110 protein-coding genes, 1 tRNA gene and 3 pseudogenes (2 of these 114 cut by a window edge) are annotated in these 109021 nt (G+C 73.1%); 62 read left to right on the top strand and 52 right to left on the bottom strand.

Annotation, left to right across the window (positions count from 1 at the left end; genetic code table 11):
• The 3 genes in view from ACNKF0_RS18405 to ACNKF0_RS18395 are tightly spaced (each overlapping or abutting the next) and all read left to right on the top strand, a layout consistent with a single transcriptional unit that may run on beyond the window.
• A protein-coding gene (locus tag ACNKF0_RS18405; protein WP_416954288.1) for a helix-turn-helix transcriptional regulator crosses the window boundary here: on the top strand, window positions 1-120 show its final stretch. It extends 528 nt beyond the left edge of the window; 120 of the gene's 648 nt are visible here — the last part of the coding sequence; its start codon lies off the left edge, out of view; the stop codon is at window positions 118-120.
• Complete coding sequence (locus tag ACNKF0_RS18400; protein WP_416954287.1) at window positions 117-1241, top strand: hypothetical protein; 1125 nt, start codon at window positions 117-119, stop codon at window positions 1239-1241. Before ACNKF0_RS18405 ends, ACNKF0_RS18400 begins: the two co-directional genes overlap by 4 nt.
• The gene (locus tag ACNKF0_RS18395) at window positions 1238-3886 is read left to right on the top strand and encodes a multicopper oxidase domain-containing protein (RefSeq protein WP_416954286.1); all 2649 of its coding nucleotides are present in this window, start codon (window positions 1238-1240) and stop codon (window positions 3884-3886) included. The genes ACNKF0_RS18400 and ACNKF0_RS18395 overlap by 4 nt, the downstream gene beginning before the upstream one ends.
• A gap of 22 nt (window positions 3887-3908) precedes the next feature.
• Here the strand turns inward: ACNKF0_RS18395 and ACNKF0_RS18390 are convergent, their stop codons facing one another.
• The gene (locus tag ACNKF0_RS18390) at window positions 3909-5564 is read right to left on the bottom strand and encodes a LuxR C-terminal-related transcriptional regulator (RefSeq protein ID WP_416954285.1); all 1656 of its coding nucleotides are present in this window, start codon (window positions 5562-5564) and stop codon (window positions 3909-3911) included.
• Window positions 5561-6673 (bottom strand): flavin-containing monooxygenase, encoded by a 1113-nt coding sequence (locus tag ACNKF0_RS18385; protein ID WP_416954284.1) that lies wholly within the window; start codon window positions 6671-6673, stop codon window positions 5561-5563. The genes ACNKF0_RS18390 and ACNKF0_RS18385 overlap by 4 nt, the downstream gene beginning before the upstream one ends.
• A gap of 173 nt (window positions 6674-6846) precedes the next feature.
• Between ACNKF0_RS18385 and ACNKF0_RS18380 the strand changes: the two genes are divergently transcribed.
• The 6 genes from ACNKF0_RS18380 (at window position 6847) to ACNKF0_RS18355 (ending at window position 13888) form a co-directional block, all read left to right on the top strand.
• The gene (locus ACNKF0_RS18380) at window positions 6847-8718 is read left to right on the top strand and encodes a BTAD domain-containing putative transcriptional regulator (RefSeq protein WP_416954283.1); all 1872 of its coding nucleotides are present in this window, start codon (window positions 6847-6849) and stop codon (window positions 8716-8718) included.
• A gap of 10 nt (window positions 8719-8728) precedes the next feature.
• On the top strand, window positions 8729-10087 hold the full coding sequence (locus ACNKF0_RS18375; RefSeq protein ID WP_416954282.1) for an FAD-binding oxidoreductase: 1359 nt from the start codon (window positions 8729-8731) through the stop codon (window positions 10085-10087).
• A gap of 90 nt (window positions 10088-10177) precedes the next feature.
• Window positions 10178-11545 carry an FAD-binding oxidoreductase gene (locus ACNKF0_RS18370; protein ID WP_416954281.1) on the top strand — a complete coding sequence of 456 codons (1368 nt, stop codon included), beginning with the start codon at window positions 10178-10180 and terminating at the stop codon, window positions 11543-11545.
• Window positions 11546-11651: 106 nt separating this feature from the next.
• Complete coding sequence (locus tag ACNKF0_RS18365) at window positions 11652-11888, top strand: hypothetical protein (protein WP_416954280.1); 237 nt, start codon at window positions 11652-11654, stop codon at window positions 11886-11888.
• The gene (locus ACNKF0_RS18360) at window positions 11885-12262 is read left to right on the top strand and encodes a hypothetical protein (protein ID WP_416954279.1); all 378 of its coding nucleotides are present in this window, start codon (window positions 11885-11887) and stop codon (window positions 12260-12262) included. The genes ACNKF0_RS18365 and ACNKF0_RS18360 overlap by 4 nt, the downstream gene beginning before the upstream one ends.
• A gap of 327 nt (window positions 12263-12589) precedes the next feature.
• Window positions 12590-13888, top strand: coding sequence for a DUF222 domain-containing protein (locus ACNKF0_RS18355; protein ID WP_416954278.1), 1299 nt, complete (start codon window positions 12590-12592; stop codon window positions 13886-13888).
• Window positions 13889-13905: 17 nt separating this feature from the next.
• On the opposite strand, the gene ACNKF0_RS18350 is transcribed toward ACNKF0_RS18355, so the two are convergent.
• Window positions 13906-15306, bottom strand: coding sequence for a plasmid pRiA4b ORF-3 family protein (locus ACNKF0_RS18350; protein ID WP_416954277.1), 1401 nt, complete (start codon window positions 15304-15306; stop codon window positions 13906-13908).
• Window positions 15307-15332: 26 nt separating this feature from the next.
• The gene (locus tag ACNKF0_RS18345) at window positions 15333-15515 is read right to left on the bottom strand and encodes a hypothetical protein (RefSeq protein WP_299926012.1); all 183 of its coding nucleotides are present in this window, start codon (window positions 15513-15515) and stop codon (window positions 15333-15335) included.
• Window positions 15516-15603: 88 nt separating this feature from the next.
• Between ACNKF0_RS18345 and ACNKF0_RS18340 the strand changes: the two genes are divergently transcribed.
• The 4 genes from ACNKF0_RS18340 (at window position 15604) to ACNKF0_RS18325 (ending at window position 19955) form a co-directional block, all read left to right on the top strand.
• A complete protein-coding gene (locus ACNKF0_RS18340; protein ID WP_416954276.1) occupies window positions 15604-18270 on the top strand; it encodes a LuxR C-terminal-related transcriptional regulator in 2667 nt (888 codons plus the stop codon).
• Between the two features lie 124 nt (window positions 18271-18394).
• Window positions 18395-19075 carry a hypothetical protein gene (locus ACNKF0_RS18335; protein ID WP_416954275.1) on the top strand — a complete coding sequence of 227 codons (681 nt, stop codon included), beginning with the start codon at window positions 18395-18397 and terminating at the stop codon, window positions 19073-19075.
• On the top strand, window positions 19072-19743 hold the full coding sequence (locus tag ACNKF0_RS18330) for a DUF2306 domain-containing protein (RefSeq protein ID WP_416954274.1): 672 nt from the start codon (window positions 19072-19074) through the stop codon (window positions 19741-19743). Before ACNKF0_RS18335 ends, ACNKF0_RS18330 begins: the two co-directional genes overlap by 4 nt.
• Window positions 19740-19955, top strand: coding sequence for a hypothetical protein (locus ACNKF0_RS18325; RefSeq protein ID WP_416954273.1), 216 nt, complete (start codon window positions 19740-19742; stop codon window positions 19953-19955). The genes ACNKF0_RS18330 and ACNKF0_RS18325 overlap by 4 nt, the downstream gene beginning before the upstream one ends.
• Here the strand turns inward: ACNKF0_RS18325 and ACNKF0_RS18320 are convergent.
• Both ACNKF0_RS18320 and ACNKF0_RS18315 read right to left on the bottom strand, forming a co-directional pair.
• Window positions 19939-20328, bottom strand: coding sequence for a DUF2237 family protein (locus tag ACNKF0_RS18320; RefSeq protein WP_416954272.1), 390 nt, complete (start codon window positions 20326-20328; stop codon window positions 19939-19941). The genes ACNKF0_RS18325 and ACNKF0_RS18320 overlap by 17 nt on opposite strands.
• Before the next feature lie 47 nt (window positions 20329-20375).
• Window positions 20376-21314, bottom strand: a complete 939-nt coding sequence (locus tag ACNKF0_RS18315; protein WP_299926006.1) for an acyl-ACP desaturase — start codon at window positions 21312-21314, stop codon at window positions 20376-20378.
• Window positions 21315-21448: 134 nt separating this feature from the next.
• On the opposite strand from ACNKF0_RS18315, the gene ACNKF0_RS18310 reads away from it, so the two are divergent.
• Together ACNKF0_RS18310 and ACNKF0_RS18305 are read left to right on the top strand one after the other, a co-directional pair.
• Window positions 21449-22441, top strand: coding sequence for an SPFH domain-containing protein (locus tag ACNKF0_RS18310; RefSeq protein ID WP_416954271.1), 993 nt, complete (start codon window positions 21449-21451; stop codon window positions 22439-22441).
• 11 nt (window positions 22442-22452) lie between these two features.
• Complete coding sequence (locus ACNKF0_RS18305; protein ID WP_416954270.1) at window positions 22453-22701, top strand: hypothetical protein; 249 nt, start codon at window positions 22453-22455, stop codon at window positions 22699-22701.
• A 49-nt stretch (window positions 22702-22750) separates the two neighbouring features.
• Here ACNKF0_RS18305 and ACNKF0_RS18300 read toward each other — a convergent pair whose 3' ends face one another.
• Complete coding sequence (locus tag ACNKF0_RS18300) at window positions 22751-23344, bottom strand: hypothetical protein (RefSeq protein ID WP_416954269.1); 594 nt, start codon at window positions 23342-23344, stop codon at window positions 22751-22753.
• A gap of 255 nt (window positions 23345-23599) precedes the next feature.
• Between ACNKF0_RS18300 and ACNKF0_RS18295 the strand changes: the two genes are divergently transcribed.
• Window positions 23600-24568 carry an ERCC4 domain-containing protein gene (locus ACNKF0_RS18295; protein ID WP_416954268.1) on the top strand — a complete coding sequence of 323 codons (969 nt, stop codon included), beginning with the start codon at window positions 23600-23602 and terminating at the stop codon, window positions 24566-24568.
• A 23-nt stretch (window positions 24569-24591) separates the two neighbouring features.
• Here ACNKF0_RS18295 and ACNKF0_RS18290 read toward each other — a convergent pair whose 3' ends face one another.
• Together ACNKF0_RS18290 and ACNKF0_RS18285 are read right to left on the bottom strand one after the other, a co-directional pair.
• Entirely contained in the window at window positions 24592-25239 is a 648-nt protein-coding gene (locus tag ACNKF0_RS18290) for a nucleoside/nucleotide kinase family protein (RefSeq protein ID WP_416954267.1), read from the bottom strand.
• 59 nt (window positions 25240-25298) lie between these two features.
• Window positions 25299-25706: a hypothetical protein gene (locus ACNKF0_RS18285; protein WP_416954266.1), complete on the bottom strand. Its 408-nt coding sequence runs from the start codon at window positions 25704-25706 to the stop codon at window positions 25299-25301.
• 173 nt (window positions 25707-25879) lie between these two features.
• On the opposite strand from ACNKF0_RS18285, the gene ACNKF0_RS18280 reads away from it, so the two are divergent.
• The 3 genes from ACNKF0_RS18280 to ACNKF0_RS18270 are packed head-to-tail and all read left to right on the top strand — an operon-like array spanning window position 25880 to window position 27665.
• On the top strand, window positions 25880-26995 hold the full coding sequence (locus tag ACNKF0_RS18280; protein ID WP_416954265.1) for a hypothetical protein: 1116 nt from the start codon (window positions 25880-25882) through the stop codon (window positions 26993-26995).
• A 38-nt stretch (window positions 26996-27033) separates the two neighbouring features.
• On the top strand, window positions 27034-27279 hold the full coding sequence (locus ACNKF0_RS18275) for a type II toxin-antitoxin system Phd/YefM family antitoxin (RefSeq protein WP_416954264.1): 246 nt from the start codon (window positions 27034-27036) through the stop codon (window positions 27277-27279).
• Complete coding sequence (locus ACNKF0_RS18270) at window positions 27276-27665, top strand: type II toxin-antitoxin system VapC family toxin (protein ID WP_416954263.1); 390 nt, start codon at window positions 27276-27278, stop codon at window positions 27663-27665. Before ACNKF0_RS18275 ends, ACNKF0_RS18270 begins: the two co-directional genes overlap by 4 nt.
• A gap of 22 nt (window positions 27666-27687) precedes the next feature.
• Here the strand turns inward: ACNKF0_RS18270 and ACNKF0_RS18265 are convergent, their stop codons facing one another.
• Complete coding sequence (locus ACNKF0_RS18265; protein WP_416954262.1) at window positions 27688-28515, bottom strand: oxidoreductase; 828 nt, start codon at window positions 28513-28515, stop codon at window positions 27688-27690.
• A gap of 142 nt (window positions 28516-28657) precedes the next feature.
• Between ACNKF0_RS18265 and ACNKF0_RS18260 the strand changes: the two genes are divergently transcribed.
• The 7 genes from ACNKF0_RS18260 to ACNKF0_RS18230 all read left to right on the top strand — a co-directional run bounded on the left by ACNKF0_RS18260 (window position 28658) and on the right by ACNKF0_RS18230 (window position 34594).
• A complete protein-coding gene (locus ACNKF0_RS18260) occupies window positions 28658-29599 on the top strand; it encodes an ABC transporter ATP-binding protein (protein WP_416954261.1) in 942 nt (313 codons plus the stop codon).
• Window positions 29600-29607: 8 nt separating this feature from the next.
• A complete protein-coding gene (locus tag ACNKF0_RS18255) occupies window positions 29608-30783 on the top strand; it encodes an ABC transporter permease (RefSeq protein ID WP_416954260.1) in 1176 nt (391 codons plus the stop codon).
• Complete coding sequence (locus ACNKF0_RS18250; protein WP_416954259.1) at window positions 30780-31943, top strand: ABC transporter permease; 1164 nt, start codon at window positions 30780-30782, stop codon at window positions 31941-31943. The genes ACNKF0_RS18255 and ACNKF0_RS18250 overlap by 4 nt, the downstream gene beginning before the upstream one ends.
• A 66-nt stretch (window positions 31944-32009) precedes the next feature.
• Window positions 32010-32249, top strand: a complete 240-nt coding sequence (locus tag ACNKF0_RS18245; RefSeq protein ID WP_416954258.1) for a hypothetical protein — start codon at window positions 32010-32012, stop codon at window positions 32247-32249.
• A 4-nt stretch (window positions 32250-32253) separates the two neighbouring features.
• Window positions 32254-32763: a mycothiol transferase gene (locus ACNKF0_RS18240; RefSeq protein ID WP_299925968.1), complete on the top strand. Its 510-nt coding sequence runs from the start codon at window positions 32254-32256 to the stop codon at window positions 32761-32763.
• An 84-nt stretch (window positions 32764-32847) separates the two neighbouring features.
• Entirely contained in the window at window positions 32848-33069 is a 222-nt protein-coding gene (locus ACNKF0_RS18235) for a hypothetical protein (RefSeq protein WP_299925965.1), read from the top strand.
• A gap of 40 nt (window positions 33070-33109) precedes the next feature.
• Window positions 33110-34594 (top strand): cryptochrome/photolyase family protein, encoded by a 1485-nt coding sequence (locus ACNKF0_RS18230; protein ID WP_416954257.1) that lies wholly within the window; start codon window positions 33110-33112, stop codon window positions 34592-34594.
• 229 nt (window positions 34595-34823) lie between these two features.
• Here ACNKF0_RS18230 and ACNKF0_RS18225 read toward each other — a convergent pair whose 3' ends face one another.
• From ACNKF0_RS18225 to ACNKF0_RS18210, 4 genes are all read right to left on the bottom strand, one after another.
• Window positions 34824-35555, bottom strand: a complete 732-nt coding sequence (locus ACNKF0_RS18225; RefSeq protein WP_416954256.1) for a matrixin family metalloprotease — start codon at window positions 35553-35555, stop codon at window positions 34824-34826.
• Window positions 35556-35656: 101 nt separating this feature from the next.
• Window positions 35657-35986, bottom strand: coding sequence for a contact-dependent growth inhibition system immunity protein (locus ACNKF0_RS18220; protein ID WP_416954254.1), 330 nt, complete (start codon window positions 35984-35986; stop codon window positions 35657-35659).
• A gap of 76 nt (window positions 35987-36062) precedes the next feature.
• The gene (locus tag ACNKF0_RS18215; protein ID WP_416954253.1) at window positions 36063-36434 is read right to left on the bottom strand and encodes a hypothetical protein; all 372 of its coding nucleotides are present in this window, start codon (window positions 36432-36434) and stop codon (window positions 36063-36065) included.
• Window positions 36431-37729, bottom strand: coding sequence for a hypothetical protein (locus tag ACNKF0_RS18210; protein ID WP_416954252.1), 1299 nt, complete (start codon window positions 37727-37729; stop codon window positions 36431-36433). The genes ACNKF0_RS18215 and ACNKF0_RS18210 overlap by 4 nt, the downstream gene beginning before the upstream one ends.
• Window positions 37730-37892: 163 nt before the next feature.
• Between ACNKF0_RS18210 and ACNKF0_RS18205 the strand changes: the two genes are divergently transcribed.
• Both ACNKF0_RS18205 and ACNKF0_RS18200 read left to right on the top strand, forming a co-directional pair.
• Window positions 37893-38402 (top strand): hypothetical protein, encoded by a 510-nt coding sequence (locus ACNKF0_RS18205; protein WP_416954251.1) that lies wholly within the window; start codon window positions 37893-37895, stop codon window positions 38400-38402.
• A 35-nt stretch (window positions 38403-38437) separates the two neighbouring features.
• On the top strand, window positions 38438-39196 hold the full coding sequence (locus tag ACNKF0_RS18200) for an MOSC domain-containing protein (RefSeq protein WP_416954250.1): 759 nt from the start codon (window positions 38438-38440) through the stop codon (window positions 39194-39196).
• Here ACNKF0_RS18200 and ACNKF0_RS18195 read toward each other — a convergent pair.
• From ACNKF0_RS18195 to ACNKF0_RS18185, 3 genes are all read right to left on the bottom strand, one after another.
• A complete protein-coding gene (locus ACNKF0_RS18195) occupies window positions 39186-39485 on the bottom strand; it encodes a WXG100 family type VII secretion target (protein ID WP_416954249.1) in 300 nt (99 codons plus the stop codon). The two genes, ACNKF0_RS18200 and ACNKF0_RS18195, sit on opposite strands and share 11 nt — an antisense overlap.
• Complete coding sequence (locus ACNKF0_RS18190; protein ID WP_416954248.1) at window positions 39482-39808, bottom strand: WXG100 family type VII secretion target; 327 nt, start codon at window positions 39806-39808, stop codon at window positions 39482-39484. The genes ACNKF0_RS18195 and ACNKF0_RS18190 overlap by 4 nt, the downstream gene beginning before the upstream one ends.
• A gap of 65 nt (window positions 39809-39873) precedes the next feature.
• Window positions 39874-40215 (bottom strand): hypothetical protein, encoded by a 342-nt coding sequence (locus ACNKF0_RS18185; RefSeq protein ID WP_416954247.1) that lies wholly within the window; start codon window positions 40213-40215, stop codon window positions 39874-39876.
• Between the two features lie 167 nt (window positions 40216-40382).
• On the opposite strand from ACNKF0_RS18185, the gene ACNKF0_RS18180 reads away from it, so the two are divergent.
• Window positions 40383-41750, top strand: a complete 1368-nt coding sequence (locus ACNKF0_RS18180) for a GntP family permease (protein ID WP_416958578.1) — start codon at window positions 40383-40385, stop codon at window positions 41748-41750.
• A gap of 14 nt (window positions 41751-41764) precedes the next feature.
• Window positions 41765-42286 carry a gluconokinase gene (locus ACNKF0_RS18175; protein WP_416954246.1) on the top strand — a complete coding sequence of 174 codons (522 nt, stop codon included), beginning with the start codon at window positions 41765-41767 and terminating at the stop codon, window positions 42284-42286.
• Window positions 42287-42296: 10 nt separating this feature from the next.
• Here the strand turns inward: ACNKF0_RS18175 and ACNKF0_RS18170 are convergent, their stop codons facing one another.
• Entirely contained in the window at window positions 42297-43871 is a 1575-nt protein-coding gene (locus ACNKF0_RS18170) for a methyltransferase domain-containing protein (RefSeq protein ID WP_416954245.1), read from the bottom strand.
• A 66-nt stretch (window positions 43872-43937) separates the two neighbouring features.
• On the opposite strand from ACNKF0_RS18170, the gene ACNKF0_RS18165 reads away from it, so the two are divergent.
• The 7 genes from ACNKF0_RS18165 to ACNKF0_RS18135 all read left to right on the top strand — a co-directional run bounded on the left by ACNKF0_RS18165 (window position 43938) and on the right by ACNKF0_RS18135 (window position 50661).
• Window positions 43938-44498, top strand: a complete 561-nt coding sequence (locus ACNKF0_RS18165; protein ID WP_416954244.1) for a helix-turn-helix domain-containing protein — start codon at window positions 43938-43940, stop codon at window positions 44496-44498.
• A 40-nt stretch (window positions 44499-44538) separates the two neighbouring features.
• Window positions 44539-44751: a DUF2945 domain-containing protein gene (locus tag ACNKF0_RS18160; protein WP_416954243.1), complete on the top strand. Its 213-nt coding sequence runs from the start codon at window positions 44539-44541 to the stop codon at window positions 44749-44751.
• Between the two features lie 231 nt (window positions 44752-44982).
• Window positions 44983-48447, top strand: a complete 3465-nt coding sequence (locus ACNKF0_RS18155) for an ATP-binding protein (protein WP_416954242.1) — start codon at window positions 44983-44985, stop codon at window positions 48445-48447.
• Window positions 48444-48881, top strand: a complete 438-nt coding sequence (locus ACNKF0_RS18150) for a roadblock/LC7 domain-containing protein (RefSeq protein ID WP_191193113.1) — start codon at window positions 48444-48446, stop codon at window positions 48879-48881. Before ACNKF0_RS18155 ends, ACNKF0_RS18150 begins: the two co-directional genes overlap by 4 nt.
• 14 nt (window positions 48882-48895) lie before the next feature.
• The gene (locus ACNKF0_RS18145) at window positions 48896-49264 is read left to right on the top strand and encodes a DUF742 domain-containing protein (protein ID WP_299925912.1); all 369 of its coding nucleotides are present in this window, start codon (window positions 48896-48898) and stop codon (window positions 49262-49264) included.
• A complete protein-coding gene (locus ACNKF0_RS18140; RefSeq protein WP_416954241.1) occupies window positions 49245-49841 on the top strand; it encodes a GTP-binding protein in 597 nt (198 codons plus the stop codon). Before ACNKF0_RS18145 ends, ACNKF0_RS18140 begins: the two co-directional genes overlap by 20 nt.
• A gap of 4 nt (window positions 49842-49845) precedes the next feature.
• The gene (locus tag ACNKF0_RS18135; protein ID WP_416954240.1) at window positions 49846-50661 is read left to right on the top strand and encodes an ABC transporter substrate-binding protein; all 816 of its coding nucleotides are present in this window, start codon (window positions 49846-49848) and stop codon (window positions 50659-50661) included.
• 120 nt (window positions 50662-50781) lie between these two features.
• Here ACNKF0_RS18135 and ACNKF0_RS18130 read toward each other — a convergent pair whose 3' ends face one another.
• Complete coding sequence (locus tag ACNKF0_RS18130; protein WP_416954239.1) at window positions 50782-51954, bottom strand: calcium:proton antiporter; 1173 nt, start codon at window positions 51952-51954, stop codon at window positions 50782-50784.
• Window positions 51955-51998: 44 nt separating this feature from the next.
• The gene (locus ACNKF0_RS18125) at window positions 51999-53000 is read right to left on the bottom strand and encodes a GTP pyrophosphokinase (protein WP_416954238.1); all 1002 of its coding nucleotides are present in this window, start codon (window positions 52998-53000) and stop codon (window positions 51999-52001) included.
• Between the two features lie 99 nt (window positions 53001-53099).
• Here ACNKF0_RS18125 and ACNKF0_RS18120 point away from each other — a divergent pair, with 99 nt between their 5' ends.
• Complete coding sequence (locus tag ACNKF0_RS18120; protein ID WP_416954237.1) at window positions 53100-53711, top strand: hypothetical protein; 612 nt, start codon at window positions 53100-53102, stop codon at window positions 53709-53711.
• A 12-nt stretch (window positions 53712-53723) separates the two neighbouring features.
• Here the strand turns inward: ACNKF0_RS18120 and ACNKF0_RS18115 are convergent, their stop codons facing one another.
• From ACNKF0_RS18115 to ACNKF0_RS18100, 4 genes are all read right to left on the bottom strand, one after another.
• Window positions 53724-55139 (bottom strand): phosphodiester glycosidase family protein, encoded by a 1416-nt coding sequence (locus ACNKF0_RS18115; RefSeq protein WP_416954236.1) that lies wholly within the window; start codon window positions 55137-55139, stop codon window positions 53724-53726.
• Window positions 55140-55248: 109 nt separating this feature from the next.
• Window positions 55249-56475 (bottom strand): site-specific DNA-methyltransferase, encoded by a 1227-nt coding sequence (locus ACNKF0_RS18110; RefSeq protein ID WP_416954235.1) that lies wholly within the window; start codon window positions 56473-56475, stop codon window positions 55249-55251.
• Between the two features lie 10 nt (window positions 56476-56485).
• Window positions 56486-57943: a WS/DGAT/MGAT family O-acyltransferase gene (locus tag ACNKF0_RS18105; RefSeq protein ID WP_416954234.1), complete on the bottom strand. Its 1458-nt coding sequence runs from the start codon at window positions 57941-57943 to the stop codon at window positions 56486-56488.
• Between the two features lie 60 nt (window positions 57944-58003).
• Window positions 58004-59137 (bottom strand): glutamate--cysteine ligase, encoded by a 1134-nt coding sequence (locus ACNKF0_RS18100; protein ID WP_416954233.1) that lies wholly within the window; start codon window positions 59135-59137, stop codon window positions 58004-58006.
• Between the two features lie 80 nt (window positions 59138-59217).
• Here ACNKF0_RS18100 and ACNKF0_RS18095 point away from each other — a divergent pair, with 80 nt between their 5' ends.
• Complete coding sequence (locus ACNKF0_RS18095; RefSeq protein WP_416954232.1) at window positions 59218-60639, top strand: threonine/serine ThrE exporter family protein; 1422 nt, start codon at window positions 59218-59220, stop codon at window positions 60637-60639.
• On the opposite strand, the gene ACNKF0_RS18090 is transcribed toward ACNKF0_RS18095, so the two are convergent.
• The 6 genes from ACNKF0_RS18090 to ACNKF0_RS18065 all read right to left on the bottom strand — a co-directional run bounded on the left by ACNKF0_RS18090 (window position 60617) and on the right by ACNKF0_RS18065 (window position 65930).
• Window positions 60617-61186: a DUF402 domain-containing protein gene (locus tag ACNKF0_RS18090; protein WP_416954231.1), complete on the bottom strand. Its 570-nt coding sequence runs from the start codon at window positions 61184-61186 to the stop codon at window positions 60617-60619. The two genes, ACNKF0_RS18095 and ACNKF0_RS18090, sit on opposite strands and share 23 nt — an antisense overlap.
• A 142-nt stretch (window positions 61187-61328) precedes the next feature.
• The gene (locus ACNKF0_RS18085; RefSeq protein WP_416954230.1) at window positions 61329-62162 is read right to left on the bottom strand and encodes an SDR family NAD(P)-dependent oxidoreductase; all 834 of its coding nucleotides are present in this window, start codon (window positions 62160-62162) and stop codon (window positions 61329-61331) included.
• 20 nt (window positions 62163-62182) lie between these two features.
• Complete coding sequence (locus tag ACNKF0_RS18080; RefSeq protein ID WP_416954228.1) at window positions 62183-63610, bottom strand: sensor histidine kinase; 1428 nt, start codon at window positions 63608-63610, stop codon at window positions 62183-62185.
• Window positions 63607-64329: a response regulator transcription factor gene (locus ACNKF0_RS18075; RefSeq protein ID WP_416954227.1), complete on the bottom strand. Its 723-nt coding sequence runs from the start codon at window positions 64327-64329 to the stop codon at window positions 63607-63609. Before ACNKF0_RS18075 ends, ACNKF0_RS18080 begins: the two co-directional genes overlap by 4 nt.
• 39 nt (window positions 64330-64368) lie before the next feature.
• A complete protein-coding gene (locus ACNKF0_RS18070) occupies window positions 64369-65514 on the bottom strand; it encodes an RNA polymerase sigma factor (RefSeq protein ID WP_416954226.1) in 1146 nt (381 codons plus the stop codon).
• Window positions 65515-65522: 8 nt separating this feature from the next.
• A complete protein-coding gene (locus ACNKF0_RS18065) occupies window positions 65523-65930 on the bottom strand; it encodes a YciI family protein (protein WP_416954225.1) in 408 nt (135 codons plus the stop codon).
• A 163-nt stretch (window positions 65931-66093) separates the two neighbouring features.
• Here ACNKF0_RS18065 and ACNKF0_RS18060 point away from each other — a divergent pair, with 163 nt between their 5' ends.
• The 5 genes from ACNKF0_RS18060 to ACNKF0_RS18040 all read left to right on the top strand — a co-directional run bounded on the left by ACNKF0_RS18060 (window position 66094) and on the right by ACNKF0_RS18040 (window position 73158).
• Window positions 66094-66540, top strand: coding sequence for a hypothetical protein (locus tag ACNKF0_RS18060; RefSeq protein WP_416954224.1), 447 nt, complete (start codon window positions 66094-66096; stop codon window positions 66538-66540).
• Window positions 66541-66579: 39 nt separating this feature from the next.
• Complete coding sequence (hrpA, locus tag ACNKF0_RS18055) at window positions 66580-70464, top strand: ATP-dependent RNA helicase HrpA (RefSeq protein WP_416954223.1); 3885 nt, start codon at window positions 66580-66582, stop codon at window positions 70462-70464.
• Window positions 70465-70519: 55 nt separating this feature from the next.
• Window positions 70520-71116 carry a hypothetical protein gene (locus ACNKF0_RS18050; protein ID WP_416954222.1) on the top strand — a complete coding sequence of 199 codons (597 nt, stop codon included), beginning with the start codon at window positions 70520-70522 and terminating at the stop codon, window positions 71114-71116.
• Window positions 71117-71256: 140 nt separating this feature from the next.
• Complete coding sequence (locus ACNKF0_RS18045; protein WP_416954221.1) at window positions 71257-71745, top strand: type II toxin-antitoxin system PemK/MazF family toxin; 489 nt, start codon at window positions 71257-71259, stop codon at window positions 71743-71745.
• Window positions 71746-71754: 9 nt separating this feature from the next.
• Window positions 71755-73158 (top strand): extracellular solute-binding protein, encoded by a 1404-nt coding sequence (locus tag ACNKF0_RS18040; protein ID WP_299925842.1) that lies wholly within the window; start codon window positions 71755-71757, stop codon window positions 73156-73158.
• A 27-nt stretch (window positions 73159-73185) separates the two neighbouring features.
• On the opposite strand, the gene ACNKF0_RS18035 is transcribed toward ACNKF0_RS18040, so the two are convergent.
• Both ACNKF0_RS18035 and ACNKF0_RS18030 read right to left on the bottom strand, forming a co-directional pair.
• Window positions 73186-74532, bottom strand: coding sequence for a ribonuclease D (locus tag ACNKF0_RS18035; RefSeq protein ID WP_416954220.1), 1347 nt, complete (start codon window positions 74530-74532; stop codon window positions 73186-73188).
• Window positions 74533-74536: 4 nt separating this feature from the next.
• Window positions 74537-75157 (bottom strand): DUF3000 domain-containing protein, encoded by a 621-nt coding sequence (locus tag ACNKF0_RS18030; protein ID WP_299925838.1) that lies wholly within the window; start codon window positions 75155-75157, stop codon window positions 74537-74539.
• 71 nt (window positions 75158-75228) lie between these two features.
• Here ACNKF0_RS18030 and hemE point away from each other — a divergent pair, with 71 nt between their 5' ends.
• Complete coding sequence (gene hemE, locus ACNKF0_RS18025; protein ID WP_416954219.1) at window positions 75229-76275, top strand: uroporphyrinogen decarboxylase; 1047 nt, start codon at window positions 75229-75231, stop codon at window positions 76273-76275.
• Window positions 76276-76288: 13 nt separating this feature from the next.
• Here the strand turns inward: hemE and ACNKF0_RS18020 are convergent, their stop codons facing one another.
• Together ACNKF0_RS18020 and ACNKF0_RS18015 are read right to left on the bottom strand one after the other, a co-directional pair.
• Window positions 76289-77260, bottom strand: a complete 972-nt coding sequence (locus ACNKF0_RS18020; protein ID WP_416954218.1) for a DUF4349 domain-containing protein — start codon at window positions 77258-77260, stop codon at window positions 76289-76291.
• Between the two features lie 69 nt (window positions 77261-77329).
• Window positions 77330-78424, bottom strand: a complete 1095-nt coding sequence (locus ACNKF0_RS18015; protein ID WP_416954217.1) for an NYN domain-containing protein — start codon at window positions 78422-78424, stop codon at window positions 77330-77332.
• A 22-nt stretch (window positions 78425-78446) separates the two neighbouring features.
• Between ACNKF0_RS18015 and hemG the strand changes: the two genes are divergently transcribed.
• From hemG to ACNKF0_RS18000, 3 genes are read left to right on the top strand one after another with little or no spacing between them, the layout of a single operon-like run.
• Window positions 78447-79796, top strand: a complete 1350-nt coding sequence (gene hemG, locus ACNKF0_RS18010; protein WP_416954216.1) for a protoporphyrinogen oxidase — start codon at window positions 78447-78449, stop codon at window positions 79794-79796.
• Between the two features lie 4 nt (window positions 79797-79800).
• On the top strand, window positions 79801-80532 hold the full coding sequence (gene hemQ, locus ACNKF0_RS18005) for a hydrogen peroxide-dependent heme synthase (protein ID WP_299925828.1): 732 nt from the start codon (window positions 79801-79803) through the stop codon (window positions 80530-80532).
• A gap of 53 nt (window positions 80533-80585) precedes the next feature.
• On the top strand, window positions 80586-81440 hold the full coding sequence (locus ACNKF0_RS18000) for a hypothetical protein (RefSeq protein WP_416954215.1): 855 nt from the start codon (window positions 80586-80588) through the stop codon (window positions 81438-81440).
• Here the strand turns inward: ACNKF0_RS18000 and msrB are convergent, their stop codons facing one another.
• Entirely contained in the window at window positions 81441-81839 is a 399-nt protein-coding gene (msrB, locus tag ACNKF0_RS17995) for a peptide-methionine (R)-S-oxide reductase MsrB (RefSeq protein WP_299925824.1), read from the bottom strand.
• A 51-nt stretch (window positions 81840-81890) separates the two neighbouring features.
• Here msrB and ACNKF0_RS17990 point away from each other — a divergent pair, with 51 nt between their 5' ends.
• A complete protein-coding gene (locus tag ACNKF0_RS17990; RefSeq protein ID WP_416954214.1) occupies window positions 81891-82973 on the top strand; it encodes a DNA polymerase domain-containing protein in 1083 nt (360 codons plus the stop codon).
• A 12-nt stretch (window positions 82974-82985) separates the two neighbouring features.
• Here the strand turns inward: ACNKF0_RS17990 and ACNKF0_RS17985 are convergent, their stop codons facing one another.
• Complete coding sequence (locus tag ACNKF0_RS17985; RefSeq protein WP_416954213.1) at window positions 82986-83369, bottom strand: aromatic ring-opening dioxygenase LigA; 384 nt, start codon at window positions 83367-83369, stop codon at window positions 82986-82988.
• A 139-nt stretch (window positions 83370-83508) separates the two neighbouring features.
• Window positions 83509-86265 carry a stealth conserved region 3 domain-containing protein gene (locus ACNKF0_RS17980; RefSeq protein WP_416954212.1) on the bottom strand — a complete coding sequence of 919 codons (2757 nt, stop codon included), beginning with the start codon at window positions 86263-86265 and terminating at the stop codon, window positions 83509-83511.
• Between the two features lie 75 nt (window positions 86266-86340).
• Here ACNKF0_RS17980 and ACNKF0_RS17975 point away from each other — a divergent pair, with 75 nt between their 5' ends.
• On the top strand, window positions 86341-87411 hold the full coding sequence (locus ACNKF0_RS17975; RefSeq protein ID WP_416954211.1) for a sulfotransferase family protein: 1071 nt from the start codon (window positions 86341-86343) through the stop codon (window positions 87409-87411).
• A gap of 87 nt (window positions 87412-87498) precedes the next feature.
• Here the strand turns inward: ACNKF0_RS17975 and ACNKF0_RS17970 are convergent, their stop codons facing one another.
• Both ACNKF0_RS17970 and ACNKF0_RS17965 read right to left on the bottom strand, forming a co-directional pair.
• Window positions 87499-88095 (bottom strand): hypothetical protein, encoded by a 597-nt coding sequence (locus ACNKF0_RS17970; protein ID WP_416954210.1) that lies wholly within the window; start codon window positions 88093-88095, stop codon window positions 87499-87501.
• Window positions 88092-89213: an ATP-dependent DNA ligase gene (locus tag ACNKF0_RS17965; RefSeq protein ID WP_416954209.1), complete on the bottom strand. Its 1122-nt coding sequence runs from the start codon at window positions 89211-89213 to the stop codon at window positions 88092-88094. Before ACNKF0_RS17965 ends, ACNKF0_RS17970 begins: the two co-directional genes overlap by 4 nt.
• Before the next feature lie 42 nt (window positions 89214-89255).
• On the opposite strand from ACNKF0_RS17965, the gene ACNKF0_RS17960 reads away from it, so the two are divergent.
• Genes ACNKF0_RS17960 through ACNKF0_RS17940 form a run of 5 tightly spaced genes read left to right on the top strand, consistent with a single transcriptional unit; the run spans window position 89256 to window position 92395 of the window.
• Window positions 89256-90053: a hypothetical protein gene (locus ACNKF0_RS17960; RefSeq protein ID WP_416954208.1), complete on the top strand. Its 798-nt coding sequence runs from the start codon at window positions 89256-89258 to the stop codon at window positions 90051-90053.
• Between the two features lie 8 nt (window positions 90054-90061).
• Complete coding sequence (locus ACNKF0_RS17955; RefSeq protein WP_416954207.1) at window positions 90062-90433, top strand: SAV_915 family protein; 372 nt, start codon at window positions 90062-90064, stop codon at window positions 90431-90433.
• Window positions 90430-90726 carry a hypothetical protein gene (locus ACNKF0_RS17950; protein WP_416954206.1) on the top strand — a complete coding sequence of 99 codons (297 nt, stop codon included), beginning with the start codon at window positions 90430-90432 and terminating at the stop codon, window positions 90724-90726. Before ACNKF0_RS17955 ends, ACNKF0_RS17950 begins: the two co-directional genes overlap by 4 nt.
• Window positions 90723-92003, top strand: coding sequence for a hypothetical protein (locus ACNKF0_RS17945; protein ID WP_416954205.1), 1281 nt, complete (start codon window positions 90723-90725; stop codon window positions 92001-92003). Before ACNKF0_RS17950 ends, ACNKF0_RS17945 begins: the two co-directional genes overlap by 4 nt.
• The gene (locus ACNKF0_RS17940; RefSeq protein WP_416954204.1) at window positions 91991-92395 is read left to right on the top strand and encodes a hypothetical protein; all 405 of its coding nucleotides are present in this window, start codon (window positions 91991-91993) and stop codon (window positions 92393-92395) included. The genes ACNKF0_RS17945 and ACNKF0_RS17940 overlap by 13 nt, the downstream gene beginning before the upstream one ends.
• A gap of 30 nt (window positions 92396-92425) precedes the next feature.
• Here ACNKF0_RS17940 and codB read toward each other — a convergent pair whose 3' ends face one another.
• Both codB and ACNKF0_RS17930 read right to left on the bottom strand, forming a co-directional pair.
• Window positions 92426-93712, bottom strand: coding sequence for a cytosine permease (gene codB / locus ACNKF0_RS17935; RefSeq protein ID WP_416954203.1), 1287 nt, complete (start codon window positions 93710-93712; stop codon window positions 92426-92428).
• Complete coding sequence (locus tag ACNKF0_RS17930) at window positions 93709-94170, bottom strand: nucleoside deaminase (protein WP_416954202.1); 462 nt, start codon at window positions 94168-94170, stop codon at window positions 93709-93711. Before ACNKF0_RS17930 ends, codB begins: the two co-directional genes overlap by 4 nt.
• Before the next feature lie 146 nt (window positions 94171-94316).
• Between ACNKF0_RS17930 and ACNKF0_RS17925 the strand changes: the two genes are divergently transcribed.
• A complete protein-coding gene (locus tag ACNKF0_RS17925) occupies window positions 94317-95864 on the top strand; it encodes a PucR family transcriptional regulator (protein WP_416954201.1) in 1548 nt (515 codons plus the stop codon).
• Between the two features lie 24 nt (window positions 95865-95888).
• Here the strand turns inward: ACNKF0_RS17925 and ACNKF0_RS17920 are convergent, their stop codons facing one another.
• Genes ACNKF0_RS17920 through ACNKF0_RS17905 form a run of 4 tightly spaced genes read right to left on the bottom strand, consistent with a single transcriptional unit; the run spans window position 95889 to window position 99343 of the window.
• Window positions 95889-96590, bottom strand: coding sequence for an ABC transporter permease (locus tag ACNKF0_RS17920; RefSeq protein WP_416954200.1), 702 nt, complete (start codon window positions 96588-96590; stop codon window positions 95889-95891).
• Entirely contained in the window at window positions 96587-97498 is a 912-nt protein-coding gene (locus ACNKF0_RS17915; RefSeq protein ID WP_416954199.1) for an ABC transporter ATP-binding protein, read from the bottom strand. The genes ACNKF0_RS17920 and ACNKF0_RS17915 overlap by 4 nt, the downstream gene beginning before the upstream one ends.
• Window positions 97495-98391, bottom strand: coding sequence for an ABC transporter permease (locus tag ACNKF0_RS17910; protein ID WP_299925795.1), 897 nt, complete (start codon window positions 98389-98391; stop codon window positions 97495-97497). Before ACNKF0_RS17910 ends, ACNKF0_RS17915 begins: the two co-directional genes overlap by 4 nt.
• Window positions 98384-99343 (bottom strand): ABC transporter ATP-binding protein, encoded by a 960-nt coding sequence (locus ACNKF0_RS17905; RefSeq protein WP_416954198.1) that lies wholly within the window; start codon window positions 99341-99343, stop codon window positions 98384-98386. Before ACNKF0_RS17905 ends, ACNKF0_RS17910 begins: the two co-directional genes overlap by 8 nt.
• A 334-nt stretch (window positions 99344-99677) precedes the next feature.
• Here ACNKF0_RS17905 and ACNKF0_RS17900 point away from each other — a divergent pair.
• Window positions 99678-99756, top strand: a tRNA-Gln gene (locus ACNKF0_RS17900).
• A gap of 50 nt (window positions 99757-99806) precedes the next feature.
• Window positions 99807-100523 carry a hypothetical protein gene (locus ACNKF0_RS17895; RefSeq protein WP_416954197.1) on the top strand — a complete coding sequence of 239 codons (717 nt, stop codon included), beginning with the start codon at window positions 99807-99809 and terminating at the stop codon, window positions 100521-100523.
• Between the two features lie 818 nt (window positions 100524-101341).
• On the opposite strand, the gene ACNKF0_RS17890 is transcribed toward ACNKF0_RS17895, so the two are convergent.
• Window positions 101342-101644: a zinc-binding dehydrogenase gene (locus ACNKF0_RS17890; protein ID WP_416954196.1), complete on the bottom strand. Its 303-nt coding sequence runs from the start codon at window positions 101642-101644 to the stop codon at window positions 101342-101344.
• Window positions 101645-101832: 188 nt separating this feature from the next.
• On the opposite strand from ACNKF0_RS17890, the gene ACNKF0_RS17885 reads away from it, so the two are divergent.
• Window positions 101833-101994 (top strand): hypothetical protein, encoded by a 162-nt coding sequence (locus tag ACNKF0_RS17885; RefSeq protein ID WP_416958641.1) that lies wholly within the window; start codon window positions 101833-101835, stop codon window positions 101992-101994.
• 8 nt (window positions 101995-102002) lie between these two features.
• Here ACNKF0_RS17885 and ACNKF0_RS17880 read toward each other — a convergent pair.
• From ACNKF0_RS17880 to ACNKF0_RS17860, 5 genes and pseudogenes are all read right to left on the bottom strand, one after another.
• Window positions 102003-102122 (bottom strand): annotated as a pseudogene (locus ACNKF0_RS17880) (zinc-dependent alcohol dehydrogenase); the annotation flags it as partial.
• A gap of 73 nt (window positions 102123-102195) precedes the next feature.
• A pseudogene (locus ACNKF0_RS17875) lies at window positions 102196-102357 on the bottom strand (alcohol dehydrogenase catalytic domain-containing protein); the annotation flags it as partial.
• Entirely contained in the window at window positions 102354-102800 is a 447-nt protein-coding gene (locus ACNKF0_RS17870) for a hypothetical protein (protein ID WP_416954195.1), read from the bottom strand. The gene ACNKF0_RS17870 and the pseudogene ACNKF0_RS17875, both read right to left, overlap by 4 nt.
• Before the next feature lie 192 nt (window positions 102801-102992).
• Entirely contained in the window at window positions 102993-103592 is a 600-nt protein-coding gene (locus ACNKF0_RS17865) for a DUF4389 domain-containing protein (RefSeq protein ID WP_416954194.1), read from the bottom strand.
• Window positions 103593-103725: 133 nt separating this feature from the next.
• A pseudogene (locus ACNKF0_RS17860) lies at window positions 103726-103962 on the bottom strand (DUF4389 domain-containing protein); the annotation flags it as partial.
• Window positions 103963-104238: 276 nt separating this feature from the next.
• Between ACNKF0_RS17860 and ACNKF0_RS17855 the strand changes: the two are divergent.
• Window positions 104239-104466 carry a hypothetical protein gene (locus tag ACNKF0_RS17855; protein WP_416954193.1) on the top strand — a complete coding sequence of 76 codons (228 nt, stop codon included), beginning with the start codon at window positions 104239-104241 and terminating at the stop codon, window positions 104464-104466.
• On the top strand, window positions 104463-105824 hold the full coding sequence (locus tag ACNKF0_RS17850) for a glycosyltransferase (protein ID WP_299925780.1): 1362 nt from the start codon (window positions 104463-104465) through the stop codon (window positions 105822-105824). Before ACNKF0_RS17855 ends, ACNKF0_RS17850 begins: the two co-directional genes overlap by 4 nt.
• Before the next feature lie 10 nt (window positions 105825-105834).
• Here ACNKF0_RS17850 and ACNKF0_RS17845 read toward each other — a convergent pair whose 3' ends face one another.
• Entirely contained in the window at window positions 105835-107502 is a 1668-nt protein-coding gene (locus ACNKF0_RS17845; RefSeq protein ID WP_416954192.1) for a SulP family inorganic anion transporter, read from the bottom strand.
• Window positions 107503-107609: 107 nt separating this feature from the next.
• Here ACNKF0_RS17845 and glmU point away from each other — a divergent pair, with 107 nt between their 5' ends.
• Window positions 107610-109021 carry the 5' portion of a bifunctional UDP-N-acetylglucosamine diphosphorylase/glucosamine-1-phosphate N-acetyltransferase GlmU gene (gene glmU / locus ACNKF0_RS17840; RefSeq protein ID WP_299925774.1) on the top strand. It continues 25 nt past the right edge of the window, so 1412 of the gene's 1437 nt are visible here — the first part of the coding sequence; the start codon lies at window positions 107610-107612; its stop codon lies beyond the right edge, outside the window.

Raw genomic sequence — 109021 nt, 5'->3', positions numbered from 1 at the left:
TCGCACCCCGCCGTCGTGTGCGCGGTCCACCTCGGCCTCGTCGAGGGCGTGCTCGGCGCTGAGGGAGCAGGGCTCCGCCCGCGCCCCGAGACCCTCGGTTGCGTGGTGAGCCTCCCGTGATCGGGCGGCGGGCACCCGCGCCGCGCGCGCTGCTGGCGGTCCCGGCAGCCGTCGCGATGGTGGTCGGCGTCGACGCCGGACTCACCCTGCTGGGCGTGTGGGCGCCGGTGCCCTCGGGCCGCCTGGGCGAGGCCCACGGGCTGCTCATGGTGCTCGGGTTCGTTGGCACGCTCGTCGCGCTCGAGCGTGCCGTGGCGCTCGGTGCCTCCTGGGGCTACGCAGCCCCCGCGCTCCTGGGAACCGGCGCCCTGGCGCTGCTCGTGCCGGGCGTGGGCCGGCTGGGCCACCTCCTCCTGGTGGCCGGCACGGCCGGGTTGTGCGCGCTCTACGTCCCGCTGTGGCGGCGTCAGCGCGACGACGCGGTCCTGGTCTCAGCACTCGGCGCGGTCCTCGCGCTCGGTGGCGCGGTGCTCGTCCTCGGCGGCGCCGACCTGGCCCTCGCGTTGCCCTGGCTGGCCGGTTTCGTCGTGCTGACCATCGCCGGCGAGCGGCTCGAGCTGGCTCGGCTGGCGATGCCGGCGGGGGCGGGGACGTCGCTGGTGCTGCTGGGCCTCGCGGTCACGGTGAGCGTCCCGGCCGCGACGATGTGGCCACGTGTCGGAGCAGGTGTGCTCGGGCTGGTGGTCCTGCTGCTGGCGGCCTGGCTCGCGGCGTACGACGTGGCGCGGCGGACCGTACGCTCCACCGGGCTCCCGCGCTTCGCGGCCGCCTGCATGCTGGCCGGCCAGGGGTGGCTGGCCGTCGCGGGCGGCATCTGGCTGGTCGCCGGGCAGCCCGCGGACGGGGCGGCGTACGACGCGCTGGTGCACGCGGTCTTCCTCGGGTTCACGATCTCGATGATCATGGCGCACGCTCCCTCGATCCTGCCGGCGGTGACGCGGGTGCCGCTGCCGTACCGGCCCGCCCTGTGGGCTCCGTGGCTGCTGCTCCAGGTCTCCCTCGTCCTCCGCCTCTGGGGAGGCGACGCGCTCGGCAGCGACCTGGCGCGCGAGGTCGGCGGGGCCGGCAACGCGGTGGCACTGCTGCTGTTCTTCGGCGTCGCGGCCGCCAGCACGGTGATCGGTCCGCCCGGGCCGCGCGTTGAGGTGTCCACCGAGCGCCCGCCCGAGGTCGCGCGATGACGACACTGCAGACGTCCTCCGGGACCCGCGCCGGCGAGCCGAGGACCGGCACCCGCGGGTTCTGGCCGATCCGGGACCTGCCGGTCGTGGGCTGGCTGATGGCGGCCGTGGTCGTGGCCCTCGTGCACCGGTGGGTTCCCGAGCCGCGCTGGCTCCTGCTGCACCTGCTCCTGCTCGGCGCCGCCGGCCACGCGATCCTCGTGTGGAGCCGCTACTTCGCCGACACCCTCCTGCGCGGCCCGGCGACGCCGCGGCGGGAGCAGTCGATCCGCCTGGCGACCTTCGACCTCGGCGCCGTCGCGGTCACGATCGGCGTCGCCTTCGACGGGTGGCTCCTCGTCCTGACCGGCGCGGTGGCCGTGGCGCTGGCGGTCACCTGGCACGTGGCGTCCCTGGCGCGGGGCCTGCGCGGCAGGTTCCGCTCACGCTTCGCACCGACGGTCCACTACTACCTCGCCGCGGGTGCCCTGCTCCCCGTCGGCGCGACGCTGGGCGTGTGGCTCGCCCGCGGGCTGACCGATCCACTCGACGCCCGGGTGCGCATCGCCCACGCCGGCATCAACGTGCTCGGCTGGGTGGGCCTCACCGTGCTGGGAACCCTCGTCACGCTGTGGCCGACCATGCTGCGCACCCGGCTGGCCGACGGGGCGGAGAAGGCGTCCCGCGCCGCGCTGCCCGTGCTGGTCGCGGGGATCGGCCTCGTGGCGGCCGCCGCGTGGGCGGACCAGCCCCGCGTCGTCGCGGTCGGCCTGGTGACCTACCTCGGCGGCGTCCTCGTCCTGGCCCGCCCGATGGTGGACGCGGCGCGGGTGAAGCCGCCCGGCAGCTTCCCCACGTGGTCCGTCGGCGCGGGCGTGCTGTGGCTGGTCGCGATGCTGGCGTGGGTGTCGGCGCGGGTCGCGGTCGGGGGGCAGTGGGACGACGTGTCCCGGGCGCTGCACGACGCCGCGCCCTACCTCGCCGCCGGGTTCGTCGCCCAGGTGCTGCTCGGCGCCCTCTCCTACCTCGTGCCGGTGGTGCTCGGCGGCGGCCCGGCGTCCGTACGCGCCGCCAACCGCGCGCTCGACTCGGCGGGGGCGCTGCGGGTGGCCCTCGCCAACGTCGGCCTGGTGTGGTGCCTGCTGCCGGTGCCGAGCGTCGTACGGGTGGTGGCATCGGTGCTGGTGCTCGGCGCGCTCGCGAGCTTCGTCCCGCTGCTGCTGCGAGCCGTACGCCTGCGCCACCGGGGTGAGGCGCCCCCGGCGGCCGCCGTGCGTCCTCGTGGCCAGAACACCGGGCTGGCCGCTGTCGGGGTGGCGCTCGCCGTGCTGGCCGTGGCCGTCGGCGGCGCCGTCGACCCGGCCGCGCTGGGCCGGGCGGGCTCCGCGGACGCCGGTGTCGCACCCACCGGTCGGACCGTCGAGGTCGAGGTCGTGGCCGGCGAGATGCGGTTCACCCCCGACCGCGTCGAGGTTGCCGCCGGTGACCGGCTGGTCGTCACGTTGCGCAACGAGAGCGCGGGCGACGTCCACGACCTGGTCCTGGAGACCGGTGCCGACACCGGTCGCATCGCGCCGGGGGAGGAGGCCGAGCTGGACGTCGGCGTCGTCGGTCGCAACCTCGACGGCTGGTGCTCGGTCGTCGGGCACCGCCAGATGGGGATGACGTTCGCGGTGGAGGTCGCCGGCGGGGACCCGGACGCTTCCGGCGAAGGCGCGGTGGGCGACCCGGCGGAGCCGGCCGGGCACGAGGACCACGGCCACGACGCGTCGGGGGCGCCGATCGGCTCCGCGGGCGAGCCGGGCCCGGACTTCTCGGCGTACGACCCGGTCCTGCCGCCCCTGGCACCGGGACGGGTCCACCGGCGCACCTTCCGGATCACCGAGCAGCAGGCGGAGGTGGCTCCCGGGGTGACCCAGGAGGTGTGGACCTTCAACGGCACCGCGCCCGGCCCGGTGCTCCGCGGGCGCGTCGGCGACCGGTTCGTCATCACGCTCGTCAACGACGGGACGATGGGCCACTCGATCGACTTCCACGCGGGGGTGCGCGCGCCCGACGAGGTGATGCGCACGATCCCACCCGGGGAGTCGCTGACCTACCGCTTCACCGCGACCCGGGCCGGGGTGTGGATGTACCACTGCTCCACGATGCCGATGACCGCGCACATCGCCAACGGTCTCTTCGGCGCCGTCGTCATCGAGCCGCCCGGCCTGCCCCGTGTCGACCGCGAGTACGTGCTCGTCCAGTCCGAGCAGTACCACGGGGCCGAGGGTGCGGTCGCCGACCTCGACAAGGTGGCGGGCGAGGACGCGGACGCCGTGGTGTTCAACGGCTACCCCGACCAGTACGCGCACCAGCCGCTGCGTGCCCGGACCGGCGAGCGGGTCCGGCTCTGGGTGCTCGACGCGGGTCCGAGTCGCGCCTCCTCCTTCCACGTCGTCGGCGGACAGTTCGACACCGTGTTCAACGAGGGCGCGTGGCAGCTCGGCGGCCGGTCGGGACCGGCGCGCGACGGGGGAGCGCAGGTGCTGCCCCTGCTGCCGGCCCAGGGCGGGTTCGTCGAGCTGGTGCTGGACGAGCCGGGCGACTACCCGTTCGTCAGTCACGTCATGGTCGACGCCGAGCGCGGGGCTCGCGGGGTGCTGCGGGTCCGGGGGGATGGCTGAGCGGCAGGATCCTGCGACACCGTCACATCAGCCCGTGCTCGTACGCATAAGCCGCGGCAGCGGTCCGAGAGGCGACGTCGAGCTTGGTGAAGATGTTGGAGAGGTGGCGCGCGACGGTCTTCTCGCTCAGCACCAGCGCGGCTGCGATCTGGGGGTTGGTGCGGCCGGTGGCGACGAGGCGGAGCACCTCGACCTCGCGGGGGGTGAGTCCCGCCGGCGACGCGACTGGCGCGAGCAGCGCCGAGACGAGGTCCTCCGCAGGACGGGCACCCAGGCGGCGGAAGCAGTCCCGCGCCGCCTCGAGCTCGCGGCGCGAGGCGGCGTCGTCGCCGAGCCGGGCGAGCGCCCGGCCGCGGAGGACCCCGGTGCGCGAGGCGTCGTACGGAGCGGACGCGCGCGCCCACAGCTGGCCGGCCTTGCGGAGGAAGGGCAAAGCTCCCGCCGGGTCGTCGGCAGCGAGCTCGACCGCCCCGGAGCACTCGGCGGCCATCGCCGTGAGGACCTCCGAGCAGGCCAGGGCCGACAGCTCGTCGGCAGCCGACCGCGCCCGGTCCACCTGCCCGGAAGCGAGGAGCACCTCGACCGCCGCGGGCAGGACGCGACAGCGCGCGACGGCACCGACCTCCTCGGCCAGCATGCGGTCGACGGCGGCCAGCGCCGCAGCGTCCTGCCCGCGGGCGAGCCACAGCAGGGCGAGCCCGGGCTGGGGGTCGCAGCCGTGGTCGGACGCACGCTGGTAGGCAACATCGGCTTCGTCGAGGTCGCCGCGCAGGCGCAGGACGTCGCCCGACTCGCGTGCCGTGAGGCCGATGGCGTCCGGCGACCCGACATCGACGTAGCGCTGCGCGGCGAGCGCGAGCTCGTCGAGCGCCTGCGCCCAGTCGCCGTGCACCCGGAACAGCTGGCCGCGGTGCAGGGCGCACTGGCCGGTGAAGAGGAGCAGCCCGGGCTGTGCGGAGCACCACCGCTCGAGGGCGGAGGCCCACTCCGCGACCCGACCGAAGTCGCTGATCTCCTGGCAGCCCTCGATCGCCGTGCAGTAGACGTGCCCGGCGATGATGGGCGTGCACTCGCCGGCGATCACCCGCACCATCGCCTCGTCCAGGCAGGCGAGACCGTCGGGGATGCGGCCGGTGTAGAGCCGCAGCCGTCCCTGGCCGGTGAGCCCCATGGCCACGAGGTCGGGATCGCGGTTGCGGCGCCCCGCCTCGGTGGCGAGGTCGGCCTGCTGCGACGCCTGCGGGATCTCGCCGCGGTCGAGGTGGCCGAACATCCTCAGGAAGGCCACCCAGCCCGCCTCTGCCGAGTCCGCGCCGACGTCGGGGAGCAGCGCCTCCGCCCGCGCCGACCACCCGGAGAAGAGGGCCGGCTCCCCGTGGGTCGCGCAGCTCATCGCCAGGCGGAAGGCCGTGTGCACGGCCCCTTGGGAGTCACCCGCCTGCTCGTGCAGCCGGAACTCCTGCTGCAGCGCGAGCACCGTCGTGTCGTGGTGCCCGAGCAGCTCGGACGCGGTGGCGAGGTCGTCGAGGTCGGTTGCCGGGAGCCCGGCGCGGTCGGCGCGCGCCCAGACGTCGTACGCCTCGGGCCAGTCGCCGCGCTCGTAGGCCTGGCGCGCGCGGTCGACGTCGCCGGCCACGGCCATCGCCCTCACCTCCTCCTCGAGCGTACGACCACTCATGCCGCCGCGGGGTGGCTCGAGGTCACCGGCTCCGGACTGCGGGAACGGCTCGCGACCCGGTCGGCGACGTACGCCGCGTCCCGGCCGACGCCGGCCATGAGCATCGAGCTGAACGAGTACTGGAAGGCCAGGCCGCAGAAGAACAGGCCCGGTGTGTCGGCGACGACGCCGCGCTCTTCCCTCGGCCAGCCGTCCTCGTCGAGGACGGGGAGGTGGATCCAGTCGAAGACCTGCCGGAAGCCGGTGGCCCACACGACGGTGGACACGTCACGCGGTGTGCCGTCGACGACGGGCCGGCCGTCGCGCGACTCCTCGACCCGGCTGGTGACGCGCTCGACGCCGCGCTCGGCGAGGTCGCGCCGCTTGACCCGGAGCATCGGGCCACCGTGACGACGCAGCTCGTCCTTGAGCTTGGCGCGCATCGGGCTGCGCCGGGTGAGGACGTGCCGCCAGGCGAACAGCAGGACCGGGAAGACCACGCGGAAGGCCGGTGAGCCGAGCCGAGGCGGGATCTCGCCGCAGTCCCGCCCGGCGAGGATCACCGGGTGCGTCTCGGCCAGCTCGTAGGCGATGTCGGTGCCGGAGTGGCTCGCGCCGACGACCAGCACGGCGCCGTCGTTGACCTGGCTGGGCCGGCGGTACTCGCTGGAGTGCAGCTGCAGGATGCTCGGGTCGAGTGCTGCCGCCACGTCGGGGACCAGTGGGCTCCGGCCGAACGTCCCGGTCCCGACGACGACGTTGCGACAGGTGAACCGGCCGCGGTCCGTCGTCACGACGTAGCCCTCGCCGTGCGGGTCGAGCGCCTGCACCCGGGTCTCGAGGCGCACGGGCATCTCGAACGTGCGGGCGTAGGTCTCCAGGTAGTCGCCGACGGCGTCCTTGCCCGGGAAGGTCCAGCGCGGTGCGGGGAACGGCAGGCCGGGCAGGCCGTCGAACTGGGCGGCGGAGTAGAGCCGGAGGCTGTCCCACTGCCGTCGCCAGTTGTCGCCGACGCGGCTGGCCGCGTCGAGGATGACGAAGGGCACGCCGCGGCGCTGCAGGTGGTAGCCGGTCGACAGTCCGGCCTGGCCGGCTCCGATGATGACGGTGTCGATGTCTGTGGTGTCCATGGCTCGACGCTATTTCCGCGACGGCACCCGCCGCGTCGGGTGGAATGCCCATCTCGTACGCCGTCCCCGATGGGTGGATGCACCCATCCGCTGCGGTGCGCGTGCCCAAAATCGGGGCAGCCCGCAGCCCCGGGACAGCCGTACGCTCGACGGAGCCGAGGCGAGGAAGTGGGGTGGACGGGCAGCCGGAACTCAACCTGCACGTGCTCGGCGAGCTCACGGCCACGCGGGACGGCGCGGTCGTGGACCTCGGCGGGCGACGTCAGCGCGCCGTGCTGGCGGCGCTGGCCGTGCAGCGCGACCAGGTCGTGACCGCGGACCACCTCGTCGACTGCGTGTGGGGCGACCACCCGCCCGCCAACGCGAACGGCGCGCTACAGGCGTACGTCAGCCACCTCCGGCGCGCGCTCGAGCCGGGCGCGACGGCCCGCCACCGCGGGGGCGTGATCGCCCGCGCCGGGCCGGGTTACGTGCTCAGGCTTCCGCCCGATGCTGTGGACGCGTGGGCCTTCGAGGCCGCGGTCGAGTCGGCCGCCGGCCAGGCGCCGGGAGACGCGGTGTGCACGCTCGAGACGGCGCTGCGGACCTGGCGCGGACCGGCGTACGCCGACTACGCGGGGGAGGCGTGGGCCGAGGCGGAGGTCGCCCGGCTCAGCGAGCTGCGCGGGGTCGCCCGCGAGCGGCTCCTCGCCACCCGCCTCGAGCTGGGCGAGGCGCCGCTCGTCATCGGCGACCTCGAGGCGCTGGTCAAGGAGGACCCGCTGCGCGAGGAGCGCTGGCGGCTGCTCACCCTCGCGCTCTACCGGGCGCACCGCCAGGCCGCGGCGCTCGAGGCGCTGCGCCGCGCCCGCCAGGTGCTCGCCGACGAGCTCGGCGTCGACCCCGGCCCCGCCCTCCGCGCGCTCGAGGCCGAAGTGCTCGCGCAGTCACCGAACCTCGACGGCGTCACGACCAGGAGCGCGAGCGTGAGCATCCCGCGCCCCCGCACGCCCGACGGCCTCGTCGACCGCGACCGCGAGATGGCGCTGCTGAGGACCAGGCTCGACGAGCTGGCCGACGGGACGTCGGGATGCGTGCTCGTCGAGGGCTCGGCCGGCATCGGCAAGACCCGGCTGCTCGACGAGCTCCGTCGGCTCGCCGTCGCCGCCGGCGTGTGGGTGCGGTCGGCGCGGAGCAGCCCCTCGGAGCACGGCTTCGAGTGGGGAGTGGTCCGGCAGCTCTTCGGCGCCGGGGTCGACGACGCGATCGGTCGCGAGGACCGCTTCGCCGCGCTCCGTGAGCTGTGCGAGCTGACGACCGGCCTCGCGGAGGAGGCCCCGTTCGTCCTGTGCGTCGACGACGTCCAGTGGTGCGACGAGGCGTCGCTGCAGCTCCTCGCCTACCTGGTCAGGCGCCTCGACGGGCTGCCCGTGCTGATGGTGCTGGCGCTGCGCACCGGCGAGCCGCACGAGGCCGACGAGCTGCTGGCCGAGCTCGCCGCGGACGAGTCGGTGACGGTGGTGCGCCCGGCGCCGCTGACGGAGCAGGGCACCGCGGCGCTGGTGACCGACCGGCTCGGCCGCGGCGCCGACCCGTTCGTGGCCGCCTGCCACCGGATGAGCTCGGGCAACCCGCTGCTCCTGCGCCAGCTGCTGCGCGCGCTGGCCGACCAGGGCGTCCCGCCGGACGCCGCCCACGTCGACACCGTCCGGGCGGTGGGGTCGCGGGCGGTCACCTCGCTCGTGACGCTCCGCCTGCGCCGGATGCCGGCGGCCGTGACGACGGTCGCGCGCGCCGTCGCCGTACTCGGTCCGGAGGCCGACCTGATGGCGGTGGCCGACCTGGCGCAGCACCCCGAGGAGGACGTCGCGGCGGCGCTCGACGTGCTCGCCCGCAGCGAGATCCTGCGCGACGGGCACCCGCTCGACTTCGTCAACCCGCTCGTGCGCGACGCCATCCACGCCGACATCCCGACCGGCGAGCGCGCGCTGCTCCACGAGCGGATGAACCGTCGGCTCAAGTCGTCCTCAAGTCACCCCGGCGATGCTGAGGTGCCCGGATCGTGAGGTGGTGACGATGCAGCAGGCTGAGGCGTTGCGCGGGCTGGCCGGTGGTGCCGTCCACCTGCCCGGCGACCCCCTCTACGACGAGGCGCGGATGCCGTGGAACCTCCAGGTCGACGAGCACCCGGCCGCGGTCGCCTACCCTGGCGACCCCCACGAGGTCGCCCGGATCGTCAAGGCCGCCGCGGCAGCCGGCCTCCGGGTCGCGCCGCAGGGCACCGGCCACGGCGCCCCGCCGCTCGCCGGTCGGCTGGGCGACGCCGTGCTGCTGCGCACGTCGGCGATGACCGGGCTGAGCGTCGACGTCGCGACCCGTACGGCACGTGCGGAGGCCGGCGTGCTGTGGGGCGACGTCGTCGCCCGGGCCGGCCGTGTCGGGCTGGCCGGGCAGCACATGTCCAGCCCGGGCGTCGGCGTGGTCGGCTCGTCACTCGGCGGCGGGGTGAGCTGGTACTCCCGCCAGCACGGCCTGCAGTGCAGCGCGATCACGGCCGTCGAGCTGGTGCTCGCGGACGGGACCTTCGTGCGCAGCACCGAGGACAGCGACCCCGACCTGCTCTGGGCCGCGCGCGGGGGGAGCGGCGGCTTCGGCGTGGTCACGGCGCTGGAGTTCGACCTGCTGCCGATCCGGACGGCGTACGCCGGGATGCTCGCGTGGGACTGGCAGCACGCCCGCCGCGTGCTCACCGCGTGGGGCGAGTGGACGGCGGACGCGCCGGAGGCGGTGACGAGCGTCGCGCGGATCTTCCAGGTCCCCGACATCGAGTGGCTGCCCGATCAGCTGCGCGGGCGGAAGATGGTGATGATCGACGCGGTGGCCCTCGGTGACGCCGAGGCGGGCGCCCGCTCCATCGCCGGTCTGCGCGCGCTGCGGCCCGAGGTCGACACGTTCGCCCAGGTGCCCGCCGCCGACATCGCGCACCTCCAGCTCGACCCGCAGGAGCCCACCGCGGTCTACGCGAACAGCGTGCTCGTCCACGGCCTGCCGCCGGACGCGGTCGACGCCCTGGTCGACGTGGCCGGCCCCGGGTCGGGCAGCAACCTGCTGTTCGTCGAGCTGCGCCAGCTCGGCGGCGCACTCGCGCGGCCCGCTCCGCGCGCCGGCGCGATGGACCACCTCGACGGGTCCTTCCTGGTCCTCGGCGTGGGCCTCGACGTCGGCACGGGGTGGAGCGCCGTGCGGCAGGACGCCCTGCGGATCCTCGACTCGCTGGCCCCGTGGACGTCGAGCGCGGCCTATCTCTCGATGGCCTACGAGGCCGCCGCCCGGCGTGGCTGGTCCCCGGCGGCGTACGACCGGTTGCTGCGGATCCGACGGTCTGCCGACCTCGACGGCCTGTTCGTGGGCCCCCAGGCCGCGTCGAACGACTGATTCCGCGGTCGGGCTCAAGTCGGGTTCAAGTCGCCCGCAAGCGTCCGGGTGCACCTTCGTCTGGTCAACCACGACACACACGGAGGAAGCATGACCATCGCACAGACCAGCCCCGCAGCCGTACCGTTCGCGGAGCTGGACGCACTCACCATCGGCACCGTCGCGGTGCCCGGCGACACGGCGTACGACGCCCTCGTCTCGCCGTGGAACGTCGCCGTCCCGGTCCGACCGGCCGGGGTGCTCGCGGCGTTCGACGCCCAGGACGTCGCCGAGGCCGTGCAGTTCGCGGCCCGCCACGGCCTCCGGGTCACCCCGCAGGCCACCGGCCACGGCCCGATGGCCGACCTGACCACCGAGCTGCTGGTCACCACCAAGGAGCTCGACGAGGTCGTCATCCACCCCGAGGAGGGCTGGGCCCGCGCCGGAGCCGGCGTGAAGTGGCTCGCGGTCGTCGAGGCCGCCGCGCCCTACGGACTCGCGCCGCTCTCGGGATCGATCACCGACGTCGGGATCGTCGGCTACACGACCGGCGGCGGGCTCGGCCCGATGGCCCGGACCTACGGCCTCGCCATCGACAAGGTGCGCGCCATCGAGGTCGTCACCGGCGACGGTGTGCTGCGGAGGGTCACGCCGACCGAGCACCCCGAGCTCTTCTTCGCCCTGCGCGGCGCGAAGGGGATGCTCGGCATCATCACGGCAATCGAGTTCGACCTGGTCGACCAGCCGAGCTTCTACGGCGGCTCGCTGTGGTTCGACGGCGCGGACGCCCCCGCCGTCATCGACGCCTGGCGCGCCTGGTCGGACGAGCTGCCGGAGGAGGCGACGACGTCGTTCGCGCTCTTCCAGCTGCCCGAGATGGAGGGCGTCCCGCCGATGCTCGCCGGCCGGCTCACGCTGTCGGTGCGCTACGTGTGGACGGGCTCGGCCGAGGAGGGGGAGCGCTGGTTCGCCGCGATGCGGGCGGCCGCTCCGGTGATCCTCGACGACGTGGCCGACAAGCCCTACACGGCGATCGACTCGGTCCACACCGACCCGCTCGACCCGACCCCGGCCCACGAGGCGGGCCACGTGCTCACCGACTTCTCGGCGGAGACGGCGGACGCGCTGCTGTCGCTCACCGGACCGGGAGTCCCGTCGCCGCAGATCCTGGTGGAGGTACGCCAGCTGGGCGGGGCCTACGCCCGGCCGGGTGAGCACCCGGCTGCCTTCGCCTCGCGCGACGCGGCGTACTCGCTGCTCGTCGTCGGGATCGCCGAGGTCCCGGGGGTCGAGGAGCACGCCGCCGCGATCCTCGACGCGATGGCACCGTGGGTGGGCGGCCACCGGCTGCCGAACTTCACCTTCACGCCGGAGGAGTACGTCGACGCCTACGACGAGGTGACCCTCGCGCGGCTGCGGCGGGCGCGGCGGACGTACGACCCGGACGGCGTGCTGATGATCGGCGGCGTGCTCGGCTGAGCCTTGGCGACTCGTGGCCCTTCTTGGTGGGTGGGGCCACGAGTCGTTCGCGTGCTTCTCCAACGATGGGCACGGCGTGAGGACCCGCCCGCAGTATGATCGTGGTATGACCGCCAAGATCGCTGTGAGCCTGCCCGACCACCTGGTCGAGGAGGCTCGTGCCGCGGTGGCCGGGGGTCGCGCCGCATCGGTGTCTGCCTACGTCGCCGAAGCGCTCGCCGAGAAGTCGAGGCGGCGCACGCTGGCAGAGGTGCTGGATGAGATGGATGCCGAACTGGGTGCCCCCGACGCCGCCGCCGTGGCTCGGGCAGCCCGCGTCCTTGAGGCCCTCGACGTCCAGTGAGCGGCATCAGCCTCGACGCGGGGGCCCTGATCGCGATCGAACGGGGAGACCCCGACGTCCGCGCGCTGCTTCGACAGGCGGCAGGCCGTGGGCTGGAGGTGCACGTGGTTCCTGAGGTCGTCGCCCAGGTGTGGCGCGGCGGACCGCGGCAGGCGCGGCTCGGTGCGTTCCTCTCGGCTCGAGGCGTGACGACGCCGGAGTACGACGTGCACGCCGCTCGCGAGGTGGGACGACTCTGCGGCGCCTCAGGTCGTCACGACGTCGTCGATGTGCATGTCGTCTGGCATGCCCGCAGTCGCGGCCACCTCGTCGTCACGTCCGACCCGGAGGACATGCGAGCCATCGACCCCTCGCTTCCGCTCGTGTCGGTCTGAACGCCGTTCGGCGTTCGGTAGGGCGGATCGGGGGTCGTGGCGGATCGGACGACTGTCACCGATGTCTTGAGACATCACAGGCGGATGGGACGAGCAAGCATCAGTCAGTCGAAAACACTTGCGAATAGTGTTTGATTGAACTAAGGTGGAAGCACGTTCCGCCAGATCAGGGCCACCAGGACAAGTCACCAGTGCGCCAAACCCTGGCTCGTGGGACGAGTTGCGAGGGTCACGTAATTGCCTCCCCAGCTGGGGGCCTCCAGGAGCGACGACCGTTGATCAGCTGCGCGCGTGCGTGGCGGACCCGTCGTCGTGAGGAGACCGATCGTGACCCACCCGATCATCACCGCTGCCTCAGACATCCGCTCCTCGCTGAAGGCGGTCGCCGACGCCAACCCGACCTTCATGACGGTCGAGGAGAAGGCGACCGCACTGCAGGACCTGGTCGCTGCCGAGGGTCAGCTGGCCGAGCTGCGGCTGCGGATCCTCGCCGACGCCGGCGACCTCGCCGCTGAGACCGCAGCAAGGGACGCCGCCGGTTGGCTGGCGCACCACACGCGCACGAGGTACGCCGACGCCCGAGCGGAGCTCAGGCTCGCCGCGGCACTCGACCGGGACCGCCCGCGGCTCGTGGCAGCCATGCGCGAGGGCAGCGCCACCCTGGCCCAGGCACAGGTGATCGACCGCGCCCTCAACGCCCTGCCTCCGACGCTGCCTCCGCAGACAGTCGCCGAAGCCGAGGAGCACCTGGTCGAGCGGGCACGGGAGTTCGGCCCGAAGGAGCTCGGGCGGATCGGCCGACGCATCCTCGACGTCGTCGCTCCAGAGATCGCCGAGGCTGCCGAGGGTGCGCGGCTGGCCGAGCTCGAGGCTCGCGCGCGCGACGTCACCCGCCTGACCATGCGCCGGTTGGGCGACGGCACGACTCGTATCTCCTCGGTCGTCCCCGATGCGGCCGCGACGAGGTTCGCGACCTACCTCGAGGCGCAGGCCAACCCGCGCCGCGCCCACGCCGGCGCCACCACCGGCAAGGACGATTCCCCAGGTGACGTCACGGCGACGGCCCAGGATCCGGTGGCACGGCTCGCCTACCCGCGCCGGATGGGTGAGGCGTTGGTCGCGTTCCTCGAGACGGTCGACGCCAGCCAGCTACCCATCCACGGCGGCAGCGCCACCACGGTGGTCGTCACCATCCCGCTCGCAGCCCTGCAGGCCGAGCTCGCCGGTGCCGGCATGGTCGGGGCGGGACTCGTCCCCGGCGACGACCTCGCCGGGGACCGCATCTCCGCCTCGCAGGCCCGCCGTCTGGCGTGCACCGCGAACATCGTCCCGGCGGTCCTGGGCGGCCGAAGCGTCCCCCTTGACCTCGGTCGGTCGCGCCGGCTGTTCACCCCCACCCAGCGCCTGGCGATGGCCGTACGCGACCAGACGTGCCGCGCCGACGGGTGCGACGTGCCCGCCAGCTGGTGCGAGGCCCACCACCTCCGTCCGTGGGAACACGGAGGGCGCACCGACATCGACGACGGTGCCCTGCTCTGCAGTCACCATCACCATCGCGTCCACGACACGACGTATCTCGTCGAACGCCTTCCCCAGGGGGAGCTCCGCTTCCACCGACGCAGATAGCGCCGATGCAGTACCGACTACGTGCGGCGGTCGTGAGCCTCAGGAGGCGCCGGCGTCGGGCGCCACAGCGCGTCCAGTGCTGCAGCGACCTGTTCGGGGCGAGCCCCGAGCGACGTGTGGTCCTGCTGGAGCACGAGCAGGAGCCAGAGGGTGGGCAGGTGCCAGGCGTGCACCTCGTGCTCGTGGGGCGCACGGTCACCTGTCTGCCAGGCGACCATGTCGAAGAGGACAGGGGCGTGACGGTCGTAGAGCCCGTAGGACGAGCGACCGGGACGCAGGGTGAGCAGCCAGATGGCACCGGCCATCCGCTCCTCGGGGCTGTCGCCCTGGGGAAGGTTGGCGACGAGGTGCTGCCACAGGCCCTCGGCGTCGCCGACGACCTCGCGTCCCGCGGGGGTGAGCACGAGGCGACCGGCGTGGCGGCGTACGAGGCCGAGCGTCTGCGCTCCACGGCGCACCCAGCGGACGGGAGGCAGGTTGTCCTCGCGCAGGGTCTTGCCGAAGACCCAGTCTCCGCCCCAGCCGAGCCGGTCGAGGAGCTCACGCACCGAGGCCTGCTTCATCAGGCCGGTCGGGGTGAGGTCGACCCCGTCGCGCGCGAGATCGAGCAGGGTGAGCAACGGGCGCAGCGCAGCAGCGCGATCGATCGTGGGCCCCGGTGCTGCCAGGCACAACCCCGCCAGCAGCCGGACGCCCTCCTCTGGGAGGACTGCCACGAGTGCGGTGACGTCCGGGTGAGGAGGCAGTCGAGCGGACAGCTGCTCGGTGGTCAGCGCGGCAGCCGACGCTGACGCTTGGGCTTCCGCGACATCGAAGTGCGTGGCGTCGAAGTCGACGGGCACCCGCTCCGCCAGGTGGCGGAGGTGGTCGTCGTCGAGGTCGTCGGAGTCGCCGTCGACCTGCCACCGTACGAATGCGTTCCAGGCTCCGATGCCGCCGGCGTCCTCCAGGGGGCATGCCGCTGCCCCGTCGACCACACGCACGGCCTGGGCGGGCTCGACGTCGCGGACCACCTCCAACCGGAGGTCGTGGTCCCACGCGTCCCCGAAGTCGTAGAGGTAGCCGACGGCGTCACCGACGTCCGCCAGCACCTCGTCCAGGCGCACGTCACGCTCGGGCGTGCCGTCCATTCCCTCCTCGACCTCGCTGTCCGCGAGCAACCGGCTGCGCGAGCGGGACGTCGTGAACTCGTGCAGGTGCGAGTCCGACCAGCCGATGACGGCCTGCAGGACGCGGTGCACGGTGCGTAGGTCGAGACGGCTGTCGAGCTCGAGCCGTCGCCAGATCGGCTGCTCACTCTCGACGAGCGACACGTGGACGACGTACGTCACGGGGCGGACGCGCCGGGCCGCTAGACCCGTCGCACGGTTGACGGGGCCGTCGCCGGGGCGCAACGGGATCACGTTTCCTGCAGGCATGACCTCACGCTAGGCGACGAGTCGTGTCACGCACCCAGCGCGTCGAGCCCGTAGTAGACGGCGAAGGCCGGCCAGACGAAGCCCTCGAGAACGGCGAGGACGTACTCCCAGAACCCGTCGGCCTGGACCCAGAAGTAGACCCACGCCCCGAAGATGCCGAGCCCGTAGATGGCGTTGCCTGCCTGATTGGTTGCACTGCTCGTGGCCATGGGGTGCTCCCTTCCCCTTCCACGCTAGGACGGGCACCAGCTCCTCGGCAGGGTCCTTCGGCCCGGCCTGCGCCACTAGCCTGACTCCATGGCGGTGCCCGGCACGAAGCTGCGCGTCCCACTGTCACGCCGGCAGCTCGTGGACCGCACACGCCTCACGGACCGGCTGCGAATCGGTGGCGGCTCGGTGCCGCGACTGGTGCTGGTGGCAGCGCCCGCGGGCTTCGGGAAGACCACGCTGCTGACGCAGTGGCTCACCGCCGGTGACGTCCGGGTCGCCTGGCTCTCGCTGGACGCGGCGGACGCCGACCAGCGGCGATTCCTCACCCATCTCGTCGCGGCCGTCCGCGCGAGCGCTCCCGAGGTCGGCGCCGAGGCGATGGACCTCCTCGAGAGCGACCGGACGGTGCGGGCCGAGGACGTGCTGGTCGGTCTGGTCGACGAGCTCGACGCGCTGCCGGGACCGACCGTGATCGCGCTCGACGACTACCACGTCGTCGACGACCCCGACGTCCACGAGGCGGTCACCTTCCTGCTCGACAACCTCCCGCCGCAGGTGAGCCTGGCGCTGACGGCGCGGGCCGACCCGCCGCTTCCCCTGTCCCGGCTGCGGGCGCGGGGTGAGCTCCTCGAGGTCCGGGCGGACGACCTCCGGTTCACCGAACCCGAGGCGACGATGTTCCTCAACGACGTGATGGGGCTGGGCCTGGCGGAGCAGCACGTCGCCGCGCTGGAGCAGCGGACCGAGGGGTGGGCGACCGGGCTCCAGCTCGCGGCCCTGTCGGCGGCCGGGACCGCGGACCCCGACGGCTTCGTCGAGGCCTTCGCCGGCAGCCACCGGTTCGTCCTCGACTACCTCGTCGACGAGGTGCTCGCCGGACTGCCCGACGACGTTCGGGCCTTCCTGCTCGACACGTCGGTCCTCGACGACCTGAGCGGTCCGTCGTGCGACGCGGTCACCGGTCGCACCGACGCGCAGCAGCAGCTGGAGGCACTCGAGCGGGCGAACCTCTTCGTGGTACCGCTCGACGACCAGCGCCGCTGGTGGCGCTACCACCACCTCTTCGCCGAGGCACTGCGAGCGCGGCTCGCGGCCGACGCCCCCGAGCGCGTCGGCAGCCTGCACCGCATCGCCGCCGGCTGGTACGCCGATCACGACCGCCTGCCCGACGCCGTCCCGCACGCCTTGGCCGGCGACGACGTGGAGCAGGCCGCCGGCCTGGTCGAGCTCGCCGTGCCCGCGATGCGCCAGCGGCGCCAGGACCGGACGATGCGCGAGTGGCTGCGCGCGCTGCCGGAGGACGTCGTACGCCGTCGCCCGCTGCTGGCGATGCACCTCGCGTGGGCGCGGCTCTCTGAGGGTGACCTGGACGGGCTCGCGCAGTGGCTCGACGCCGCCGAGACGGCGCTCGCGGCGCAGCCGCCCGCCCCGCCGACGATCGGTCCGGCCGGGGCGAGGGAGGCCCGCGACCAGGACCTGGCGAGCCTGCCGGCCATGATCGAGGTCTACCGCGCCACCGCGTCCCAGGCCCGCGGTGACGTCGCCGGGACGACCGCTCACGCGGCCCGGGCCCGCGACCTCGCCGGCCCCGACGACCACTTCGTGCTCGGTGCGGCGTCCGGCTACCTGGGGCTGGCCGCCTGGGCTGCCGGGGACTTGGCGGCCGCCGCGGACACCTTCAGCGAGGCGGTGCGCCACATCCGTGCCGCCGGCAACGTCGCCGACGCTCTTGGGATGACGGTCGTGCTGGCCGACATCGCCCGTGGGCGCGGTCGCCCTGACGAGGCGCGGCGCCTCCACGAGCATGCGCTCGAGGCCGCGGCGTCCACCGCGGGCCCACCGCTGTCGACCACGGGTGACCTCCACGTGGGGCTCGCCGACGTGCTGGTCGAGCACGGTTCGCTCGCCGAGGCGGAGGCGCACCTGCAGGCCGCCGCGGACCTGGGCGAGCGCGCGTCGCTGATCGAGAACCGGCACCGCGCGCACATCGCCCGCGCCGCGCTGCTGCGGGCGCGGGGCGACCTCGACGGAGCGGTCGCGGCGCTCGACCGGGCGGAGGCCCTCTTCCTGCCCGGGTACTTCCCCGACGTCCGGCCGGTCCCGGCGCTGCGGGCGAGGATCCGCATCGCCCAGGGCCGGCTCGCCGACGCCCGCGACTGGGCGAGCGAGCACGACGTGGTGCTGGAGGAGAGCGACCACCTCGGCGAGCTCGACCGGCTCACCCTCGCGCGGCTGCTGGTCGCGGAGCACGACCGGCTCGACGACGTCGTCGCCGCGACGGGGCGGATCGCGACGGAGGCCGGGGCAGCCGGTCGCGGGGGCAGCGTCGTCGACGCGCACGTCGTACGAGCCCTCGCCCACCGTGCGAGGGGTGATCGCGAGGCGGCGCTCGAGGCGCTGGGGGAGGCGCTCGCCGGCGGCGTTCCCCACGGGTATCGGCGTACCTACCTCGACGAGGGGGCCGCGATGGTCGAGCTGCTGGAGGCGCACGGGACCGAGCTGGCGGCCACCGTCCTCGCGGCCGCCACGCCGCCCGCGCCGACGTCCGGGCCGGAGCAGACCGAGGGGCTCAGCGACCGCGAGATCGAGGTGCTCCGGCTCCTCGCGAGCGAGCTGACCGGGCCGGAGATCGCGCAGCGGCTCTACATCTCCCTCAACACGCTGCGCACCCACAGCAGGCACATCTTCACCAAGCTCGACGTCACCACCCGCCGGGCCGCCGTACGTCGGGGGACCGAGCGCGGGCTCCTCTGACGCGCGGCTCACACGCGAGTCACATCACGGATCACACGGCGATGTGATGTGGGGTCACCACGTCGCTTCCTAGCGTCCTGGACACCGCCGGACACCTCGCCCGGCCCGAGTCCAGGAGCCGATCATGAACGTCACCAGCAGCGGCCTCACCAGGGCGGCCGGCGCCGCCGCCGCGACCGCCGGAGCCATCTTCATCGCCGTGCAGGTCAACCACCCGGCCGGGACGGCCTTCGACACCGAGACCACCGAGTGGGTGGTGCGATCCTGCGCGAAGACCGTGATGGCCGTCCTCGCCCTCGTGGGGATCACCGGCCTCTGGCTGCGCCAGCACCGGCAGGCCGGGGTGCTCGGGCTCGTCGGGTACGTCGTCCTCGCCATCGGCTACCTGACGATGCTCACCGTCCAGGTCATCGCCGCGGCCGTGCTCCCGACGCTGCTGGACTCGGACCCCGGCTACGTCCTGGACGTGGTCCACGCAGCCGAGGGCGGTGCTCCTGCCGGCGACATCGGTGCGATGCAGGTGGTCCTCAACGTCAGCGGTGCCGGCTACATCCTGGGCGGGCTGATCTTCGGTGTGGCGCTGTTCCGGGCGGGCGTGCTGACCCGCTGGCCCGCTGCGCTGCTGGCCGTCAGCACCGTGTCGACCGCCGCACTCGCCGTCCTGCCGGAGGCGTTCAACCGCCCGCTCGCGGTCCCGACCGGCATCGCCCTGATCGGCCTGGGCGTCGCCCTCTGGCGCAACCCCGGCGACGTCCGGGCCCGCACGTCCGAGCCCGCCGCGGTCCTCGCTCCCTCGGTCCGATGAGCCGCCGCACCGGGTGGGCGCTCCCGGCTGCTCTGGTCGCCCTCTGCCTCGTCCCGGTCGTGTCGGGAACCCTCCGGCTGGTGCAGCTGGCCGGAGGGCCCGACCTCATGCCGGCCGACGACCGATGGGCCGGCTGGCCCGTGGCGCTAGTCGTCCACATCGCCGGCTCGGCGGTCTTTGCGCTGGTGGGCGCCCTCCAGCTCGTGCCGGGCATCAGGCGCCGACACCCCGGCTGGCACCGGCGGGCGGGCCGGGTGCTCGCCGTCGCCGGTCTGCTCGTGGCTGGCTCGGCGCTCTGGCTGACGCTCTTCCACGACCCGCAGCCGGGGACCGGTCCGCTCCTGTTCGTCCTGCGCCTCGTCGTCGGTTCGGCGATGATCAGCTGCCTGGTGGTGGGCGTGGCGGCCGCTCGGCGGCGGGACTTCACCACCCACCGGGCCTGGATGATCCGCGGCTACGCGATCGCGGTCGGCGCCGGGACCCAGGTCTTCACGCAAGGGTTCGGCGAGGCGCTGATCGGCCACGGCGAGCTGCGCGGCGACCTTCTCAAGGCGGCCGGGTGGGCCATCAACCTGGCGGTCGCCGAGTGGGTGATCCGGCGACCCGCCCGACGGCGTACCTCCCGTCCCCGCCCCCGCCCGCTGCCCGCCGAAACGGTGTCGACGTGAGCACCCCGACGACGTACGACATCCGCGTCGAGGGTCACCTCGACGACCACTGGGCCCAGCGGCTCGGCGGCCTCGCGCTCACGCGGAACGCCGACGGCACCACCACCCTGGCCGGTCCGTTGGCCGACCAGGCCCAGCTCTACGGCGTGCTCTCGGGGCTGCGCGACATCGGCGCCACGTTGCTCTCGGTCGAGGTCAGTCCAGCGCGCTGAGGTCGGGCGGGACGTCGACGGCGTGCGCCTGCAGCAGCTCGAGGGGTACGACGTCGAGCGCGCGCTCCGACGTGGCCGCCAGCACGACCGGGGCGGCCACCCCGGCGTCGTACGCCTGGAGCCAACGGACGGCGACCACGCACCAGCGGTCGCCGGGGACGAGGCCGGGGAAGTGCCACTCGGGGCGCGGGGTGGACAGGTCGTTGCCCACCGAGGCCTGGTGGGCCAGGAACTCCTCGGTCATCACCGCGCAGACCGCGTGCAGGCCGACGTCCTGGGGGCCGACGGTGCAGGTGCCGTCGCGGTGGAAGCCGGTCAGCGGGTCGGTGCCGCACGGGTCCAGCTCGCCGCCGAGGACGTTGCGCTCCGTCATGGGGAGATCATGACTGGTTCGGTTTCGTGACGGGACTTCGTCCCTCCTCAACCAGCGGTGGAACGTGCAGCCTTCTTGGCCGCCGCCTCGTCACGCCGCTCGACGAACCGCGTGGCCTCGCCATCGAGCGCGGCGACAGCGGCGGCCAGCTCGTCGCGGGCCGCCTCGCCGTCGGCGTCCAGGCCGGTCAGCTCCCACACACCCCACTGCCGCAGCAGCGGCGCGACGATGTCGTCGTGGTGGATGCGGAGGTCGTAGATGCCGGCCTTGGCCATCTGCACGGCCTTGCGCGAGAAGCCGGGGATGACGCTGCCGGGCATCTCGAAGCCGACGACCTCCTCGGTGATGGCGCGCATGGTCTGGCTGGGCGAGAGCTCGAGGGCAGCGGTGACGATGTTGCGGTAGAAGATCATGTGGAGGTTCTCGTCCTTGGCCACGCGGGCGAGGAGCTTGTCGGCGATCGGCTCCTCGGTGTAGCGGCCGGTGTTGCGGTGCGAGACGCGGGTGGCGAGCTCCTGGAAGGACACGTACGCGCAGACGTTGAGCAGCGACTTGTCCATCGCCTCGTAGCCGGTCTCCATCGTCTCCATCCGCGCGCGCTCGAGCTCGACGGGGTCGACGCCGCGGGTGACGAGGAGGTAGTCGCGGATGCAGAACGCGTGCCGGCCCTCCTCGGCGGTCCACCGGTTCACCCACGTGCCCCACGCGCTGTCGCGGCCGAAGGCGCGGTCGATCTCGCGGTGGTAGCTCGGCAGGTTGTCCTCGGTGAGGAGATTGACCTCGAGGGCCGTGCGCGCGATGGGCGAGAGCTGCGACTGCGCCACCTCCCACGGATCGCCACCGAGGTCCGCGAAGTCGCGCCCCAGGCTCCACGGGACGTACTCGTGGGGCATCCACTCGTCGGCCATCGACAGGTGGCGGTTGAGGTTGTCCTCCACGACCGGCTCGAGCTCGGTCAGCAGCTGGGTGGTCTCGAGTGCGGCCATGCCATCTCCTCGTCCGGCGGACGCGAGGGCGACGCCCTCGCCCTCCTTGCCTACACCCGCGGAAGGGTCGGTGGATAGGCCCGGGATAAATGTGATATCAATTTGCCATCACAATCCGAACGAGGGGGATGCACATGAGCGGGGACACGCAGCTGAGGCCCGATGGGCCGACCGATGGGCCGACCGACGAGTCGGAGGGTGGGGCGCCCGCGGGTCGCCCCGTAGGTCACGAGGGGACACGCGTCGACGTCACCGAGCGCATGGCGTGGTCGGTCGACGGCTTCGCCGGGCTCGCAGTGACCCTGCTGCTCCTGGGGCTGGGCAGCTGGCTCACCGTCCTCGGGATCATCGACGCGGACGCCGGAGAGGGCGGCGTCGGCCTCATCCTCGGCGGCCTCGCCATCGCCGTCCTCGGGCTGCTTCTGTCCGCCTCGCTGGCGATCGTGGCGCCGGGACAGACGCGCGTCGTGCAGTTCTTCGGCCGCTACGTCGGCACGGTCCGCCGGCCCGGTCTGCGGATGCTCGTCCCCCTGACCACGAGGCGCAACGTCTCCGTGCGCGTGCACAACTTCGAGACCAACGAGCTCAAGGTCAACGACGCCGACGGCAACCCGATCAACATCGCCGCGATCGTCGTCTGGCAGGTCGCCGACACCGCGCGGGCGACCTTCGCGGTCGAGGACTACGAGGACTTCGTGGCCGTGCAGGCCGAGTCCGCGCTGCGCCACGTCGCGATGAGCCACCCCTACGACAACGCGGCCACCGAGGTGACCCTGCGCGGTGACACGGAGGTCATCTCCTCCGAGCTAGCCGCCGAGGTGGCGGCCCTCATCGCACTGGCCGGTCTCGAGGTCATCGAGGTGCGCATCTCCGCCCTCGCCTATGCCCCCGAGATCGCCCAGGCGATGCTGCAGCGCCAGCAGGCCTCGGCCGTGATCGCTGCGCGGGAGAAGATCGTCGAGGGCGCCGTCGGCATGGTCGAGAGCGCGCTCGGCCAGCTCGAGGAGAAGGACATCGTCGACCTCGACCCCGAGCGCAGGGCGGCGATGGTGTCCAACCTGCTGGTCGTGCTGTGCTCGGAGCGAGGGACGACCCCCGTCGTCAACACCGGCTCGCTCTACACCTGATCGGGTCGGGCATGGGCGAGGAGGCGGAGGAGTCGGGGGAGTCGGCCCCCAGGCGGGGCGCGGAGCGCAAGTCCGTGCTCCTGCGCCTCGACCCTGCCGTCCACTCAGCCCTGCAGCGGTGGGCCGCCGACGACCTCCGCAGCGTCAACGCCCAGATCGAGCTGCTGCTGCGCGACGCGCTGCGCGCCGCCGGTCGTACGCCGTCCGACGCAGGTCCAGTGCCGAGGCGGGGACGGCCCCCGAAGGACCGCGAGGACTGACCCACCCTGCCCGGGGCTCCCGAGCGCCCCGGTGCACCCTCGGGACGTCTCAGCGGGAGGCGAACCAGGGGCGGTGCAGGTCGTAGAAGTGGGCGTCCGCCATGGCGTACTCGAGGTCGGAACGCACCTCGGTGGGCGGCTCCATCTGCTCCCCCTGCCGCGCTGCGTCCTCGCTGGTGAAGGCGACGGTCTCGGTGAAGGTGCCGTCCGGCTCGATGGCGAGGGTGCCGCCGATGATCTCGGGCCGCATCTGGTGCAGCGAGTCGGTGTCGGCGGTCATCATCGACCTGAGCCGGTCGACGTCGTCGACCCTGCCCCGGATGACCTGGACGAAGCCGGCGGTGTCGGACCCACCGTCCATCAGGAGGGTGACGTCGTCGCAGTCGTGGAACTCGACGGGTCCGTCGAAGAGCTCCATCATGCGGGCGGCCCAGGCGTCCTGCTCGGGCCGGCCGGAGTTGGCCATCGCGGAGTCCCGCGAATCGAATCGGACGACGCCCATGAACATGTCGTCGTCGGTGAACCCGTAGGTCCCTCCGAGCCAGCCCGGTGCTCCGGAGCCGAGCTCGTTGCGCCACGTGTCCAGGTGCTCGTGGAGCTCCTGCTGGCGCGTGCACTTTCCCTGGATGATCTGGATGAACACGCTGCCCCTCCTCGGTGTCGTCACCCACCTCTCGGGGGTCGGGGGGTGGGAGGGCAGTCCTCGAATCTACGCCGACGGATCGGTCGGTGACAGGCGTGCTAGACCGGCTGGCTGGGCTCGAGGTCGGCCCTCTCGAGGTGATGGGGAACGAGATGCAGGCCGATCGGCAGGTTCGGCCTGCACCTCGTTCCCCACTTGCTCCCCGACCGGCCCGAGCGACACGATCGGCGGTGCGAGTGCCGCTAGCGTGGGTGTGTGCCCGACGACTTCGTGATCGCGCGCAACCCCGACGGCGACTCGACGCTGCCCTACGTGCTGCGCATCCCGTTGGGCGCCGACGGCATCGTGCTGAAGGCGCGGGAGACCTGGCCGCGCACGTCGAAGGTCTACTGCCACCGCGTCGACGAGTGGCCGGACGAGGCCGAGGTGGTCGAGCGCGTGCCGACCCGCAGCTGTGTACGCCGTGGCGCGGCGATCGACCTGGTGCTCGATCGCGGCCGGGAGAACCGCTCGCAGCTGATCATGACGCAGGCCCGTGGCAGACAGGTGATCTTCTGGCAGAGCGCGCGGACCACCAAGCAGGCGCGACCCGGTGTGCGGACGCCCGCGGCGCGCGCGAGCGGGCTGCCGGACCTCGAGATCGTCGTGGACTCGCGTGAGCGCTACGGCTACACGTTCACCGACCGGCCGGTGACCACCTCGCGCGCCCGGCTCGACGCGGGCGACTACGGCCTGGTGCGCCACGGAAGCCTGCTGGCGAGCGTCGAGCGGAAGAGCCTGGCGGACCTCGTGTCGTCGCTGACGTCCGGGAAGCTCGGCTACCAGCTGGCAGAGCTGGCCGCGCTCCCGCGGGCGGCGCTGGTGGTCGAGGACAGGTACGCGGCCGTCTTCAAGCTCGACCGGGTGCGCCCCGCCGTCGTCGCCGACGGCCTCGCTGAGTGCCAGGTGCGGTGGCCCGCGGTTCCGATCGTCTTCTGCGACACCCGCAAGCTCGCCCAGGAGTGGACCTACCGGTTCCTGGCCGCGGCCTCCGTCGCCGCGTCGGAGGAACGGCCGTCCGCACGCGTGGTCGCTGACCTCGCACACCCGCCCCCGCTCGCCCCGGCGCCGCCGACGCCCGCCGAGGTCCGTGCCTGGGCGGTCAGCCAGGGACTCGAGGTCTCCGACCGCGGTCGCGTGCCGGCGCGGCTGGTGACGGCGTACCTCGACGACCGCGACGGCTGACCCAGGTTGCGCCGGCCGCGCTCTCATCCGTCCAGCGCGTGGACGTCGACGACGACATCGGCTCTGGTGCGGGTCGCTGCGACGAGCTCGGCGTTGGGCTCGTCCACGCGCTCGACCCACGACCGGGCGGCGTCGGGGGACTTGCCGAACCGGACGTGCCGGCGCACCAGCCGCCCACGGCGTACGTCGGGCTCCGCGTCGACGTACCAGCCCTCGGCCAGCAGCGGTCGTACGCGCTCCCAGCCGCCGTCGGGCAGGAGGAGGTAGTTGCCCTCGGTGATGACGAGGCGGGCCGAGGGCGGGATCGCGATGGCGGCCGCGATCGGCTGCTCGAGGTCGCGCTCGAAGCCCGGGGCGTAGAGGGTGCGGTCGGGCTCCTCGTGCAGGCGTCGCAGGGCCGCGACGTAGCCGTCGACGTCGAACGTGTCGGGCGCGCCCTTGCGGTCGCGACGGCCGAGGCGGTCGAGCGTGACGTCGGCGAGGTGGAAGCCGTCCATCGGCAGGTGGCCGACGGCGTGGGTTCCGAGGTCGGCGCGGAGCCGCGCCAGCAGGTCCTCGGTGACGGTCGACTTCCCGGCACCCGGAGGACCGGTGACACCGAGCACCACCCGCCCCGGTCGGTCGAGGAGCGATGCGGCGCGGTCGACCAGCGCTGACAGGGAGCTCGTCACGGGATGCTGCTCACCGGCGGCCGACGAGGGTGGAGCTCATCACCCGACCATAGAGCCGGCTATCGGATCCCGACCACGTCGGCGGGGATGGGGCGGATGGCGCCGCGGGTGGCGAGGTGGACGACCTCGCACGGTACGGCGGCGCGGCGGGCGGCGGCGTAGAGGCTGGTCGCCCAGGCGCGGTCGGTGTCGGTCACGGTGTCCTTGCCCGGTCGCGATCGTAGGAACGCGACGCGCAGGCCCGGCGCCACCTCCCGGTCGAGCATGAGCAGGAGCTCGGCGAGACCGTCCAGGTGCTCGGCGTCGGGCGGGTGGACCGCGTCGTCGATCTCGGTCAGCTGCGGCAGCGGGCGGTCGTCGACGATCAGCATCATCCAGATGCTGTGGCGGCCGAAGCTCCACGGCCCCATGAGCTCGCGCCACGCGTGCTCGAGCTGCACCTGGGTGGTGAGGACTGGTTCGTACATGGGGCCGAGCCTGCCCCGCGACGGGCCTCGTGGCGAACGGCTCTCCACAGCCCGGCGGCTGTCCACAGATCCGCTGGAATGGCTTGTGGCGGCCGTCCGCGCAGGCCTTGGGTGGAGGCATGTCTCGGAACCTCACTCCCGGTTTTCGCCGGTTGCCACGCGTCGCCGACCGGATGACCGCCGCCCACTTCGACCTCGTGGCCCAGTCCCTCGCCGCCGAGCGGTCCGGCGACGCCGCCCGCGCGCTCGAGCTGCACGCATCGGTGCCGGCGCTCAACCTGCGGAGCCGTCACCACGTGCTCCTGACCCAGCTCGCCTCGCTCGGCGACGAGCTCCCCGACTGGGTGTGGGCGCGCTGGATCGCCTACCAAGCCGCCCGTTGCGAGGACCCGGACACCGAGACCGGGACGATGCAGCGGCTCGCGCTGAAGTACGCCATGGAGACCTTCCACGACGACCAGCTCGCCGACTGCCACGCCGACGGCGGCGACCCGGTCAGGGTCGTCTCGCGGGTGCTGGGGGAGTCGTGGCTGTTCCACCAGGTCCTGGTCCACGAGCTGGGCGGGTTGGAGCGCTTCGTCGACGAGGTCGCCACGGGTCGACTCGCCCAGCACAGCGCGCTCGCCCGGTCGTGGGCCGGGGCACGCCTGAGCGGGTTCCTGGTCGGGCCGAGCCTGCCCGGCGGCCGGCTCTGCGTCGAGGACCTCGCCGCCGGCTCCTGGACCGAGGTGCTCGACCTCGGTGCGCGTGCCAACGCCGGTGACGGGGGATGGGTGCTGGGGAGGCTGGTGCCCAGCGGCGCCGGCGACCTCATGATGTTCGACAGCCCGCCCGTCGCCGTACCGGAGGGCGTCGCGCGCGACGTGGCCGCGGCCCCGCAGCCGTGGACGTGCATCACGGAGGCCCTCGACGCCGGCGACCTCGTGGGTCGCGACTTCATGCGACCCGACTACGAGCTGGTGACCGACGTGCTCGGCCTCGAGCTGCTCAGGATCGGCACGGCGCCCGAGGACCTCGAGCGGGTCACGGCGCAGCTGCGCTCGGGTCGCGACGAGATCCCACGGGCGGCCTTCCGGATCCTGCGGCGAGCCGCCGACGGCGGCATGCCGGACTCCGAGGCGCCCCACGTCGCGGCGGCGGTCCTGCAGCCGGGCGCGAGGGCCGACGCGCGGCGGTTGCTCGTCCGCGAGGGTCAGTACGACGTCTGGGCGCGCTGGGCAGCCCTGGTGCACCCGCCCGCGCGGGGCCTCCTCCTCGACCTCGCCGAGGCGTCCCGGGCGGTCGGATGATCGGGAGTGCTGGTGCTACAGAGTGCTACGTTGGTCGCGTGAGGTCGATCAGCCAACGCGAGCTCCGCAACGACAACGCCGCGATCATGCGCGCCGTCGAGGCAGGGGAGTCCTTCACGGTGACCCGGCGCGGAGTCCCAGTCGCGCGCGTGACTCCCGTGCCGGAGTCAGACCTCCGGCGGGTCAGGCCGGCCAGTCCGGGTCACGACGTCGCTGCGCTGCCCCGCGTGACCGCCGCGACGCCGTCGACGGAGCACCTCGAGGACCTCCGAGGCGATCGGTGAACCGCTGCTACCTCGACACGTCCGCTGCCGCGAAGCTCCTGGTGGAGGAACCGGAGTCGGAGGCGCTGGCCGGCGAGCTGCGACGTCGGAGACCTGCCCTGGTGGCGTGCCTCCTCCTCGAGACCGAGCTGCGTCGGATGGGGGCGCGCGAGCCCGCCCTGACCCAGCGCGCGGTGAGCGAGCTGCTGCGAGGCGTCGACCTCTACGAGCTGCCGCCGCCCCTGTTCGCCGAGGCCGGGTTGCTCCCCGGCGTCGGCCTGCGGTCGCTCGACGCCCTCCACCTGGCCGCTGCGATCCGGCTCGAGGTCGAGGCGGTCATCACCTACGACGTACGCATGACGGAAGCGGCGACCTCGCTGGGTCTGGACGTCCTCGCCCCTGCCTGACGGCCACCGAGCCGGTGCGACCTCAGCGCGTCCCGTAGGTGCGGCTCACGACCTCGTCGAAGACGCGGTCCGGCAGCAGGTCGCGTGACGTGGTGATCATCCGGGCCCCGCGACCCACCGGGTAGCGCGCGGCCGGTCGCTTCGCCAGCGCGGCCTTCACGATCTTGTCGGCCACCTCCTCAGGCGTCGACGCGCGCGACGGCTCGTCGAAGCGCTCCATCACGTCGTGCGCCTGCCGGGCGTACGACGCGTAGGGGCCGTCGCCGGACCGTTCGAGCAGCGAGTCGCGGGCGATCTCGTTCCACTCGGTGCGGATCGGGCCGGGCTCGATGAGGACGACCTGGATGCCGAACGGCCGCAGCTCCATGCGCAGGCTGTCGCTGAAGCCCTCCACGGCGAACTTGGTGGCGTGGTACCACGCACCGAACGGCTCGTAGAACTTGCCGCCGATCGAGGAGATGTTGATGATCCGCCCGGACCTCTGCGCGCGCATGTGCGGCGTGACGAGCTGGACGAGCCGGGCGAGACCGAAGACGTTGACCTCGAACTGCCGCCGCGCCTCCTCGATCGGCACGTCCTCGACGGCGCCGTACGAGCCGTAGCCGGCGTTGTTGACGAGCACGTCGATGCGCCCCTGCTCTGCGACGATCCGGTCGATGCCGGCGACCATCGAGGCGTCGTCGGTGACGTCCATCGCGAACGTGTGCACGCCCGCGGCCTGGAGTTCGGCCATGCGGTCGACGCGGCGGGCGACGGCGTACACGGTGAAGCCGCGGGCGAGCAGGGCGCGGGCGGTGCTCTCGCCGATGCCGGACGAACCACCGGTGACGAGCGCGACGGGGGAGGTCATGGGGCCGAGCGTAGGCTCCGGGGCCCTGGGACGTCCTGGACCTGGTCGGCGACGAGGTGACAGACGGACCACGGCATCCATGACGTTTGTCCCTCACCACCCGGGCGCTTGCTCCCTAGCGTGAGGCCCGGAGGGGATGCAGATGACGCACGACGTGCTGGTGGTGGACTCGCTGGTCCGCCGGTTCGGGGACCTGACCGCGGTGGACGAGGTGTCGTTCCGCATCGCGCCGGGGGAGACGTACGGACTGCTCGGGCCCAACGGGGCGGGCAAGACGACGACGATCTCGATGGTCGCGGGGCTCATCGCGGCCGATGCGGGGACGGTGACGATCGCGGGCGAGCCGATGACGCCGCGGGCGACCGAGCCGAAGCGCCACCTGGGGCTGGTGCCGCAGGAGCTCGCGATCTACCCCGACCTGACGGGGCGCGAGAACCTCACCCTGTTCGGCAGGCTGCAGGGACTGCGCGGCTCGGAGCTGAAGGTCCGGGTCGACGAGGTCCTGGCCCTGATCGGGCTCGCGGACCGCGCGAAGGACCGCAGCAAGGAGTACAGCGGCGGGATGAAGCGCCGGCTCAACATCGGCATCGGCCTGCTCAACCGCCCCACCCTGCTGATCCTCGACGAGCCGACCGTCGGGGTCGACCCGCAGTCGCGCAACGCGATCCTCGAGTCCGTCGAGGCGCTGTCAGGCGAGGGGATGGCGGTGCTCTACACGACGCACTACATGGAGGAGGCCGAGCGGCTCTGCGACCGCATCGGCATCATCGACTCCGGCCGCCTGCAGGCCGAGGGCACCCGCGACGACCTGATCCGGCTGACCGGTGGCGTCGACACCATCCGGCTCGGCGGCAGCGGTGACCTGGCCGCGGCGGCCGAGGAGCTGCGTCTCATCCCCGGTGTGGAGCGGGTCGACGCCGAACGTCGGTCCGCGACCCTGACCGTCAAGGACGCGCCCGCGCTGGTGGCGCAGGTGGTCGGCACGGCGGCGGACTGCGGGGTCACCCTCGCCGACGTGGAGATCACGCGACCCGACCTCGAGTCGGTCTTCCTGCACCTGACCGGCAAGGGCCTGAGGGACTAGGGGCCCGGATGCGCCAGCTCCTCGCCCTCACCGGCTCCGACCTGCTGCAGCGGATGCGCGACAAGTCGGTGCTCATCTTCGCGCTGCTCGTCCCGTTGGCCCTGATGACCGTCTTCAACCTCGTCTTCGGGGCCGCCGACGACCTCGAGATCGACCCCGTCACGGTCGCGATCAGCGCGCCCGCCGACGACGACCTGGCGCAGATGCTCACCGGCGTCGTCCGGTCGCTTGACGACGCCGACGAGCTCGACGTCACGGTCGTCGAGACCGACGAGGCAGGTGCCCGCCGGCAGGTCGAGGACGGCGACACGCCCCTCGCGCTGGTCGTGCCGGTCGGCTTCGGTGAGGCGGCGCGCGCAGGCGAGCCGGTCACCGTCGAGGCCGTCCGCGGCGACGAGGCGGGCCTCGGCGCCGAGATCGTGCTGTCGGTGGTCGACGGCGTCCTGGACCAGGTCGCGTCCGGCACGGTCACCGCCCGGGCCGCGCTGGCGGAGGGAGTGGCGCCGGCCGACGTCGGGCCGCTCGTCGAGCAGGCCACGTCCGGCGGGCCGGCGTACGACGTCGAGAGCGGGCAGGCCTCCGACGAGCAGCTCAGCGCAGGCGCGGCGCTGGTGGCGGGGCAGGCGGGACTGTTCCTGCTGTTCACCGTCAGCTTCGGCGTCACCGGGCTGCTCGTCGACCGCGAGTCCGGCACGCTCGCGCGACTGCGTTCGATGCCGATCCCCGGCTGGGTGATCGTCGCGGCCAAGGCGCTCGTGAGCTTCGTCCTCGGCGCCGTCGCGACCGGGGTGCTGCTCGCGGTCGGCGGCTACCTCTTCGACGCCGACTTCGGCTCCGTGCCGGCCGTGGCGGTCCTCGTGCTGTGCGCGGCGGCCGCCGGTACGTCGGTGATGTTCCTGGTCGTGCGCGTCGCCAGCACCAGCGAGCAGGCCGGCATCGTCACGTCGATCGTGGCGCTGGTGCTGGGCATCGGCGGCGGTGCGTTCTTCCCGGTCAGCGCGGCCGGCGCCCTGTCGGGCGTGCTCGACCTCAACCCGGTCGCCGCGCTGCTGCGCGGGCTCGGCACCACCTCGGGCGGCGGCGGCCTCGCGGACATCGGCATCCCGGTCGCGATCATGCTCGGCTTCGCCGTCGTGATGCTCCTCGCCTCGCGGCTGGTCCCCGACCGGGGGGTGCTGTCGTGAGGAACGCGCTCACCATCGCCGGTGCCGAGCTGCGGCTCTTCCTGCGCGACCGCTCCAACCTCTTCTTCGTCTTTGTCTTCCCGCTGATGCTGGTGCTGATGATCGGCCTGCAGTTCGGCGAGGGCGCCAGCTCGGGCCGGGTCGCCGTGAGCGGTGCCGGGTCCGCCCTGCAGACCGGCCTGGTCGAGCGGCTCGAGGACGGCGACGTCGTGGTCAGCGACCCGTCGTGGGACGACGCCCTGGCGCTGCTCGCGCGCGGCCGGCTCGACGTCGCGGTGCGCGTCGACGGTGCGGCAGCGACGGCGTACGACGCGGGCGAGGCGGTGACGCTCGAGGTGGTGCGCGGCTCCTCGGGCAACGCCCAGGTCGTCGAGCAGCAGGTCGGCGTGGCCGTCGACGCGCTGCGGTCCGCGCGCAGCCGGATCCTGGCCCTGGAGGCCAACGGCGTGCCGTCCGACCGCGCCGAGGCGGCCCTGGCCGCGGCCGAGGGCGAGGTGAGCGCGCCCCGGCTGGAGGTGACGAGCGTCGACCGGCTCAGCCAGGAGTTCGAGGGGATGGGGCAGTTCGAGTTCGGCGCCTCGGGGCAGCTGCTGCTGTTCACCTTCCTCGCCTGCCTCGGCGGCGCGGCGACCCTCATCCAGGCACGGCGGCTCGGCGTGGTGTCCCGGATGCTGGCCGGTCCGGTGACCGCGGAGGAGCTGGTCGCCGGCCAGGTCCTCGGTCGGTGGGCGATCGCGCTCTTCCAGGGTGGCTACCTGATGGTCGCGACCAGCGTCCTCTTCGGCGTCGAGTGGGGCAGCCTGCCGCTCGCGCTGCTCGTGCTGCTGCTGTTCAGCCTCGTCGCGGCAGGCGCCGCGATCCTGCTCGGCACCCTCCTCGAGAACGAGGGCGCGGCCGCCGGCGCGGGGATCGGCTTCGGCCTGGTCCTCGCCGCGCTCGGCGGGTCGATGTTCCCGCTGGAGCTCTTCCCCGACACGATGCGCACGATCTCGCGCTTCACCCCGCACGCCTGGGCCTACGAGGCACTGGCCGACGTGCAGCGCCGCGGCGCCGGTCTCGTCGAGGTGCTGCCCGAGCTCGGCGTGCTCGCCGCGATGGCCGCGCTGCTCGTCGCGCTCGGCAGCTGGTCGCTGCGGCGCAGCCTGGCGCGGGCGATGTAGGTCGGCGGCGGCAGCACACCCCGTTGGACGGTTGTCCCCGTGGACCGGCTCACTACCGTGGGTTACATGACTGACGAGGTGAAGCAGGCAGCGATCGAGGCCGCACAGCGAGTGGTCGACGAGGTCTCCTCCTGGCAGTACAGCGCCGAGGACAGCACCATCGCCGACCAGCTCGACGAGGGCCTCGCGAAGGCGCAGGTCTCGGTGAGCGACGACGAGCGCACCCGCATCCTCGCGGAGATCGACGGCATGAAGGACGAGAAGTCGTCGGCGCCGCAGGTCAGGTCCGCGGCACCGGTGGAGTGACGCCATGGACGTGCGCGGACTCCTGACCGAGGGCTTCGGCCGCATCACCGAGCTGTACGCCGGCATGGTGGAGGACCTCGACGAGGCGACCCTCCACGACCGCCCGGGCGGCACCGGCAACCCGATCGGGTGGCTGCTGTGGCACCTCGCGCGCGTGCAGGACGACCACGTCGCCGACCTCGCCGGGCAGCCGCAGGTCTGGGAACGGTTCCAGGACCGCTTCGGCCTGCCCAACGGCACCGACGACATCGGCTACGGGCACACCAGCGAGCAGGTCGACGCCCTGCGGATCGAGGACCCGGCACTGCTGGGCGAGTACCACCACGAAGTGACGCTCGCGACCGCGCGCTACCTGCAGACCGTCGACGAGGCAGAGCTCGAGCGGGAGGTCGACCAGCGGTGGGACCCGCCGGTCACCGCCGGCATGCGGCTGGTGAGCATCCAGGGCGACTGCCTGCAGCACCTGGGCCAGGCCGCCTACGTGAAGGGTCTTCTCGGGGCACAGACGTCCTGACGGACCCGGTGATTGGTGCCTCTCAGGTCACAATTGCGCCCCGGATGCCCCACGGAGGGCTTCGGGGGCACATACTCAGGGGTGATGACCACTCCGAGCGGCCGACGGCCGAAGCACCTCGCCAGCAGTCCGTTCAAGCCCGCCGTGGAGCCGGTGGTCGAGGTGTTCGAGGTCGGTGACCGCGTGACCCACGACCTCTACGGCCTCGGGCAGGTCACCCACGTCGACACCCAGGCGGTGACCGCCGACTTCGGGTCGAAGTCCGTGCGGATCGCGCACCCCTACCCCAAGCTGCACCACCTCTGAGGCGCTGCCGCCCGCGTGGGCGGCTCCCTAGGGTGGTCGCATGACGACCCGGTGGCTCTTCGGCGACCAGCTCGGACCCCACTTCGTCGACGACCACCGCGGTCCGCTGCTGATGGTCGAGTCGACCGGCGTCTTCCGGCGCCGGCGGTTCCACCGCGCCAAGGCGCACCTGGTGCTGAGCGCGATGCGGCACCGCGCCGCCGAGCTCGGTGACCGGCTGACCTACGTGCAGGCGGAGACGTACGCCGAGGTGGTGCGCCAGCACGCCTCCGAGGCGGGCGACGTCGAGGTCGTGCACCCGACGTCGTACGCCGCCCTCGGGCTGGTCGAGCGGCTCGGCTGCACCGTGCTGCCGCCGCGCGGCTTCGCCACCCCGCGCGAGGACTTCGAACGCTGGGCCGAGGGCCGCCGCGGCAAGCGGCTGCTGATGGAGGACTTCTACCGCCGCGCGCGGCAGGCGCACGGCGTCCTGCTCGACGGTGGCGAGCCGGCCGGCGGGCAGTGGAACTTCGACCACGACAACCGGGAGCCCCCGCCGAAGGGCGCGTCGACGCTGGGCGTCGCCGAGCCGTGGTGGCCGGTCGAGGACGACATCGATGCGCAGGTGCGTGAGGACCTCGACCGCTGGGAGCGGGACGGCGACGTGTCCTTCATCGGGCGCGACGCGCCCCGGATCTTCCCCGCGACGCGACGCCAGGCGCTGGCGGCGCTGGACCACTTCGTCGAGCGCCGGCTGCCGGAGTTCGGCGCGCACGAGGACGCGATCCTCGAGGGCGACCCGTGGATGGCGCACAGCCTCATCAGCGCGCCGATGAACCTCGGGCTCCTCGACCCGCTCGAGGTCGTCGAGCGGGCGGAGGAGGCGTACCGGGGCGGCGGGGCGCCGATCGCGAGCGTCGAGGGCTTCGTCCGGCAGGTCATCGGGTGGCGCGACTACGTGTGGCACGTCTACTGGCACATGGGCGACGGCTACCGCGGCTCCAACGGGCTGCGGGCCACCGAGCGCATCCCGCAGTGGTTCGCCGAGCTCGACGGCAGCGCGACCGACGCGCGCTGCCTGTCCCACACCCTCGACCAGGTCGCGGAGCACGGCTGGGTGCACCACATCCCGCGGCTGATGCTGCTCGGGTCGTACGCCCTGCAGCGCGGCTGGGCGCCGACCCAGGTCACCGACTGGTTCCACCGGGCCTTCGTCGACGGCTACGACTGGGTGATGGTGCCCAACATCGTCGGCATGTCGCAGCACGCCGACGGCGGGCAGATGATGACGAAGCCCTACACGTCGGGCGGCGCCTACATCAACACGATGAGCGACCACTGCGGGTCGTGCCGCTTCGACCCCAAGGTGCGGGTGGGGGAGGACGCGTGCCCGTTCAGCGCGGGCTACTGGTGGTTCCTCGACCGGCACCGCGAGACCTTCGAGGGCAACCACCGGATGTCGCGCGCGGTGCGCGGGCTCGACCGGCTCAAGGACCTCGCCGAGCTCGTCGAGCAGGAGGACGCGCGGGGCAACCGGGCGCCCTGAGGTGCGGTGGTCGGTCACCATGAAGGCAGTTCGCGGCTCGCGGCAGCTGACTGAGCGTGGAACCGGGGACCGGACGCGCGAACTGCCTTCATGGTGCACGTGCGCGTTCAGGTGGAGCAACGTAGGCAGTTCGCCGCTCGGGGCAGCCGGCCGAGCGTGGTGGGCGCGGGGGACGGCCCGAACTGCCCACGTTGGTGGGACCTGGCCTCCGACGTGAGCCTCGTGCGGATCAGCGGCAGGGGAGCGAGCCGAGGCGGGCGAGGCCCTCGCGGTCGCCCGGCCCGAGCTCGACCTGTCCGGTGTTGTCGGCGTACATCAGCTCCATCGGCTCGCTGACGTGCCCGAGCCCGACGACGTGTGCGACCTCGTGCAGCACGATCGCCTCCATCACGCGCGGCTGCTGCGCGACCGTGGTGGCGGTGAAGGCCTCGACGTCGAGCACGACGCCCCCGCTGACGAACCGGAGCCGTCCGGCGGTGTCGCGCTCTGCCACGGCGCCGCCCACGCCGGCGACCTGCCCGGCGAGGTCGGCGTACTCCCCGGCGTCCGCCCAGCCGATCACGACCGGGTCCGGGCGGCCGAAGAGCTTGACGCCGCCCGGGAACGGTCGGTCGTCGGTCTCGCCCTCGTCGACGAACGCCAGCCCCGTCGCCGCGCTGGCCCGGTCGATCGCGCGCCGGATCAGCTCACCTCCGCCGGGCGGCCCGCCGGCCGGGTTGACCCGGTAGCGGATCTCCCGGCACGGGTCCCAGCCGACCGGGTCGTCGCCCCCTGGCTGGGTCATCGCCCAGGTGAACGTCCCTCCCCGCTGTACGACGCTGGGCGCCGGCAGTGGCCGCTCGGGTCCCAGCCCGACCGCGCGCCGCACCGGGTCGAGCTGCTCGGCCGGGTGCCACACCACGATCGCAGCCAGCGCTCCGGCGGTCGCCGCGAGCGTCACGGTCGTCCTGGAGCGGGGCACGGGATGAGTGTGCGGCAGCGACCTCGGGTGTGAGGCGGAATTGCGGGCAGAAGGGTCAACCGCTCGGATCAGGGGCAGGGCGACAACATTCTGACTTGAGGTCAATCAAGTTCGGGGTTGAGCTCCTCGGCGTCGCCGCGAAGGGCGCGGCGTGCCCGGGGGCTCGCTTGCAATCGGTCGAGGAGCTGGATCAGCCATGTCCGGTCACCGTCCTCAGAGACGAACGTGCACCCCCGCGTGCGAAGTCGGGCGTCCAGCTGCTTGTCTGTGAGCGGTTCGTCGAGTAACGCACGCAGGGCAGCCATGACTCCAGCGACGCGTTCGGGTGAGCGTCGCGCGAAGTCGTCGACAGCGTCCTGCCACGAGCCGTATTCGTACTCGTCCCATGCTTCGTAGAAGTAGGCGCTGAAGAGGTACGTGAGGTCGTCCACGCTCATCTGCCCCTGACCGCCTGCCTTCCGGGGCTGTCGTCGGGGTCGACGCGGATGCGGTCCACGAGGTGGTGACTCACGTGGGCGACCCGTCTGCCTCGTCCACTAGAAGTCCCGCAACCTCGGCGCGTGCCCTTAGAGCGGGACCGAGCATGTCCAGTATCGGCGCACCATCCGGCATGGTCGGAAGCATCTCGACGATCCCGACATCGATGAGGTTGCGGACGTCGAAGTTGCCGTCGATGTATTCGGTCTCGAGCCACGACAGGATCTCCTGCACTCGCCGAGGCGATGACGAGCACTGTGCGGTCAGCCATCGGGCGACGTCCGACATCAGTACGTAAGCGAGCAATTCACCCGCTTGGTCTGAGAGGTGCTCGTCCAGCAACGAGCCCAGCTCGGGAGCAGCCGTGACGAGTCGATTCGTGAAGTCGGCCTCTTCATTCATGGCTGCAACAGCTCCTTCAGCTCATCGGCGAGCGCTTGTGCCGTCTCCCGGTCTTGGGGACTCGCATCGTCTCGAGTGCGGAGCCAGCGCTCCAACCCTCTCAGGATGTCCTGTCCCTTACGCACGTGATCCTTGCCGTGCACTAGGTCGCCCGAGGCCAGCTCATGACGGATCGCATCCATGGTGGTGCCGTCGCCAGACCTGTTGGGCTGTCTCACGCCCTTGAACAGCTGGTCCACGTAGTTCGACAGCTTCGGGTCGTCGACCTCCGGCTTCGGTCGACCCGGGCGCCGCGGCACCCACCCACCCGGGTGCTTGATCGTCCCGGCCTCGTCGCGGGCCTGGACCCGGACGAACTTCTCGAGCTTGGTCCGGACGTCCGAGAGGTCGTCGCGGGCCCGCTCGAGCCGTGTCGCAGAGGTGGCGACGACGGAGTGCAAGGACACGAGCAGCGCGTAGAAGCGTGGCGCGGCGGACCGCACCCGCGCCGCGGCCGCGACCGCGGCTGCGCCGCCGCCGAGCCCGCCGGTGAGGCCGGTGATGATCACCGAGATGGCGGCTCCCTCGACGATCATCTGCGCGACCTCGGTCAGCAGGGCGCGGGTGCGCTCGCGGGCGGCCTCCACCGCAGCGGCGTACTCCTCGCACGCCGTGGCGAGGTGGGAGAGCTGCCAGGCGGTGTCGCCGATCAGGGTGGTGAGCTCGGTCAGGGCGTCGACGGCGAGCGGGACCTCGGGCGAACGTTGGGCCTCGAGCAGGCTGATGGCGACGTCGACGTGGTCCGCGAGCCGGGACGTCGTGGAAGCGGCGTGCCGCCACGTCGACGCCGCCGCGGCCAGTGCGTCGACATCGGCCCCCGGCCAGACGAAGCCCTCGACGTGGTCGAGGATCCACCGGTCGATGGCGCCCAACGACGGCTCCTGTGCGCCCAGGCTCGACGGCGGGGAGGGTGGCTCGACGACCGCGAAGGCGCCCTCGTCGAGGGCGGAGCTCCCGTCGTAGGGAACCTGCGCCGCCGCGCTCTCCGCCCGCTCGTGGTTGTCGCCCGTCGCGGCCAGCAGCCGGCCGGCTCCGGTGAACGCGTGGGTGAGGTCGGCGAGGGCGGCCAGCGCCTCGGTGGCCCCGGCGTCGTACGCCGTCGCGAAGTCGGTGCTCGTCGCGTCGTTGCCCGCCATCCCCGCCGTGGCGGCCAGCCGCGAGCCGAGCGACCGGGTCAGCAGGGCGGCGACGTGGTTGGCCGTGAGGCAGGCGTCAGCAGCCCGGGTGAACCCGCTGCACTCCACGGTGATCCGCATGGCTCGACCCTTGCCGAGGCCGACGTGGCGTCGCCAGACCGGCGCGGCGATCTGTGGACAACGGAGACGCCTGGGCGGTTTCTCCACAGACTCCGGGTCGCGCGTTTCCGGTCGCGGTGGGTGGGCACGGACTCCGAGGACCCCGACCCGACGAGGAGGACGCATGACGCTCGAGTCACGCTTCATCGGCTGCATCCGCATCCAGCCGGCGCTCAACGACGCGGAGTGCGACTTCCTCCTCGACGTCCTCGACTCCGACGGCACACTGCGGGGAACGCCGACCGGTCGGGGCGACCAGGACGTGCCGTTCGCCAGGCTCGCGTGGGAGCCGTGCCCGGAGGGGTGCTGCCTGCAGTGGAACCCCTCCCTCGAGGACCCGAAGTGGATGGTCGAGTCGTTGCGGTTCGTCGTGGACCACCTGCTGCGGCCCGGGGCGAAGGGGGAGGGCCACCCGAGGCTGGCCGGGTTCACCTTCGACCACCGGGCGTCCGGTGTCGTCGTGGGACGCGGGCTCGGCGATCGCACCACGAGGCTGCTCACGGCCGAGGCCAACGAGGTCACCGGCGCGGTGGTGCCGACACCGTGCGAGGAGGTGTCGGCGACCCACCAGCCGGCGCGGTCCCACGGGGGGCGGTTCGACAACGTCATCGAGTTCCGGCCGCGCCGCGCATGACGGGCCGGGCCGCGAGCGCGTGGAACCATGGGCGCATGCCGGACGAGCTCGTCGTACGCCGGGCCGGTCTCGCCCCGGTCAAGGGGATGCGCCACCTCGCGCTCGACGGGGTCGACGTCGATGAGCAGGGCGCGGTCGGCGACCGGACGTACTGCCTGGTCGACGTCGACGCGGCGCGGGTGCTCCGGACCGTGCAGCACCCCGCGTTCATCGGCGTCGTGGCACGAGTCGACGGACACGTCCTCGACCTGACCCTCCCGACCGGGGACGCCACCCGGGCGACGGCCGTGAGGACCGGCCGGACCATCACCTGCGACTACTGGGGTCGCGACGTCGACCTCGACCTCGTCGAAGGCCCGCACGCCGAGCTCGTCTCCGACTGGCTGGGCCGACGCGTGCGGGTGGCCGCGGCGCCGCGCGGTGGCGTGGTGTTCGGCGACCCGCTGACCGTCGTCGGCACGGCGTCGCTGCGCGAGCTCGCCCGTCGTACGGGGCGCGACGAGCTCACCGGCCAGCCCGGCCGCTTCCGCGCGACGCTCGTCGTCGAGACCGACGAGCCCCACGTCGAGGACTCGTGGGCGGGTCGGGAGGTGGTGCTCGGTGACGCCGTGGTGCGGTTCGGGGGCCCGGTCCCGCGGTGCGCCGTGATCGACCACCACCCGGAGACCGGGGTGAAGGACGTGCGGCTGCTGGCGGCGCTGGCGCGCGACCGGCCGACCAACCGGGCCGGCGAGCCGATGTTCGGCGTCTACGCGACGTGCGTGGTGCCCGGGCGGGTCACCGTCAGCCGCTGACCTGCTGCCACAGCGCCACGTTGGTCTCGACGGCCGAGGAGTAGTGCTCGTCGGCCGCGGCGACGATGCCGCGCAGCGCGGCGAGGGCGGTGACCATGTCGGCACACCCGTCGCGCCAGGAGTCGTACGACGACGACTGCGCGTCGCTCGCCCGGCCGAGCCAGTCTGCCTGCAGCCGGTCGTGCGCGTGGTCGATGTCGACCGCGAGGCCGAGGAGGTCGCGCTGGCAGGCCGCGAGCTGGGCCACGGCGAGCCGGACCTCGGCGAGGTCGACGTCGTAGGACCTCACGGCAGACTCCCGCCGAGACGCCCGCGCAGGTGGTCGCTCGCGAGGCCGCGGTGCTCGTCGGCTCCCACGACGTCGGCGGCGGCCGGCAGCGCGTCGACCGCCGCGCCGAGGTCGTCGACGACCCCGGCCGCCGCGCGGCTCCACACGTCCCACTGCTCATGGAAGGCGGAGGCTGCGTCGCCGCGCCAGGTGGCCAGCAGGCCGTCGACCACGGACTCGGCGGCCCGCCGGCGCGCGTCGAGGTCGGACAGCCGGTCGCCGAACGAGGAGGTGGCCGCAGCGTGGGCCGCCGGGTCGAGCTGGAGGGTTCCCGAGATGATCATGCTCCGATGGTGGCCGCCCGCGCCGGCCCGGCGACACCCCTCCGCGCCGATCTGTGGAGAAGTGGTCAGCGGAGAAGCGCCGGCCTCAGTGGTCGACCGCGCCGCCGGTCGACCTGGCGCGGCACCGTCGGCCGCTGCTCGAGGTCGGCCATCTCCCGGCGGGCGAGGTCGAGCGAGCCGAGCAACGCGGCGAGGGAGTCGATGGCGTCGTGCGCGGCGTCGTCCCACTGCTGCCAGCCCGAGCCCTGGTGGAGGGCGGTCCCTCCCTGCCAGGCCACGACGAGGGCGTCGATGCTGGCTGCGGCGGCGCGTCGGCGGGCGTCGACCTCGGCGATGCGAGCCGCTGCGGACGAGGAGACCGCGGCGCGAGCCGGGCGGTCGTGGTGGAGGTGGCCGGAGATGATCATGAACGGCCACTACCCGCGATCCCACCGCCTCTACACGTGCTTGAAGAGATCTGGAGACAATCGAGACTGCGCCTTGGCCCACGGGGAGGCGGCGCAGGCAGCGCGACCGAGGACCTAGGGTGGGGCGACCACTCCCGCCCATCTCGGAGGCTCCCCACGTGGACACCATGACCCCCGTCTACAGCTCGGGAACGCTGCTGCTGATCGCCGCGCTCGCCGTCGCCGCACTCCTCGTCCTCATCATCGTGCTGCGCATGCACGCCTTCGTGGCGCTGGTGCTCGTCAGCTTCCTCACCGCCGTCGCCGCCGGCGTACCCGTCGCCGACGTGCCGGGCGTCGCGATAGCCGCCTTCGGCAGCACGCTCGGCACCGTCGCGCTGCTCGTCGGTCTCGGCGTGATGATCGGGCGCCTTCTGGAGGTGACCGGCGGCGCGCAGGTGCTCGCCGACACCCTCGTCGGCCGCTTCGGCGAGAAGCGGGCACCCCTGGCGCTGGGCGTCGCGGCCCTGCTGTTCGGCCTGCCGATCTTCTTCGACGCCGGCCTCGTGGTCTTCCTGCCGATCATCTTCTCCGTCGCCAAGCGCTTCGGCGGGTCCGTCCTGATGTACGCCCTCCCGGCCGCGGGCGCCTTCGCCGCCATGCACGCGATCGTGCCGCCGCACCCGGGTCCTGTCACGGCGGCCACCGAGATCGGCGCGAGCATCGGCCTGTCCCTGCTCGTCGGTGTCGTGGTGGCGGTCCTCGCGTGGTTCGTCGGCGTGTACGTCGTCACCGTCGGGTGGCTCGGCAAGGTCTACGTCCCGGTCGACGACTCGGTGCTCACCGGTGGCCGCGAGGCCGACACGGAGAACCCGCCGGCCTTCGGGCACGTGCTCGCCATCCTGCTCCTCCCGCTCGTGCTCATCGGCGCCAACACGGTCCTCACGACCCTGCGGGCCAACGGCACGGTCGCCGAGGAGGGCACCTGGGCCGATCTCCTCATCTTCATCGGCCAGACCCCGGTGGCGCTGCTGATCGCGCTGCTCGTGGCGACCTACACCCTGGCCGTCCGCCGCTACTCGCTCGCCGAGACCGAGTCCCTCCTCAACGACTCGCTCGGCCCGATCTGCGCGATCATCCTCATCACCGGTGCCGGCGGCATGTTCGGCGGCGTGCTCCGCTATAGCGGCATCGGCGCCGCGCTGTCGGACTCCCTCGCCGACCTCGGCCTGCCGCTGATCGTGAGTGCCTTCGTCATCGCCACCATCCTGCGCGTCGCGCAGGGCTCCGCCACCGTCGCACTGACCACCACCGCCGGCCTCATCTCGGCCGGCGTCGCCGACGCCGACCCCTCGAGCCTGCAGCTCGTGGCGCTGGTGCTCGCGATCGCGGCGGGTGCGACCGTGCTCTCGCACGTCAACGACTCGGGCTTCTGGCTGGTCGGCCGGTTCTTCGGGATGGACGTCAAGACCACGCTGAAGACCTGGACCGTCATGGAGACCACGCTCGGCGTCAGCATCTTCGTGCTCGCCCTCGGCATCTGGGCGGTCGGATGAACACATCCCACGACATGAGCACTGCCGAGACGACGACGCCCCTCCACCTGGTCTTCATGGGAGTCTCCGGGTCGGGGAAGTCGACCGTGGCGCGCGCGGTGCAGGAGCGGCTGGGCTGGGAGTTCGCCGAGGGCGACGACTTCCACCCGCCGGAGAACGTCCAGAAGATGAGGGAGGGCACCCCGCTGACCGACGCCGACCGATGGGGGTGGCTGGAGTCGCTGACGGAGTGGACGGCCGAGCGTGACGCGCGCGGCGAGCCGACGCTCATCGCGTGCAGCGCCCTGCGCCGGTCCTACCGCGACGTGCTGCGGCGCGGCGGCGAGGGCACGTTCTTCGTGCACTGCACCGGCGACAAGCACATGCTCCTCGACCGGATGAACGCCCGCGACCACTTCATGCCGCCGAGCCTGCTGGAGTCGCAGCTCGACACCCTCGAGCCGCTCCAGCCCGACGAGCTCGGGATGGACGTCGACCCGGCGCTGCCGGTCGACCGGCTCGCCGCGATGGTGCTGGCGCGGCTCGGCCTGCCCTGAGACCGGCGCCTCAGCTGGTCCGCCGTGCGCGGAGCACCGCGTCGGCCACGGCGATCTCCTCGCCGGTCTCCGGGTGCGCCTGCGTGCGCGGGCGCGCCTCGGACACCTCGACCACGAAGTCGGGCGGCAGGGCCGGCACCAGCTCGTCGGAGGTGAACATGAACGAGGTGTGCCCGTGCCGCAGCCCGGTGGTGAGGTCCTCGGGGTGGTGCCCGACCACCAGCAGCGTGCCACCCGGCGCGACCGCGGCGGCGAGTCGTCGTACGACATCGGGCATGCCGCCGTCGGGCAGGTGGAAGAAGTGCGACGTCACGAGGTCCCACGTCTCGCCGGTCGGCTCGAAGGTGCGTACGTCGACCTGGCGGGTGTGCACCCGGTCCTCGACCCCGGCCTCCCGGGCGTGCTCGGTCGTGCGAGCCAGCGCCGCCTCGGCGAAGTCGACGGCCGTCACCTCCCAGCCCTGCGAGGCGAGCCAGATCGCGTCACCGCCCTCACCGCATCCGATGTCGAGGGCGCGGCCGGGTGCCAGTGACGGCGCCTCCGCGGCGAGCTGGACGTTGACCCGGCCGCTCCACACGCGGTCGCCGGAGTAGCGCTCCTCCCACGCGGGCTGTTCGAAGAACCCGTCCCGACGGGCCCGGACGGCGCTGTCGGCGTCGGCGGAGGCGAGCTCGGCGTTGATCCAGGCGCCGACCCGGTTGCCGTGGGCGGCCGAGGCCATCAACGTCATCGAGATGTCGGTCGCGTTGCCCGCGGCGAAGACGCCGGGGACCGAGGTGGCGCCGGTGGGCTCGACCGCGATGACGGACCCGAGCACGGCGCCACCCATCTCGACGGGCTGCGGCTCGATGCCGAGCGGGGCGAGGTACTCGGCGCGTACGTGCGGCTTCGACGCCACGACGATCGCCTGCCGCTCGAGGACCGACCCGTCGGCGAGCCGGAGCCCGATGAGCACGTCGCCGTCGTCCGTGGCGACGACCTCCTGCGGCGTGCCGTGCACGACCCGGACGCCGATCGCCCCCAGCTTCTCGAGCTCCTCGTCGGGCAGCTCGACGCCGTCGTGCACGACCATCACGACGTCGTCGGACAGCTGGCTGAACAGCAGGCCCTGGTGGGCGGCCATCGGCGTGGTCGCGAGGATCGCCAGCGCCTGGTCGCGCACCTCCCAGCCGTGGCAGTAGGGGCAGTGCAGCACGTCGATGCCCCACCGCTCGGCCAGTCCCGGCACGTCGGGCAGCTCGTCGACCACGCCGCCGGTGACCAGCACCCGGCGGGCGCCGTACCTCCGGCCACCCTCGGTCGTGACCAGGAAGCCGTCGACCTCGCCGGACAGCCCGACGACGCGGTCGGTGACGACCTCGACGCCGTACGCCGCCACCTCGGCGCGGCCGTCCGCGAGCAGCTCCAGCGGGGGCACGCCCTCGCGGCCCAGGTAGTTGTGGGCGTGGTCGGCGGGGGCGTTGCGGGGCTCGCCGGCGTCGACCACCAGGACGCTCCGCCTCGACCTGCCCAGCGCCATCGCGCCGCTCAGCCCGGCCACGCCGCCACCGATGACCACCACGTCGTACGTCTCGTTCTCGCTCATGGGACGAGCATGCAGCCGGGGTGCGCGATTGACAAACATTCTTGCTGGAGTGGCAAACTGCGGGTCATGGACGACGAGGGAGTGCTGCGCGCGGTCGGACCCCGACTGCGCCAGCTGAGGCTGGAGCGCGAGGCCACGCTGACCGACCTCGCCGAGGAGACGGGCATCTCGGTGAGCACCCTGTCGCGGCTGGAGTCGGGCCAGCGGAAGCCGACCCTCGAGCTGCTGCTGCCACTCGCGCGCGCCCACCGCGTCGCCCTCGACGAGCTGGTCGACGCCCCCGAGACGGGTGACCCGCGGATCCGCTCCAAGCCCGTCGTGCGGCACGGGCGCACCTTCATCTCCCTGACCCGCCGCCCCGGCGGGCTCCAGTCCTTCAAGATGGTCATGCCGGTCGAGGACGACCCGCTCCCGACGCTGCAGACCCACGAGGGCTACGAGTGGCTCTACGTCCTCAGCGGCCGGGTCCGCCTCGTCCTGGGCACCCGCGACCTGGTCCTCGAGCCCGGCGAGGTCGCCGAGTTCGACACGCGCACGCCGCACTGGATCGGCAATCCCGGGCCGACGCCGGCGGAGGTGCTGGCGATCTTCGGCCCCCAGGGCGAGCGGATGCACGTCCGCTCCTGAGGGTGGCCCGGGCGCTGGCGCGCGGTGGCACGGTGGACCCATGGCGATCCGCACCGGCACGAGCGTGAAGTGGAAGTGGGGCTCCTCGTGGGCCGAGGGCACCGTGAAGGAGGTCCGCCACGACGAGGTCTCCCGCACCACCAAGGGTGAGAAGGTGACCCGCAAGGGCAGCGACGACGACCCGGCGTACGTCATCGAGCAGGAGGACGGCACCACGGTCCTCAAGCTGCAGAGCGAGGTCGAGCGCGCCTGACCCGACCGACCTGACCGACAGTGGAGCCCCCGGGCTCGGGCGGTGTCTTCCAGGCGGTCCAGACCGCGTCGTACGGAGGGCTACGCGCCTCCTGATGCTCTTTACACCGCCTTGACCCGAGTTCTGTGAAAACGCCACGGAATGTCGCCGAACTCCTTAGGTTGAGCCTGCGCCGGTCCCCACCGGTGCGGTCTGACTTCGACGTAGTCGCTCACCAAACGCGAGGCACACATGACTCAGGATGCAGCCCGGGCCCGCAAGGGCACTGGTCTCTCGGTCGCCGGCTGGCCACTGGGCCGGAAGATGGCACTGGCCCTGGCGATCCCGCTGCTGCTCGCGGCCGTCCTCGGTGGACTGCGCGTGGCCGGCGACTACGGCGACTCCCGGCAGGCTGCCCGGAGCGCCCAGCAGGTCACGATCATCCAGCCCGCCGTCGACTACCTGACCGCCTCCGAGGCCGCGATGGTGGCGGCGCAGTCCGACAGTGCCGCCAGCCAGGGCGACCTCATCGACGCCATCAGCGACATCTCCAGCAACGCCGAGACCCTGGTCCAGACGCGCGACACCGCCGAGCTCGACGAGCTGCAGACCGCCCACGTGAACGCGCTGCTCGACCTGAGCCAGGCCATGCGGGGCGACGGCGCCGAGTCGCTCGGTCCGGCCACCTGGATCGCCCTCGTCCGGCAGCTCGAGTCGAGCGTCAGCCAGCTCATCACCAGCGTCAACGCCGCCCAGGAGACCCCCGAGCCGCGCCTCGAGCAGCTCTCGCAGGCGATGAGCGGTCGCCTGTCCCTCGCGCTCCAGCAGGGCCTCGTCGCGACCTCGCTCTCGCAGTCCAGCTCCCAGGAGCTCTTCTCCGAGCTCGGCGTCGAGGCCGCGGCCATCGACCGTCTCGCCGGATCCGTCGACGGCGCGGATGACCAGACCGCGCTCCTGCGCGAGCAGAACACCCGCCACGCCGGGCAGATCCGCGACGACGCCGCCACCGACCTCGACGGACGCGACGCCTACGCGCCGTACGACGAGATCACCGAGACCCTGGTCACCGGTGTCACCGAGACCCTCGACGAGGCGGCCGGCGCCGCCCAGCGCAACGCCCTCGTCGGCGCGGTGCTCACGCTCCTCGCGCTCGCCGCGGCGATCGCTCTCGCCTTCTTCATCGCCCGCAGCCTCCTCGGGCCGATCGGCAAGGTCCGCGACGGCGCCCTCGCCGTCGCCCGGCACCGCCTGCCCGACGCCGTCGCCCGGATCCGGGCCGGCCAGGAGCCGGAGCCGATCAAGACGATCGACGTCCACACCAACGAGGAGATCGGCCAGGTCGCGCGAGCGGTCGACGACCTCCACCGCCAGGCCATCCACCTCGCGTCCGGCGAGGCCCAGCTCCGCCAGACCGTCAACGCGATGTTCGTGACGCTCTCTCGCCGCTCGACCTCGCTGGTCAACCAGCAGCTCGCTCAGATCGAGCGCCTCGAGCACGACGAGGAGGACCCCAAGCGCCTCGAGTCGCTGTTCCGCCTCGACCACCTCGCCTCGCGCATGCGTCGTACGGCCGACTCGCTGCTGATCCTGGCCGATGTGCCGAACCGTGCCGCCGGCCAGTTCAGCCTGACCGTCGGTGAGGCCCTCCAGGCCGCGACGTCCGGTGTGCAGGACTACCAGCGCGTGCAGATCCTCTCCAACCTCAACACCCGTGTCGGTGACGAGGCCGCGCCCGACGTCGTCCACCTGCTCACCGAGCTCGTCGACAACGCGCTCAGCTTCTCGCCGCCCGCCGAGCCGGTGCGCCTGGCCGCCAAGCAGGGCCCCGAGGGCGTGACGATCACGATCACCGACTCGGGCCTGGGCGTGCCGCCGGCCGAGCTCGAGCAGCTCAACGCCGACCTCCAGCACGGCGCCGAGGCCACGCCCGACACCGCCCGGCGCATGGGCCTGTTCGTGGTGTCCCGTCTGGCCGAGCGCCACGACATCGAGGCCCACCTGGCCCGCAACCCGGGTGGCGGCATGACGGCCACCGTGCTGCTCCCGCCGTCCGTGCTGCCCGACGTGACGCAGTCCGGCGCGCCGGCCGCCCCCGCCGCGGCCGTGGCCACGACGTCGAGCGCGTCCGCCGCCGAATCCGCCGAGCTGGTCGGCGCCGGCGCTGGCGCCGCAGCCGAGCCGGTCCTGTCCAAGCGGGAGGCCCGCAACCGAGCCCGCGCCGAGAAGGCCGAGGCCAAGGCCGCCGAGCGCGCCGCCGCCTCCGAGGCGAAGGCACGGGCCAAGGCCGCCAAGGCGGACGCCGAGCTGGAGCCCGTGCCTGCCGCGTCCGGTACGACGGACGCTGCCGCCACGGCCGCGACCCCCGTCGCCCCGGCCGCCGCATCCGCAGCCACCTCCGCCTCGTCGTCGTCATCGTCGTCGTCGTCCGAGCCGACCCCGGACCGTCCGCCGCTCGGCAGCCTCCTGCCGCGCCGCGACCCGGGGGCCAACATGCCCAAGACGGGGGCCGAGGCCTTCCTGCCGCCGGAGACCTCCGGCGCGACCGGTCCGCTGTTCGGCAAGCGTGCCGACACCGCTGCGCCCGCTGCCGACGCCGGTGGCGTCGAGGGCGCCGCGAGCGAGCGTGCCGAGAAGGTCGCTCGCGTGGTCCCGATCACCGCCCTCGCCTCGCGCCAGCGTGCTCAGGCCGAGCAGGAGGCCCGGAGCGCCGAGGTGGCCGAGGAGCCCGTGGCCGAGGAGCGGGCGGAGAAGACCGAGCAGCCGGTCGACCAGCCGGTCGCCGAGCCGGTCGCCGAGGAGGTCGTCGAGCAGCCGACCGAGCAGCCCGTCGACCAGCCCTCCCGGGCGTCCGACCCGCTGTCCGACCCGCTGTCCGACCCGCTGCCTGCCGACGCCTTCGACGAGCCGGCCGCCCCCGAGCAGCCCGAGCCCGCCGCCCAGGTGGAGCCGGAGCCGGTCGCCGAGGTCGAGCCGGTCGCGGAGCCCGAGCCGGCGGCGCGCGTCGACGAGGTCCAGGTCGACGCCGACGACCCGCTGGGTCTCGGTACCCCGGCCCGGCCGGTCAGTCAGCCGGAGCCGGTCAGCGAGGTCGCGGCCGCCCCCGTGACCGAGCCCGCGACCGAGTCCGAGCCCGAGGAGCGCCACGAGCCCGAGCTCGAGCCGGTGCCGTCGTACGACGCCGCCGCGCTGCTCACCGACGGCCACGGCCTCCCCGGCACCAATGGCCACGGCACCAACGGCCACGGCACCAACGGCCACGGCACCAACGGCCACGGGACGAACGGCTCCAACGGGCACGGCTCCAACGGCCACGGGAGCAACGATCACGGGAGCAACGGTCACGGGAGCAACGGCCTGTCCCACGGCGCCGAGCCGGCCCGCGCCGGTGGCGAGTCGCCGATCTTCAAGTCGATGCGCTCGGGGTGGCTCGCAGGCGAGGGCAAGGGCGAGTGGCACGAGACCGAGGTCGACCGCGGCTGGGAGATCGCCGAGCACGTCACCGAGCCTGCTCCGGTCGTCGAGTCCACCCCGGTCGGACTGCCGCGACGTGCCCCCGGCGAGCGCCTCGTCCCCGGTAGCGTGACCCCGCCCACGGCAGCCAAGACGCGCGACCCCGAAGCAATCCGCCGCCGTCTCCAGGCTCACACCGCGGGGGTCTCCCGCGGTCGACGAGCAGCCCAGAGTTCCACCCAGCACACGGAAGCAGGCCCCTCATGATTCACGACACCTCCGCCGCCCCCGTCGCCAGCACGGCCGGCGACGACCGAGACCTCGACTGGGTGATGTCGCGCTTCGTCGACGACGTACCCGACGCGGCGCACGCGATCCTCGTGTCCGCCGACGGTCTCCTCATGGCCTCGAGCACCAGCATCCCGGGCGAGCGCGCCGAGCAGGTCGCGGCCGTCTCCTCCGGTCTGGCCAGCCTCGCGGTCGGCGCCGCCCGCCTCTTCGAGGGCGGCTCGGTGATGCAGACCATCGTCGAGATGGAGATGGGCTTCCTGATGCTCATGAGCGTCGGTGACGGTTCCAACCTCACCGTGCTCACGACCGAGGAGGCCGACATCGGCCAGGTGGGCTACGAGATGGCCCTGCTGGTGGACCGCGTGGGACGTACCGTCGAGGCCCAGGCCCGCGTCGGTACGGGCGGCTGAGCCGGACTCGTGCCGTGACGCCGCCACCCGAGCCGGAGGACGAGGGCTACCGCCCGCGACTGATCCGGTCCTACACCCTGACCGCAGGTCGGACGGCCGCGAAGGTCGAGCTGGCCATGGAGGCCACGCTCCGCCTCCAGGCGGGTGCGGAAGCACCCGTGCTCTCTCCTTCTGCTGCGCAGGTTCTCGAGGTCTGCGACAGGCGTTCCGTGGCCGAGGTGTCGGCCCTCACCAAGATGCCGATCGGCGTGACCCGGGTGCTGCTGGGTGACCTGATCGAGCAGGGCCTGGTCCGCATCCAGGCCACCATCACCGACAGCACGTCGACAGATGAGCGGCTCGAGCTCATCGAAAGGACCCTCCGTGGACTTCGAAACTACTAAGGCACAGCGCGCGGCCGCGTCGACGAAGATCGTCATCGCAGGCGGCTTCGGCGTCGGCAAGTCGACGCTCGTCGGCGCCGTGTCGGAGATCGACCCGTTGCGCACCGAGGCACTCGTCACCAACGAGTCCGAGGGCGTCGACGATCTCGCTGCCGTGCCCAGCAAGGCCACCACGACCGTGGCGATGGACTTCGGCCGCCTGACGCTGGCCGAGGACCTCGTGCTCTACCTCTTCGGCACGCCCGGGCAGCGCCGGTTCTGGTTCATGTGGGACGACCTGTGCCGCGGCGCCATCGGCGCCATCGTGCTGGTCGACGTGGCGCGCCTCGACGAGTCGTTCTCGCCGCTGGACTACTTCGAGTCCAAGGGGATCCCGTTCATCGTCGCCGTCAACGAGTTCGACGGCGTCCCGCGCTACCCCGCCGAGGAGATCGCCGCCGCGCTGGCCCTGCCCGCCGACGTACCGATCATCAGCCTGGACGCCCGCGACCGCGAGCAGGCCAAGGGCGCGCTCGTGAAGATCACCGAATACGCCCTCATGCGACTGCGCGAGTCGCTCACCGTGAATGCGAACTGACGCCATGACCCGCACCGTCCGACGGCTGAGCCCTGCCCGCACCGCGCTCGCCGCCCTGTCCTCCGTGGCCCTGATGGCCACGCTGAGCGCCTGCGGCGGCAGCGCCAGCGCCGACGAGGCCGACGCGCTGAGCGAGGTGTCGCTGGTCTTCAGCGGCGCGCTCACCGTCTGCACCGACATGCCCTACGCGCCGTTCGAGTACGAGGAGGGTGGCAAGCCCACCGGCTTCGACATCGACCTGGTGCGCAAGGTCGCCGACAGCCTGGACGCGGACCTCGACGTGATCGACGTGTCGTTCGACGACATCACGTCGGGCAACTCGCTCAACAACGACGTGTGCGACGTCGCCATCTCCGCGATGACGATCACCGGCGAGCGGGCCCGTGTCCTCGACTTCTCCAGCCCCTACTTCGACGCCAAGCAGGCGCTCATCACGCCGCGCGGCTCCGGCCTCGACCAGCTCCCGGAGCTCGCGGGCAAGCGGGTCGGCGTGCAGAAGGACACCACCGGCGAGACCTACCTGAGCGACTTCGCCCCGGAGTCCACGCAGGTCGTGGCGTACGACGACGCGGCGGGCCTGCAGGCCGCGCTGGCGGCGGGCGAGCTCGACGCGGCGATGCTCGACAACACGGTGTCGGGCCAGTTCGTCTCCGACAACCGCAAGCTCAAGCTGTCGCGGGAGTTCGACACCGGTGAGCAGTACGGCATGGCGGTGAAGAAGGACGGCAACATCCCGCTCCTGCGCTCCATCAACAGCACGCTCGCGGACCTCCGCGAGGACGGCACCTACGACGAGATCTACGCGACCTACTTCGGCTGATCGCCCGACCTCCGCCCGAGCGGTGGTCCACCCACGTTCCGGCGCTCCGGGGTGTGGGTGGGCCACCGCTCGTGTGCGTCCGGCGGCGTGTCGACAGAGCGTGTCGACGTGGCGCGGTCGTCAGGGCGCGATCGTGAGGAAGAGGAACGCCGCCAGCAGCACGAGGTGCACGCCGCCCTGGAGCGGCTTCGCCCGGCCGGGTACGACGGTGAGGATCGCGACGGCCGCGGTGAGGATCAGCAGCACGGTCTGGAGCTGGTTGAGCCCGAGCTCGAGCGGACCGTCGAGCCAGATGCTGGCGATCGCGATGGCGGGGATGGTGAGGCCGATGGACGCCATCGCCGAGCCGAGCGCGAGGTTGAGGCTGACCTGGACGCGGTTGAGGGTCGCGGCCCGGACGGCGGCGATCGTCTCCGGGGCGAGCACGAGGAGCGCGATGACGACGCCGACGACCGCGGGCGGGAAGCCGAGCGCCGCCACGCCTGACTCGATGGCCGGGGACTCGATCTTGGCCAGGCCCACCACGGCGACCAGGGAGACGACGAGCAGCCCGAGGCTGGTCACGGCGGCCCGGTCGGTGGGCGGGTCCGCGTGCCCGTCGTGGTCGAGGTCCGCGGGCTCGTGCTCGAACGAGCCGGCGTCGGCGGCGGCGCGCGCTGCGGCTGCGTCCTCGGCCGCCTTCGACGTGACGAGGGGCGAGTGGGCGTCCTGCGTGACCGGCAGGAAGAAGTCGCGGTGCCGGATGGCCTGGGTGAACACGAACATCCCGTAGAGCGCGAGCGACGCGATCGCGGCGAACGCCAGCTGGGCGCCGGTGAACTCCGGGCCGGGCTCGGACGTCGTGACCGACGGGACGACCAGGCACAGCACGGCGAGCGCGATGACGGTGGCCAGCGCCGCGCCGGTGCCCTCGGGGTTGAAGACCGCGAGGTGGTGCTTGAGCGCGCCGACGAGCAGCGAGATGCCGACGATGCCGTTGAGGGTGATCATGACCGCCGCAAAGACGGTGTCGCGGGCCAGCCCGGCGGTGTCCTTGTCGGTGGTGACCATCAGCGTGACGATGAGCCCCACCTCGATGATCGTCACCGCGACCGCCAGCACCAGCGACCCGTAGGGCTCTCCGACGCGGTGGGCGACGACCTCGGCGTGGTGAACGGCAGCGAGCACGACGCCGACCAGCAGGACGGACAGGGCCCCGAGCACCGGTGCGCTGTCGGGGTGCAGGGGCCACGCGATCGCCAGGGCCACCGCGGCCAGCACGGGAGTGAGGGTGGTCCACGACAGCCGGCGCATGGGCCCAACCCTAGGGGCGCGGCGCCAGCGGGCCCGGCCGGACGTCAGCCCTCGGGCGTGCTGAGCTTCTCCAGTCGCGCGCGCAGCAGCGGGACCCGGTGGCTGTTGCCCTCGAGGGTGACGTACTGCTCGCCGAAGATCGCCAGCAGCGCGTCGTCGAGGCGGCGTACGGCGCCGGCGGGGTAGCGGTAGCCCATCCGCCGGATCACCGCGTCGGCGTCCACGGAGGTGAGCAGGTCGGCCAGGTCGTCGACGCTGTCGATGCCGAGCTGGGTGAGCAGCCCGGCGATCCAGTCGTAGTGGTCGGTGTGCGACCAGCCGGCGTCGCTGTAGTGGCCGGCCAGGAAGGTGGCCAGCTCCTGACCGACGATGTGGTCGGCGTCGGCCTCGACGGAGCTCCCGGGCGCGGCCGCCTGGATGCGCTCGCGGATCGTGGCGAACTCGCGGTCGGCGAGCTCGATCAGCCCCGCGGCGAGGGTGAAGCGGCGGTCGAGGTCGGCGGCGGCGTCCTCGGGGACGTTGCCCTTGTAGCGGATGTCGTGCTCGAACTCCGCCCACGCGTGCTGGAGCACCGTGCGCACCTGGATGCTGGCCCGCTCGTCGACGAGCTCGGGGTGCTCGTCGTCGTTGGCATCGGTGCGCACGAGCAGGTGGCGGCTGGCGTAGCCGAAGCGGCCCGCGCGCGCGGTCTCCTCGCCGAGGTCGCGGTCGTCGAGGATGGTGAGCTCCTCGTCGAGCAGCTCGGCGACGGCGGCCACGTCGCTGTGGACGTAGGTGATCACCCGGACGCCGATCTGGTCGGTCACCTCCTGCAGCGGGTCGGCGTACAACGGGCGGCCGTCCTGCGTGCGGTTGGCCTTGGCCGAGAACGACGCGACGCTCTTGGTGCGCCCGGTGACGCTGAGGTAGTCGATGCCCGCGTCGTCGAGCAGGGTGCGGACCAGGGTCACCCACCCGGCGGTCGCCGCGACGAGCTGCGGCTGCCGGGCGGCGTACGCGCGGACGGCCTCGCGGACCGGCTCGGGCGGGTTCTCGGGGCCACTCATGGCGCCAGCCTGCCAGCACCGTCGGCACGGAGTCGATGCGACGTCCCGCGTGCGCGTCTTCCGGGGGAGCCGGACGCGCGTCGTTATCGTCGAACCACCATGCCCACCTCCACGAGCACCTCATCGCGCCGCTCGGGCGCACGCACCCGGTCCGCCTCCGCCGTCCTCGCCGCACTCGCCCTGGCGGGCGGGCTCGCGGCCTGCGGGGACGACGACGCCGGGACGGCAACCGATCCGGCGGCCACGACGAGCACGCCCAGCCCGTCCGAGACCCCCAGCGAGACGCCCGGCGAGACGCCCGGCGAGTCGCCGACGAAGACCCCGTCCACGTCGACCCCGCCCGACTCCGCGCCGATCCGGACGACCGGGTCCGCCGGCGTCACCGAGGCAGTCCTGGTCCAGACGACCGAGGGCGGCGGGTCGCCGTCGACGATGGCCATGGCCCTCGACACCGAGCAGGCCGTGGCCGACTTCGTGGTCGGGCTCGGGGCGGGCCTGCCCGAGCTGGTCACGACCGCGGTGGACGAGGTGACGTCGCCCGGGGCGACGCCCTACGGCGCCGTCGTGTCCACCGGCTGCGAGCCGCCGAGGAGCGTGGCCGTCGACGCCGGCGAGGCCGGCTTCCAGGTCGTCCCGGCGCTGCCGAAGAACACGGTGCAGTGCTTCGCGCCGGTCACCTACGTCGTGGTCTTCGCGGCGCCCGACGCCTGAGCGGTCGCCCCGTCAGGGGGTCGGCGTCGGCGTGGGGGTCGGCGTGGGGGTCGGCGTCGGGGTGGGCGGCAGGATCGGCACCACCGGCGGCAGCGCGCCGTGGTAGACCACGCCGAACGAGTTGGGCACCAGCCGCTCGGCACCGTCGGACGGCTCGTTGACGATGCCGAAGCCGCCGGTGCCGGTGCGGGTGTACATCGCCGAGGAGCCGCCGCCGTCGAGGTTGATGGCGTTCTCCGCGCCGAGGTTGGTCATGATGTCGGCGAGCTCGACCATCGTGTAGCCGCGGCTGGCCGCCGAGCGGCCGTCGACGACGAGGATGAGCAGCTTGCGACCGTCGGCGTCGATGCCGACCGCCGTGCGCGGGTGGGCGATGGTGTTGTTGACGACGGTGCGGAGACCGTTGACGAGCAGCGGGCGGTCGCCGCTGATCGCGACCGTCGGCTTGCCGCCCACCATGCGCTGGGAGATCGTGAGCTTCTTGCCGCGCTTGAGGTTCTTGAGCTTCGCGGCGGCGGGGCCGGTGCCGATGAGCACCCGCTCCTTCTTCTTGATCTTGCGACCGTCGGAGAGCTTGGGCCGGTTGGAGACGACCCGGTTCTTGTGGAGGATGACCTCGCGCGCCCGCTTCTTGCCGGCCGTCACCTTGTAGCCCTCGGTGCGGTGCCAGTCGGAGGTGAAGACGCCGATCTGGCCCGACGGGACGGTCGGGTGGTTGACCCCGCTGACGGTCCACGCTCGGCGCTGGCGGATCGTCCAGTCGATGGCCAGCGGGCTGACGTGCGGGCCGGAGTCGTCGAACCACAGGGACGAGTTGACGCCCGGGATCCAGCCCTCGCGCGACCCGGTGAGGATGCCGTCCTCGCGGTTGACCGTCACGCCGAGCGGGGCGTCGGTGCTGCCGATGTCGAAGAAGTCGCCGTTGACGGCGGTCAGCGCGTCGTTCCACCCGCCGAGCTGGCTGACCTTCTTGCGGCTGGTGACGTAGGTGGGGGAGAACTCCTCGAAGGAGATGTTGGGGGCGTCGAGGCTGACGGTCACGAGGTTCATCCGGACCTGCCCGATGGGCTGGCGGCCGTCGACCTGGTCCCACTCGCGCAGCACCACGCCGGGCGCGATCTCGTAGCTGACGTCGTTGAGCACCCGCACCGTGCGACCGCGCGCGTTGATCGGAGGACCGACCACGAGACCGGGCTTGCCGTCGGAGGTCTGGTTGCGACCGCGGTAGCCGCTGTCCGCGCCGTGGCTCAGCCCGCGGCCCTGCACGTCACCGCCGCGCTCGCCGTCGTCGGCGACCGAGGGAGCGACGCCCACGTTGAGCGCGAGACCCGCGACCAGCACGCCCGCGGTGGCGAGCGTCAGCGCCCGCCCGCGAGCGGGCACCGGGCGGCGTGCGGAAGGCTGGGAACGACGCGTGGAGGAAGACACGCGCTCCACAGTAAAGGACGTCGTGGGACTGGTGGGAAAATTGGGATGAGCGATTCCGGTAAGCCGGAGCATCGGGCGCCCGGTCGACCACCGGGGAGTCCAGGCTCGCTCAGGGCGAGCTGTCGTTCCCCGATCCCGTCTCGGCGGGCGGCGGATCCTGGATCTCCAGGCCCCCGCCGACGCTCGCGCTCACTGCGGCCAGCCGGGCGCGGGTGATGTCGGCGACCGTGGCCAGGCCCGCGAGCCGGGCGTTGGAGCCCTCGCGGGTCGGCTCGGCAGAGTTGATGCTGATGCAGCGCCGGGTGCCGCCGTCGGCGGCGTTGGCGATCGCGACGGCGTGACCGGTGGTGCCGCTGCCGGCGAACGGGTCGAGCACGACCGCGTCGGCGGGCAGTGTGGACAGGATCCGGCGGACGAGGCCGGTCGGCTTGGGTGACTCGAAGACGTGGCCGACGAGCGCCTTGAGCTCGGCGACCGCCGTGTCGGTCGAGCCGATCTCCTCGGCCAGCCAGATGGTGCGCAGCTTCTTGCGACGCCCGCCTTCGCGGTGCAGCCAGTCGCGCTGGAAGATGTCGGCGCGCTCCCCGCCGCGGCCGCGGATGACCCGGCACTCGAGGTCGTCGGGTCGCTCCTCGACCCGCGGCCGCGACCACCGCCACACCGCCGGACGCCCGTCGCCGAAGACGGGCGTGAGGGCGGTGCTGCCGTCGAACTCGGTGATCGAGACCCGGCCGGTCACCGGGTCGCCGTGGAGCGGGTAGTGGAGCGTCGGCGTGCTGACGGGGTTGAACTTCTTGTTGGTGTTGCGCAGCGGGAGGTAGCGGAACCGGCGCCCGTCAGAGGTGGTCAGCGGGAAGTCCGCCTCGTCGACGGCCTCGGTCGTCGACCCGTCGACCAGGCAGTCCGGGAGGTGGCGCGCGTACGCCAGGACGTACTCGTGGCTGGTCGCGAACCCGCGGCCCAGCTGGCGGCCCTTGGGGTTGAGGTTGACCACGACCTGCGCCATGAAGTTGGCCTCGCCGAAGACCTCGTCCATCAGCAGCCGCAGGTGGGCGACCTCGTTGTCGTCGATGCTGACGAAGACGGCCCCGTGCGGGGCGAGGACATCGCGGACGGCCTCGAGCCGGGGGCGCATCATCGCGGTCCAGGCGGCGTGCCGCCCGGCGTACGGGTCCGCGTGCGAGCCGTCGCGGAAGCGGTCGGCGTAGGCGAAGTCGTTGCCGGTGTTGTAGGGCGGGTCGGTGTAGACGACGTCGACCGACCCCGGCGAGAGCGTCGGCAGAACGTCCAGGTTGTCGCCGACGTGGAGGGTGTTCCACACGGGCTCGTCGGGCACGCGCGCCAGCCTAGGCGCCGGCGGCGCGCTCGAGGGCGATCAGCTCGTCGTCGAGGTACTGCAGCAGCACCTGGAGGTGGGGGACAGTGCGGCGGCAGCCGGTGAGGCCGAAGCACATCTTGCCGTCGTAGGAGGTGCAGGTGATGTTGAGGGCCATCCCGTTGATCGGGATGGAGAGCGGGTAGGTGCCGGTGAGCTTCGCGCCGTTCCAGTAGTGGGTGGTGCGCGGGCCGGGGACGTTGCTGACGATGAGGTTGTAGGGCGGGCGGACGATGCCCTGCATCCGCAGGAACGGGCCGAGGATGGCGGGCGCCTGCCCGAGCGCGCTCATCGCGAGGATCTGCGTCGGCGTCATCACCGAGAGGCTGTCCTTGCCGTCCTTCATCGAGCGGTGGATCGCCGCCAGCCGGTCGGCCGGGTCGGGCAGGTGGGTGCCGAGCTGCACCATCACCGCGCCGACCGCGTTGCCGCCGTCGGCCGAGGCGAGATGCGACTGCTTGGCGTTGAGGCCGACCGGCACCATCGAGATCAAGGTGGTGTCGGGCAGTGCGTCGAGGTCGAGCAGGTAGGTCCGCATGGCGCCGCTGACCATCGCCAGGACCACGTCGTTGATGGTGGTGCCGCTCGCCTTGCCGACCGCTCGCAGCCGTTCGACCGGCCAGTCCTGCGCGGCGAAGCGGCGTGAGCCGGTGATGTTCTGGTTGAGCATCGTGCGGGGCGCGTAGAGCGAGAGCGCGGAGGTCTCGTTGCGCACGCTCTTGTTGAGGGTGCGGACCAGCGCGCCGGGCATGCCGGCGGCCTCCGACGCGATCGCGAGCGCCGTACGCAGCGTGGCGGACGTGACGTCGGACAGTGACGTGTCCCCGGTGGGTGCGGGCTCGTCGCGCGGCGGTCGCGGCCGTGCTCCCCAGAACGCCGGCATGTCGCGCTCGTCGGGGTCGGTCGACAGGACGCTCGCGAGCAGCCGCATCGCCGAGACCCCGTCGACGAGGGCGTGGTGGGTCTTGGTGTACATCGCCACGCGACCGTCGCGCAGGCCCTCGATGACGTGGGCCTCCCACAGCGGTCGCTCCCAGGCCAGGCGGGTGCTGTGCAGCCGCGAGCAGAGCTCCAGCAGCTCGCGGATGCGCCCGGGCTTGGGCAGCGCGCTGTGGCGGACGTGGTGCTCGATGTCGAACTGCTCGTCGGGCACCCACACCAGCTGCCCCGCCGTACGCGCGGAGCGGTGCGGGTGCTTGAGGAAGAGCGGCGCGACCTCCTCGACGTCGCGCATCTGCTCGTACATCTCGCGGACGTAGCCGCGGCCCGCGCCCTCGGGCTTCTCGAAGAGCTGGAGCCCGCCGACGTGCATCGGCATGTTGCGGTTCTCGGCGAGCAGGAAGCCGGTCGCGGTCGGGTCGATCGGGTCCACCACTGGCTGCTCCTCCGTCTCGGCCTCGGCGCCGAGCGAGGCGGGAGGTCCGGGCATCCTCTCGTCCCCCGGCGAGCGCCACAAGGGCGGGCGTCGGGCCCGCTCCCAGGAAGGACCTCAGGACTCCAGCGAGTGGGCCAGCTCGTCGACGAGGGCGTCGACGACCGCGACGAGGTCGCCGCCGGACTCGTGGGCGACCGCGCGCTGGCGCTGGTAGGACGCACCCCGGACGGGGATGTCGGCGACGGTGCGCAGCTCGGCCTCGCAGCCGAGCCGCTTGGCCACGGGCGTGAGGTGCTCGAGGAGGTCGTCGAGGTCCTCGGTCACCAGCCGCTCGCGGTTGCTGTCGTCGAGGATGACGATCGCGTCGAGGCCGTAGCGGGCGGCGCGCCACTTGTTCTCCTGCACCTGCCACGGCGGCAGGGTCGGCAGCCGCTCGCCCGCGGCGAGCCGGGTGTCGAGGTCGACGACGAGGCAGTGGACGAGCGCGGTGAGGGCGGCGAGCTCGCCGAGGTCCGACATGCCGTCGCACACCCGGTGCTCGAGGGTGCCCAGGTGCGGAGCGGGGCGCACGTCCCAGCGCACGTCGGACATCGAGTCGATGATCCCGGTCGTGGTCTGGTCGGCGATGCACTTCTCGAACTCGGCCCACGTGTCGAACGCGAACGGCAAGCCGGCGGTCGGGAGCTGCTGGAACATCAACGCGCGGTTGGACGCGTAGCCGGTGTCCTGGCCGGCCCAGATGGGGGAGCTGGCCGACAGCGCGAGGAGGTGGGGGTACGTCGTCAGCATCGACGCCAGGACCGGCATCACCCGGTCGCGCTCGGGCATCCCCACGTGCACGTGGACGCCCCAGATCAGCATCTGGCGGCCCCACCACTGCGTGCGGTTGATGAGCTCGGCGTAGCGGTGGCCCTCGGTGAGCTGCTGGTGGGACCAGTCGGCGAAGGGGTGGGACCCGGCGCCGAGGAGGTCGACCCCGAGCTCGGCGGCCGCGGGACGGACGACGGCCAGGGTGTCGCGCAGGTCGGCCACGGCCTCGCCGACGGTGTCGCAGATGCCGGTGACCACCTCGACGGTGTTGCGCAGCAGCTCCTTGTGCAGCCGCTCGGGCCGGTCGAGCCGACCGCCGGCGAGCTCGTGCACCTCGGAGGCGACGCTGACGAGGTCGCGGCTGGTCCGGTCGACGAGCGCGAACTCCCACTCCACCCCGAGCGTCGGCTCCGGCGACGCGTGGAAGTCGATGCGCATGCCTCGAGTCTAGGGACGCCTCCGCGGTGCGGGGCTCACCCCTGTGCCGGGTGGGATCCGGCCTTTGCCACCATGGCCGGGTGGACCAGCTGGACGGACGATCACGCACCCCGGACGACGACGATCCGCAGGCCGAGCTGGAGGCGCAGCTCGAGGCCGAGCGGGCGCGCGAGATCCACCTGACGATGGACCTCTGCCTGCGCATCGGGGAGATGCTGCTGTCCTCGGGCGCCGGGGCCGCGGACGTGACCGCGACCATGCGATCGGTCGCCGACCACCTCGGGCTGCGCTCGGCCGAGATCGACGTGACCTTCACGGCACTCTCGATGAGCCACCAGCGCTCGCCCGACGACGTACCGACGCTGATGCTGCGCCACGTCCAGCAGCGCGACATCGACTACGAGGACCTCACCGCGGTGGACCACCTCGTGCGCGACATCCTCACCGACCAGGCCGACCTCTACCTCGCGCGCTCGCGGATGGCGACGATCGTCTCGCTGGGCCACGCCCTGCCGCGCTGGGGGGTCACCGTCGCGTGGATGGTGATGGCCGCAGCCGTCGGCGTCTTCCTCGGCGGCGGGCCGGTCGTCTCGGTCGTCGCGGCGGTCGCGGCCGCCCTCATCGACCGTGTGCAGATCGTGCTGGCACGCCGACGACTGCCGTTCTTCTACCTCCAGGTCGCCGGCGGGGCGATCGCCACGCTGCTGGCCGCGGCGGTGGCGGCCACCCCGATCGAGGTGGACCCGTCGCTCGTCGTCACCGCCAACATCATCATGCTGCTCGCCGGGATCGGCCTGATGGGCGCCGTGCAGGACGCGCTCACCGGCTTCTACCTGACCTCCAGCGCCCGGCTCATCGAGGCGATGATGGCCACCGCGGGCATCATCGCAGGCGTCGCGCTCGGCATCTCGGTCGCAGGGGGCGTCGGCCTGGAGCTCGGCCAGCTGGTGCCCGGTGCGCTGGGCATCTCGGACCTGCCTGCGGTGCTCGCGGGGGCAGCGGTTTCTGCGGCCGCCTTCAGCGTGGCGTCGTACGCCCCGCGGCGTGCCGTGGTGCCGATCGCGCTCATCACCGCGGTCGCGGCGCTGATCTCCCAGGGCATCTCGGTGGCCGGCTTCGGGCGGGCGACGGCTGCTGGCGGGGCGGCGTTCTTCATCGGCCTCGTCGCCTACGCCGTCGCCGGGCGCGTGCGGGTGCCGCCGCTCGTCGTGGCGGTGCCGGCGATCGTGCCGTTCCTGCCCGGCCTGTCGATCTACCGCGGCCTCGCCTTCCTCGCCGAGGGCGGTGCCTTCGTCTCCCAGGGCATCCTCGCGCTGATGACGGCGATCTCGGTCGCGATCGCGCTGGCCTCGGGCGTGATCCTGGGTGAGTACGTCGCCCAGCCGCTCAAGCGGGAGGCGCGCAGGCTGGAGAGCCGGCTGGCAGGACCGCGGCTCGTCGGCCCGTTCCGGGCGATGACCCGCGCCGAGCGGCGGGCGCTCAGACGGACGTCAGACGGGTGAGTTCCTCGAGCCAGCGCCGGTGCGCACCGTCGTACGGCGGCAGGCCGGCGCGCACGGCCGCGACGAGCTCGTCGCAGCTGGCCTGCGCGCTCGCGACCACGTCGGCGGGGTAGCCGTAGACCACCTGGTGCTCGGCGAACTCGTCCTCGTCGTCGACGAAGACCTCGCCCGGTCCGACCGGGTGGACGTCCCACGGGGCCGACTCGACGGTCGGCAGCGGGTCGGGCAGGCGGATCACGTCGAGGTCGAGGTCGACCGCCCGGAGGACGTGGCCGTCCCAGGTCGCCGGGCTGGTGACGTCGATGTAGAGGTCGCACCAGATGCCGGGGGCCTGGAAGGTCGGCAGGTGCCAGCGGTCGGGCTGGACGAGCGTCACCGCCGCGACGGCGGAGTGGAACTGGTGCCCGGGTCGCTGGTTGTGCGTCCCCGCCGGGAAGCCGAGCCACTCGCCGTGCTCGTCGGTGCCGAGGAAGACGCCGTCGAACCGCCAGTGCGGCCGGTCACCCCACTTGGTCATCTCGCAGCGGATCGGGGTCCCGGGCTCCATGGGCGCCAACCTATGCCGACCGGGCACTTCCTGCCCGTCCGGCGCGTCGACCGGGCACTTCCTGCGCAGGAAGTGCCCGGTCACGTCTGGAGACGGGCAGGAAGCGCCCGGTCGGGGCCGGAGACGGGCAGGAACTGCCCGGTCAGCGGAGGGGCATGCGGGCGGTCCAGCGGGCCACGACGTCCTGGTAGCGGGCGCCCAGGATCCGAGCGAGCTGGTGGATGACGTGGGCGTCGAGGCCGACGAGGACGCGCGGCTTCCCGGCGAGCGCGCCGTCGAGGATGATCTCCGCGGCCCGGTCGGGCGACATCTTGGCGAGCTTGGTGTCGAAGAGCCTGTCGATGCGGGCGGCGTCGAGCCCGGCGGCCTTGCGTCCGTGGCGGCTGATGCCGGTGCGGACGCCGCCGGGGTGGACGCACGTGACCGTCACGGGGTGCCCCGCCACCAGCATCTCGCCGCGGATCGCCTCGGTCAGCCCGCGGACGGCGTACTTGGTGGCGTTGTAGGCCGACTGCCCGGGAACGGAGACGAGACCGAAGAGCGAGGAGATGTTGACCAGGGCGCCGTCGCCCGACGCGATGAGGTGGGGCAGGAACTCCTTGGATCCGTGGACCACGCCCCAGAAGTTGATCCCGACGATCCAGTCCATGTCGTCGTAGGTGAGGTCGGTGAAGTCCCCGGTGGCGCTCACGCCGGCGTTGTTGATCACCAGGTTGACCCGGCCGAGCTCCTCGACGACGTCGGCGGCCCAGGTCGCGACCGCCGCGCGGTCCGAGACGTCCACGACGTCGTGACGGACCGTCGTGGCGCCCGCCCGCTCCGCCAGCCCCACGGTCTCGGCGAGGCCGTCGGCGTCCCGGTCGGAGAGCGCGAGGAGGGCGCCGGCCCGGGCGCTGCGGACGGCGAGGGCGCGGCCGATGCCGGACCCCGCACCCGTGATGACGACGACCTTGTCGGTGAGGGTGGTCAGGCTCATGCCAGCACCGTAACCGGCGTTTACACAGGAGCGGGGGGCAGGGCCACGGCGATCGTCGTGTCCCCGGGCCGGCTCTCGAGCGTCACTGCCCCGCCGTGCGCTCCGACGATCGCCTCCACGAGCGACAGGCCGAGGCCCGCGCCGCCGCGGGTGCGGGCGGCGTCGCCGCGGGTGAAGCGCTCGAACGCGTGCGGCGTCAGCTCCGGGGGGAAGCCGGGGCCGTCGTCGTGGACGGTGAAGCCGTGGCCGGTCGCGGTGACGGTCACGGTGCTGCCCGGAGGCGTGTGCGTGCGGGCGTTGGCCAGCAGGTTGCTGACGACCTGGTGCAGCCGGGCCTCGTCGCCGGTGACGGTGATGGGCTCGTCGGGCAGGGAGAGCCGCCAGGACCGCTCCGCGTCGACCACGCGTACGTCGTCGACGGCCTCGAGCAGGAGGCGGGACAGGTCGACCGGCTGCCGCTCCAGCGGACGGCCGGAGTCGAGGCGGGCGAGCAGCAGCAGGTCCTCGACCAGGGCGGTCATCCGTGCGGACTCGGTCTCGACCTTGGCGAGTGCCGTGCCACTGGTCTCGGGGCGGTGGCGGGCCAGCTCGGTGTAGCCCGCGATCGTCGCGAGCGGCGTCCGCAGCTCGTGCGAGGCGTCGGCGACGAACTGCCGCACCTGCTGCTCGCTGAGGTGGCGCTGGCCGAGGGAGTCCTCGACGTGGTCGAGCATCGCGTTGAGCGCCGAGCCGACCTGCCCCACCTCGGTGCGCTCGTCGGTCAGCCGCTCCGGCACCCGCTCGGTCATCTCGATCTCGCCGGAGGCCAGCGGCAGCTCGGCGACCCGGTGCGCGGTCGCGGCCACCTCGCGCAGCGGCGCCAGCTGACGGCGTACGACGACCGTGCCCGCGGCGCCGGCGGCTGCCACCGCTCCCGCCCCGACGACGACGACGATGGTCACCAGCCAGGCGAGCGTCTCGTCGACCTCGTCGGTCGGGAGGCCGGCCACGGCCGTGGTGCTGCCGTCGCCGGCAGCGATGACCCGGTAGGTGCCGAGGCCCGGCAGGTCCACCTCCCGCACCCGTCCGTCGGCGGGCACGTCCTCGAGCCGGTCGAGGACCTCGGCCGAGACGGGCAGCTCGTCCACGCCCCCCCGGGAGGCGTCCTCGACCACGACGCCGTACGGGCCGCCCGTCGTGCTGGGGAGGACGGCGGTCAGGGTGCCGATGCGCTGGCCGCCGGGTCCACGATCGTCGCCGCGACGTCCGGGGCCGAAGTCGGTCGGCGGACCGAACTCGCGGGCGAGCGAGCCGCGCACCTCGTCATCGAGCCGGTCGGTGAAGTAGTCCTTCATCACGAGCGCCGTCGCGGTGCCGATGACCGCGGCGGTCACCGCGACGAGGAGCACGACCACCGCGACGAGCCGCGCGGTCAGGGTGCGGGGGATCCGGGGGGTGAGCGCGGTCACGGCGCCGGCTTCAGGACGTACCCGGCGCCGCGCATGGTGTGGATCATCGGCTCACGACCGGCGTCAACCTTCTTGCGCAGGTAGGAGATGTAGAGCTCCACGACGTTGGCCTGGCCGCCGAAGTCGTACTGCCAGACACGGTCGAGGATCTGTGCCTTGCTGAGCACGCGCCGCGGGTTGCGCATCAGGAAGCGCAGCAGCTCGAACTCGGTCGCGGTCAGGGTGATCTCGTCGTCGCCGCGCCGCACCTCGTGGCTGTCCTCGTCGAGGGTGAGGTCGCCGACCACCAGCACGTGGCCCGCCTCGGCCTGGGCCGCGGTGCCGCCGCGCCGGATCAGGCCGCGCAGCCGCGCCACGACCTCCTCGAGGGAGAACGGCTTGGTGACGTAGTCGTCGCCTCCTGCGGTGAGGCCGGCGATGCGGTCCTCGACGGCGTCCTTCGCGGTGAGGAAGAGGACGGGTACGTCGCTGCCGTCGGCACGCATGCGGCGCAGCACCTCGAGGCCGTCGAAGTCGGGCAGCATGATGTCGAGGACCACGGCGTCGGGTCGGAAGTCACGCGCCGCGGCGACCGCGTCGCCCCCGCTGTGGGCCATCCGCAGCTCCCACCCCTCGTAGCGCAGGGCCATCGCGAGGAGCTCGGCGATGTTGACCTCGTCGTCGACGACGAGGACGCGGACGGGGGAGCCGTCGGGGCGGGTGAGCTGCACGGGCGACATCCTGCCGCGGCTTGCTGTGCGTCTGCTGTGGGCCGCCTGTCAGCGGGCTGCCCGGTTGAGCCGGGCCGCCTCCCGGGTCAGGTGGGTGCGCTCGGGGAGGTTGGTCGCGAGCTCCGCGGCCTCGGCGTAGAGCCGCGCGGCGGTGTCGCGGTCGCCCGCCCTCTCGTGGAGGTACGCCGCTGCGGCGCGGTGACGGGGCACGTCGGGGTCCACCTCGGCGAGCGCCGCGAGGCCCGCCCGGGGACCGTCTGCCTCGCCCACGGCAACGGCCCGGTTGAGCCCAACGACCGGGCTGCCGGTCAGCGCCAGCAGCTCGTCGTACCACTGCACGACCTGCACCCAGTCGGTCTCCGCCGCGCTCGGGGCGTCGGCATGGAGGGCAGCGACCGCCGCCTGGAGCTGGTACTCGCCGCGTCGCTGCTGCGCGAGCGCGGCCTGCAGGACCGCGACGCCCTCCTCGATCAGCGCGGTGTCCCACAGCGAGCGGTCCTGGTCGGCGAGCGGGACGAGCGTCCCGTCCTCGCGCCGGCGCGCGGGGCGCCGCGCGTGGTGGAGCAGCATGAGCGCGAGCAGCCCGGCTGTCTCGGGGTCGCCGGGACGCAGCCGCGCGAGCTCGCGCGTCAGCCGGATCGCCTCGGCGGCGAGGTCGACGTCCCCGGTGTAGCCCTCGTTGAAGACGAGGTAGAGCACCCGCCGCACCGTGGCGAGGTCGCCCGGCCGGTCGAACGACTCGCCCGCCACGGTGCGCTTCGCGCGGCTGATCCGCTGCGCCATCGTCGCCTCGGGCACGAGGTAGGCCTCGGCGACCTGCCTCGTGGTGAGCCCCGCCACCGCGCGCAGGGTCAGCGCGACTGCCGAGGTGGGCGTCAGCGCCGGGTGGGCGCAGAGGAAGAACACCTGGAGCGTGTCGTCGACCGACCCGGTCGGGCCCGGCTCCGGCTCGAGGTCGACCGCGAGCTCACGCCGCTGCCGCGCGGTCTCGGAGCGTACGACGTCGAGGAAGCGCCGCCAGGCGACGGTGACCAGCCAGCCCTTCGGGTCGCGCGGCGGGTCCTCGGGCCACGACCTCAGCGCCTCGAGGAGGGCGTCCTGGACCGAGTCCTCGGCCGCCGCGAAGTCGGCTCCGCGGCGGACGAGGATCGCGATGACCTGCGGCACGACCCCACGTAGGACGACCTCGTCCACGGGTCGGCTCACTCGATGGTCTCGGAGTGGTGCTGCAGGAACGGTCGCACCTCGAGCCACTCGTGGATCGGCTTCCCTCCGTGGCCGGGGGCGGCGGACAGCTCACCGGCGAGCTCGATCGCCCGCTCCTTGCTCTCGACGTCGATCGCCATCCAGCCGGCGATCAGGTCCTTGGTCTCCGCGAAGGGCCCGTCCACGGCCGGTGGCTTGCCGGGGCCGTCGTGACGCACCCACATGCCCTCGGGCGCCAGGGCCTGGCCGTCGACGAATTCCCCGGTCTCGCGCAACCGGTTGGCGAAGTCGTCCATGTACTGGATATGGTCATCGACCTCCCCGGGCGTCCACTGGTCCATCGGGACGTCGTTCACGCCGGCGGGGGCACCGCGGTAGTGCTTGAGGAGCAGGTACTTCGGCATCTCGGATCTCCTTTCACGTGCGGCCCATTGTGGCCGCGTCCACCCCGGGGACGGAGCCGTCGAGCGGTTCTCGACATGGTGGGGCGGATCTCTTCCGGGATGTCTTGGCAGCCTCACGGGCGGCGCACAGGTCGTCCACAGCAAACCGGCCGAGGCTCGAGCCATGAGCGACGACACGCCCCGGCCCGAGAGCCACGACGAGACCCAGCCCGTGCGGCCCGCAGGCGCGCAGTCCGCGGTGCCCACCCCGCCGCCGTCCGACGACGCGGCCGACGCGGCCGACGCGGCCGACGCACCCGTCGCGACCGGGTCCGGACGACGCGGGTTCCGGGAGCGCTTCCGGGCCGCCCGGCAGTCGGACGGCCAGCGCGCCTACAGCCTCGGTGCGCTGATCGCCTCGGCCCTCGCCGGGATCATCGTCGGCGGCCTCGGCCTGGCGACCGTCCAGGCCGTGACCGACGACGGTCCGGGCGACCGCGGCGGCTGGGTGCAGCGCGACGACGACCGCGGTCCGGGTGGTCGTGACGGGATGCGCGGCGGTCCCCGCGGCGTACCGGGCCAGCTGCCGCCCACCACCGCGCCCGAGGACGACGAGGGCTCGGCCTCGTGACCCGGGCCAGCGAAAACCCGGTTGCCGCGGTGGGCGAGAATGGCGCCCGTTGTGAAGATCACCTACCCGGCCGAGCTCCCGGTCTCCGCGCGCCGCGAGGACATCGCCACTGCCATCCGTGACCACCAGGTCGTCATCGTCGCCGGCGAGACCGGGTCGGGAAAGACCACCCAGCTGCCGAAGATCTGCCTCGAGCTGGGCCGCGGGCTCGGGTCGGCCGACGGCGGCAAGCTGATCGGCCACACCCAGCCGCGGCGCATCGCCGCCCGGTCCGTGGCGGAGCGGATCGCCGAGGAGCTGGGCACCGAGCTCGGCGACGTCGTGGGCTACCAGGTCCGCTTCACCGACCGCACCAGCCGCGCCAGCCGGGTCAAGCTGATGACCGACGGCATCCTGCTCGCGGAGCTGCAGCGCGACCGCGACCTGCGCAAGTACGACACGATCATCATCGACGAGGCCCACGAGCGGAGCCTCAACATCGACTTCCTGCTGGGCTACCTCAGGCGCCTGCTGCCGCGCCGGCCCGACCTCAAGGTCATCATCACCAGCGCGACGATCGACGTCGACCGCTTCGCCGCCCACTTCAAGGCGCCCGTGGTCGAGGTCTCGGGACGTACGTATCCCGTTGAAGTCCGCTACCGCCCGCTCCTCGAGCTGCCCGAGAACGACGAGGAGGGCGAGCCGGTCCAGCGTGACCAGACCGAGGCGATCCTCGACGCCGTGCGCGAGCTGTCGGCCGAGGGACCCGGCGACGTGCTGGTCTTCCTGCCGGGCGAGCGGGAGATCCGCGACACCGCCGACGCGTTCGACGCGCTGCAGGGCTCATCGGGACGGGGCGACCGGCTCGAGGTCGTGCCGCTCTACTCCCGCCTGAGCGCGGCCGACCAGCACAAGGTCTTCTCCAGCCACTCCTCACTGGTGCGCCGCGTCGTGCTCGCCACCAACGTCGCCGAGACGTCGCTGACGGTGCCCGGCATCCGGTACGTCGTCGACACCGGCGTCGCGCGGATCAGCCGCTACTCGGTGCGCACCAAGGTGCAGCGCCTGCCGATCGAGCCGATCAGCCAGGCCTCGGCCAACCAGCGGTCCGGGCGCTGCGGCCGCGTGTCCGAGGGCATCGCGATCCGGCTCTACTCCGAAGAGGACTTCGAGGCACGGCCGGAGTTCACCGACCCGGAGATCCTCCGCACCAACCTCGCCAGCGTCATCCTCCAGATGGCCTCCCTCCGGCTCGGCGACATCGCCCGCTTCCCCTTCGTCGAGCCGCCCGACCGCCGCAACGTCAAGGCCGGCACCGACCTGCTCGAGGAGCTCGGCGCGGTTCAGTCGGTGGTCGAGGAAGGACGAAGTCCTGTCACGAGACCCGGGTCTCGTGACGGGCGCCAGGGCGCCCTCCTCGACCAGCGGGGGAAGGGCGTCCGCCTCACCGACGTCGGCAGGCGCCTCGCCCGGCTCCCGATCGACCCGCGGCTCGGCCGGATGATCCTCGAGGCCGAGCGCCTCGGTTGCCTGCGCGACGTGCTCGTCATCGCCGCGGCCCTGTCCATCCAGGACCCGCGCGAGCGGCCGGAGGAGCAGCGGGCACAGGCCGACCAGCTGCACGCCCGCTTCAAGCACGAGACCAGCGACTTCCTCACCTGGCTCAACCTGTGGCGCCACCTCAAGCAGCAGCAGAAGGAGCTCTCGTCGAGCGCCTTCCGGCGGATGTGCAAGCGCGAGCACCTCAACTACCTGCGGATCCGCGAGTGGCAGGACTACGAGTCCCAGCTGCGCCAGGTCGCCAAGGAGATGAAGCTCCACGTCGGGCACCCGTCCGACACCCCCGACGAGGACGGCATCCACCAGGCCCTGCTCTCCGGCCTGCTCAGCCACGTCGGCGCGCTCGAGGAGCGCGACAAGGGCAAGCCGGGGGAGCGGCGTCCGATGCGCGAGTACCTCGGCGCCCGCAACGCCCGCTTCGCGGTCTTCCCCGGCAGCGTCCTCAAGGGGCGCAACCCCGACTTCCTGATGAGCGCCGAGCTCGTCGAGACCTCGCGGCTGTGGGCCCGGCAGAACGCCGCCATCAAGGCCGAGTGGGCCGAGCGCCTCGGCGCGCACCTGGTCAAGCGCAGCTACTCCGAGCCGCACTGGTCGCGCAAGCGCGCCGCGGTGATGGCGCGCGAGCGGGTCACCCTCTACGGCGTCCCGCTGGTCGCCGACCGCCTCGTGCAGTACGGCCGCATCGACGCAGCCCTGGCCCGCGAGCTCTTCATCCGCCACGCCCTCGTGCAGCGCGAGTGGGACTCCCGGCACCGGTTCCTCGCCGAGAACACCCGCCTCCTCGAGGAGGCCGAGGAGCTCGAGCACCGCGCCCGGCGCCGCGACATCGTCGTCGACGAGGAGACGCTCTTCGAGTTCTACGACGCCCGCGTCGGCGCCGACGTGGTGAGCGGGCAGCACTTCGACCAGTGGTGGAAGCGCGCGCGGCAGAAGAAGCCCGACCTGCTCACCTTCGACCCGGCGATGCTGACCCACGACACGGCCGACGACGTACGGGCCACCGACTTCCCCACGGCGTGGCAGGACTCCGACGAGGCGGGGCTGACCTTCCCGATCAGCTACCACTTCGAGCCCGGTGCCGCCGACGACGGCCTGACCATCGACGTCCCGGTCGCGACGCTCAACCGCATCGAGGCCGACGACTTCTCCTGGCTGGTGCCCGGCCTGCGCGAGGAGCTGGTCACCGAGCTGATCCGCTCGCTGCCCAAGAACCTCCGCGTCGCGATGGTGCCCGCGCCCAACACCGCCCGCGAGTTCCTCGCCGCGACCCCGCCCGGGGCGGAGCCGCTGCTGGACGCCCTCGAGCGCTTCGCACGGAGCACCCGGAGCCTCGTCGTCCCGCGCGAGGCGTGGGACTGGTCCAAGGTGCCGGCCCACCTCCGCCCGACCTACCGGGTGGTCACCGAGGAGGGCGCCGAGGCCGGTCGCGGCAAGGACCTCGACGCACTCAAGGAGCCGCTGCGGCCGACCTTCGAGCAGGCGATGGCCGACGTCGCGTCCGACTCGGGCGTCACCGCGACGGGCCAGACCGCGTGGACCTTCGGCACCGTCGAGGAGTCCTTCGTCCAGCGCCGCGCCGGCCACGAGGTCCGGGGCTTCCCGGCCCTCGTCGATGAGGGGACGACCGTCGGCCTGCAGGTGCTCGCGACGGCCGACGAGGCCGCCGCGCAGCACCGCCTCGGCGTACGTCGTCTGGTGCTCCTCGCGCTCGGTCCGGCCGCCCCGGTGGACGATGTGCTCGCCGCCGCGGGCCTCGACCAGCGCGCCAAGCTGGCCCTCGTGGGGTCGCCGTACCCGTCGGTGGCCGACCTCCTCGACGACCTGCGCGCCGGCATCGTCGGCGAGGTCGTCGACCAGCGGCCGACCGTGCGGGACGAGGCGGCGTACGACGACGTGGTGACCGCCTCCCGCGAGGCCGTCGCGTCGGGGCTGGGGCCTGCGGTGCACGACGTGATGCGGGTGCTGGAGGCCTGGCGCACCACCGACAAGGCGATCTCCGGGCGGGCCGACCTGGTGACCCTTCCGGCCCTGACCGACATGCGCGCGCAGGTCGGCCGCCTGATGGCGCCCGGCTTCGTGGGGGAGGCGGGCGTCCGTCGGCTGCGTGACTACCCGCGCTACCTCTCCGCCGTGACCCACCGCCGCGAGCGGCTCGACGGCCAGGTCGCCCGTGACCGCCAGCTGATGGACCAGCTCGCCGGCCTGCAGGAGGCGTGGCTGCACGCCGTCGCCGCGGTCCCCGACGGGCAGCCCGTGCCGCAGCACCTGCGCGACGCGCGGTGGCTGCTGGAGGAGTACCGCGTCTCGCTCTTCGCCCAGCAGCTCGGCACGGCCACCAAGGTCAGCGACCAGCGGATCCGCAAGGTGATGGCGCGCACCGGTTGAGTGCGCCCGCGGTAGTGGTCGCCACCAGGCTGCGCACTCGACCTAGGGTGGAGCGGTGACCGGCCGCCAGCACCACCGCCCGATGACGCCCGGCGACGGGTTCTTCGCCGACATCGTGGGCGGCGCCGACCCCGCGCAGGTGCGCGAGGCCGGTGACCTCGCCGCGACCGTGCTCGTGCGCGGCGCCCGCGCGTCCGACGACCCCGAGCTCGCCGAGCGCGTGGTCCACCTCGCTGAGACCGAGGGGCTCGAGACCCTTGCCGAGGTGTGGTCGGGTGCCCCCGCCGACACGCTCGCGGGGAGCCTGTGGCGGCTGTTCCTGCTGCGCTCGTGGGTGCACGCCGACCCGGAGCGGGTCGCCGTCGACTACGAGGCCGGGCAGCGCCGCGTCGACGTCGCCCGCGTCGTCGCCGGGGTGGCCGACCCGCCCGGTCCCGACGAGCTGCGCCGGATGGTCGACGAGGTGCTGCGCGGGATCACCCGGGGCGACTTCGCGGTCACCCTCTTCCGCGCCGCCGCCTTCGCCCGCATCGTCGCGGCTGGTCGCGCGACCCTCGGCAGCGCCACGCACCAGGAGATCACCCGGATGCTCGCCCTGTCGGAGCAGCTCGAGGCAGCCGGACAGGTGGAAATCAGGGACACGCTCGCCTGAGGCGTTAAAATGTCCGTGAGTGCGCCGGGCTGTGGCAGCCCCGGGTCCCAAAATAAGCCGCTACGAGCGGCCACGCGCCGTGAGGCGCTCCCGGTCCGGCGCACTCACTCACCCGCCCGGTCCGCCACTAGGCTCGCCGGGTGAGCATCGCCAAGCGCATCAGCGCGTTCTTCTCCGGCTCCTCGACCCCGAGCAGCACCCCGAGCAGCACCGGGAGCACGCCCCCGAGCGGCACCGCGGCCGGGGCGTCGTACGCCCCCGAGATCGACGGCGAGCCCGACCCCGGCGAGGTCGTGTGGGCGTGGGTGCCCTACGAGGACGACCCGAGCCAGGGCAAGGACCGGCCCGTGCTGGTCCTCGACACCGCGGGGGACGGGCCGGACGACGGCTGGGTCGGGCTGATGCTCAGCAGCCAGGACCACGACCGCGACGCCGAGGACGAGGCCCGGTGGGGCCGGTACTGGATGGACGTCGGCACCGGCGGCTGGGACTCCCAGGGCCGGCCCAGCGAGGTGCGGCTCGACCGACTGGTCCGCCTCGAGCGCGGCGCCGTACGACGGGAGGGGGCCGCGCTCGACGAGACGATCTTCACGTCCGTCGTGGAGGCTCGGCGTGGTCTCTCCCGATAGGGTCTGGCCGTGTCTCGCTCCTCCTTGCGCCGCAGTGCCCTGCTCGCGACGGCCCTCACGGTCGCGCTGACGACGGCTGCGTGCACCGGGGACGCCGAGCCCGACCCGCAGCCGACCCCGTCGCCGAGCGCCGGTCAGTCCGGCAAGCCGACCGAGAAGCCGCGCGAGGTCACCTTCGGCGCCTACGGCACCGAGGAGGAGGTCGCGGCCTTCCAGAGCGTCGTGGACTCCTTCAACGCCGAGTCCACGACCCGCAAGGTCACCCTGCAGTCGTGGCCCGACCACGAGTCGGCGCTCGAGGACGTGCTCGCCGGCAACGCCCCGGACGCCTTCCTCACCTCGCGCATCGACCTCGACCAGCTCGTCGACGCCGAGGCGCTCCAGCCGGTGAGCCTGCTGCTCGACGAGCGGGGCGTCGACTTCGGGGACCGCTTCTCGCGCGACGCCGTCGACGCCTTCGCCATGGACGACGAGCTCCAGTGCATGGCCTACTCGGTGTCCCCGATGGTCATCTACTACAACACCGACGTCGTCGACTTCGACAAGATGGAGCGTCGGGAGTACGACGTGCCGACCGCCAACGACGAGGGCGTCCGCGAGCGGTGGACCCTCGCGGAGTTCGGCGCCGCCGCGCAGTTCGCCTCGCGCCGCGGTGACCGCCGCGGGGTCTGGATCGACCCGACGCTGCAGGGCCTGGCGCCCTTCATCTACTCCGGTGGCGGGCAGGTCTTCGACGACGACGACGCGCCCACGTCGCTCGCCTTCAGTGACGACTCGACGCGCGAGGCGCTCAGCGAGACCCTCGCCATCCTGCGCAACGCCACGCTCACGCCGACCAACGCCCAGCTCGCGCGCGCGACGCCGGTGCAGCTGTTCAAGCGCGGCGAGCTCGCGATGGTCGCCGGCTTCCGCAACCTCGTGCCGGAGATGCGCGAGGCCGAGGACCTCGACTTCGACGTCCTGCCGATGCCCGTCATCGACGACCGCGCCACGGTGGGTGACATCAGCGGACTGTGCCTGTCCGCGGACTCCGAGGTCACCGGCGACGCCGCCGACTTCATCGCCTACGCCGTCTCCGACGAGGCCATCGCGACCGTGGCCTCGACGGGCTACATCGTCCCGGCCAACACCTCGGTCGCCGCCTCCGACGACTTCCTCGCGCCCGGCCAGGAGCCCGCCAACGCGGCCGCGTTCAACTCGAGCATCCGCTACATGGTCGTGCCGCCCTTCATCGACCAGCGCGAGGAGCTGGTCGATGCCGTGACGCCGCTGCTGGACCAGCTCGTCACCGCGCCCGGGGTGCTCGACCTCGAGACGACGACGGAGCAGATCGACGAGGTCTCGCGGACCATCCTGTCCCCCGAGGAGACCGAGACCGAGACCCCGGAGCCGACGGAGTCCCCGTCGGAGTAGGCGGACCTGCCCCGGCCTGCTCCGGCCTTACTCCCGCTCGGCCCCGAGGATCGCGCCCACCAGCGCGCCGGTGACCAGCTCGGCCTGCCAGGCGCGGGCGCCGTACGACGCCAGCTGGGCACGGACGGCCTCGGCCAGCTCGGCCGGCTCACGGGTCGCCGGGGGCGCCCACATCAGCCGCCGGAGGTAGTCGGGGGTGAGCAGGTTCTCCACCGGCAGGTGGTGCACCTCGGCGAGGTTGAGCATCGCCTCGCGGGCGGCCTTGAAGCGGCGGTCGGCGACCGGTTCGCGCTCGGCCCAGGTGCGCGGGTGCGGGGGGCCCTCGCCGCGGGGAGCCCGGGTGGGCAGGTCGTCCTCGTCCATCTCGCGGACCCGGCGCAGGGCCTCGACCCAGGTCGCGGCGTAGCGGCTGGCGCCTCGACCGTGGAAGCCCTGGGTGGCGAGCAGCGCGCGGCGGTCGGTGGGCATGGCCGTCGCGGCGACCACGATCGCGGAGTCGGGCAGGATCCTCCCCGGTGTGACGTCGCGCTCGGCGGCGATCTCGTCGCGCGCCTCCCACAGCGCCCGGGCAGCGCCGAGGGCGCGGCGGCCGCGCAGCCGGTGCACGCCGGACGTACGACGCCACGCGTCGACCCGCACGGCCGGCTCGAAGCCCAGCAGGTTCTCGAACTCCTGGCGGGCCCACTCGGTCTTGCCGGCCCGCTCGAGCTCGGTGGCCATGTGCTCGCGGAGCTCGAGGAGCACCTCGACGTCGAGTGCGGCGTACTCCAGCCACGACTCCGGCAGCGGGCGGGTGGACCAGTCGGCGGCCGAGTGCTCCTTGCGCATCCGCTGGCCCAGCACCGTCTCCACCAGCGTGGCCAACCCGACGCGGGGGTAGCCCAGCAGGCGTCCGGCGAGCTCGGTGTCGAACAGGCTGGTCGGGGTGAGGCCGACCTCGCGCAGGCAGGGGAGGTCCTGGGTGGCGGCGTGGAGGATCCACTCGGAGCCGGCGAGGGCCTCCTGCAGGGGTGCCAGCGTCGACATGCCGATGGGGTCGACGAGCCACGTGCCGGCGCCCTCGCGGCGCAGCTGGATGAGGTAGGCGCGGTTGGAGTAGCGGTAGCCCGAGGCCCGCTCGGCGTCGATGGCGGTCGGTCCGGTCGCGCCCGCCAGCGCGGCGCACGCCTCGAGCAGGCCGGCGTCGGTGTCGACGACGTCGGGGAGGCCGTCGCGCAGCTCGAGGAGTGGGGCGGGCGGCGCCTCGGGTTCAACGTCGGGAGCGGCGTCGGGAGCGGCGTCGGGAGCGGCGTCGAGAGCGTTGTCGGCCACGGCGTCAGGAGCGGCGTCGGGCTCGGGCCCGCCGTCGGGGGAGTGGTCAGCGATGTCGGGCATCGGGTCAGGTGCCGCGCTGTCCGCGTCGGCTGGGGATGGCCGTGACGCCCTCGGGCACCGGGGGCAGGCCGACGGCCGTGCACATCAGCTCGCCCCACGCCTCGACGTGGGCGGTCATGTCGAGCCCGCCGTCCTCGTCGACGTCGGGCGTCCACGAGGCACGGATCTCGACCTGGGCGGAGCCGTCCTCGTCGGCCATCCCGCCGAAGCTCTCGGTGGTGACGCAGGTGACCGTGCCGGAGGCCGCGTGGTGGCCGGCGCCGTGGGCGTCGAGCGCCTCGACCAGCCACGACCAGCCGACGGCGGCGAGCATCGGGTCGGCGCCGAGCTCGGGGTCGATGTCGGCGCGCGCGTAGGCCACGCAGCGGAACGTGCCGTCCCACGCGTCGTTGCCGGCGGGGTCGTGCAGCAGGATCAGGCGACCGGTGCCGAGGTCCTCCTCGTCGACCGTGACGTCACCGCTGAGCGCCGACGACCAGGGCGCGATGCGCTGGGGCGCGGGCATCTCCTCGCAGAAGACCTCCGGGCGCAGCGAGGCCCGACGCATCGACTCCACAGCCGCGCGGAACTCCGCGGGCCCAGCCGCGGCAGCACTGCCCGGGTGGGTCTCGTGACGGGCCACCATGAGGTCAGAGTAGGCCAGCGCCCGGCTCTGCCGATGTGCCGCCACGCCGCCTGACCTGCGAAGATTCGCGGGTGACCGACGCCGTACCCACGCCCCATCCCGGACTGGCCCAGAGCCCCTTCCTCGCGGCGGCACGCGGGGAGGTCCCGTCCCACACCCCGGTCTGGTACATGCGGCAGGCGGGTCGTTCGCTCCCGGAGTACCTCAAGGTCCGCGAGGGCATCGGGATGCTGGAGTCCTGCATGGACGCCGACCTGGTCACCGAGATCACCCTGCAGCCCGTGCGCCGCTACGGCGTGGACGCGGCGATCTTCTTCTCCGACATCGTGCTGCCGCTGAAGGCGGTCGGCGTGGACCTCGACATCAAGCCGGGCGTCGGGCCGGTCGTCGCCTCGCCGGTGCGCACCCTCGCCGACGTGGAGGCGATTCCCGACCTGACGCCCGAGCACGTGCCGTTCATCTCCCAGGCGGTGCGCCAGCTCGTCGCCGAGCTCGGCGCGACGCCGCTCATCGGCTTCGCCGGCGCGCCCTTCACCGTCGCCTCCTACCTCGTCGAGGGCGGTCCGTCGAAGGAGCACGCGAAGACCAAGGCGATGATGTTCGGCGCTCCCGACGTGTGGGACGCGCTGATGCGCAAGATCGCCGGGATCGCCTCCACCTACCTCCGCATCCAGGTCGAGGCGGGCGCCTCTGCCGTGCAGCTCTTCGACTCCTGGGCCGGTGCCCTCACGCCTGCCGACTACCGCGCCTCCGTCATGCCGCACTCCGAGCGGGTGCTGTCCGCGGCCGGCGAGCTCGGGGTGCCGCGGATCCACTTCGGTGTCGGCACCAGCAACCTGCTCGGCCTGATGGGCGAGGCCGGCGCCGACGTGGTCGGTGTCGACTGGCGTACGCCGCTGGAGCAGGCGATCCCGCTCGTCGGCGACCGGGTCGTGCAGGGCAACCTCGACCCGACCCTGGTCTTCGCGCCCACCGAGGTGATGACCGCCCGGGCGGCCGAGATCATCGAGGCCGGCCGCGCCGCCAAGGGCCACATCTTCAACCTCGGCCACGGTGTCATCCCTTCGACGGACCCGGGTCAGCTCGCGGCGCTGACCGACTTCGTGCACGGCTGCTGATCGGCGTCACCGCTCACTCGGTGCTGTCGGCCGCCACCCGCGGCGCGGGAGTGCGGCGGCGTCGTACGACGAGCCAGACCGGCAGCCCGAGCACCAGGGCCACCGCCGCGAAGGGCAGGAGCGCGCCGAGGACGGTGGACAGCACCGTCACCACCGCACCGAGGGCCTTCGAGCCGCCGTCGAGCCCGGCGAGGAAGCCCGTGGGCCGCTCCTCCTCGGGCTCGTCCTCGACGACCTGCTGGGTGGAGATGTCGACGGTGATGGTCGACAGCGACGTCTGGTCGGCCAGCCACGACTGCTGCGACTTCAGCGAGTCGAGCTCGGCCTGCCGGCCGGTGAGCTGGGACTCGATCCAGATGACGTCCTTGAGGTCGCGGGCGTCGGCGAGCAGCAGCTCGACCCGGCGCAGGCTGGCCTCCTGGGCGCGGACGCGGGCGCCGTTGTCGATGACCTGGGTGGTCACGTCCTCCGAGCCGCGGTCGGACGAGCGGAGCACCCCGACCTGCTCGAGCGCCGACATCGTCTCCCCGAACTTCGCGCTCGGCACGCGCACGACCATCCGCGCGTAGGAGGTGTCGCCGTCGGAGTCGGTCTCGGTGGTCTCGTCGGTGATCTCACCACCCTGCGCGTCGACGACGCGCTGCACGTCGCGGCGGGTCTCACGGACGTCCTCGCCCGCGAGCGAGACGGTCCCGCTGGAGATGACCGACCGCTGCATCTCCGGCGTGGTCGGGCCGTCGGCGGCGCCGGAGTCGTCGCCCTGCGGGGCTGACCGGTCCGCCCCGGACGAGGTGTCCGCCGAGCTGTCGGCCGAGCTGCCCCCGGAGTCGCTGGACGTCTCGCTCGACGCCTCCCCGGAGACGGCGTCGCCGCCGCTGTCGCTGTCGCTGGAGGAGCAGGCGGCCAGGAGGGCCGTCATGGTGAGGGCGGTGACGAGTCCGGTGAGGAGTCCCGCGGTGCGGGAGCGGGTCGCGGTGAGGGTCATGGCCGTCCGACGCCGCCGCGACGGGCGCCGGTTCCGGTCTCGGCGCAGCCGTGACGCAAACGTGACCCGTCAGTAGCGCTGTGTCTGTCGCACGACCGGCTTCTCCGCGGTCTTCTTCGCAGGGGCGGCCTTCTTGGCAGGCGCGGCCTTCTCGGGAGGTGCCACGGTGTCGGTGGGCGCCGCCTTCTTCGCCGCGGTCCGCTTCGCTGGGGTCCGCTTCCTGCTCGGTGCCCGCGCACCCGCATCGCTCGGAGCCTGCGCAGGAGGCGCCGCAGCCTCGGTGGAGGCCGACTTCGCGCCGGTCCTGGCGGCGGTCTTGGCAACGGTCTTGGCGGCGGTCTTGGCGGCAGTCTTGGCAGCGGCCTTGCCGGGAGCCTTCGTCGACGCCGTTCCCTTGCGGCGCACGCGCATGCTGTTGCCCGTACCGGACGTCTCGAGGTAGGGCTGGTCCGCCACCAGCGTGCTGAGCCGGGCAGCGCTGCCGCCGAACGTCCGTGCGTCGAAGGAGGGATGGGTGCGGTTGAGCTGGTTGCCGAGGGCGCCGAGGCTGGCCCAGCCCTCGTCGTCGGAGACGGCGTTGAGGGCGCGGGTCAGGGCGCTCTGCAGGTTGATCCTGGGCGGCCGCGCGACCTCGGCGTCGTCGAGACCCGCGTCGGTACGACCGGTGTCGCGGTCGTCGTCGCGGTCGTCGTCGCCCTCGTCGTCGCTCGACTGCTCCTCGCTCTGCACGACCTCGAGGTCGATGAACTTGTCGCAGGCGTACTTCAGCGCGTCGGGTGCCTTGTTCTCGCCGAGCACGTAGACGGTCTTGCCCGACTCGCGCAGCCGGTGCGCGAGGCTGGTGAAGTCGCTGTCGCTGGTGACGAGCGCGAACGCCTCGACGTTGTCGTCGTAGAGCAGGTCCATGGCATCGATGACCAGGGCCAGGTCGGTGGAGTTCTTGCCCATGGTGAAGGCGTTCTGGTGCATGGCGCGCAGGCCCATGCTGTTGAGCTTGCGGGACCACTGGGTCAGGTGCGGGTTGGTCCAGTCGCCGTAGACGCGCTTGATCGTCGGCGTGCCGTACTTCGCGACCTCGCTCAGCAACGCCTCCGCGTAGGAGGGCCTGGTGTTGTCGGCGTCGATCATGACGGCGATCCGGTCAGAGCTCACGGTGGCGTCCACACCAGCACCCTAGGCTGATGACGTGGGATGGGACGCGGTCGTGGTCGGTGGAGGTGTCGCCGGGCTCGTCGCGGCTCGAGGACTGGCAGCCGCTGGGCGTGACGTCCTCCTCCTCGAGGGATCCCCGCACATCGGCGGCAAGCTGCGCAGCGCCGAGGTCGCCGGGCTCACCGTCGACGTCGGCGCCGAGGCCATGCTCGCCCGTCGGCCCGAGGGCCTGGCGCTCGCCGAGGAGGTCGGTGCCGCAGTGGTGCACCCGACGCCCGCCACGTCGGCGGTCTGGTCGCGGGGCGCGCTCCGTGCGATGCCGCGCTCGCTGATGGGCGTCCCCTTCGACCTCGACCAGCTGGCCGCCAGCGGTCTCCTCAGCCCGGAGGGGCTGGCCCGCGCCGGAGCCGAGACCGACGCCCCCGTCGACGACGACGTCTCGGTCGGCGACCTGGTGGCGGCACGCCTCGGCGACGAGCTCGTCGACCGGCTCGTCGAGCCCCTGCTGGGCGGGGTGTACGCCGGCCACGCCCGTCGCATCTCCGCCGCCGCGGCCGTCCCCCAGCTCCTCGCCATGGCCCGCCGCGGCAGCCTGCTCGAGCTGGCCGCGGCCGTGCCCACCTCGACCGCCCCGGTCTTCGCCTCCCTCCCCGGCGGCATGGGCCGCCTGCCCGGCCTCGTCGTCGACGGGGGAGGCTTCGAGGTGCGCACCTCGGCGACCGTCCGGGCCCTGCGCCGTACGTCCACCGGCTGGGCACTGACCGTCGGCCCCACCACCAGCGCCGAGACGATCGAGGCCGACGCGGTCGTGCTCGCCACGCCCGCCGCGGCCACCGCCCGCCTCCTCGGCGAGGTGCTCCCGGACGCCGCGGCGGAGCTCGCCGCGGTCGAGGCCGCCAGCGTCGCCGTCGTCACGCTCGCCTTCCGGGCCCAGGACGTGCCCGACACACTCTTCGACCGGTCCGGCTTCCTCGTGCCGCCGGTCGAGCGGCGCACCATCAAGGCCTCGACCTTCTCCTTCGCCAAGTGGGCGTGGGTGCGCGACCTCGACCCCGACGTCGTGGTGCTCCGCACCTCCCTCGGACGCCACCGCGAGGAGGCCACCCTCCAGGCCGGCGACGAGGGGCTGGTGCGGGTCTCGCTCGCCGACCTCGCCGCGCTCGCAGGCATCACCGCCCGGCCCGTCGACACCCACGTGCAGCGGTGGGGTGGCGCCCTGCCGCAGTACGGCGTCGGCCACCTCGAGCGGGTCGCGCGGATCCGTGCCGCCGTCGGCGGACAGCCGGGGCTCGCGGTCTGCGGGGCGGCGTACGACGGTGTCGGCATCCCCGCGGTGATCGGCTCGGCCCGGCAGGCCGTGGCCTCGGTCACACGGGCAGAATGAACCCATGAGCGAGTCCACCCCGACCTCTGCCGAGACGCAGACCAACGCCGCCCGCACGCGGGAGCTCAACGACACCATCCGCTACACGATGTGGTCGGTCTTCCGGCTCCGCGACGTCCTGGGCGACGACGCCGACCGCGCCGCCGAGGCGACCGACCTCGAGGCGCTCCTCGAGGTGCTGGCGGAGCAGGACGTCGTCGTGCGCGGGATCTACGACGTCAGCGGCCTGCGTGCGGACGCCGACGTCATGGTGTGGTGGCACGCCGCCGACTCCCAGCAGCTGCAGGGCGCCTACAACGCGTTCCGGCGCACCGCCTTCGGTCGCCGCCTCGACCCGGTCTGGTCGCAGATGGCGCTGCACCGTCCGGCGGAGTTCAACAAGTCGCACATCCCGGCGTTCCTCGCCGACGAGGAGCCCCGGGCCCACGTGTGCGTCTACCCGTTCGTGCGGTCCTACGAGTGGTACCTCCTCGACGACGCCGAGCGCCGCCGGATGCTCGCCCAGCACGGCCAGCAGGCCCGCGGCTACGCCGACGTGCGCGCCAACACCGTCGCCTCCTTCGCGCTCGGCGACTACGAGTGGCTGCTGGCCTTCGAGGCCGACGAGCTGCACCGCATCGTCGACCTGATGCGCGACCTCCGTGCCTCCGACGCCCGCCGCCACGTGCGCGAGGAGGTGCCGTTCTACACCGGCGCCCGCGTCACGCCGAAGGAGCTGCTCGACCGCCTGCCCTGACGCGGCTGGTGCTGACGCGGGAACGGCTCGGGCCGCAGTAGCGTCGGAGCATCATGAGGATCCTCGCCGCTGCTGCCGTGCTGACCGTCCTGGGCGCCGCCACCGCCTGCTCCACCGAGGCGGAGATGAAGGCCGTCGACCCGTCCGGGTCGGACGCGGCCGCCGACGCGTCGTCGGGGGAGGCGGGGGAGGCTCCGACGCCCGTGCCCGACGGGGAGGTGCGCACCAGCGGCCTGGTGATGGTGCTCGATGACGGCGACGGCCCGGAGATGTGCCTGGCCGGCGTCGCCGAGTCCTACCCGCCCCAGTGCGGTGGGCCCGGGCTCGCCGACTTCGACTGGGGCGACGTGGGCTCCGAGGAGGCCTCGGGCGTGCGCTGGGGCTCCTACGCCCTGACCGGCACCTACGACGGCTCCACGTTCACCGTCACCGACGCCATCCCCGCCGCGCTCTACGACACGATGGCCGAGCCCGAGGTGCAGCCGCTCGCGGCCGCGTGCGAGGAGCCGAGCACGACCGACACGGCGAAGGCGACGCCGGAGGACCTGGACGCCACGCTGGCCGCGGCCTCCGCGCTGCCGTCGTACGCCTCCGCGTGGCTGACCGGCAACACCATCAACGTCGCCGTGACCGAGGACCCCGAGGGTGCTGAGGAGAAGCTGCGCGAGACCTGGGGCGGGATGCTCTGCGTGACCACCGTCGAGCGCACCGACGCCGACCTCAACGCGGTCAGCCAGGAGCTGCAGGCCGCGCTCGGCGAGCAGCTGCTGACCAGCGGCTCGCTCTCGCCCGACTCGCTCGACGCACAGGTCGTCTACGACGACGGCACGGTGCAGGAGTGGGCCGACGCGACGTACGGCGACGGGCTGGTGCGGGTCAGCTCGGCGCTGGTCCCGGTCGAGGGCTGACTACTGCTTCTCGTTGAGCGTGATGCTGATCGAGTTGATGCAGTAGCGGTCGCCGGTGGGCGTGCCGAAGCCGTCGGGGAAGACGTGGCCGAGGTGCGAGCCGCACTTCGCGCAGCGGACCTCCACGCGCTTCATGCCGTGGGAGGTGTCCTCGATGTACTCCACGGTGTCGGTCATCGGCTGGTAGAAGCTGGGCCAGCCGCAGCCGGAGTGGAACTTCGTGTCGCTGGTGAACAGCTCCGACCCGCAGGCCTTGCAGGAGTAGGTGCCCTGGGTCTCGGTGTCGGTGTACTCACCGGTGAACGCTCGCTCGGTGCCGGCCTGGCGGAGCACGGCGTACTCCTCGGGGGTGAGCTCCTCGCGCCACTGCTCATCGGTCTTCTGCACGTCGTAGGCCATGCCGCCAGTTTACGGAGGCGCTCCAGCGGCCACCCCGGCTAGGGTCGTGACATGGCGAAGGCGTCGGAGGCGTACGTCCGGGCGGGGGAGCGCGAGGTCAGGATCTCCTCGCCCGACCGCGTGATCTACGAGGCGACCGACCGCACGCCGGCGGTGACGAAGCTGATGGTGGCGGAGTACGTCACCAGCGTCGAGGACGGCCTGATGCGCGCCCTGCGCGACCGGCCGACGGCGCTCGAGCGCTGGACCTCCGGCGTCCGCGAAGGCATGAAGCTCGCGACGGGTCCGCAGGACCGCAACGCCGACGCGTTCTACCAGAAGCGGGTGCCCAAGGGTGCTCCCGACTACCTCGAGTCCGTCGAGATCACCTTCCCGTCCGGGCGCACGGCCGAGGAGATCTGTCCGACCGAGATCGCGGTGCCCGTGTGGTGCGCGCAGATGGGTGCGCTGACCTTCCACCCGTGGCCGGTGCGCCGCACGGACGTGGACCACCCCGACGAGCTGCGCATCGACCTCGACCCGCAGCCGGGTACGACGTTCGCCGACGCCGTACGGGTGGCGGGCGTCGCGCGCGAGCTGCTCGCCGACCTCGGCATGACCGGGTTCGCCAAGACGTCGGGCAACCGCGGGATCCACGTCTACGTCCGGATCGAGCCGCGCTGGGACTTCGGCGAGGTGCGCCACGCCGCGATCGCCTTCGGCCGCGAGCTGGAGAAGCGCGACGACGGGGTCACGACCGCGTGGTGGAAGGAGGAGCGCGGGGAGCGGATCTTCGTCGACTTCAACCAGAACACCCGCGACCGCACGATCGCCTCGGCCTACTCCCTGCGACCGCTCCCGGGCGCGCCCGTGTCGACGCCGCTCGCGTGGGACGAGCTGGCCTCGCTCACCTCACCGGCGGACCTCAACCTGTTCTCGGTGCCGTCGCGCCTGGCCGTCGACGGCGACCCCTGGGCCACCATCGACGACGTGCACCACTCGCTCCAGCCGCTGCTCGACCTGTGGGACGAGCACCCGGTCGAGCTCAACTACCCGCCCGACCACCCCAAGATGCCCGGCGAGCCGCCTCGCGTGCAGCCGTCGAAGAAGGTGGCCGAGCACTGGGACGCCGACGGCAACCGGATCGCCGACTGAGCGCCGACCCGGTCAGACCCTCTCGCGCGGAGCGCGCAGCGCGAACCCGATCAGGGCGAGCACGATGCCGACGACGATCGCCATCGCGGCGACACCGAATGCGACGACCGAGGTGAACAGCGAGGCCTGCAGGAACGCCGAGTCCATGGCCACGGCCCGGTTGGGGTCCTCGCGGTCGAGCTCGGCATAGGTCTTGCCGCCCGTGATCTCCAGGGTGTGCTGGTCGATGATGTCGGCCTGGCAATAGGCCGAGATCGGTCCGTTCACGCCGTCCCCCGCCGCACAGCTGGCGTCGTCGGACACGGTGATCCTCTGGTCGGCCAGGGTCGTGGACACGATGATCCAGGTGACGACCCCCGCGACGGCCATGACGATGCCCACGATGATGGACGTCAACGCCGCTACCTTGCGCATGAGCTGCTCCCTCCCGGCCCGCCCCGCGGGACCGACGCCGCGTGCACCTGCACGCTCAGACGAATGTCGAGCCCGAGGCGCCCTGGTGCCACCCCCGTGACGGGTGATGCGGGCGCGCGGCCTAGGACCTCTCCCAGGGGGCCGGGACCGGGAAGTACTGCTCGAGGAAGTCGTGGAGCAGCGCGTCGGCGCGCTCCTCGTCGAAGGCGGCGAGGAGGTTGTCGGCGATGCAGAAGAAGTCGCGGTCGCGCCGGAGCATCTGCTTGAGCTGCACGGGCAGCTGCTGGTGGCCGAGGTCGACGTAGCCGTGGTGGGCGCCGGCGCGGAACGCCTGGCCGGTGACGAGCCCGTAGCTCTGCGCGAACGACGACAGCATCGACAGGTCGGTCTCGGAGCGGAACGGCGCGTGGGTGGTGCGCTCGACCTCGTCGGGGAAGCGGGCCGCGATCTCCTCCAGCGTCGTACGGCGCTGCGGGTGGGGGCTGTGCATCATCGTGTGGGTCAGCGTGACCCCGAAGGCCTCGGCGAGCACGCGGCGGTTGTTCTGCGCGGCGGTCAGGTAGGGCCGGTCGTCGGTGCCCGGCAGCCCGACGGCGCGGTGGTCGGCGACGAAGGCGGCGTACTGCCCGCCGGGGGCGAAGAAGTGCTCGGGGCGTCGCGGCCGTCCGAGGAAGACGTCGTCGTTGACGTAGACGAAGTGGTCGGCGAGGTCGGGCACGGCGTGCAGCCGGGTCTCGATCGCGTGCGAGCTGAAGGTCGGCAGCGCCGACCCGGGGAGGATCTCGCGGTGGTCGACGACCCTGACGCGGTCGTGCGTCGTGTCGAGCCACGACGGCACCTGCCCGGCGGTCACGAGGTGGATGCGCCGCACCCACGGGGCGAAGAGGTGGATGCTGCGCATCGAGTAGCGCAGCTCGTCGCGGCTGCGGTAGCGAGAAGCCCCGCCGGCGCGGTCGCTCGGGGTGCCGCCGAGCTCGCGGATCCGCTCGTCGCGGGCGGTGAGCCACGCCTCGTCGTCGCCGTCGACCCAGGTGTAGACGACGTCGACGTCGAAGCGGACGTCGTCGATCGTCGGCAGCGCCATCACCTCGAGGGTCGGGACCTCGACGTCCTCGACGCGGATCGTCGTGCGAGGCGTGCCGGCCGGCACGCGGTCGCCCCAGCGGTTGGGACCGGGTGCGAGCAGGTCGCCGTCGGGCGACTCCTCCCAGAACTGCACGCTGATCTCGACGCCCTCGCCGAGCACGCCGTCGTGACCACCGCGCATCGGCCACGGCTCGAGGAGGAGCGTGGCGGTCCGGGTGCGCGCCAGCTCGGACGTCATCACCGCGACGGTGCCGCGGCGCTCGGGCCAGCCACGCTCGGCCGGCTCGCGCACCGACAGCCAGTCGGGCACCGACCCGGAGGCCAGCGCGGACAGGAAGGCGCCGCGGCGTGACGACGGGACGACGACCACCGGGTGCGGGTCGAGCCCGCGGGCCGGCAGCACGAACCAGCCGTCGCCGGTCGCGGCGGCCGCGGAGGTCAGCGCCCGCAGCGACGTCGTACGCGCCTGGGCGGGGGTGACGCCCGCGGCTCCCGTGGTCTCGGGCAGGTCGCCGAGCGGCCCCGGCCGCAGGCCGTGCAGCACCCGGCGCGGGGCGAGCGGGTCGGCGCGGCGGGCGACGGCGGTGCGGAAGGTCTCGACCCACTGGCGGGCCAGCACCTCGCCGTCCCAGCGGAGCGAGCGCTCGAGCGCGGCGGCGCCCAGACGGGCCCGCAGGTCGTCGTCGGTCGCGATCCGGAGCATCGCCGCGGCCAGCGCCGCCTTGGACGCCGGGGGCACGAGGAGCCCGTCGACGTCGTGGGTGATCATCTCGCGCGGGCCGGACGGGCAGTCGTACGACACCGGCGGCACGCCCGCCGACATCGCCTCCTGCAGCACGAGCGGGTAGCCCTCGCCGCGGGAGGCGAGGACGGCGACGCTGGTGCGGGCCCACTCGGCGGCCAGGTCGTCGGTCGAGCCGGGCAGGTGCACGCGGTCCTCGAGACCGAGCTTGCGCACCTGCGCGGCGAGGTTGTCGGCGCGCGGCCCGTCGCCCCAGATCGTGAGCGTCCAGCCCGGGACCTGCTCGTGGATGCGCCAGAAGGCGTCGACGACGTGCTCGAACTGCTTCTCCGGCGCGAGCCGGCCGGCCGTCACGAACGTCCGCTGGTCGAGCGAGGAACGGGCCTGCGGGCGGGAGGGCAGCGGGTTGGGGATCACCTGGAGCTCGGGCGCCGCGCCGCCGAGGCGCCCCGCCAGCCAGCGCGACATCGACTCGGTCAGCGACACCACGACGTCGGCGCGCGGCGCGAACTGCAGCAGCGCGCCGAGGTCGTTGACCCGGCTGGAGGACGCGCGGTGCTCCTGGTGCACCAGCGCGACGTCGGCCGGTGCGAGCTGGGCGACGGCGGCCAGCAGCTCGGGGGTGGTCGTGACGAGCACGTCGGCCTCGATGCCGCCGAGCGCCTCGCGCATCGTCGCGTCGGTGAGGCCGTTGTAGAGCGCGTCCCAGCTGCGCGGCACGATCGTCGACTCCCGCTGTCCCAGCTCGGCCGGGTGGTCGCCGGTGATCGCGACGGGACGCTCCGGGCGTACGTCGACGAGGTAGGTGACCTCGACGCCGTCGGCCAGCGGGTAGTGCGTCGCGTCGCCGCTGCGCGTGACGCTGAGGATGCGCACGCGGTGCCCCTCGCCGAGCCCGACCAGCGCGTTGGCCTGCTCGATGCCCGACCGGGCGGTGCCACCCATGCCGTCGGCGTTGAAGAGGACGTAGACGACGTCCAGCGGGCCGTCGCCACGCGCCCGGCGCATCGCGGAGCGCACCTTCCCGCCGAGCCTGTCGGTCAGTGCCACGTGGTCCTCAGTCCTGTCCGGGAGCGGGTCGCCACGATCCTAGGGGGAGCAGCACCGGCCGCTAGGGTGACCCGCATGCCGACGTCGTCCACCCCGCTGGTCCTGGTCTCCGGGTCCGGTCGCAGCGGCACCAGCTCCCTCGCCGGCACGCTGAAGCGGCTCGGCCTCCACGTGCCGCAGCCCGAGGTCGAGGCCTCGGAGACCAACCCGCGCGGGTTCTACGAGCCGCAGTGGGTCATCGACTTCCACAAGCGGCACCTCAAGGAGCTCGCGCTCTTCAACATCGACAGCCGTCCCGCGGCCGTCGACATCGTCGCGCGCCACGTCGAGACGGGCGCGCCGACGGCGGAGCTCCACGAGTGGCTCGCAGGCCAGCTCGACGCCCCGCAGATCGTCGTCAAGGACCCGCACGCGTTCTGGTTCGCCCAGGTCTGGGAGGTGGTCAGCGCCGAGCTCGGCGCCGACCTGCGCTGGCTGACCGCGCTGCGCCACCCCGCCGAGGTGGTCGGCTCCCGCGACATCGCGTACCTCTCCAGCCAGTCCGAGGAGCTCCGCCTCACCAAGGAGACCTCCAACGTCGCCGGCTGGGTGCACGCCGCGCTGCTCACCGAGCAGGCCGGACGCGGGTCGAAGCGCTCCTTCGTGAGGTACGTCGACCTGCTGGCGGACTGGCGCTCGGCGCTGGTGCCCGTGCAGGAGCAGCTCGAGCTCGAGCTCAACACGGACCTCGGGTCCACCGAGCACCACGCGGTCGACGACTTCATCGAGCCGTCGATGCGCAAGTCGCAGCTCACCTGGGACGACGTCCGCACGCCCGACTGGCTGCGCGACATGGCCGAGGAGGTCTGGCAGCTGCTCGGCGTGCTCACCACGACCCCGCACGACCCCGGCACGCTCGCGCGGCTCGACGAGATCCACGAGGACTACCGCACGCGCTACGCCGACGCCGTCGCGCTCACCTTCGACCACACCAAGGCCGAGTCCACCCTCGCCGGCCGACAGGCGCGTGACGCCCAGCGGGCGACCGTTCAGCAGCTGCGCCGCGACCTCGAGCAGGCCCGCAGCGCGCCCGCACCCGCCGTCGGCGGCCGGGAGGCGGCCGCCATCATCCGCCGCGCCGTCGTACGCCGCGTCACGCGCCGCTGAACTGCCTGACAAGTTCAGGAATCCCCGGCTGGCCGGGGATTCCTGAAGATGTCGGCCCATGCACGCCCTGACAAGTTCAGGTCGCCCTCAGAGGCCGCTGACGCCCTCGCCGGAGCCGGAGGCCTGCTCGTCGAAGTTCTCGTGCTCGATGAGGTGGAGCACCGGTACGCCGAGCTTGCGGCGGGCGCGAGAGGTCCAGTCGACGTGGAAGAACTCCGCCACCACGTGGGAGCGGGTCAGGATGATGGCCTCGCGCGCGTCGACCGCCGCGACCAGCGCGGCCAGGGCGTCGACGGGCGGCTCGGAGGTGACCTTGCCCTGGGCGGTGCCGCCGGCGTCGTGCATGGCGAGCAGGGTCTTGTGCAGGTCGGAGGAGGAGTGCTCCTCGCACTCGCGGCGCAGCGCCTCGATGTCGACGTCGTTCATCGCCAGCGCCGGGGCGGCCATCAGGTCGCCGGCGCCGAGCGTGCCGAGCGAGGCCTCGATGCGGGCCGCGGCGTCCTCGAGCGGCAGCAGGACGTGGTAGACGACGGGGTCCTCGATCTCGGTGTGGAGCGAGCGGACTTGCTTGGCGTCTGCGGGCGTGAGTGCCTGCTCGACGAGGAGCACCACGTCGTAGGTGCCCTGCCCGTCGTGGATCGAGCCGTCGTTGCTGGGGGTGTTCTCAGTGCTGGGGGTGCTCATGACTCGCCTCCGGGGTCGGTACTGAGGATTCTAGTGAGGTCGTAGCCCGCGGGCTCGTCGAGCTGGGAATAGCCGCAGCTCTCCGGGTCGCGGTCGGGGCGCCACCTCTTGAAGTGGGCAGTGTGCCGGAACCGGCGGCCCTCCATGTGGTCGTACTTGACCTCCAGCACCCGCTCGGGGCGCAGCGCGGTGAAGCCGAGGTCCTTGCCTGCGCTCCACCGGCTCTGGGTGCCGGGGACCCGGTCCGGGTTGGCGGTGAGGAACTCGTTCCACCGGCCCCACGGGTGATCGGCGATGTCGCAGACCAGCGGCTGCAGCTCGTGCCACAGCTCGGCGCGGCGCGCGGCGGTGAAGCTGGCCGAGACGCCGATGTGCTGCAGCTCGCCGTCGTCGTCGTACAGACCGAGGAGCAGCGAGCCGACGAGCCGCGCTTCGGGCGTGGACGTCTTGTGCTCGCGGTAGCCGGCGAGGACGACGTCGGCGGTGCGCTCGTGCTTGATCTTGAGCATGGTGCGCTTGTTGGGCTCGTACGCCGACCCGAGCGGCTTGGCGACCACGCCGTCGAGCCCCGCTCCCTCGAACTCCTCGAACCACCGCTCGGCCTCGGCGGCGTCCTCGGTGGTGCGGGTGAGGAAGCACGGGCCGCTCCCGTCGAGGTGGCCGAGTGCCTCGACGAGCGCGGCGCGGCGCTCGGAGAGCGGACGGTCCATGAACGACACGTCGCCGAGCGCGAGCAGGTCGAAGGCGACGAACCCGGCGGGTGTCTCGGCGGCGAGCTTGTCGACGCGGCTCGCGGCCGGGTGGATGCGCTCCTGCAGGGTCTCGAACTCGAGCCGCCAGCCGTCGGGACCCTGCAGGCCGACGAAGATCTCGCCGTCGAGCACGATGCGCTCGGGCAGCTGACGGCGGCAGGCCTCCACGACCTCCGGGAAGTAGCGGGTGAGCGGCTTGGTGTTGCGGCTGGCGAGCTCGACCTCGTCGCCGTCCTTGAAGACCAGGCAGCGGAAGCCGTCCCACTTCGGCTCGAAGCTCAGACCTCCGTGCTTGGCCGGGTCGGGGACGCCGCTCACGCTCTTGGCGAGCATCGGCTGCACCGGAGGCATCACGGGAAGGTCCACACCGCGAGCCTAGTGGGGGGAGCGCCTACCTAGACTGCCCGCATGCCACGTGCCGCCGCTGTCTCGTTCGCCGGCCGCACGAAGTGGGGGGAGGTGCTCGGAAACCTCGTGCTGGCCGCGCTCGGCGCGGTCCTGCTCCTCGTCGCCGCACCCGAGCTTTCCGGGCGCGAGCCCATCGGGCTCTGGCTGCTCGTGGTCTACACGGCGTACGCCGTCGCGGTGACGCTGGTCCTCGCCGCGGTGGTCGTCGGCACCTCCCGGCTCCCGACGCTCCGCGAGGCGACGCTCGAGGGACGCCCGGCGGTCGGGGTGCGGTCGTGGGCGGCGCCGTGGTGGCACGCGAACGCGCTCGACCTCGGGCTCGCCGCCACCGGTGTGGCGCTCGCCGTGGCAGGTCTCGCCACGGGCGGGGAGTGGGCCGTCGTGGGGCTCCTTCCGGGCCTGGTCGGTCTCTGGTTCGCCGTCCGGGTGGCGCTCGTGGTGCTCGGCCGCCGCCGCCCGCCCGCGTTGTGGCTGACCGACGACGAGCTCGTCGTGGACTCGCCCTCCGGGCGCTCCCGCGCGGCCCGGTCCTCGGTGCGCGCGGTCCGCAGCCGCGGCCGGCGGGTGGTCGTCGAGCTGAACCGGGAGGCGACGCGCGAGGCGTGTCCCCGCCCGTGGCGGCACGGACCGCTGTCCCGGACCAGCCTCGTGCTCGACGCCACGGACATCGGGCACCGGGCCGCGGACCTCGCCGACTGGTTGCAGGCCGAGGTCGCCGGGTCGACGAGGATTGGAACGGCCCGTGCGGGGAACGCTGCAAGCGCGCCACGAACGTCCGACCGCCACCGCAAGGAGTGACTGCTTCCGTGACCAGCGACACGACGATCCCCGAGGGTCGGCGCGACGAGCACCGACCAGAGCTGCCGCCGGTCGTCTACGTCCCCACGACCGACGAGCCTGAGGTCGCCTCGCGCCGCGTGCTGCTCCACCGCGTCGCCGACGGGCGCACCGCCCTCTACACGTACTCGGCCATCGACCGGCTCCACCGCTGGTACCTGCCGGACACGCCCTGGCTGCTCTGCGACGTCGCTGCCCTGCAGCGCATCCACGACCAGAGCCCCTACGACCTGCTGTTCCTCGACGTCGACCCGGGCCTGCGCGACGACCCGGCCGGTCCGGAGGCGGGCCCGGACAGCGGTCCTGGCGACGCCGACGACGTACGCACGGTGCGTGGATGAGCGGCCACATCGACGTCGACCTCGCCACGCTCGACACCATCGCGGGCGACCTCGACGGTGCCGCGGACGGCCTGGAGGGGCTGGCCGGGAGCGTCCCGCGCGGCGTGGACGCCGGGCCGATGACGGCCGTCGTCGCCAGCATGCTCAGCCAGGTGGTCACGAGCGCCGGCAACGTCGCCAACGCCCTCACCGGCACGGCCGAGGGCGTCCGGCTCGCGCGCGGCTACTACCAGCGCGCGGACGCGGACGCGTCCGCCGACATGAACCGGATCCGGCAGGTGATGGAGCCATGAGCATCGACACCGAGATCACCGGGTCCCCGGGCGGCATCGAGGGCGCCGCCACGTGGCTGCGGACCAGCCTGGAGCCCCGGTTGACCGCTGCCGCCGACGCCGCCAACGGCGCGCGCCGCGACGCCGAGACGGGGTGGAGCTCGGTCGCCGGTGAGGAGTTCGTCGACACCGCCCGCCGCATCCGGGACAGCTCCGACGACCTCGCCGGGGCGGCGAAGAAGATGGCGGGCGACCTCGACGACTTCGCGGGCAAGCTGCGCCGCTCGCAGGACCAGATGGGCGACGTGCGGTCCACCGCCCGCGGCGCCGGGCTCACGGTCAGCGGTTTCACGGTCCAGCACCCCGGTGACGGGCCGGCCCGACCGCCGGACCTCTTCGAGGGCACGCCGCAGGAGGTCGAGGCGCACAACCAGAGGGTCACGGCGTACGACGCCCACCAGGACCTGCTCCAGGCCTACTACGACGCCGAGGCCGAGGCGGCCCGCATCGACCGCTACTACGCCGCCGCCTGCCGCGAGCTCCAGGAGGAGTACCTGCCGGGCACGCACGCGTCGTGGATCGTCACGCTCAGCGACATCGTGGGCGACAGCGCAGCCGGTGTGATCGGCGCGACGATCGCCCTGCGGCAGTCCCGCCTGCTGCAGTCCGCCTCGGACCTCGTCGACGAGGCGTCGCGCGCCATCGACGACCTGCAGGCCCACCCGGAGCGCTACATGAAGCGCAAGTGGTTCTTCTTCCAGACCCTCGACGAGGCGCGTCTGGAGGCCGACCGCCTCGCGATCCAGGGCAGGCTCGACGAGGCCGAGGACCTGCTGCGCCAGTCGCAGGAGGTCGCGGACTCCCGCGCCCTGCGCTACCTCGGTCGCGCCGGCAAGGTCCTCGGCCCTCTGGGCATCGGCCTCGGCGTCCACAACGACTGGCAGGAGGGTGAGACGACCGAGCAGATCCTGGTGTCGCAGGGCGTCTCCGCCGGTCTCGGTGCTGCCGCCGGCTACGGCGCCGGTCTGGCGGCGAGCGTCGGCACGGCCGCCCTGATCGGCGCGACCGCCGGGTCCGTGGTGCCCGGCGTGGGCACCGCCGTCGGAGCCGTGGTCGGCACGGTGGTCGGCGCCGGAATCGCGATCTTCGCCGACGGCGCCATCGACTCGCTCTTCGAGAACGGTCCCGACGTCGGCGCGGCGTGGGACGAGGGCGTCGACGCGCTCGAGGACACCGGCGAGGCGATCGCCGACGGGGTCTCGAGCGTCGGCGAGACGATCGGCGGGTGGTTCAGCTGAGCACGCGGCCGAGGATCGGCAAGGTGTCCGCGGCCCTCGGGGTCGGCTCGGGCCTCCTGGCGGTGGCGCTCGGCGTCGGGCTGGTGCAGGAGGCCGAAACGGGGTTCGGGCTCGCCTGGGCGGCGTCGTTCGTCGTCTTCGGCGTGGTCTCGCTGCTGGGTGTCGTCGCGGCCACCCGTCCGCCGGAGCGCGGATCCCCGTGGGCGCGGCCGCTGGCCCTGGTCGTGCTGCTGCTCCTCGCCGGGTGGGCGGTCGTCACCGCCGTGGTGGGTGTCGTGGAGGAGAACTGGCTGTGGGGCGTGCTGCTCGGCGTGCCAGCGGCGTACCTCCTGTGGGCCGCCGCGCGGGTGTGGCGCAGCGACCCGGACGACGCCGCTGCTCGTCGCCCCTGAGCGGCGCCGAGCGCAGCCGCTGCCCGTGGCTCAGCCGGCGTTGACCGCGTGTCGTCGCCCGGCCGCCACGGACAGGACGAGCGCGACGAGCACCCCGATCACGGGTGGGACGAAGAAGCCGGTCTCGTTGGCGGCGTACGCCAGCGCGCTGGCCAGGGCGTAGATGCCGAGGTTGACCCAGTGGAACGGGGGGACCGGGTGGCCCTCTGGCATCCCGGCGCGCCAGCGGGCGAGGTAGTCGCCGATGATGACGCCACCGAGCGGCGGGATGAAGACGCCGAGCAGGACCAGGTAGTCGACGAGGTGGTTCTGCACACCGACCAGCGCCAGCACCGTGCCGACGACCGATCCGCCGATGACGAAGGGCAGCTTGGACGGCTTCTCGAACAGCTCGGCCCCGGCGACGCCGAAGGCGTAGGCCGTGTCGGCGTTGGACTTCCACAGGTTGCCGAAGAGGAGGAACAGGCCCCAGCCGACGAGGCCCAGGTTGTAGAGGACCAGGACGAAGTCGCCCTCACCGAAGGTCATCGCGCCCGTCGCACCGAAGAAGATCATCAGGCCGTTGCCGACGAGGAAGCCGATGGCGCACGCCACGACCGCCTGGCCACCGGTGCGCGCGAAGCGGGTCCAGTTGGGTGCCTGGGTCCCGGCGGAGACGAACGTCCCGACGACGGTGGTGATTGCCACCGACCACGTCATCGAGGTGTCCGGATCGACCTGCGCCAGACCCGACCAGCCCCCGACCTCCTCGAGCGAGCGCAGCAGGACCCAGAACGCCAGCACCAGGATCAGCGGCGTCGAGATCGCCGACACCCAGAACATGCCGCGGTAGCCGTAGCACGCGGTGAGGCACATGAGGACGCTGGCGACGATCATCACCGCCGCCCGTGAGGGGTAGGAGTCCCACTCGAGGGCCTGGGCGGTGAGGTCGCCGATGGTGCCGATGACGACGCCGTACCAGCCGATCTGGGTGCCGCCCAGCAGGATCGAGGCGAGCTTGGCGCCGCGCTGGCCCAGCACGTAACGCGACATGACGACCGTGGTGAGGCCGGTGCGCGCACCGATCCAGCCGAGCACCGCGACGTAGACCCCGAGCACGAGCGAGCCGAGCAGGATGACCTGGAGCAGCTCGGAGAGCGTGAAGGCGGCGCCGAGCTGGGCGCCGGCGAGCATGGTGGGGGTGAAGACGGTGAAGCCGAGGAGCACGATCGCGAGCGAGAGGAACGACTTGCGTGCCTGCGAGGGCACGGGGGTGACCGGGTAGTCCGGGTCCACGACCTCGGTCGGGGCGGTGGTGGTGTCCATGGCGGTGTTCATGCCTCCTCCCCGATGTCCTCTGCCCACAGCTCCGGCTTCTCCGCGATCATGGTGTCCATCAGCGACCTGCACTGCTCGTCGTCGGCCACCACCAGCTCGACGCCGCGCGAGGTCAGCCACGACTCCGAGGCCTCGAAGGTCCGGTTCTCCCCGATGACGATCCGGGGGATGTCGTAGAGCACGGCGGTGCCGGCGCACATGAAGCACGGCGAGAGCGTCGTGTAGAGCGTGCTGGCCCGGTAGACACGTGCGGGCAGGCGACCCGCGTTCTCGAGGCAGTCGGTCTCGCCGTGCCGGATGGCCGAGCCCATCTGGACCCGTCGGTTGCGCCCGACGGCCAGCACCTCGCCCTCGTGCACCAGGGCGGCCCCGATGGGGATGCCGCCCTCCTGCCACCCGATCCGGGCCTGCTCGATCGCCAGGTCGAGGAAGGTCTGCTCCGCTGGGTCGATCATCATGTGGCCCTTCGTCCGGTGGTGCCGAGCCCGCCCGTGCGGGTGTGTCAGGTCACACCACCAGAGCCACGACCGGGCTGGCAACGGACATGTCGTCCGGCTGTCGACGCTAGTCTCCTGACACCTTGCCCGGTCCGAGGAGGCGTCGTGTGCTGATCCCGCTGTCCGAGGTGCTCGCGCTGCCGTCCTTCCGGGCCGCCGGCGTGCAAGTGCTCGCGGGTGCGCCCGACCTGGTGATGGTGCGCTGGGTCCACTCCTCGGAGGTCTTCGAGATGGGCGGGCTGCTCGCCGGCGGGGAGGTGCTGCTGACCACTGGACTTGGCCTGCACGGGCGCACCCCGGAGCACCTCGGGGCGTACGTCGAGCAGCTCGCCGACGCCGGTCTGTCGGCCCTCGCGCTCGAGCTGGGCCGCACGTTCTTCGAGGTGCCCGGCCCGATCCTGGAGGCCGCCGAGCGGCGCGGGCTGGTGGTGCTGGGCCTGACACAGGTCGTGCCCTTCGAGCGGATGGTCGAGGACTTCCACGAGCTCGTCGTGCGGCGGCGAGCCCATGCCGGCGGTGGTGCCGCGTGGGGTGACCTCGCCCAGGTCGTCATCGACGGGCGCGGCCTGCGGGCGCTGCTCGACGAGGTCTCGCGGGCGGCCGGGTGCGAGGTCGAGCTGCGCGACCGCGACGACCAGCTCGTCGAGCGCAGCTCCATCGCCTCGGTCGCGGAGGAGGCCCGGCTCGCCGAGCCCGTGCGCGGACCGGCAGGCGTCGTGGCCACGCTCCACCTCCTGGGTGGTCCCACCCGCCAGCGGCGGCGGGTGGCCGGGCAGGCGGCGGTCGCGGTGGCGCTCGAGCTGGGGCGGGCCGGGTCGCTCGGTCAGCGCCCGGGTCCGAGCCAGTCGCTGGTGTCCGACCTGTGCGCCGCGACGCCGATGTCGGGGACCGAGGTGACCGACCGGCTGGCCGACCTGGGGTGGCCGGCTCCGGACGGTCGCGGCTGGCAGCCGCTGACCGTCGCAGTCGAGCCCGGCACGGCGCTGACCGACGTGGTCCCCGCCCTCGAGCACGCGCTCCGGCAGGTGGCCGGGCCGGTTCTGGTGGGGATCGCGGGGAGCCGGGTCGTCGCGGTGGTGCGCGGCTGGCCCCGGCCGGGCCCGGCCCGTGCCGCCCTCGCCGAGGCGCACGAGACGCTAGGCCGCCGGCTCGGGTCGCCGGCGGCCGACACCGGGCCCGGGTCCGCGGCTGCTGCCCTGCTGGTGGCTGGTCCCCAGGTCGCCGACCCGGCCGAGCTCGGGCCCGCGCTCGGCACGGCCCGGGAGCTGCTGGAGCCTGCCCGGCGCACGGGGCGTCGCGACGGCGTACTGCTGGCACGGGACCTCGCGGGCCCCCACCTGCTGGCCGCGGTCGGACCGGCTGCGTGGGCGCGGATGGCCGAGGAGCAGGTCGGTGCCCTCATCGCCCACGACAGCCGGCACCGCACCGAGCTGCTGCGGACCCTGGACACCTACCTGACCCACGGCCTGTCGAAGTCGGCCACGGCCGCGGCCCTCGGCATCCGCCGGCAGTCGCTCTACGACCGGTTGGAGCGGGTCGAGCGGCTCCTGGGTGTCGAGGTCGACGACGCCGACCAGCAGCTCGGTCTGCGCCTGGGCGTGCTGGCGTGGCGCCTGCGCACCGGGATCGACCCGATGGTCGGCTTCGGCGGCTGAGCCGTCGCGCGGGGCTGGTCCGCCTCAGTCCTCGCCGCGCAGCGAGAACGAGCGCAACCGGTCGCCGGCGAACCACACCCCGACGACCGTCACCGCCAGGCTGACGACGATCGCGTAGCCGAGGTTGGCAGGGTCGGGCAGCTCGGTGGAGATCTCGTGGCCGATGCGCAGGCCCCACTGGCCGATGCTGAGCCAGGCGATGCCGCTGAAGAGGTTGCCGAGCAGGCTCTCCCAGATCAGCACGAACATCAGCGACGCGATGACGGCGTGCCGGGTGACGGCCGAGATCGCGAGGAAGAGCGCGGAGTACGCCGTCCCGGCGACGGCGGCGCCGACGAAGAGCGCGGTCGCCCGGGTGCTGTCGCCGGTGACGAGCGCGGCGACCAGGATCGGCAGCGCACCCGCCGCCAGCGTGGCGCCGAGGGCCACCAGCCACTTGCTGAACGCGATGCCGTAGCGGTTCACCGGCTTGGACAGCAGGTAGACGATCGAGCCGTCGTCGACCTCGGGGCCGAGCACCGAGGACGCCGCGAGGATCGCCACCAGCGGCAGGATGAGCGGGTAGCCGAGGTTGGGCAGGACCTCGTAGGCGGCCTCGCCGTCGACCAGCGCCGTCACCAGCGCGACGAGCCCGATGAGCAGCACCGGGAAGGCCAGGAGGAGGAAGAAGCGGCGTCGGCCCAGCAGCGCCTGCAGAGCGAGCTTGGCAATGGTCGTGTTGATCATCGGGCCACCAGGTAGGCGAAGACGCTCTCCAGCGACTCGTCGCTGGGGGAGAGCTCGAACAGGGTCACGTCGTGCTGCCGGGCCAGCCCGGGGAGGTCCACCGCGAAGCGGCCGAGGTCGCCGACCTGGACGTCGAGGTGGTCGCCGAGCAGGCTGACGGCCCGCACGGACTCCTGGGCCATCAGCGCGGCCGCGAGGGTGCGGTTGTCGCTCGACTGGACGGCGTACTGCACCGGCCGGTCGGTCATCAGCCGACGGATCGCGCCGAAGTCGCCGGACGCGGCGTGGCGGCCGGAGACGACGACCTCGATGTGGCGGGCGAGCCGCTCGACCTCCTCGAGGATGTGGGAGCTGAAGAGCACCGTGCGGCCCTCGTCGCCGAGGCGCCGCAGGAGGTCCATCAGGTGCATCCGCTGCCGCGGGTCGACGCCGTTGAACGGCTCGTCGAGCAGCAGCACGGCGGGGTCGTGGACCAGCGCCGCGGCGATCTTGATCCGCTGCCGCATGCCCTTGGAGTAGGTGTCGAGACGGCGGCTGGCCGGCTCGACCATGTCGACGACCTCGAGGATCCGCTCGGTGGCGGCGGCCGCGTCGGGGAGGCGGTGCAGGTCGGCGTTGGCGCGGACGAACTGGCGCCCGGTGAGGTAGCCGAAGCTCAGCTCCCGCTCGGGCACGAGACCGATCTGGCGGTAGGTCTCGGTGTTGCGCCAGACCGGCTTGCCGTCGAGGGTGACGTGGCCGGCGGACGGGGCGAGGAAGCCCGACATCATCGCCATCAGCGTGGTCTTGCCGGCGCCGTTGGGGCCGAGCAGGCCGGTCACGCCGGGGCCGATGGTCAGTGAGACGTCGTTGACCGCGACGACGTTGCCGAACCAGCGCGAGGCCGAGTCGAGGACCAGGGTGCTCATCGCGACCCCACCTTCCGGAAGCGGGCGACCAGCCCGAGCAGGCAGGCGGCGACGAGCAGCACCGCCACGATGACGTACGCCGGCACCCAGGCGCCGTCGACCGGGACCGGGGTGGCGACCCCAGCGTCCCAGGCGTTGGCCAGGCCGTTGTGGAGCGACCAGGGCGACAGCAGCCCGACGCCGACCGAGACGGTCTCGCTGTCGCCCTCGTAGTAGGCGATGTTCTGCATCACGGTGACGATGCCGGTGAGGACGATGAGCGCCATCACCGAGCCGACGACGGCGAAGCCGCGGCGCAGGGAGACCGAGGAGATCAGCCCGCTGACGCCGGCGATCATCATCGCGAGCAGGGCCTGCAGGACGACCGCCTTGAGCACCGCGGTCGTCTGGTCGCTCTTGTCGAGGCCGGACAGCATGGCGCCGGCGAAGAGCACGACGGTCGGGATCGCGGTGAACAGGAAGATGGCGAGGGTGAGCGAGAGCCACCGCACCACCGCGAAGACCGGCGCCGGCAGCGGGCGGGCGAGGTAGAGCACGATCGAGCGGTGGCGCAGGTCGCGGGAGAACAGCACGGGGGCCTGCGAGGCCGCGAAGAGGCTGACGAGCAGCTGCGTCTGGTTGGTGTAGTCGGCGTAGGACACCGGGAGCTCGCCGAGGCCGGTGAGGACGACGACGCCGACGACGATGGTGGCCGGCAGCAGCGACATCGCCAGCAGGATGAACGGCATCACCTTGGACTTGCCGGACCGACCGAGGCCGTAGGCGTGACGCAGGCCGGTGACGAAGAGGGTGCGCGCGATCGCCGGGGTGTCCTCGCGCACGCCGTCGAAGTGGCGGTAGCCGAGGTCGTGGATGACACCGGGACGGCCGGCGCCGGGGGAGAGGTCAGACACGGGTGCCTCCTTCGAGGAAGACGTCCTCGAGGTGGTGCCGGTCGGGCTGGAGCCGCATCAGACCCAGGCCGAGGTCGGCGGCGACGTCGCGGATCAGGTCGTGGACGGCCCCGCCCTCGGCGAGCTCGGGTGGCGGCGGGTCGATCGCGACCATCGCCCCGCGGGGGCGGCAGGTGAGCCCGCGCTGGGCGAGCGCCTCGCCGAGCCGGTCGCGCTCGGTCTCGGTGCCGACGACCTCGACCAGCAGGCTGCCGGTGCGCTGCAGGAACTCGCCGGTCGCGCTGCTCCGCAGCAGGTGGCCGCCGTCGAGCACGATGACGTGGTCGCTGACCTGCTCGAGCTCGCCGAGCAGGTGGGAGGTGACAAGAACGGCGATGCCGAAGTCGCTGCCGATGCGCTGCACGAGGCGCAGCATGTCGGTGCGCGCAGCCGGGTCGAGGCCGTTGGTCGGCTCGTCGAGGAAGACCAAGCGGGGGTCGTGGGCGAGCGCCTGGGCGAGCTTGGCGCGCTGCTTCATGCCGGTGGAGTAGCCGCCCATCGGCCGGTAGCGCTCCTCGTCGAGGCCGACGTGGCGCAGCACGTCGGCCGAACGCTCGCGCGCCGCCGACGCACCGAGGCCCGACATCCGCGCCATGTGCACGACGAAGTCGCTCGCGCTCACGTCGGGCGGCAGGCAGTCGTGCTCGGGCATGTAGCCCACGAGCCGCCGGATGTCCTGGCCCTGGTGCTCGATGTCGTGGCCGAGCACGCTCGCGTGCCCGCCGGTCGGCTCGAGCAGCCCGAGCAGGATCTTGATGAGCGTCGACTTGCCGGCCCCGTTGGCGCCGACCAGTCCTGTCACGCCCGCGCCGACGTCGACCGTGAGGTCGGTCAACGCGTGGACCGTCCCGTAGTGCTTGGTGAGCCCCGCGGTCGAGATGACCGGCGGGCGCCCCATGATTTCCCCCGTCACGCGCCTCACGCTAGCGGCCCCGACCGACCCCCTGCATCAGGGATGGCCCCGATCCGTGTGGAGGAGTCGTGAAGATCGGTCTGCCGGGCCGCTGCGCCCGCTTCTCAGGCCTGCGTCATCCGAAGCGGTGCGTATGGGTGCGGGTTCGTATGACGTCCCGGGTTGGCTCGCGCTCTGCGTCATCCGAAGCCGTACGTATGGGTGCGGGTCCGTATGACGTCGAGCCGCTGAATCGGCCGCCGCCCGCCACGACGTACGCCGACGGCGACGGGCCGCCGTTCGTCCGGGCTCCGGGCCGCGCTGAGCGACGCGGGCCCTAGGCTTGGCGTCACATTCCCCGGTTGGTCTGCCGGTAGGGCCCGCCTGACTTTGAATCAGGACTAGCGACGTAGGTTCGACTCCTACCCGGGGAGCTCCGATCGCTGGAGTCCGGCGACGTGCGGGTGGCCCGTAGCGTCGGGCCATGGACATCTCCGAGATCGTCGGCGTCTACGACGCGGACGGCGGCCTGCTCGGCGAGGCGGCGTACGTCTGGGGCAAGGTGCGCGGCACCCGGCACTGCGGGCTGTGCGACATCACCCACGCCACGGTGCGCCGCAAGGTCGAGTGGGACCGGATGGTCGAGACCCTGCCGGTCCGGGTGCGGCTGCTGCACCTCAACGAGCTGGACGACGAGCTGGCTGCGGTCGTCGCGGCGACGCGGGCCCCGGTCGTGCTCGCGCGCGACGGCGGCGCGTGGCGCGAGCCTGGTCGGCGCGCAGGAGCTCGACGCGATGGCCGGCTCGGTCGATGCGTTCGAGGCCGCGGTCCGCGGCCGGCTCGCAGGCGGCGGCGCGGCCTGACCCACGACACCGGCTCGCCGGTCGGACGCGGCTACCGCTCGGCGGACCCGTCTGCAGCGTCCGGCAGCAGCGCCCGGTCGAGGAAGCCGACCACCCGGCGTTCCCAGTCCTCGGGCGCGGTCCGCAGGCTTCGGGTGTGCCCGGCGCCGGGGACGGTCCAGACCTCGACGCCCGTGCTGTCGCCGGCGATGAAGTCGGCCGCCAGCGGTTCGGTCTCCACCGAGCCGGCCGCGACCAGCAGGAACGCCGTGGGGTCACGGCGGCCGGCGGCCGCGTCCACGGCGTCGCGCAGGGACTCCGGTGCCGGGGCGTCGGTCAGGAGGTCGACGACGCCGTAGGTGAGGTGGTCGATCCGCTGCTGGACCTCCCCGCGGGTGCCGTACGCCGACAGGTAGCCCTTGTCGTCGGCGGTGCGGTTGGTCGCTCCCTCCGCCACGACCGCCGCGACGCGGTCGTCCACGCCGGCCGCGCCGATCGCCTGCTCGCCGCCCATGGACAGGCCGACGAGGCCGATGCGCCCGGGGAGACGTCGGGCTGGTCGCCGAGGAAGTCGACGGCCCCGGCGGCGTCCTGCTCGCCGTACCACCCGAGGTCCATGCCGCGGCCCGCGCTGTCGCCGTGGCCGCGCGCGTCGTAGAGCAGGACGCCGTAGCCGCGCCCGGCGAGCACCGCCGCCTGGTCGAGCACGGCGGTGCGGGTCGAGCCCGCCCCGTGCAGCAGGGCGACGGCGGCGCCGTTGCGGGAGGGGACGTACCACCCTTCCAGCCGTACGCCGTCGCTGCTGGGGAACGCCACGTCGCGGTGGGCCAGGCCCACGTCGGCCGGCGTCCGGTCGCCGAGCCTGCGGGCGGGGCGGGTAGGCCGCGGCGACCGCCTGCCCGATCGTCCAGAGGGACAGGTACGTCGCCAGCAGCAGCGCCGGGACGGTGAGCAGCCACCACCGACGCCGGGTGCTGCGCAGGAGCCGGACCCCGCCCCCCCGCCACGACCAGCCCGGCGACCAGCAGCGCGAACCCGACCGCGGCGGTGACGGTGAGCCCTTCCTCGGCGTAGTGGCGGGGGCCGAGCCCCACGCCGACCGCCAGCGCGACGAGGCCGGCCGCCACCGCCGCCCAGGGGAGGCCGCGGCGGACGAACGTGCTCATCGCGGGGGCACCTACATCTCGAACACCAGGCGGGCGGGCACCTCGCCCGCGAGCACCTCGTCGAAGCAGGCGTTCACGTCCTCGAGCCGACGGCCCTCCGTCACCACGCGGGTCAGCCCACGTGCGTGCAGGTCGAAGCAGTCGGCCAGGTCGTTGCGGGTGCCGACCAGCGACCCGATCACCGAGATGCCCTTGAGCACGGTCTCGAAGACCGGGAGCTCGAGGCGGTTGTCCGCTGGGAGGCCGACCAGGACCAGGCGACCGTTGGGGTTGAGGGCGGCGTGGGCGGCGCGCATGGCGGCCGGGGACGGCACCGTGACCAGGGCGACGTCGACGCCCCCAGCGCGTCGATCTCGGCCTGCTGGTCGCCGCGGCCGTCGACGACGTGGTCGGCCCCGAGGTCCTTGGCCGCCTGGAGCTTGTGTCGTCGTGGACGTCGACCGCGATGGTGCGGGACCCGAAGATGCGGGCGTACTGCAGGCCGAGGTGCCCGAGACCGCCGATGCCGACCACCATCGCGGTCTCGCCCGGCTGCGGCGCGGCGACCTTGAGCCCCTTGTACGTCGTCACTCCGGCGCACGTCAGCGGTGACGCGTCGCGCGAGGAGACGGAGTCCGGCACCGGCACGACGTGGCTGGCCCACGCGACGGCGTGCTCGGCGTAGGCGCCGTCCATCGTGTAGCCCATGTAGGCCGGAGCGGTGCAGTAGGTCTCCCAGCCGGCGACGCAGGAGCGGCAGTGGCCGCAGGCGTGACCGAGCCAAGGGAGGGCGACGCGCTGGCCGACCTGCACCGGCAGGCTCGTCGTCGCCGGGACCGACCGCCTCGATCGTGCCGACGCCCTCGTGGCCGGGGACCAGCAGGTCCTTGGGCTTGACGGGCCACTCGCCGCGCGCGGCGTGGATGTCGGTGTGGCACAACCCGCAGGTTTCGATGCGGACGAGCACCTGGCCGGGGCCGGGCTCGGGGACCGGGATGTCGCGGATCTCGAGGGGCGCGCCCAGGCTGGGCACGACTGCTGCCTTCATTGCTGTCTCCTTGTTGCGGATCGACCGGGATGGCGATGAGCAGGGCGCCGGCCAGCAGGAACAGGCCGGCGAGGACGAAGAGGACCGCGACCACGGCGTCGAGGATGGGCAGGCTCGGCCCCGGTGGAGACGTCGGCCGACACGCCGGTCGTGCCGTCCGCCCGCATCAGCACGATGGTCCAGTCGCCGTCCTCGAGGTCCCAGGTCAGCGTGGCGTCGGTGCCGATGGCCTGCGCGACCCAGAACGTCTGGTCGGACGGCGGCGTCGCGGGCGCTCCTCCATCGGTGGTCCGCAGGACGGCCCGGCCGACGCGGAAGTCGCGCAGGGTGTCGCGCGAGACGTCGCCGAGGTAGCCGTCGACGTCCGACGTCGCGGCGACGCCCACGAAGAGCGGGGTGCTCGTGTCCGCCCGGGCGTGGATGCGAACGTCGCCGAGCCACACCGACGGCACCCACGAGGGGGTTCCCTCGGTGTCGACGTCCGCGTCCTCGGAGACGATGGCGTGGGTGCCGCTGACGAGCGACGTCGAGGGTCATCAGGAAGCCGTCGTCACGCTCGGTCGCGTCGGCCAGGGCCAGCGTGCCGCCGGCGCCGGCGAAGGCGAGCCCCATGAGCACGAGCAGGGACCCCACCGTCACGGAGACGATGCGGCCGGCCGTCCAGCCGGTGCGGCCGCCGGTGCCAGGGGGTGGCGGTGCGTACGGCGACGGGGGCAGGGGGCCTGCTGGTCAGTCGGCTGCGAGGTCGGCGGTGCGATCGGCTGCGCGGTCGGGTGCGCGACTGGCGGCGCGGTCAGCGGTGCGATCGGCGGTGCGATCGGCGGTGCGATCGGCTGCGCGGTCGGGTGCGCGACTGGCGGCGCGGTCAGCGGTGCGATCGGCGGTGCGATCGGCGGTGCGATCGGCGGCGCGGTCGGGGCCGGGAGCACTGCGCCGGGCGTGTCGTGGCCTCCCATGTCGAGGCGGAAGGGCGGGTACTGGTCGGTCATCAGCGAGACGTAGCCCGCCACCCGCAGCACCCATCTGTTGAGACCCAGGACGAGGTCGAAGACCTGTTGCGGGTAGCGACCGGTGAAGAGCAGCACGACCCCGGCGACCACGACGAGGACGCCGATCAGGCTGATGCTGATCCAGGTGTCGTCGTCGGCCCCCTGCACGCCGTACGCGACCCCGCCGGCGAACAGGGCCAGGATCAGGTAGTGGGGGATGGCCAGCAGCCACCACTTGACCAGCACGAGGCCGCGGAGAGCCGCTCTCGGGGTAGTCCACGGAGAGGTGCGCGGGGTAGTCCGGCACCTCGGCGAGGGTGAACGGTGGGTAGCGGTCGGTGCCGAGTGCGGCGTACGCGTAGTAGGCGACGCGCCAGGCCCAGCGCATGACGCCGACGTTGAAGTCGAAGATCGCGTGTGGGTAGCGGCCGGTGAACAGGATGGCGAAGAACGCGACCACGCTCAGCACGGCGAAGGCCAGCCACAGGAAGGCGAGCACGACGTAGTGGGGGATCGCGAGCAGCCACTTCACCAGCCAGAGGCCCCGGCTCAGGCCGGGATCGAGGTCGGCGTCGACGTGGACGGGGTAGGCGGGCGGAGCCGTCGAGGTGGTCATGGGGGTCTCCTCTCCAAGGGCGGGACCCCGGGCGCGGGCGTGCCGGCAGGGGCCGCTCCTTCACCTCGATCGTCGCCTCGCGGCCGTGCGGGCGGGCAGGGCCGAAGGGCCTCTCCCCGGGTGCCGGGAGGGGGACCTAGTGCCCTGTCGGCCCGGACGACGCCGGATCCAGACTCGGAGGACAGACCCCAGGAGGAACCCTGCGATGCCCCACGCGCCAGCCCCCCACGCGCCAGCCCCCGCCCGCCCGACCCGGTGCGGGTCCTCGTCGCGGACGTGCCCGACCTCGCGCAGCGGGTCCGGGCCGCCGCGCGGCGGGCCCGCGCCTCGGCCCGCGCCGTCGAGCTCGTGGAGCCGTTCGTGCCGCCGTGCGACCACGCGGCGCGCGCACGCGTGATCCGCCGCATGGACGAGGCCCTCGACGTCGCCCGGCGCACGGCGCCGGGTCTCGAGATCCGGGTGGGCGGCCCGATCGAGCTGCCCCGGCCGCGGCGCACGCCGTGACCCTCGTCGGGGGCGTCCAGGAGGTCCGGGTCGTCCCGGTCCCGCTCACCCGCCTGCACTCGCTGCTCCCGCCGGACCGCATCGAGCGGCTCGACCACCACGTCGGCGCGGCCCGACGGATGCTCGCCGGGCGGACGGTGTGGAACGTCAACTCGACGGCGCGCGGCGGCGGGGTCGCGGAGATGCTGCAGGGGCTGGTCGCCTACGCGGCCGGGACGGGGATCGACATCCGGTGGCTGGTCGTGGCGGGGGACCCCGACTTCTTCGCCGTCACCAAGCGGATCCACAACCGGCTGCACGGCGTCGCCGGGGCCCCGGGTGCGCTCGACGCCGCCTCGCGCGCGACGTACGACGCCACGCTGGCGCGGCAGGCCCAGGAGATCGTCGACCTCGTCCAGCCGGGCGACGTGGTCCTCCTGCACGACCCCCAGACCGCCGGGCTCGCCGCTCCGCTCCGCGCCCGCGGCGCGTGGGTGGTCTGGCGCTGCCACATCGGGTTCGACGAGCACAACGCGTGGACGCGCGAGGCATGGGGCTTCCTCCGCGACCTCGTCGAGCCCGCGCACGCCTGCGTCTTCTCGCGCACGCAGTTCGCCCCCGACTGGGTGGACCGCGCGTGGCTGCGGGTGATCCCGCCGTCGCTCGACCCGTTCAGCCCCAAGAACGTCGACCTCCGGGACGACGAGGTCCGGGCCCTGGTGCACCGTGCGGGCCTGGTGGTCCAGGGTGGCCCGCTGCCCGTGGACGCGAGGGTCGTGCTGCAGGTCAGTCGCTGGGACCGGCTCAAGGACATGGCCGGCGTGCTGGACGGGTTCGCCACCAACCTCGACCAGCTCCCGCCGGACGTGCACCTGGTGCTCGCCGGCCCGGAGGTGACCGGGGTGGCCGACGACCCGGAGGCGGCCGAGGTGCTGGCCGAGTGCCGGTCGCTGTGGCACTCCCTGCCGACGGCGGCGCGCAAGCGCAGTCACCTGGTCTCGGTGCCGATGGACGACGTCGACCTCAACGCACGCACCGTCAACGCGCTCCAGCGGTGGTCGACCGTGGTGGTCCAGAAGAGCCTCGCCGAGGGGTTCGGCCTCACGGTCACCGAGCCGATGTGGAAGAGCCGGCCGGTGGTGGCCTCCGCCATCGGCGGCATCCAGGACCAGGTCGAGCACGGGGTCAGTGGGCTGCTCCTCGACGACCCGCGCGACACCTCCGAGCTGGCGGCAGCACTGTCGTCGCTGCTGGCCGACCCCGCCCGGTGCGAGGTCATGGGCCGGGCGGCCCACCTCCGGGTGCGTGACCGCTACCTCGCCGACCGGCACCTCATCCAGTACGTCGAGCTGTTCGGGGAGCTGCTGGGGGAGGCGTAGCAGCCGGACGTCAGTCCCGACCGGTGGCCGCCCGGAAGGCGTCGAGGGCGGTGGGCAGGGTCGGGAACACGTGCTCGGCGCCGATCCGGTCGAGCACCCCGCTCGGCTGCAGCACGTCGCGCTGGTCCTGCTTGAGCCGGGCCAGCCCCAGCACGATGCCCTCGTCCTCGAGCTCGGCGCGCAGCGTCTCGAGCGCGTCCGCGCCGGTGAGGTCGACCTCGCCCATGGCCTCGAAGTTGAGCACCACCCACTCCGGGTCGTACGCCGTCACCGACTCGCGGACGCGGGTGAGGAAGTTCTCGGCGTTGGCGAAGAACAGCGGGGCGTCGTAGCGGTAGACGAGCAGCCCGGGCACGGCCTCGGCGTCGTCGTAGTCGTCGACGTCGTGCATCCCGGCCAGGTCGGGGACGAGTCCCTCGACCGCGTCGTGGGGCCGGGCCACCCGGCGGAACACGTCGATCAGCGACAGGCTGACCGCGACCAGCACGCCCTGCAGCACGCCGAGGACCAGCACGCCGAAGGTCGTGGCGAGGGCGATGAGCAGCTCCGTGCGCCGGTAGCGGGCGATCCGCACGAACTCCCCGACGTCGATCAGCCGCAGGCCGGCGTAGACGACGACCGCCGCCAGCGCCGCGTCGGGGAAGCTGGCGAGCACGGGGCGCAGCGCCACGACGAGGACGAGTGCGGCGCCGAGCGCGGACAGACCGGCCCAGCGCGACCTCCCGCCGACGGCGTCGACGATCGCCGTACGGCTTCCGGAGCTGCTGACCGGGAACCCGTGCACCAACCCGGCGGCGACGTTGCAGGCACCCAGCGCCAGGAGCTCGCGCCGCGCGTCGATCCGGTCACCGTGCCGGGCCCCGAACGCCCGGGCGTCGATCACGTTGTCGGTGAAGCCGACGACGGCGATCGCCAGGGCCGTCGTGAGCAGCGCCCAGGAGCCCAGCGAGGAGACGGCGGGCAGGCCGATTTCCGGCAGCGCGAACGACAGCGTGCCGACGACGCCCACCCCGTCCTCGGACAACCCGGTGAGGCTCACGGTGACCGCCGCGGCGAGCATGCCCGCCAGCGGCACCGGCCCGGTGGGCCAGAGCCGGGCGCCCAGCAGCAGCAGCGCGAGCGTGCCGAGGCACACCGCGAGGGTCGGACCGTGGATCTCCGACGGGTGCTGCACCAGCCACCACGTCTCGGCCAACGGTCCACCCTCGGGGATGTCGGCAGCGGTGCCGCGACCCGTCTGGGAGAAGATCATCAACCCGGCGATCCCGGCCATGTAGCCGACCAGCACCGGCTTCGAGAGCAGGTCGGCGAGGAAGGCGAGCCCGCCGACCCACGCGAGCACGCACACGGCTCCGACGGCGAGCGCCAGCAGTGCCGCGGTGTCCCGGGGGGACGCACCGGGGACGGTGATCGTCGCCAGCGCGGCGCCCGTCATCAGCGCAGTCGTGGACTCCGGACCCACCGACAGCTGCGGTGACGAACCGAGCAGGAAGTAGACCGCGAGGGCGACGAACGCCGCCCACAGCCCCGCCTCGGGCGGCACCCGCGCCAGCCCGGCGTACGCGAGGACCTGCGGCACCAGGTAGGCCGCCACCGTGATGCCGGCGACCACGTCGCGCCGCAGCACGCGTCCCTCCGGTGGTCGCAGGGTGCCCGGGCTGCTCGGGCGAACGGTCATGGCGCCCTCCTCGGCGCCAGTCGACCGCTCGCGGGCGCACCTCGGTAGGGCCCAACGGCCCTCGCCGCGGTTGTCGACCGACGACGGACCGGTGACACACTGCGGCCATGGACAACCTCACCGTCATCGTCCTCGCCGCCGGCGGCGGCACCCGCATGAAGTCGAAGACCATGAAGGTGCTGCACCCGATCGGCGGGCGCTCCATGATCGGCCACGTGCTCCACGCCGTGCAGGCCGTGGAGCCGACCAGCGTCGTCGCGGTGGTCGGCCACCAGCGCGAGCAGGTGGGGCCGCACATCACCGGGCTGCTGCCGTCCGCGGTGCTGGCGGTCCAGGAGACGCAGGAGGGCACCGGTCACGCCGTACGCGTCGCGATGGAGGCCTCCGGCACGACGAGCGGCACCGTGATCGTGGCCGCTGGTGACACCCCGCTGCTCGAGGGGGAGTCGCTGCGCGCCTTCGCCGAGGAGCACCACGCCGCGCAACGGGCCGTGAGCATCCTGAGCGGCCGGCTGGCCGACCCGTTCGGCTACGGCCGGATCGTGCGCAACCACGAGGGCGACGTCGAGGCCATCGTGGAGGAGAAGGACGCGACGCCCGAGCAGCGCGAGATCGACGAGATCAGCTCCGGCATCCTCGCGTTCGACGCCGAGTTCCTCGTCTCGGCGCTGGCCCGGATCACCAACGACAACGCCAAGGGCGAGTACTACCTCACCGACGCCGTCGGGCTGGCGCGCGAGGACGGGCTCACCGTCGGCGCCCACCTCATCGACGACGTCGCCCAGACCGCCGGCGCCAACGACCGCGCCCAGCTGGCCGAGCTCGGACGCGAGCTCAACCGTCGCATCGTCACCCGCTGGATGAAGGAGGGCGTGACGGTCATGGACCCGGCGACCACCTGGATCGAGGCCGACGTGGTCCTCGAGCCCGACGCCACGATCCTGCCCGGCACCCAGCTCCTCGGCGCGACCGTCGTGCACGAGGACGCCGTGGTCGGCCCCGACACGACGCTGAAGGACTGCGAGGTCGGCGCCGGCGCGCGTGTCGTCCGCACCCACGGCGAGCTGGCCGTCGTCGGCGACCAGGCCTCGGTCGGGCCGTTCGCCTACCTCCGCCCCGGCACCCGGCTCGGGGTCGGCGGCAAGATCGGCACCTTCGTGGAGACCAAGAACTCGACGATCGGCGACGGCGCCAAGGTGCCCCACCTGTCCTACGTCGGCGACGCCGAGATCGGCGACGGCACCAACATCGGTGCCGGCACGATCTTCGCCAACTACGACGGCGTCGCCAAGCACCGCACGGTCATCGGCCGCCACGCCAAGACCGGCTCCAACAACACCTTCGTCGCTCCGGTGTCGGTGGGGGACGGGGCGGGCACCGCGGGCGGCACCGTCGTACGCCGCAACGTGCCGGCCGGCGCGCTCGCGGTCAGCAGCTCCCCGCAGCGCAACCTCGAGGGCTGGACGGAGTCGAAGCGGGCCGGCACCGCCCAGGCGGAGGCCGCGCGAACGGCGCGTGA

Source organism: Nocardioides sp. T5, from assembly GCF_048161455.1.
In the GTDB taxonomy this organism is placed as follows: domain Bacteria; phylum Actinomycetota; class Actinomycetes; order Propionibacteriales; family Nocardioidaceae; genus Nocardioides.
Note: the sequence above shows the minus strand (reverse complement) of the source record. Positions and strands in the feature narration are given on the sequence as shown.

Excerpts from the sequence above, each read along its gene's own strand:
- ACNKF0_RS18395 (WP_416954286.1), top strand. The coding sequence starts at position 1,238 with ATGACGACACTGCAGACGTCCTCCGGGACCCGCGCCGGCGAGCCGAGG.
- ACNKF0_RS18390 (WP_416954285.1), bottom strand. The coding sequence starts at position 5,564 with ATGAGTGGTCGTACGCTCGAGGAGGAGGTGAGGGCGATGGCCGTGGCC.
- ACNKF0_RS18385 (WP_416954284.1), bottom strand. The coding sequence starts at position 6,673 with ATGGACACCACAGACATCGACACCGTCATCATCGGAGCCGGCCAGGCC.
- ACNKF0_RS18375 (WP_416954282.1), top strand. The coding sequence starts at position 8,729 with ATGCAGCAGGCTGAGGCGTTGCGCGGGCTGGCCGGTGGTGCCGTCCAC.
- ACNKF0_RS18370 (WP_416954281.1), top strand. The coding sequence starts at position 10,178 with ATGACCATCGCACAGACCAGCCCCGCAGCCGTACCGTTCGCGGAGCTG.
- ACNKF0_RS18365 (WP_416954280.1), top strand. The coding sequence starts at position 11,652 with ATGACCGCCAAGATCGCTGTGAGCCTGCCCGACCACCTGGTCGAGGAG.
- ACNKF0_RS18350 (WP_416954277.1), bottom strand. The coding sequence starts at position 15,306 with ATGCCTGCAGGAAACGTGATCCCGTTGCGCCCCGGCGACGGCCCCGTC.
- ACNKF0_RS18345 (WP_299926012.1), bottom strand. The coding sequence starts at position 15,515 with ATGGCCACGAGCAGTGCAACCAATCAGGCAGGCAACGCCATCTACGGG.
- ACNKF0_RS18340 (WP_416954276.1), top strand. The coding sequence starts at position 15,604 with ATGGCGGTGCCCGGCACGAAGCTGCGCGTCCCACTGTCACGCCGGCAG.
- ACNKF0_RS18335 (WP_416954275.1), top strand. The coding sequence starts at position 18,395 with ATGAACGTCACCAGCAGCGGCCTCACCAGGGCGGCCGGCGCCGCCGCC.
- ACNKF0_RS18330 (WP_416954274.1), top strand. The coding sequence starts at position 19,072 with ATGAGCCGCCGCACCGGGTGGGCGCTCCCGGCTGCTCTGGTCGCCCTC.
- ACNKF0_RS18320 (WP_416954272.1), bottom strand. The coding sequence starts at position 20,328 with ATGACGGAGCGCAACGTCCTCGGCGGCGAGCTGGACCCGTGCGGCACC.
- ACNKF0_RS18315 (WP_299926006.1), bottom strand. The coding sequence starts at position 21,314 with ATGGCCGCACTCGAGACCACCCAGCTGCTGACCGAGCTCGAGCCGGTC.
- ACNKF0_RS18310 (WP_416954271.1), top strand. The coding sequence starts at position 21,449 with ATGAGCGGGGACACGCAGCTGAGGCCCGATGGGCCGACCGATGGGCCG.
- ACNKF0_RS18305 (WP_416954270.1), top strand. The coding sequence starts at position 22,453 with ATGGGCGAGGAGGCGGAGGAGTCGGGGGAGTCGGCCCCCAGGCGGGGC.
- ACNKF0_RS18285 (WP_416954266.1), bottom strand. The coding sequence starts at position 25,706 with ATGTACGAACCAGTCCTCACCACCCAGGTGCAGCTCGAGCACGCGTGG.
- ACNKF0_RS18280 (WP_416954265.1), top strand. The coding sequence starts at position 25,880 with ATGACCGCCGCCCACTTCGACCTCGTGGCCCAGTCCCTCGCCGCCGAG.
- ACNKF0_RS18265 (WP_416954262.1), bottom strand. The coding sequence starts at position 28,515 with ATGACCTCCCCCGTCGCGCTCGTCACCGGTGGTTCGTCCGGCATCGGC.
- ACNKF0_RS18260 (WP_416954261.1), top strand. The coding sequence starts at position 28,658 with ATGACGCACGACGTGCTGGTGGTGGACTCGCTGGTCCGCCGGTTCGGG.
- ACNKF0_RS18255 (WP_416954260.1), top strand. The coding sequence starts at position 29,608 with ATGCGCCAGCTCCTCGCCCTCACCGGCTCCGACCTGCTGCAGCGGATG.
- ACNKF0_RS18245 (WP_416954258.1), top strand. The coding sequence starts at position 32,010 with ATGACTGACGAGGTGAAGCAGGCAGCGATCGAGGCCGCACAGCGAGTG.
- ACNKF0_RS18240 (WP_299925968.1), top strand. The coding sequence starts at position 32,254 with ATGGACGTGCGCGGACTCCTGACCGAGGGCTTCGGCCGCATCACCGAG.
- ACNKF0_RS18235 (WP_299925965.1), top strand. The coding sequence starts at position 32,848 with ATGACCACTCCGAGCGGCCGACGGCCGAAGCACCTCGCCAGCAGTCCG.
- ACNKF0_RS18230 (WP_416954257.1), top strand. The coding sequence starts at position 33,110 with ATGACGACCCGGTGGCTCTTCGGCGACCAGCTCGGACCCCACTTCGTC.
- ACNKF0_RS18215 (WP_416954253.1), bottom strand. The coding sequence starts at position 36,434 with ATGAATGAAGAGGCCGACTTCACGAATCGACTCGTCACGGCTGCTCCC.
- ACNKF0_RS18210 (WP_416954252.1), bottom strand. The coding sequence starts at position 37,729 with ATGCGGATCACCGTGGAGTGCAGCGGGTTCACCCGGGCTGCTGACGCC.
- ACNKF0_RS18205 (WP_416954251.1), top strand. The coding sequence starts at position 37,893 with ATGACGCTCGAGTCACGCTTCATCGGCTGCATCCGCATCCAGCCGGCG.
- ACNKF0_RS18200 (WP_416954250.1), top strand. The coding sequence starts at position 38,438 with ATGCCGGACGAGCTCGTCGTACGCCGGGCCGGTCTCGCCCCGGTCAAG.
- ACNKF0_RS18190 (WP_416954248.1), bottom strand. The coding sequence starts at position 39,808 with ATGATCATCTCGGGAACCCTCCAGCTCGACCCGGCGGCCCACGCTGCG.
- ACNKF0_RS18185 (WP_416954247.1), bottom strand. The coding sequence starts at position 40,215 with ATGATCATCTCCGGCCACCTCCACCACGACCGCCCGGCTCGCGCCGCG.
- ACNKF0_RS18180 (WP_416958578.1), top strand. The coding sequence starts at position 40,383 with ATGACCCCCGTCTACAGCTCGGGAACGCTGCTGCTGATCGCCGCGCTC.
- ACNKF0_RS18175 (WP_416954246.1), top strand. The coding sequence starts at position 41,765 with ATGAGCACTGCCGAGACGACGACGCCCCTCCACCTGGTCTTCATGGGA.
- ACNKF0_RS18170 (WP_416954245.1), bottom strand. The coding sequence starts at position 43,871 with ATGAGCGAGAACGAGACGTACGACGTGGTGGTCATCGGTGGCGGCGTG.
- ACNKF0_RS18165 (WP_416954244.1), top strand. The coding sequence starts at position 43,938 with ATGGACGACGAGGGAGTGCTGCGCGCGGTCGGACCCCGACTGCGCCAG.
- ACNKF0_RS18160 (WP_416954243.1), top strand. The coding sequence starts at position 44,539 with ATGGCGATCCGCACCGGCACGAGCGTGAAGTGGAAGTGGGGCTCCTCG.
- ACNKF0_RS18155 (WP_416954242.1), top strand. The coding sequence starts at position 44,983 with ATGACTCAGGATGCAGCCCGGGCCCGCAAGGGCACTGGTCTCTCGGTC.
- ACNKF0_RS18150 (WP_191193113.1), top strand. The coding sequence starts at position 48,444 with ATGATTCACGACACCTCCGCCGCCCCCGTCGCCAGCACGGCCGGCGAC.
- ACNKF0_RS18135 (WP_416954240.1), top strand. The coding sequence starts at position 49,846 with ATGACCCGCACCGTCCGACGGCTGAGCCCTGCCCGCACCGCGCTCGCC.
- ACNKF0_RS18130 (WP_416954239.1), bottom strand. The coding sequence starts at position 51,954 with ATGCGCCGGCTGTCGTGGACCACCCTCACTCCCGTGCTGGCCGCGGTG.
- ACNKF0_RS18125 (WP_416954238.1), bottom strand. The coding sequence starts at position 53,000 with ATGAGTGGCCCCGAGAACCCGCCCGAGCCGGTCCGCGAGGCCGTCCGC.
- ACNKF0_RS18120 (WP_416954237.1), top strand. The coding sequence starts at position 53,100 with ATGCCCACCTCCACGAGCACCTCATCGCGCCGCTCGGGCGCACGCACC.
- ACNKF0_RS18105 (WP_416954234.1), bottom strand. The coding sequence starts at position 57,943 with ATGCCCGGACCTCCCGCCTCGCTCGGCGCCGAGGCCGAGACGGAGGAG.
- ACNKF0_RS18100 (WP_416954233.1), bottom strand. The coding sequence starts at position 59,137 with ATGCGCATCGACTTCCACGCGTCGCCGGAGCCGACGCTCGGGGTGGAG.
- ACNKF0_RS18090 (WP_416954231.1), bottom strand. The coding sequence starts at position 61,186 with ATGGAGCCCGGGACCCCGATCCGCTGCGAGATGACCAAGTGGGGTGAC.
- ACNKF0_RS18085 (WP_416954230.1), bottom strand. The coding sequence starts at position 62,162 with ATGAGCCTGACCACCCTCACCGACAAGGTCGTCGTCATCACGGGTGCG.
- ACNKF0_RS18075 (WP_416954227.1), bottom strand. The coding sequence starts at position 64,329 with ATGTCGCCCGTGCAGCTCACCCGCCCCGACGGCTCCCCCGTCCGCGTC.
- ACNKF0_RS18065 (WP_416954225.1), bottom strand. The coding sequence starts at position 65,930 with ATGCCGAAGTACCTGCTCCTCAAGCACTACCGCGGTGCCCCCGCCGGC.
- ACNKF0_RS18060 (WP_416954224.1), top strand. The coding sequence starts at position 66,094 with ATGAGCGACGACACGCCCCGGCCCGAGAGCCACGACGAGACCCAGCCC.
- hrpA (WP_416954223.1), top strand. The coding sequence starts at position 66,580 with ATGGCGCCCGTTGTGAAGATCACCTACCCGGCCGAGCTCCCGGTCTCC.
- ACNKF0_RS18035 (WP_416954220.1), bottom strand. The coding sequence starts at position 74,532 with ATGCCCGACATCGCTGACCACTCCCCCGACGGCGGGCCCGAGCCCGAC.
- ACNKF0_RS18030 (WP_299925838.1), bottom strand. The coding sequence starts at position 75,157 with ATGGTGGCCCGTCACGAGACCCACCCGGGCAGTGCTGCCGCGGCTGGG.
- ACNKF0_RS18020 (WP_416954218.1), bottom strand. The coding sequence starts at position 77,260 with ATGACCCTCACCGCGACCCGCTCCCGCACCGCGGGACTCCTCACCGGA.
- hemQ (WP_299925828.1), top strand. The coding sequence starts at position 79,801 with ATGAGCGAGTCCACCCCGACCTCTGCCGAGACGCAGACCAACGCCGCC.
- ACNKF0_RS18000 (WP_416954215.1), top strand. The coding sequence starts at position 80,586 with ATGAGGATCCTCGCCGCTGCTGCCGTGCTGACCGTCCTGGGCGCCGCC.
- msrB (WP_299925824.1), bottom strand. The coding sequence starts at position 81,839 with ATGGCCTACGACGTGCAGAAGACCGATGAGCAGTGGCGCGAGGAGCTC.
- ACNKF0_RS17990 (WP_416954214.1), top strand. The coding sequence starts at position 81,891 with ATGGCGAAGGCGTCGGAGGCGTACGTCCGGGCGGGGGAGCGCGAGGTC.
- ACNKF0_RS17975 (WP_416954211.1), top strand. The coding sequence starts at position 86,341 with ATGCCGACGTCGTCCACCCCGCTGGTCCTGGTCTCCGGGTCCGGTCGC.
- ACNKF0_RS17970 (WP_416954210.1), bottom strand. The coding sequence starts at position 88,095 with ATGAGCACCCCCAGCACTGAGAACACCCCCAGCAACGACGGCTCGATC.
- ACNKF0_RS17960 (WP_416954208.1), top strand. The coding sequence starts at position 89,256 with ATGCCACGTGCCGCCGCTGTCTCGTTCGCCGGCCGCACGAAGTGGGGG.
- ACNKF0_RS17950 (WP_416954206.1), top strand. The coding sequence starts at position 90,430 with ATGAGCGGCCACATCGACGTCGACCTCGCCACGCTCGACACCATCGCG.
- ACNKF0_RS17945 (WP_416954205.1), top strand. The coding sequence starts at position 90,723 with ATGAGCATCGACACCGAGATCACCGGGTCCCCGGGCGGCATCGAGGGC.
- codB (WP_416954203.1), bottom strand. The coding sequence starts at position 93,712 with ATGAACACCGCCATGGACACCACCACCGCCCCGACCGAGGTCGTGGAC.
- ACNKF0_RS17930 (WP_416954202.1), bottom strand. The coding sequence starts at position 94,170 with ATGATGATCGACCCAGCGGAGCAGACCTTCCTCGACCTGGCGATCGAG.
- ACNKF0_RS17920 (WP_416954200.1), bottom strand. The coding sequence starts at position 96,590 with ATGATCAACACGACCATTGCCAAGCTCGCTCTGCAGGCGCTGCTGGGC.
- ACNKF0_RS17915 (WP_416954199.1), bottom strand. The coding sequence starts at position 97,498 with ATGAGCACCCTGGTCCTCGACTCGGCCTCGCGCTGGTTCGGCAACGTC.
- ACNKF0_RS17895 (WP_416954197.1), top strand. The coding sequence starts at position 99,807 with ATGGACATCTCCGAGATCGTCGGCGTCTACGACGCGGACGGCGGCCTG.
- ACNKF0_RS17885 (WP_416958641.1), top strand. The coding sequence starts at position 101,833 with ATGCCGACCACCATCGCGGTCTCGCCCGGCTGCGGCGCGGCGACCTTG.
- ACNKF0_RS17845 (WP_416954192.1), bottom strand. The coding sequence starts at position 107,502 with ATGACCGTTCGCCCGAGCAGCCCGGGCACCCTGCGACCACCGGAGGGA.